The 112,074-nt window shown below is 43.6% G+C and carries 126 protein-coding genes, 3 tRNA genes and 1 CRISPR repeat array (2 of these 130 only partly in view); of the genes, 54 read left to right on the plus strand and 75 right to left on the minus strand.

Annotated elements, in window-relative coordinates; all coding sequences use genetic code 11:
• A protein-coding gene (locus tag ACIM339_RS06955) for a hypothetical protein (RefSeq protein ID WP_015283903.1) crosses the window boundary here: on the plus strand, positions 1–517 show its 3' portion. It extends 293 nt beyond the left edge of the window; 517 of the gene's 810 nt are visible here — the last part of the coding sequence; its start codon lies beyond the left edge, outside the window; its stop codon occupies positions 515–517.
• A 247-nt stretch (positions 518–764) separates the two neighbouring features.
• Here ACIM339_RS06955 and ACIM339_RS06960 read toward each other — a convergent pair whose 3' ends face one another.
• From ACIM339_RS06960 to hsdR, 4 genes are all read right to left on the minus strand, one after another.
• Entirely contained in the window at positions 765–2,180 is a 1,416-nt protein-coding gene (locus ACIM339_RS06960) for a hypothetical protein (RefSeq protein WP_015283904.1), read from the minus strand.
• 102 nt (positions 2,181–2,282) lie between these two features.
• Positions 2,283–3,527, minus strand: a complete 1,245-nt coding sequence (locus ACIM339_RS06965) for a restriction endonuclease subunit S (protein WP_015283905.1) — start codon at positions 3,525–3,527, stop codon at positions 2,283–2,285.
• Positions 3,524–4,960, minus strand: coding sequence for a class I SAM-dependent DNA methyltransferase (locus tag ACIM339_RS06970; RefSeq protein WP_015283906.1), 1,437 nt, complete (start codon positions 4,958–4,960; stop codon positions 3,524–3,526). Before ACIM339_RS06970 ends, ACIM339_RS06965 begins: the two co-directional genes overlap by 4 nt.
• Positions 4,960–7,482: an EcoAI/FtnUII family type I restriction enzme subunit R gene (gene hsdR, locus ACIM339_RS06975; RefSeq protein ID WP_015283907.1), complete on the minus strand. Its 2,523-nt coding sequence runs from the start codon at positions 7,480–7,482 to the stop codon at positions 4,960–4,962. The genes ACIM339_RS06970 and hsdR overlap by 1 nt, the downstream gene beginning before the upstream one ends.
• A 226-nt stretch (positions 7,483–7,708) precedes the next feature.
• Between hsdR and ACIM339_RS06980 the strand changes: the two genes are divergently transcribed.
• From ACIM339_RS06980 to ACIM339_RS07000, 5 genes are read left to right on the plus strand one after another with little or no spacing between them, the layout of a single operon-like run.
• Positions 7,709–8,068, plus strand: coding sequence for a metal-dependent transcriptional regulator (locus ACIM339_RS06980; protein WP_015283908.1), 360 nt, complete (start codon positions 7,709–7,711; stop codon positions 8,066–8,068).
• A 9-nt stretch (positions 8,069–8,077) separates the two neighbouring features.
• Positions 8,078–8,815 (plus strand): biotin/lipoate A/B protein ligase family protein, encoded by a 738-nt coding sequence (locus ACIM339_RS06985; RefSeq protein ID WP_015283909.1) that lies wholly within the window; start codon positions 8,078–8,080, stop codon positions 8,813–8,815.
• A complete protein-coding gene (locus tag ACIM339_RS06990) occupies positions 8,784–9,074 on the plus strand; it encodes a hypothetical protein (protein ID WP_015283910.1) in 291 nt (96 codons plus the stop codon). The genes ACIM339_RS06985 and ACIM339_RS06990 overlap by 32 nt, the downstream gene beginning before the upstream one ends.
• Positions 9,056–9,967: an RsmB/NOP family class I SAM-dependent RNA methyltransferase gene (locus ACIM339_RS06995; protein ID WP_015283911.1), complete on the plus strand. Its 912-nt coding sequence runs from the start codon at positions 9,056–9,058 to the stop codon at positions 9,965–9,967. The genes ACIM339_RS06990 and ACIM339_RS06995 overlap by 19 nt, the downstream gene beginning before the upstream one ends.
• Positions 9,945–10,373, plus strand: coding sequence for a hypothetical protein (locus ACIM339_RS07000; protein WP_015283912.1), 429 nt, complete (start codon positions 9,945–9,947; stop codon positions 10,371–10,373). The genes ACIM339_RS06995 and ACIM339_RS07000 overlap by 23 nt, the downstream gene beginning before the upstream one ends.
• Here the strand turns inward: ACIM339_RS07000 and thiI are convergent.
• Both thiI and ACIM339_RS07010 read right to left on the minus strand, forming a co-directional pair.
• Entirely contained in the window at positions 10,370–11,449 is a 1,080-nt protein-coding gene (thiI, locus tag ACIM339_RS07005) for a tRNA uracil 4-sulfurtransferase ThiI (protein WP_015283913.1), read from the minus strand. The two genes, ACIM339_RS07000 and thiI, sit on opposite strands and share 4 nt — an antisense overlap.
• Positions 11,450–11,481: 32 nt before the next feature.
• The gene (locus tag ACIM339_RS07010; protein WP_015283914.1) at positions 11,482–11,937 is read right to left on the minus strand and encodes a hypothetical protein; all 456 of its coding nucleotides are present in this window, start codon (positions 11,935–11,937) and stop codon (positions 11,482–11,484) included.
• A gap of 77 nt (positions 11,938–12,014) precedes the next feature.
• Here ACIM339_RS07010 and ACIM339_RS07015 point away from each other — a divergent pair, with 77 nt between their 5' ends.
• Complete coding sequence (locus ACIM339_RS07015; RefSeq protein WP_048103875.1) at positions 12,015–12,485, plus strand: hypothetical protein; 471 nt, start codon at positions 12,015–12,017, stop codon at positions 12,483–12,485.
• Here ACIM339_RS07015 and ACIM339_RS07020 read toward each other — a convergent pair.
• Both ACIM339_RS07020 and ACIM339_RS07025 read right to left on the minus strand, forming a co-directional pair.
• Positions 12,474–14,060: a sodium/proline symporter gene (locus ACIM339_RS07020; RefSeq protein ID WP_015283916.1), complete on the minus strand. Its 1,587-nt coding sequence runs from the start codon at positions 14,058–14,060 to the stop codon at positions 12,474–12,476. The two genes, ACIM339_RS07015 and ACIM339_RS07020, sit on opposite strands and share 12 nt — an antisense overlap.
• Positions 14,057–14,254, minus strand: a complete 198-nt coding sequence (locus ACIM339_RS07025) for a hypothetical protein (RefSeq protein WP_015283917.1) — start codon at positions 14,252–14,254, stop codon at positions 14,057–14,059. Before ACIM339_RS07025 ends, ACIM339_RS07020 begins: the two co-directional genes overlap by 4 nt.
• A gap of 103 nt (positions 14,255–14,357) precedes the next feature.
• Here ACIM339_RS07025 and ACIM339_RS07030 point away from each other — a divergent pair, with 103 nt between their 5' ends.
• From ACIM339_RS07030 to ACIM339_RS07050, 5 genes are read left to right on the plus strand one after another with little or no spacing between them, the layout of a single operon-like run.
• Positions 14,358–16,040 (plus strand): aldehyde ferredoxin oxidoreductase family protein, encoded by a 1,683-nt coding sequence (locus ACIM339_RS07030; RefSeq protein ID WP_015283918.1) that lies wholly within the window; start codon positions 14,358–14,360, stop codon positions 16,038–16,040.
• Positions 16,041–16,074: 34 nt separating this feature from the next.
• Positions 16,075–17,511, plus strand: a complete 1,437-nt coding sequence (locus ACIM339_RS07035; RefSeq protein ID WP_015283919.1) for a DHH family phosphoesterase — start codon at positions 16,075–16,077, stop codon at positions 17,509–17,511.
• Between the two features lie 44 nt (positions 17,512–17,555).
• On the plus strand, positions 17,556–18,173 hold the full coding sequence (locus ACIM339_RS07040; RefSeq protein WP_015283920.1) for a translation initiation factor IF-2 subunit beta: 618 nt from the start codon (positions 17,556–17,558) through the stop codon (positions 18,171–18,173).
• Positions 18,173–18,529 carry a PIN domain-containing protein gene (locus tag ACIM339_RS07045; RefSeq protein ID WP_015283921.1) on the plus strand — a complete coding sequence of 119 codons (357 nt, stop codon included), beginning with the start codon at positions 18,173–18,175 and terminating at the stop codon, positions 18,527–18,529. Before ACIM339_RS07040 ends, ACIM339_RS07045 begins: the two co-directional genes overlap by 1 nt.
• Positions 18,522–19,181 (plus strand): DUF120 domain-containing protein, encoded by a 660-nt coding sequence (locus ACIM339_RS07050; protein ID WP_015283922.1) that lies wholly within the window; start codon positions 18,522–18,524, stop codon positions 19,179–19,181. The genes ACIM339_RS07045 and ACIM339_RS07050 overlap by 8 nt, the downstream gene beginning before the upstream one ends.
• On the opposite strand, the gene pyrI is transcribed toward ACIM339_RS07050, so the two are convergent.
• From pyrI to ACIM339_RS07100, 10 genes are all read right to left on the minus strand, one after another.
• Positions 19,178–19,642: an aspartate carbamoyltransferase regulatory subunit gene (gene pyrI / locus ACIM339_RS07055; protein WP_015283923.1), complete on the minus strand. Its 465-nt coding sequence runs from the start codon at positions 19,640–19,642 to the stop codon at positions 19,178–19,180. The genes ACIM339_RS07050 and pyrI overlap by 4 nt on opposite strands.
• Positions 19,642–20,556, minus strand: coding sequence for an aspartate carbamoyltransferase (gene pyrB, locus ACIM339_RS07060; protein ID WP_015283924.1), 915 nt, complete (start codon positions 20,554–20,556; stop codon positions 19,642–19,644). The genes pyrI and pyrB overlap by 1 nt, the downstream gene beginning before the upstream one ends.
• Positions 20,557–20,586: 30 nt before the next feature.
• The gene (locus ACIM339_RS07065; RefSeq protein WP_015283925.1) at positions 20,587–21,432 is read right to left on the minus strand and encodes a bifunctional oligoribonuclease/PAP phosphatase NrnA; all 846 of its coding nucleotides are present in this window, start codon (positions 21,430–21,432) and stop codon (positions 20,587–20,589) included.
• A gap of 5 nt (positions 21,433–21,437) precedes the next feature.
• Positions 21,438–21,803 carry a prefoldin subunit beta gene (locus ACIM339_RS07070; protein ID WP_015283926.1) on the minus strand — a complete coding sequence of 122 codons (366 nt, stop codon included), beginning with the start codon at positions 21,801–21,803 and terminating at the stop codon, positions 21,438–21,440.
• On the minus strand, positions 21,796–22,029 hold the full coding sequence (locus ACIM339_RS07075; protein WP_015283927.1) for a KEOPS complex subunit Pcc1: 234 nt from the start codon (positions 22,027–22,029) through the stop codon (positions 21,796–21,798). The genes ACIM339_RS07070 and ACIM339_RS07075 overlap by 8 nt, the downstream gene beginning before the upstream one ends.
• Positions 22,030–22,062: 33 nt before the next feature.
• Positions 22,063–22,959, minus strand: a complete 897-nt coding sequence (locus ACIM339_RS07080; RefSeq protein ID WP_015283928.1) for a DMT family transporter — start codon at positions 22,957–22,959, stop codon at positions 22,063–22,065.
• A 33-nt stretch (positions 22,960–22,992) separates the two neighbouring features.
• Positions 22,993–24,048 carry a polyprenyl synthetase family protein gene (locus ACIM339_RS07085; protein WP_015283929.1) on the minus strand — a complete coding sequence of 352 codons (1,056 nt, stop codon included), beginning with the start codon at positions 24,046–24,048 and terminating at the stop codon, positions 22,993–22,995.
• 35 nt (positions 24,049–24,083) lie between these two features.
• The gene (locus ACIM339_RS07090) at positions 24,084–24,683 is read right to left on the minus strand and encodes a 50S ribosomal protein L15e (protein WP_015283930.1); all 600 of its coding nucleotides are present in this window, start codon (positions 24,681–24,683) and stop codon (positions 24,084–24,086) included.
• An 81-nt stretch (positions 24,684–24,764) separates the two neighbouring features.
• Complete coding sequence (locus ACIM339_RS07095) at positions 24,765–26,240, minus strand: permease (protein ID WP_015283932.1); 1,476 nt, start codon at positions 26,238–26,240, stop codon at positions 24,765–24,767.
• Positions 26,241–26,243: 3 nt separating this feature from the next.
• On the minus strand, positions 26,244–27,005 hold the full coding sequence (locus ACIM339_RS07100) for an ABC transporter ATP-binding protein (protein ID WP_015283933.1): 762 nt from the start codon (positions 27,003–27,005) through the stop codon (positions 26,244–26,246).
• Between the two features lie 122 nt (positions 27,006–27,127).
• Here ACIM339_RS07100 and ACIM339_RS07105 point away from each other — a divergent pair, with 122 nt between their 5' ends.
• Positions 27,128–28,435 carry an HD domain-containing protein gene (locus tag ACIM339_RS07105; protein ID WP_015283934.1) on the plus strand — a complete coding sequence of 436 codons (1,308 nt, stop codon included), beginning with the start codon at positions 27,128–27,130 and terminating at the stop codon, positions 28,433–28,435.
• Here ACIM339_RS07105 and thsB read toward each other — a convergent pair whose 3' ends face one another.
• The 3 genes from thsB to ACIM339_RS07120 form a co-directional block, all read right to left on the minus strand.
• Positions 28,436–30,058: a thermosome subunit beta gene (gene thsB, locus ACIM339_RS07110; RefSeq protein WP_015283935.1), complete on the minus strand. Its 1,623-nt coding sequence runs from the start codon at positions 30,056–30,058 to the stop codon at positions 28,436–28,438.
• Positions 30,059–30,141: 83 nt separating this feature from the next.
• The gene (locus ACIM339_RS07115; RefSeq protein WP_015283936.1) at positions 30,142–30,531 is read right to left on the minus strand and encodes a 23S rRNA (pseudouridine(1915)-N(3))-methyltransferase RlmH; all 390 of its coding nucleotides are present in this window, start codon (positions 30,529–30,531) and stop codon (positions 30,142–30,144) included.
• A gap of 33 nt (positions 30,532–30,564) precedes the next feature.
• The gene (locus ACIM339_RS07120) at positions 30,565–31,242 is read right to left on the minus strand and encodes a TraB/GumN family protein (protein ID WP_337954321.1); all 678 of its coding nucleotides are present in this window, start codon (positions 31,240–31,242) and stop codon (positions 30,565–30,567) included.
• Positions 31,243–31,310: 68 nt separating this feature from the next.
• On the opposite strand from ACIM339_RS07120, the gene ftcD reads away from it, so the two are divergent.
• Genes ftcD through ACIM339_RS08015 form a run of 4 tightly spaced genes read left to right on the plus strand, consistent with a single transcriptional unit; the run spans position 31,311 to position 34,542 of the window.
• Entirely contained in the window at positions 31,311–32,978 is a 1,668-nt protein-coding gene (gene ftcD, locus ACIM339_RS07125; protein WP_015283938.1) for a glutamate formimidoyltransferase, read from the plus strand.
• Positions 32,979–33,009: 31 nt separating this feature from the next.
• Entirely contained in the window at positions 33,010–33,711 is a 702-nt protein-coding gene (locus ACIM339_RS07130) for an alanyl-tRNA editing protein (protein WP_015283939.1), read from the plus strand.
• 38 nt (positions 33,712–33,749) lie between these two features.
• The gene (locus tag ACIM339_RS07135) at positions 33,750–34,400 is read left to right on the plus strand and encodes a V-type ATP synthase subunit D (RefSeq protein WP_015283940.1); all 651 of its coding nucleotides are present in this window, start codon (positions 33,750–33,752) and stop codon (positions 34,398–34,400) included.
• Positions 34,381–34,542 carry a hypothetical protein gene (locus ACIM339_RS08015; RefSeq protein WP_015283941.1) on the plus strand — a complete coding sequence of 54 codons (162 nt, stop codon included), beginning with the start codon at positions 34,381–34,383 and terminating at the stop codon, positions 34,540–34,542. The genes ACIM339_RS07135 and ACIM339_RS08015 overlap by 20 nt, the downstream gene beginning before the upstream one ends.
• Here ACIM339_RS08015 and pyrF read toward each other — a convergent pair.
• Positions 34,529–35,161 (minus strand): orotidine-5'-phosphate decarboxylase, encoded by a 633-nt coding sequence (gene pyrF / locus ACIM339_RS07140; protein ID WP_015283942.1) that lies wholly within the window; start codon positions 35,159–35,161, stop codon positions 34,529–34,531. The genes ACIM339_RS08015 and pyrF overlap by 14 nt on opposite strands.
• Before the next feature lie 47 nt (positions 35,162–35,208).
• Here pyrF and ACIM339_RS07145 point away from each other — a divergent pair, with 47 nt between their 5' ends.
• From ACIM339_RS07145 to ACIM339_RS07165, 5 genes are all read left to right on the plus strand, one after another.
• The gene (locus ACIM339_RS07145) at positions 35,209–35,898 is read left to right on the plus strand and encodes an MBL fold metallo-hydrolase (protein WP_015283943.1); all 690 of its coding nucleotides are present in this window, start codon (positions 35,209–35,211) and stop codon (positions 35,896–35,898) included.
• Positions 35,899–35,944: 46 nt separating this feature from the next.
• Complete coding sequence (locus tag ACIM339_RS07150) at positions 35,945–36,400, plus strand: PadR family transcriptional regulator (RefSeq protein WP_048104142.1); 456 nt, start codon at positions 35,945–35,947, stop codon at positions 36,398–36,400.
• A complete protein-coding gene (locus tag ACIM339_RS07155; RefSeq protein WP_015283945.1) occupies positions 36,393–37,763 on the plus strand; it encodes an MATE family efflux transporter in 1,371 nt (456 codons plus the stop codon). Before ACIM339_RS07150 ends, ACIM339_RS07155 begins: the two co-directional genes overlap by 8 nt.
• Before the next feature lie 63 nt (positions 37,764–37,826).
• Entirely contained in the window at positions 37,827–38,291 is a 465-nt protein-coding gene (locus ACIM339_RS07160; RefSeq protein WP_083872030.1) for a hypothetical protein, read from the plus strand.
• Between the two features lie 56 nt (positions 38,292–38,347).
• On the plus strand, positions 38,348–39,280 hold the full coding sequence (locus tag ACIM339_RS07165; protein WP_015283947.1) for a TIGR00269 family protein: 933 nt from the start codon (positions 38,348–38,350) through the stop codon (positions 39,278–39,280).
• Here the strand turns inward: ACIM339_RS07165 and ACIM339_RS07170 are convergent.
• Genes ACIM339_RS07170 through ACIM339_RS07220 form a run of 11 tightly spaced genes read right to left on the minus strand, consistent with a single transcriptional unit; the run spans position 39,252 to position 46,612 of the window.
• The gene (locus ACIM339_RS07170) at positions 39,252–40,157 is read right to left on the minus strand and encodes a DHH family phosphoesterase (protein ID WP_048103881.1); all 906 of its coding nucleotides are present in this window, start codon (positions 40,155–40,157) and stop codon (positions 39,252–39,254) included. The two genes, ACIM339_RS07165 and ACIM339_RS07170, sit on opposite strands and share 29 nt — an antisense overlap.
• 18 nt (positions 40,158–40,175) lie before the next feature.
• Positions 40,176–40,859, minus strand: a complete 684-nt coding sequence (locus ACIM339_RS07175) for a TIGR00153 family protein (RefSeq protein ID WP_015283949.1) — start codon at positions 40,857–40,859, stop codon at positions 40,176–40,178.
• Position 40,860: 1 nt separating this feature from the next.
• A complete protein-coding gene (locus ACIM339_RS07180; RefSeq protein ID WP_015283950.1) occupies positions 40,861–42,102 on the minus strand; it encodes an inorganic phosphate transporter in 1,242 nt (413 codons plus the stop codon).
• Between the two features lie 37 nt (positions 42,103–42,139).
• Entirely contained in the window at positions 42,140–42,472 is a 333-nt protein-coding gene (locus ACIM339_RS07185) for an NUDIX domain-containing protein (RefSeq protein WP_015283951.1), read from the minus strand.
• Positions 42,469–43,464, minus strand: coding sequence for a 60S ribosomal export protein NMD3 (locus tag ACIM339_RS07190; RefSeq protein WP_015283952.1), 996 nt, complete (start codon positions 43,462–43,464; stop codon positions 42,469–42,471). The genes ACIM339_RS07185 and ACIM339_RS07190 overlap by 4 nt, the downstream gene beginning before the upstream one ends.
• Before the next feature lie 35 nt (positions 43,465–43,499).
• Entirely contained in the window at positions 43,500–44,255 is a 756-nt protein-coding gene (locus ACIM339_RS07195) for a proteasome assembly chaperone family protein (protein ID WP_015283953.1), read from the minus strand.
• On the minus strand, positions 44,236–44,418 hold the full coding sequence (locus tag ACIM339_RS07200; protein WP_015283954.1) for an RNA-protein complex protein Nop10: 183 nt from the start codon (positions 44,416–44,418) through the stop codon (positions 44,236–44,238). The genes ACIM339_RS07195 and ACIM339_RS07200 overlap by 20 nt, the downstream gene beginning before the upstream one ends.
• A 2-nt stretch (positions 44,419–44,420) precedes the next feature.
• The gene (locus ACIM339_RS07205; protein ID WP_015283955.1) at positions 44,421–45,185 is read right to left on the minus strand and encodes a translation initiation factor IF-2 subunit alpha; all 765 of its coding nucleotides are present in this window, start codon (positions 45,183–45,185) and stop codon (positions 44,421–44,423) included.
• Complete coding sequence (locus ACIM339_RS07210; protein ID WP_015283956.1) at positions 45,182–45,361, minus strand: 30S ribosomal protein S27e; 180 nt, start codon at positions 45,359–45,361, stop codon at positions 45,182–45,184. Before ACIM339_RS07210 ends, ACIM339_RS07205 begins: the two co-directional genes overlap by 4 nt.
• Positions 45,361–45,645 carry a 50S ribosomal protein L44e gene (locus tag ACIM339_RS07215; protein WP_048103888.1) on the minus strand — a complete coding sequence of 95 codons (285 nt, stop codon included), beginning with the start codon at positions 45,643–45,645 and terminating at the stop codon, positions 45,361–45,363. The genes ACIM339_RS07210 and ACIM339_RS07215 overlap by 1 nt, the downstream gene beginning before the upstream one ends.
• A 49-nt stretch (positions 45,646–45,694) precedes the next feature.
• The gene (locus ACIM339_RS07220) at positions 45,695–46,612 is read right to left on the minus strand and encodes a radical SAM protein (protein WP_015283958.1); all 918 of its coding nucleotides are present in this window, start codon (positions 46,610–46,612) and stop codon (positions 45,695–45,697) included.
• Positions 46,613–46,691: 79 nt separating this feature from the next.
• Here ACIM339_RS07220 and purM point away from each other — a divergent pair, with 79 nt between their 5' ends.
• Entirely contained in the window at positions 46,692–47,666 is a 975-nt protein-coding gene (gene purM / locus ACIM339_RS07225) for a phosphoribosylformylglycinamidine cyclo-ligase (RefSeq protein WP_015283959.1), read from the plus strand.
• Here the strand turns inward: purM and ACIM339_RS07230 are convergent.
• Entirely contained in the window at positions 47,660–48,421 is a 762-nt protein-coding gene (locus ACIM339_RS07230) for a winged helix-turn-helix transcriptional regulator (protein WP_015283960.1), read from the minus strand. The genes purM and ACIM339_RS07230 overlap by 7 nt on opposite strands.
• A 50-nt stretch (positions 48,422–48,471) precedes the next feature.
• Between ACIM339_RS07230 and ACIM339_RS07235 the strand changes: the two genes are divergently transcribed.
• Complete coding sequence (locus ACIM339_RS07235; RefSeq protein ID WP_015283961.1) at positions 48,472–48,951, plus strand: hypothetical protein; 480 nt, start codon at positions 48,472–48,474, stop codon at positions 48,949–48,951.
• A gap of 1 nt (position 48,952) precedes the next feature.
• On the opposite strand, the gene ACIM339_RS07240 is transcribed toward ACIM339_RS07235, so the two are convergent.
• The 3 genes from ACIM339_RS07240 to purB form a co-directional block, all read right to left on the minus strand.
• Positions 48,953–51,277, minus strand: coding sequence for an adenosylcobalamin-dependent ribonucleoside-diphosphate reductase (locus ACIM339_RS07240; protein WP_015283962.1), 2,325 nt, complete (start codon positions 51,275–51,277; stop codon positions 48,953–48,955).
• A gap of 143 nt (positions 51,278–51,420) precedes the next feature.
• Positions 51,421–52,137: a nucleotidyltransferase family protein gene (locus ACIM339_RS07245; protein WP_015283963.1), complete on the minus strand. Its 717-nt coding sequence runs from the start codon at positions 52,135–52,137 to the stop codon at positions 51,421–51,423.
• Positions 52,138–52,155: 18 nt separating this feature from the next.
• Positions 52,156–53,475: an adenylosuccinate lyase gene (gene purB / locus ACIM339_RS07250; protein WP_015283964.1), complete on the minus strand. Its 1,320-nt coding sequence runs from the start codon at positions 53,473–53,475 to the stop codon at positions 52,156–52,158.
• Positions 53,476–53,555: 80 nt separating this feature from the next.
• Between purB and ACIM339_RS08080 the strand changes: the two genes are divergently transcribed.
• The 3 genes from ACIM339_RS08080 to ACIM339_RS07270 are packed head-to-tail and all read left to right on the plus strand — an operon-like array spanning position 53,556 to position 54,895.
• Entirely contained in the window at positions 53,556–54,146 is a 591-nt protein-coding gene (locus ACIM339_RS08080) for a hypothetical protein (RefSeq protein ID WP_015283965.1), read from the plus strand.
• Positions 54,143–54,454 carry a hypothetical protein gene (locus ACIM339_RS07265; protein WP_015283966.1) on the plus strand — a complete coding sequence of 104 codons (312 nt, stop codon included), beginning with the start codon at positions 54,143–54,145 and terminating at the stop codon, positions 54,452–54,454. Before ACIM339_RS08080 ends, ACIM339_RS07265 begins: the two co-directional genes overlap by 4 nt.
• Positions 54,455–54,895 (plus strand): hypothetical protein, encoded by a 441-nt coding sequence (locus tag ACIM339_RS07270; protein ID WP_015283967.1) that lies wholly within the window; start codon positions 54,455–54,457, stop codon positions 54,893–54,895. It begins immediately after the preceding gene.
• A gap of 112 nt (positions 54,896–55,007) precedes the next feature.
• Here the strand turns inward: ACIM339_RS07270 and ACIM339_RS07275 are convergent, their stop codons facing one another.
• Both ACIM339_RS07275 and ACIM339_RS07280 read right to left on the minus strand, forming a co-directional pair.
• A complete protein-coding gene (locus ACIM339_RS07275) occupies positions 55,008–55,745 on the minus strand; it encodes an S-adenosyl-l-methionine hydroxide adenosyltransferase family protein (RefSeq protein WP_015283968.1) in 738 nt (245 codons plus the stop codon).
• On the minus strand, positions 55,745–56,020 hold the full coding sequence (locus tag ACIM339_RS07280) for an acylphosphatase (protein WP_048103897.1): 276 nt from the start codon (positions 56,018–56,020) through the stop codon (positions 55,745–55,747). The genes ACIM339_RS07275 and ACIM339_RS07280 overlap by 1 nt, the downstream gene beginning before the upstream one ends.
• 115 nt (positions 56,021–56,135) lie before the next feature.
• On the opposite strand from ACIM339_RS07280, the gene ACIM339_RS07285 reads away from it, so the two are divergent.
• Complete coding sequence (locus ACIM339_RS07285) at positions 56,136–56,408, plus strand: hypothetical protein (RefSeq protein ID WP_015283970.1); 273 nt, start codon at positions 56,136–56,138, stop codon at positions 56,406–56,408.
• Positions 56,409–56,429: 21 nt separating this feature from the next.
• The gene (gene pyrE, locus ACIM339_RS07290) at positions 56,430–56,930 is read left to right on the plus strand and encodes an orotate phosphoribosyltransferase (protein ID WP_015283971.1); all 501 of its coding nucleotides are present in this window, start codon (positions 56,430–56,432) and stop codon (positions 56,928–56,930) included.
• Here pyrE and ACIM339_RS07295 read toward each other — a convergent pair whose 3' ends face one another.
• The 4 genes from ACIM339_RS07295 to ACIM339_RS07310 all read right to left on the minus strand — a co-directional run bounded on the left by ACIM339_RS07295 (position 56,931) and on the right by ACIM339_RS07310 (position 62,416).
• A complete protein-coding gene (locus ACIM339_RS07295) occupies positions 56,931–57,698 on the minus strand; it encodes an ATP/GTP-binding protein (protein ID WP_015283972.1) in 768 nt (255 codons plus the stop codon).
• Positions 57,695–60,967 carry a DNA polymerase II large subunit gene (locus ACIM339_RS07300; protein WP_015283973.1) on the minus strand — a complete coding sequence of 1,091 codons (3,273 nt, stop codon included), beginning with the start codon at positions 60,965–60,967 and terminating at the stop codon, positions 57,695–57,697. Before ACIM339_RS07300 ends, ACIM339_RS07295 begins: the two co-directional genes overlap by 4 nt.
• Before the next feature lie 69 nt (positions 60,968–61,036).
• Entirely contained in the window at positions 61,037–62,161 is a 1,125-nt protein-coding gene (locus ACIM339_RS07305; RefSeq protein ID WP_015283974.1) for a tungsten cofactor oxidoreductase radical SAM maturase, read from the minus strand.
• Complete coding sequence (locus tag ACIM339_RS07310; protein WP_015283975.1) at positions 62,162–62,416, minus strand: MoaD/ThiS family protein; 255 nt, start codon at positions 62,414–62,416, stop codon at positions 62,162–62,164.
• A gap of 110 nt (positions 62,417–62,526) precedes the next feature.
• On the opposite strand from ACIM339_RS07310, the gene ACIM339_RS07315 reads away from it, so the two are divergent.
• A complete protein-coding gene (locus ACIM339_RS07315; protein ID WP_015283976.1) occupies positions 62,527–63,726 on the plus strand; it encodes a histidine kinase N-terminal 7TM domain-containing protein in 1,200 nt (399 codons plus the stop codon).
• Positions 63,727–63,816: 90 nt separating this feature from the next.
• Complete coding sequence (locus ACIM339_RS07775; RefSeq protein WP_015283977.1) at positions 63,817–64,269, plus strand: DUF6438 domain-containing protein; 453 nt, start codon at positions 63,817–63,819, stop codon at positions 64,267–64,269.
• Positions 64,270–64,281: 12 nt separating this feature from the next.
• On the opposite strand, the gene ACIM339_RS07325 is transcribed toward ACIM339_RS07775, so the two are convergent.
• Positions 64,282–66,099 carry an aldehyde ferredoxin oxidoreductase family protein gene (locus ACIM339_RS07325; protein ID WP_015283978.1) on the minus strand — a complete coding sequence of 606 codons (1,818 nt, stop codon included), beginning with the start codon at positions 66,097–66,099 and terminating at the stop codon, positions 64,282–64,284.
• Positions 66,100–66,235: 136 nt separating this feature from the next.
• Between ACIM339_RS07325 and ACIM339_RS07330 the strand changes: the two genes are divergently transcribed.
• The gene (locus ACIM339_RS07330; protein ID WP_015283979.1) at positions 66,236–67,027 is read left to right on the plus strand and encodes an NAD+ synthase; all 792 of its coding nucleotides are present in this window, start codon (positions 66,236–66,238) and stop codon (positions 67,025–67,027) included.
• Here the strand turns inward: ACIM339_RS07330 and ACIM339_RS07335 are convergent, their stop codons facing one another.
• Genes ACIM339_RS07335 through ACIM339_RS07345 form a run of 3 tightly spaced genes read right to left on the minus strand, consistent with a single transcriptional unit; the run spans position 67,028 to position 70,831 of the window.
• Positions 67,028–67,336 carry a DUF424 family protein gene (locus tag ACIM339_RS07335; RefSeq protein WP_048103899.1) on the minus strand — a complete coding sequence of 103 codons (309 nt, stop codon included), beginning with the start codon at positions 67,334–67,336 and terminating at the stop codon, positions 67,028–67,030.
• Positions 67,323–69,380: a minichromosome maintenance protein MCM gene (locus ACIM339_RS07340; protein ID WP_015283981.1), complete on the minus strand. Its 2,058-nt coding sequence runs from the start codon at positions 69,378–69,380 to the stop codon at positions 67,323–67,325. The genes ACIM339_RS07335 and ACIM339_RS07340 overlap by 14 nt, the downstream gene beginning before the upstream one ends.
• Before the next feature lie 38 nt (positions 69,381–69,418).
• On the minus strand, positions 69,419–70,831 hold the full coding sequence (locus tag ACIM339_RS07345) for a hypothetical protein (RefSeq protein ID WP_015283982.1): 1,413 nt from the start codon (positions 70,829–70,831) through the stop codon (positions 69,419–69,421).
• Positions 70,832–70,940: 109 nt separating this feature from the next.
• On the opposite strand from ACIM339_RS07345, the gene ACIM339_RS07350 reads away from it, so the two are divergent.
• Entirely contained in the window at positions 70,941–73,511 is a 2,571-nt protein-coding gene (locus ACIM339_RS07350; RefSeq protein WP_015283983.1) for a valine--tRNA ligase, read from the plus strand.
• Positions 73,512–73,541: 30 nt separating this feature from the next.
• On the opposite strand, the gene ACIM339_RS07950 is transcribed toward ACIM339_RS07350, so the two are convergent.
• On the minus strand, positions 73,542–73,691 hold the full coding sequence (locus tag ACIM339_RS07950; protein ID WP_015283984.1) for a hypothetical protein: 150 nt from the start codon (positions 73,689–73,691) through the stop codon (positions 73,542–73,544).
• A 230-nt stretch (positions 73,692–73,921) separates the two neighbouring features.
• On the opposite strand from ACIM339_RS07950, the gene ACIM339_RS07355 reads away from it, so the two are divergent.
• The gene (locus ACIM339_RS07355; RefSeq protein WP_015283985.1) at positions 73,922–74,839 is read left to right on the plus strand and encodes a hypothetical protein; all 918 of its coding nucleotides are present in this window, start codon (positions 73,922–73,924) and stop codon (positions 74,837–74,839) included.
• Positions 74,840–74,865: 26 nt separating this feature from the next.
• Positions 74,866–75,519: a CRISPR direct-repeat array (repeat unit 30 nt; unit sequence CTTTCAATCCCAACATGGTCTGATTCTAAC).
• Between the two features lie 140 nt (positions 75,520–75,659).
• On the opposite strand, the gene cas2 is transcribed toward ACIM339_RS07355, so the two are convergent.
• The 11 genes from cas2 to ACIM339_RS07405 all read right to left on the minus strand — a co-directional run bounded on the left by cas2 (position 75,660) and on the right by ACIM339_RS07405 (position 85,390).
• Positions 75,660–75,923: a CRISPR-associated endonuclease Cas2 gene (gene cas2, locus ACIM339_RS07360; RefSeq protein WP_015283986.1), complete on the minus strand. Its 264-nt coding sequence runs from the start codon at positions 75,921–75,923 to the stop codon at positions 75,660–75,662.
• A gap of 1 nt (position 75,924) precedes the next feature.
• Positions 75,925–76,896, minus strand: coding sequence for a type I-B CRISPR-associated endonuclease Cas1b (cas1b, locus tag ACIM339_RS07365; protein WP_015283987.1), 972 nt, complete (start codon positions 76,894–76,896; stop codon positions 75,925–75,927).
• Positions 76,886–77,392, minus strand: a complete 507-nt coding sequence (gene cas4, locus ACIM339_RS07370) for a CRISPR-associated protein Cas4 (protein WP_015283988.1) — start codon at positions 77,390–77,392, stop codon at positions 76,886–76,888. Before cas4 ends, cas1b begins: the two co-directional genes overlap by 11 nt.
• Positions 77,393–77,714: 322 nt before the next feature.
• Positions 77,715–79,916, minus strand: coding sequence for a CRISPR-associated helicase Cas3' (gene cas3 / locus ACIM339_RS07375; RefSeq protein ID WP_015283989.1), 2,202 nt, complete (start codon positions 79,914–79,916; stop codon positions 77,715–77,717).
• Positions 79,913–80,581 carry a CRISPR-associated protein Cas5 gene (cas5, locus tag ACIM339_RS07380; protein ID WP_015283990.1) on the minus strand — a complete coding sequence of 223 codons (669 nt, stop codon included), beginning with the start codon at positions 80,579–80,581 and terminating at the stop codon, positions 79,913–79,915. Before cas5 ends, cas3 begins: the two co-directional genes overlap by 4 nt.
• Positions 80,563–81,450: a type I-B CRISPR-associated protein Cas7/Cst2/DevR gene (cas7i, locus tag ACIM339_RS07385; protein WP_015283991.1), complete on the minus strand. Its 888-nt coding sequence runs from the start codon at positions 81,448–81,450 to the stop codon at positions 80,563–80,565. Before cas7i ends, cas5 begins: the two co-directional genes overlap by 19 nt.
• Positions 81,447–82,811 (minus strand): hypothetical protein, encoded by a 1,365-nt coding sequence (locus ACIM339_RS07390; protein WP_015283992.1) that lies wholly within the window; start codon positions 82,809–82,811, stop codon positions 81,447–81,449. The genes cas7i and ACIM339_RS07390 overlap by 4 nt, the downstream gene beginning before the upstream one ends.
• Positions 82,808–82,930 (minus strand): hypothetical protein, encoded by a 123-nt coding sequence (locus ACIM339_RS08085; RefSeq protein WP_337954322.1) that lies wholly within the window; start codon positions 82,928–82,930, stop codon positions 82,808–82,810. The genes ACIM339_RS07390 and ACIM339_RS08085 overlap by 4 nt, the downstream gene beginning before the upstream one ends.
• A 26-nt stretch (positions 82,931–82,956) precedes the next feature.
• Positions 82,957–83,751, minus strand: coding sequence for a CRISPR-associated endoribonuclease Cas6 (gene cas6 / locus ACIM339_RS07395; RefSeq protein ID WP_337954323.1), 795 nt, complete (start codon positions 83,749–83,751; stop codon positions 82,957–82,959).
• A 327-nt stretch (positions 83,752–84,078) separates the two neighbouring features.
• Positions 84,079–84,783, minus strand: a complete 705-nt coding sequence (locus tag ACIM339_RS07400) for a metallophosphoesterase (protein WP_015283994.1) — start codon at positions 84,781–84,783, stop codon at positions 84,079–84,081.
• 1 nt (position 84,784) lies between these two features.
• Positions 84,785–85,390 (minus strand): hypothetical protein, encoded by a 606-nt coding sequence (locus ACIM339_RS07405; RefSeq protein WP_015283995.1) that lies wholly within the window; start codon positions 85,388–85,390, stop codon positions 84,785–84,787.
• Between the two features lie 86 nt (positions 85,391–85,476).
• Between ACIM339_RS07405 and ACIM339_RS07410 the strand changes: the two genes are divergently transcribed.
• Entirely contained in the window at positions 85,477–86,235 is a 759-nt protein-coding gene (locus tag ACIM339_RS07410; protein ID WP_015283996.1) for an HAD-IIA family hydrolase, read from the plus strand.
• On the opposite strand, the gene ACIM339_RS07415 is transcribed toward ACIM339_RS07410, so the two are convergent.
• A complete protein-coding gene (locus ACIM339_RS07415) occupies positions 86,216–86,884 on the minus strand; it encodes a fumarylacetoacetate hydrolase family protein (protein WP_015283997.1) in 669 nt (222 codons plus the stop codon). The two genes, ACIM339_RS07410 and ACIM339_RS07415, sit on opposite strands and share 20 nt — an antisense overlap.
• Positions 86,885–86,958: 74 nt before the next feature.
• On the opposite strand from ACIM339_RS07415, the gene ACIM339_RS07420 reads away from it, so the two are divergent.
• The 4 genes from ACIM339_RS07420 to ACIM339_RS07435 are packed head-to-tail and all read left to right on the plus strand — an operon-like array spanning position 86,959 to position 89,454.
• Positions 86,959–88,140: a DUF373 family protein gene (locus tag ACIM339_RS07420; protein ID WP_015283998.1), complete on the plus strand. Its 1,182-nt coding sequence runs from the start codon at positions 86,959–86,961 to the stop codon at positions 88,138–88,140.
• Positions 88,058–88,762, plus strand: a complete 705-nt coding sequence (locus ACIM339_RS07425) for a 6-hydroxymethylpterin diphosphokinase MptE-like protein (protein ID WP_337954324.1) — start codon at positions 88,058–88,060, stop codon at positions 88,760–88,762. Before ACIM339_RS07420 ends, ACIM339_RS07425 begins: the two co-directional genes overlap by 83 nt.
• 15 nt (positions 88,763–88,777) lie before the next feature.
• Entirely contained in the window at positions 88,778–89,200 is a 423-nt protein-coding gene (locus ACIM339_RS07430) for a hypothetical protein (protein ID WP_015284000.1), read from the plus strand.
• Complete coding sequence (locus ACIM339_RS07435) at positions 89,194–89,454, plus strand: DUF504 domain-containing protein (protein ID WP_015284001.1); 261 nt, start codon at positions 89,194–89,196, stop codon at positions 89,452–89,454. Before ACIM339_RS07430 ends, ACIM339_RS07435 begins: the two co-directional genes overlap by 7 nt.
• On the opposite strand, the gene ACIM339_RS07440 is transcribed toward ACIM339_RS07435, so the two are convergent.
• Both ACIM339_RS07440 and pyrH read right to left on the minus strand, forming a co-directional pair.
• On the minus strand, positions 89,402–89,950 hold the full coding sequence (locus ACIM339_RS07440; RefSeq protein ID WP_337954325.1) for a DUF2085 domain-containing protein: 549 nt from the start codon (positions 89,948–89,950) through the stop codon (positions 89,402–89,404). The two genes, ACIM339_RS07435 and ACIM339_RS07440, sit on opposite strands and share 53 nt — an antisense overlap.
• Positions 89,931–90,605: a UMP kinase gene (gene pyrH, locus ACIM339_RS07445; protein WP_015284003.1), complete on the minus strand. Its 675-nt coding sequence runs from the start codon at positions 90,603–90,605 to the stop codon at positions 89,931–89,933. Before pyrH ends, ACIM339_RS07440 begins: the two co-directional genes overlap by 20 nt.
• An 88-nt stretch (positions 90,606–90,693) precedes the next feature.
• On the opposite strand from pyrH, the gene ACIM339_RS07450 reads away from it, so the two are divergent.
• Complete coding sequence (locus tag ACIM339_RS07450) at positions 90,694–92,070, plus strand: gas vesicle protein GvpD P-loop domain-containing protein (RefSeq protein ID WP_015284004.1); 1,377 nt, start codon at positions 90,694–90,696, stop codon at positions 92,068–92,070.
• Positions 92,067–92,423, plus strand: a complete 357-nt coding sequence (locus tag ACIM339_RS07455) for a response regulator (RefSeq protein WP_015284005.1) — start codon at positions 92,067–92,069, stop codon at positions 92,421–92,423. Before ACIM339_RS07450 ends, ACIM339_RS07455 begins: the two co-directional genes overlap by 4 nt.
• Here ACIM339_RS07455 and ACIM339_RS07460 read toward each other — a convergent pair.
• The gene (locus ACIM339_RS07460) at positions 92,420–94,165 is read right to left on the minus strand and encodes a phosphoadenosine phosphosulfate reductase family protein (protein WP_015284006.1); all 1,746 of its coding nucleotides are present in this window, start codon (positions 94,163–94,165) and stop codon (positions 92,420–92,422) included. The two genes, ACIM339_RS07455 and ACIM339_RS07460, sit on opposite strands and share 4 nt — an antisense overlap.
• On the minus strand, positions 94,166–94,480 hold the full coding sequence (locus tag ACIM339_RS07465; protein WP_337954326.1) for a DeoR family transcriptional regulator: 315 nt from the start codon (positions 94,478–94,480) through the stop codon (positions 94,166–94,168).
• Positions 94,481–94,571: 91 nt separating this feature from the next.
• Here ACIM339_RS07465 and ACIM339_RS07470 point away from each other — a divergent pair.
• Both ACIM339_RS07470 and ACIM339_RS07475 read left to right on the plus strand, forming a co-directional pair.
• A tRNA-Glu gene (locus tag ACIM339_RS07470) sits at positions 94,572–94,701 on the plus strand.
• Between the two features lie 272 nt (positions 94,702–94,973).
• Positions 94,974–96,194 carry a glutamine synthetase family protein gene (locus ACIM339_RS07475; RefSeq protein ID WP_015284008.1) on the plus strand — a complete coding sequence of 407 codons (1,221 nt, stop codon included), beginning with the start codon at positions 94,974–94,976 and terminating at the stop codon, positions 96,192–96,194.
• A gap of 4 nt (positions 96,195–96,198) precedes the next feature.
• Here the strand turns inward: ACIM339_RS07475 and ACIM339_RS07480 are convergent, their stop codons facing one another.
• Genes ACIM339_RS07480 through ACIM339_RS07490 form a run of 3 tightly spaced genes read right to left on the minus strand, consistent with a single transcriptional unit; the run spans position 96,199 to position 99,474 of the window.
• The gene (locus ACIM339_RS07480) at positions 96,199–97,467 is read right to left on the minus strand and encodes a DUF1015 domain-containing protein (protein ID WP_015284009.1); all 1,269 of its coding nucleotides are present in this window, start codon (positions 97,465–97,467) and stop codon (positions 96,199–96,201) included.
• Between the two features lie 10 nt (positions 97,468–97,477).
• Entirely contained in the window at positions 97,478–98,392 is a 915-nt protein-coding gene (locus tag ACIM339_RS07485) for a D-2-hydroxyacid dehydrogenase (RefSeq protein WP_015284010.1), read from the minus strand.
• Complete coding sequence (locus tag ACIM339_RS07490) at positions 98,392–99,474, minus strand: alanine--glyoxylate aminotransferase family protein (protein WP_015284011.1); 1,083 nt, start codon at positions 99,472–99,474, stop codon at positions 98,392–98,394. The genes ACIM339_RS07485 and ACIM339_RS07490 overlap by 1 nt, the downstream gene beginning before the upstream one ends.
• Positions 99,475–99,596: 122 nt before the next feature.
• On the opposite strand from ACIM339_RS07490, the gene ACIM339_RS07495 reads away from it, so the two are divergent.
• Positions 99,597–100,082: a multiprotein bridging factor aMBF1 gene (locus tag ACIM339_RS07495; protein WP_015284012.1), complete on the plus strand. Its 486-nt coding sequence runs from the start codon at positions 99,597–99,599 to the stop codon at positions 100,080–100,082.
• Entirely contained in the window at positions 100,083–100,283 is a 201-nt protein-coding gene (locus ACIM339_RS07500; RefSeq protein ID WP_015284013.1) for a hypothetical protein, read from the plus strand. It begins immediately after the preceding gene.
• Here the strand turns inward: ACIM339_RS07500 and ACIM339_RS07505 are convergent.
• Positions 100,278–100,862: an orotate phosphoribosyltransferase-like protein gene (locus tag ACIM339_RS07505; RefSeq protein ID WP_015284014.1), complete on the minus strand. Its 585-nt coding sequence runs from the start codon at positions 100,860–100,862 to the stop codon at positions 100,278–100,280. The two genes, ACIM339_RS07500 and ACIM339_RS07505, sit on opposite strands and share 6 nt — an antisense overlap.
• A 135-nt stretch (positions 100,863–100,997) precedes the next feature.
• Here ACIM339_RS07505 and ACIM339_RS07510 point away from each other — a divergent pair, with 135 nt between their 5' ends.
• Positions 100,998–101,549, plus strand: a complete 552-nt coding sequence (locus ACIM339_RS07510; RefSeq protein ID WP_015284015.1) for a macro domain-containing protein — start codon at positions 100,998–101,000, stop codon at positions 101,547–101,549.
• A gap of 39 nt (positions 101,550–101,588) precedes the next feature.
• Entirely contained in the window at positions 101,589–101,894 is a 306-nt protein-coding gene (locus ACIM339_RS07515; protein WP_015284016.1) for a DUF211 domain-containing protein, read from the plus strand.
• Here the strand turns inward: ACIM339_RS07515 and ACIM339_RS07520 are convergent, their stop codons facing one another.
• Genes ACIM339_RS07520 through ACIM339_RS07530 form a run of 3 tightly spaced genes read right to left on the minus strand, consistent with a single transcriptional unit; the run spans position 101,895 to position 103,235 of the window.
• Positions 101,895–102,158, minus strand: coding sequence for a signal recognition particle subunit SRP19/SEC65 family protein (locus tag ACIM339_RS07520; protein ID WP_015284017.1), 264 nt, complete (start codon positions 102,156–102,158; stop codon positions 101,895–101,897).
• Positions 102,155–102,535, minus strand: coding sequence for a 30S ribosomal protein S8e (locus ACIM339_RS07525; protein WP_015284018.1), 381 nt, complete (start codon positions 102,533–102,535; stop codon positions 102,155–102,157). Before ACIM339_RS07525 ends, ACIM339_RS07520 begins: the two co-directional genes overlap by 4 nt.
• Before the next feature lie 31 nt (positions 102,536–102,566).
• Positions 102,567–103,235, minus strand: coding sequence for a diacylglycerol/polyprenol kinase family protein (locus tag ACIM339_RS07530; protein WP_048103907.1), 669 nt, complete (start codon positions 103,233–103,235; stop codon positions 102,567–102,569).
• A gap of 84 nt (positions 103,236–103,319) precedes the next feature.
• Here ACIM339_RS07530 and tgt point away from each other — a divergent pair, with 84 nt between their 5' ends.
• Positions 103,320–104,405, plus strand: a complete 1,086-nt coding sequence (tgt, locus tag ACIM339_RS07535) for a tRNA guanosine(34) transglycosylase Tgt (protein WP_015284020.1) — start codon at positions 103,320–103,322, stop codon at positions 104,403–104,405.
• A 2-nt stretch (positions 104,406–104,407) separates the two neighbouring features.
• Here the strand turns inward: tgt and cgi121 are convergent, their stop codons facing one another.
• Together cgi121 and lonB are read right to left on the minus strand one after the other, a co-directional pair.
• A complete protein-coding gene (cgi121, locus tag ACIM339_RS07540) occupies positions 104,408–104,833 on the minus strand; it encodes a KEOPS complex subunit Cgi121 (protein ID WP_015284021.1) in 426 nt (141 codons plus the stop codon).
• On the minus strand, positions 104,833–106,731 hold the full coding sequence (gene lonB, locus ACIM339_RS07545; RefSeq protein ID WP_015284022.1) for an ATP-dependent protease LonB: 1,899 nt from the start codon (positions 106,729–106,731) through the stop codon (positions 104,833–104,835). The genes cgi121 and lonB overlap by 1 nt, the downstream gene beginning before the upstream one ends.
• 80 nt (positions 106,732–106,811) lie before the next feature.
• On the opposite strand from lonB, the gene ACIM339_RS07550 reads away from it, so the two are divergent.
• Positions 106,812–107,591, plus strand: coding sequence for a hypothetical protein (locus tag ACIM339_RS07550; RefSeq protein WP_015284023.1), 780 nt, complete (start codon positions 106,812–106,814; stop codon positions 107,589–107,591).
• 1 nt (position 107,592) lies between these two features.
• On the opposite strand, the gene ACIM339_RS07555 is transcribed toward ACIM339_RS07550, so the two are convergent.
• Positions 107,593–107,665: transfer RNA gene (locus ACIM339_RS07555), tRNA-Phe, on the minus strand.
• An 87-nt stretch (positions 107,666–107,752) separates the two neighbouring features.
• Here ACIM339_RS07555 and ACIM339_RS07560 point away from each other — a divergent pair.
• A tRNA-Leu gene (locus ACIM339_RS07560) sits at positions 107,753–107,871 on the plus strand.
• Positions 107,872–108,043: 172 nt separating this feature from the next.
• Here the strand turns inward: ACIM339_RS07560 and ACIM339_RS07565 are convergent.
• Positions 108,044–108,478: an EamA family transporter gene (locus tag ACIM339_RS07565; RefSeq protein ID WP_015284024.1), complete on the minus strand. Its 435-nt coding sequence runs from the start codon at positions 108,476–108,478 to the stop codon at positions 108,044–108,046.
• Between the two features lie 78 nt (positions 108,479–108,556).
• On the opposite strand from ACIM339_RS07565, the gene wtpA reads away from it, so the two are divergent.
• The 4 genes from wtpA to ACIM339_RS07585 all read left to right on the plus strand — a co-directional run.
• Positions 108,557–109,546 (plus strand): tungstate ABC transporter substrate-binding protein WtpA, encoded by a 990-nt coding sequence (gene wtpA / locus ACIM339_RS07570; RefSeq protein ID WP_015284025.1) that lies wholly within the window; start codon positions 108,557–108,559, stop codon positions 109,544–109,546.
• Positions 109,543–110,520, plus strand: a complete 978-nt coding sequence (locus tag ACIM339_RS07575; RefSeq protein ID WP_015284026.1) for an ABC transporter permease — start codon at positions 109,543–109,545, stop codon at positions 110,518–110,520. The genes wtpA and ACIM339_RS07575 overlap by 4 nt, the downstream gene beginning before the upstream one ends.
• Positions 110,513–111,559 (plus strand): ATP-binding cassette domain-containing protein, encoded by a 1,047-nt coding sequence (locus ACIM339_RS07580; protein ID WP_015284027.1) that lies wholly within the window; start codon positions 110,513–110,515, stop codon positions 111,557–111,559. The genes ACIM339_RS07575 and ACIM339_RS07580 overlap by 8 nt, the downstream gene beginning before the upstream one ends.
• A gap of 102 nt (positions 111,560–111,661) precedes the next feature.
• Positions 111,662–112,074: the 5' portion of a hypothetical protein gene (locus ACIM339_RS07585; RefSeq protein WP_015284028.1), read on the plus strand. It continues 127 nt past the right edge of the window; 413 of the gene's 540 nt are visible here — the first part of the coding sequence; it begins with the start codon at positions 111,662–111,664; its stop codon lies off the right edge, out of view.

Below are 112,074 nucleotides of genomic sequence, written 5' to 3' on the forward strand. Positions count from 1 at the left end.
ATCCAAGGCCAAAATTACTGCGACAATGAGCAGCTACGACAAGAGCTTTGCAAGACATATAAACATACTGGCAGAAAAAGAAGAATGGCTGGTGACAATAATATCAGAACTGGGTATTAGAACACTATTTATCATCCTACAGATGGCAGATATTCCTCCCCATGAGTGGTACACCAAACTGGGCGAATATGCAAGTGACCCCCAAGCATTTGTTAATTTCGCTGAGAAGTACATAGTTGCGTTGTTTGAAGCGAAGCAGGATGCGAAGAAGATGCTTGAGATGAGGAGCGAGATGGCAATGCTAATAGCACAGAACGAGGCTCTTAAGTTTGCGTTAAAGAACAGAGAAGAGACGATAAGAGACCTAATAGAGCGTTTAAATGCACTGACGAGTATGCTTTCAAAGAACCAAATACAGAGGTACATAATCTGGGATGCTTTAAGACAGCAGGTGAAGCAGAAGAAGGGTACGAATATAAGTTTGCCGAGTAAGGAAGGAGGTAGTGTAAAAGGATAAAAGAGTAGAAGGCAATTTTAAGGCTGGGGTACGATGATGCCAAGACAGTTTAATGCACCAACTTCCAGACTCCTCAAACACACACTTCAGAGGTTTATCTTATGAACCCCATACGTAAGATGAGCAAGGCAGAACAGATGCCTTATGTTGAGATCGAATAATATCAAAGATCATTATAACTCTTTTTCTGAAGTTTTAGTATATGTGGACATCTATAAAGAGTTATTTTTTAGATTTTCAGTAATATTCATTCGATTAAATTAAGAAGATCCCTTGGTATCTTATCTATAGGAAAATTTGCTTTTGAAAGCATATTTTTTAATTCTTGGATCGTATACCTTGTTATGGTATCTTCTTCATCTTTAGAAGATTTGATATATTCTGATAATAGATCACTTATATCAATTACTAATTTCTCGGCCACAGTTTGATTGATTATTTTTGGGTGTTGGAAAATAGTCTGAAGATATTCTACTAGGTAGATAACTGTTGTATGATGAGTTTGAACAGAGATGTTATCTTTTATTACATTTAATAGGGCTTCAATCCAATCTATTGAGGATTCATCTGATTTCCCATCTAACATACACTTAATCATTGTGATAATGTAGGATGAAATATTGTCTAAAGCGTCAATAAAGAAGTAGGTATTATTGAATATTTGCTCATCTCTACCTATATCAGCTCCGAATATACCTTTGAACATATCCCCAATAAATTTATAAGTTGTGTAATCCCTCGCAGATGAAAATTTGTTTTTGTTTAATGAAAACAGGGAAAAATCTATTTTTAAAAGTACCTCAATCAAAGATAACAACACTTTATGGAGACGGTTTTTATTTGATAAATAAACATATATCTCAATCTGAGATAGGAATTCCCCATATATTCTCTCCTTTACCTCAGAATTTCCAGAGGGTTCCTCGGGAAAGCTTGTAACATATTGAGAAAATACATAATATAAAGTTTTTATACCCTCATCAGCAACAACCTCATCCCTATTATTAATGGCCTTGCTAATAGTTTCATAAAATGCACTGTATATCCATTTATAGTTTTCCTCTATGTATTTTGGATTCTTCATCCTTCTCTCGGATATCTCACTATTAAGAATCTTAAAGAAATATTCTGGATCTAAAGATTTTAATATATTATAAATCCTTGATCCAGTATAAAGCCCCAAAGTAATAACTAGTGAGATTTCAAGTGATATGGCAATTTTATAAGCAATCCAGTTTTTTATTCCATAAAGAAGGACTAATGAATTTAAAGATATTCCTAATGCGATGACATATGCCAGTATATATCCCTCCAGATCCCAGTTCCTTTTAGGTAAAAATTTCCAGCTTTTATAGCTGTATTTTTTATCTAAAAACTGCATACCTACAACTAAACCCGTAATGCCCAATCCGAACATAGCTGCTGTACCTTGAAAAATTGCACTAAGTAGATATTCTTGTAAAGTAATATTGATTGGAGTATAATACATATCTACTAATGTTATAACAAATAATATTATGAAGAAAATTGAAAGTGGTTTATAACTAATTAACTCCGTAGTCCAGTTATGTTTCCAATTCTTATTTTTCAGATTTTCAACCACTTGTGGATCCACGCATTTTGTAGGCCAAAACAAAATCACTTTTTCTTTATTTCTTTGCATCTACCATATACAATTGACTTAGTCTATAAAATGTTTTCCAAACTAAAGATTTACCCAAACATTTTTTCACAGCACCCAGAAAATACTCATTATTTCCTTTCCTCAATGTCCAAACACCTCCTCCAAGATGCTTTCCTTCATTTCCTTCAGTTGCGAAATCTGATTATGGATTTTCTCTTTCAGTGCTTTGATTTTCTCATAAACGCTATCAAGGTAGTTCGCTATTTCTTTCTGCTTTTCAAGGTCTGGCTGGTTGTTGTGGAAGGGTAGGGGGATTTTGAGGTTTTTAAGATGGTTTTTAGTGATTGCCTTAAATGTTGTCCCTCTTCTTCCCAAATCTTCTATCCTTTCTTTCATGTTAATAAGCAAATAGAACAAGTACTTGGACTCCCCGTTAAACCTTATGGCAGCTAATCCTCTTCCAATACAGTATTCACCATCTGCAATATTCACATCGCCTACAGGTGCTCTGACTGAAATTAGAACATCGTTTTTCTTACAAAGTTTTTTAGGATCTGTGGTGTATATGATAGGTTTAGGGTAAAGTTCTCTAAATTCTTTGTTTCCTTGGAGAAATAAGACTCCTTTTCCTTTTTTATTGTAAGAATTTGATGGGGGTGATTGCCCCATTATTATTTCAGCAATTGTTTTATCCCCCAACCTCACCTCCCTCCACTCCTCGCCCTCCTTCGGTTTAAACGCCTGCTCTAAGACGCTTTCCCAGAGTTCGTCAAGTTGCTCAAGTTCTTTCTTTTTCTTCTCCAGAATTTTGTCAATTCTTGAAAAGTTTGCCTCAATGTATTCAACGATTTTCTTTTGAGTTTCTAAATCTGGCTTGCCGTTGCGGAAGGGGAGATAAATACTTATTTTTCTTACCTTTTTAAGGTTAAGCATTTTAAATAGTTTTCTTCCGTAAGATTTTAAAAATGTGGAAGAAATAAGAGAATAAAAAAGATATTTGGGCAGCACCGAATCGCAATTATAAATTCCTGCAATGTTTTGATTTGTTGCTGCAGGAAAAGTTAGATATCCTACTTTCCCTAATGTAGCACCTACAAGCGCAATTAAAATCGTGTCTTTTGGAAAAATTTTTGCGTTAGAGTTTAGCAAGCCGGCCTCTGTAATTCTTTCTTTTACCATTGTAGGATATACATACTGATTTTGACAAACTTCTGACCGAACCCATTCTATGTCTCCATTCCAGTATTCTTTAACACTTCTTTTAGGGGTTCCCCCACTCTCAATGTTTTTACAAATGTCCCCCAACCTCACCTCTCTCCACTCAACCCCTTTAACTTCCCACGGTTTTGGAGATTTTATGTAGTCGTCAAGTTTTGCTGTTTTCATCTTAACATCCCTTTCAACTCTTCAAGCAAAGTAAAAATCTTTTTTTCCTCTATCAAAACATCTTCTAAAATATCTCTTGCTGGCCTATAATCCTTCTTCTTTAACTTGTTTGGGTTTCTTGGCGTTAATTCGTAAGTTTCCCTATCAATCTCATCAATCTTAACAATCCAAGAGTTTTCGCTTATTTCTCTGTTCTTCCACTTTTCATAGCAATCCTGCCAGTCCTCATCTATCATAGGTCTCGTTTTGGTAAAGTTCTTCATGCCTTCTGGTGGTTGAATCTCATAGTACCAAATCTCCTGAGTTGGTCCTGTTTTGTCAAAGAAAAGAAGATTTGTTTTAGAGGGAGTTTTACCCGTTGCTGTGAACACCCCCCTTGGTAAAGAGATAATCGTATGCACATTGTAATTTTCAAGAAGCTCTTTCCTAACCCTTACAAATGGACTGGGGATGTTTGATAAAACGCCCTCTGGAACCACTATGCCCACTCTACCACCATGCTTTATTTTCCTCATCACGTACTGGAGAGCCATTAACTCGGTATCAGAACTCTTGATGGGAAAATTGGCCTTGTATCTCTTATCAAACTTACCTCCAAATGGAGGATTTGTCATTATTATGTCAAAGCGGTCTTTCTCCTGAATCTTTCTTATATCCTCTGCAAAGGTATCCATCTTGTATATGTGGGTTGTTGGAACTCCGTGAAGCAGGAGATTCATTATGCCAATAAGATACGGGATGTCCTTTTTCTCCTGGCCATAAAACATATGTTCTAACTCCTCCTTATCCTTCGTTGTCATAACCTTCTTCTTCCTCAGGATATGATTATAACTCTCTATAAGAAAGCCAGCAGAACCCATAAATGGGTCCAGAACTCTCTCTCCTATTTCTGGATTAACTATATTCACCATCAGCCTAATTACAGATCTTGGGGTGTAGTATTCTCCAGCATACTTGCCCATTTCTCCAATCTCCGGCAAAAGTTCTTCGTATAGGGTTGAAATAACATAGATATCTTCCTTGGTCTTCAGTTCTAGCTCATCCAAATCCAGAGCAACTTCTTTGAGAACATACCCATCTTTGAGAAAATTCTGAATTTCTTTACCGCTGAATATTGTGGATATCAGTTCTTTCTCTCCACTTCCATTAAGGCTCGCCAAGAATGGGAAAAGTTTGTTGTTTATAAAATCAAGAACTTCTTCGTCTCTCATATCTTTGTGGAGCCAGTCTTTCCACCTGTAGGGTGGTGGGATATTCCTGAAATAGGTAGTACCGTTCAACTTGGCTTTTAATTCTCTCTCATCTTCCAACTCATCGTAGAGTTTTAGAAACAGCATCCAGGATAACTGTACTATATAATTCACCGACGCAATCTCGTTTCTAAGTTTATTGGCAGCAGCCTTGAATTTGGAGCTTAGCATAGACCTATCCATTAATTGATCCCTCCTATATCATAGAGACCTTCAGAAAGTTCTTGAAGTGTCTCTTGAAGTTTATCAATGCCTCCAAAGGCATTTATTATCTCCTGAAGTTTTCCAATTCTCTTAATATCTGGGGTATCCAGGGCCCTTGGACTGATCTCATCAATACCCCCAAGTTTGTATTTTTCAATTAGATTAAGAAGCACCTCTTTAGCCACTTCGTTAAATGAGTTGATAATTTCCTGTTTCTCCACAAGAAGGATCTGTGCCCTATCGTCCCTGCTCATGATTGGGGCATCAAAGGCAATATGGGCAAGTATGTCAAAGGCATCTGCATCAGGGCGATTCATAAGTTGAGCGATTAACTCGGGATTAATACTCTTGTCTTGCAACTCTTTAAGAAATCTCTCCCTTTTCTCTCTATTAACCCAAATTTTCCTTAAATCGTCCAGAGTTAGCACTTTCTTCTTCACATTCTCCTTAGCATATTCAATGTATTTAGCCTTGGATAGTTTCTGACTGGGAGAAATTTCAATATAAATTTCCTCCTCAATATGGACATTTATTCCCTCTACAACGATTTTACCCTCAGTAGGTTTTTTCTTTTTAAGCTCTATAACTATCCCAACTCTATCTGCAGAGGGCATGGTATCCACTGTTACTGTTCTTGGCTTGTAATTCTTTGCCTCAACCTTGACCCTCACTGGAACTCTGGGAAGTTTTGATATTCTAAACTCACCCATCTCATCTGTCCTTCCAGGAACAATTGAGTTCACTCCTATTTGTACGGTTATTCTTGCATAGGGTACTGGTGCTCCATCTTCCTCATCAACGACTTTTCCACGAATATAATAATCATACGGTCCTTCAGGTAGTTCAGGCGGAGGGACTTCAGGAGGCATATCCCATGGATCTAACAATCTCGTAGCATCAACGAAATCAATTATTCTGAAATAGAATTTATCGGCATCTTCACTTATTCTACTTCCACGGCCCATTATCTGCTTGAAGAGCACCTTTGATGCAATAGGTTTCATAAATACTATATTTTTCACGGGAGGTACATCAATACCCGTGCTAAGCAAATCAACTGTAACTGCAATTACTGGGGTTGGAGATTCTGAATCGGCCATTTTATCTACAAGCTCTTTAACATTTGGCTCTTCATCAACGATTCTTACAACATAATCGTCCACATTTATTCCTGTGGTTGCCACATCTGGAGCAAGCTCATTCTGTAGTATCTTTACCACATCCAATGCATGCTCTTTTGTTACACAGAATACAATGGTCTTGTCTATTGGCCCATATGTTCTTAGAATCTCAGCGAGTTTCTTTGTCATTGCCCCTGTCCTGTCAGGGAGTATGATCTTCTTCTCAAACTCACCTACCGTGTAGAACTCCTTCGGCTTGATATTTTCAGGAACATTTATTATGGCTCCCTCACTTGCGACTTCTCCGAGAATTATACCTCCCTTTTTGTCAATGTTCATGTAGATCTTGTGAATTTTGTATGGTGCCAAGAAACCATCCTCGATCCCCTGTCCTAAACTATATATGTACACAGGCTCTCCAAAGTAAGCATAGGTATCTATGTTATCATCTCTCTTAGGAGTGGCAGTCATACCAAAATGGACTGCACCACTAAAATAATCCAAAATCTCCCTCCAGCGACCATAGCCAGAGCGATGACATTCATCAATTATAACCATATCAAAGAAATCCGGTGGATAGTTTCTGTACAGTCTATTTCCATCCTTTTCCGAATAAAGTGTTTGGTATGTAGCAAAATAAATATCTCTTATATTGGGAGTCTTCCCTTCAATAATCAAATCTCTCTTTTTTCCAAAGGGTTCAAATCGATTATATGCTTGGTCTCTGAGCATTGTTCTATCAGCTATATAGAGAACCCTTCTTATTTTCTTAGTATGATAAAGTTTCCAAACAACCCAAAAGGCCACTTCCGTCTTTCCGGTGCCAGTGGCCATGGTCAGAAGAATTCTTTTCTTGCCATTAAGAAATGCCTCTATTACATTCTTAACTGCAGCAATTTGATAATATCTGGGTTTTTTACCAAAAGAAACTTTGAATGGATGGGTAAGAGGATTTTCCTCTTTTTTGAGAGGAATAACTTCGCCAAATTTCCATTTGGAGTATCTCTTCCATAGTTCTTCAGGAGATGGAAACTCTGGTAAGGTTGTCTGTTTCTTACTTATAAAGTCATACTCCTCTATTTTGTGACCATTAGTAGAATAGGCAAAAGGAACATGAAGCATTTTGGCATATCTCTTGGCTTGCTGTATACCTGCAGCATGGTGATGACTTTCATCTTTTGCCTCCACTACAGCTATAGGAAAGTTTGGCTCCAAGAATAATATGTAATCTGGTATAAGTGCATCTTTTCTATTACCATAATCATCAATTATTCGTCCCTCTGTAATTCGTAATTCCCTTCCTATCTTACTCTCATCCCATCCAGCCTTGTAGAGCTGTGGGTTTATTAATTTACTTCTTGTATCTGCTTCATTTAGCATAAAGTCACCTTTCGATATGATAAATTAATATAGGTATATTATTTAAAATGTTTTCTACCAACGATATTTAAAATGAGTTCATTACGAAGAGAAACTAATGTTTTAAACTATAATTAAGTTACCAACTATTCATCTAAAGGTGATAAAAAATATAGCAATACATCAGAGAGAACACTGCTCATGTCTCTCCAATAAACATTTAAATACCTTAAAAAATTGTAGACCTATGCAAGAGATCAGGGAGACCTACATTGAGAGAATTTACGAACTTAAAAATGAGAAGGGTTATGTTAAAACTGTTGATTTGGCAAAACTCCTGAATGTTAAACCATCAAGTGTGACCGAGATGCTCCAGAAACTCTCAGATGAAGGATACGTCATATATGAAAAATACAAGCGAATAGACCTAACGGAAAAGGGTGTGAAACTCGCAAAATCCCTTGAGATGAGACATGAGGCAATAAAAAAATTGCTCATGCATATAGGTGTGAGTGAGGAAATTGCGGATAAGGATGCCTGCGTTATAGAGCACGTTCTAAGCAAAGAGAGCGTAGAGAGAATAATAGAATACACCCAAAGCATTTGAGGTGTAAAAATGGATTTGCGTGTTATATTTGATAAAAAAGAGAGGGGCACATGGAACATGGCCCTGGACGAATCCCTCTTATTTCACCTCAGAGACATAGGACCCACCTTAAGGGTATACGGATGGAGTCCCCCTGCCGTGAGCATTGGATATTTTCAGAGTGTGGAAGAGGAGATAGACATAAAAAAGGCAGATGAGTTGGGCGTGGATATTGTGAGGAGAGTAACGGGAGGTGGAGCAGTTTACCACAAGTGGGAGGTTACCTACTCCATAACCCTACCCCCTCCTCCAGGATCCATACTGGAATCTTATAAAACCATAGAGAGGGGCATAATCGAGGCGCTTAGAAGTTTGGGTCTCAACGCCCGGTACTCTGGAACAAACGACATAAGCGTGAATGGAAAAAAAATATCAGGAAATGCACAGACAAGAAAATACGGTGGCCTTTTGCAGCATGGAACCATACTAATCAACGTGGATTTGGAAGAGATGTTCTCAATTCTGAAAGTTCCCACCGAAAAGATCAGGGATAAGTTGATAAAAAATGCCAGGGAGAGAGTTACATCCTTGGTGGATCAGGGAGTGAATATAGAGTTTGAGGAACTGCAAAAGACCCTGGTGAACGGATTTAAAAAAGCGCTGGGCATGAGAATCTACGAGGAAAATATTCCAGGGGAGATCATTGAAAAAGCTGAAGAACTGGAGGTTAAAAAATATGCAACAAGAGAGTGGACTTACAGAAGGTAAAAGCACAATCAAAGCGGGAAAATTGATAAGGATCTGGGCGAGATTCAGGGGCAAAAAAATAGAGGGCATAAGGATAACAGGTGATTTTTACATATATCCTGAGAGCGCAATTGAAGATTTGGAGAATGAACTTGTGGGCACAAGCGTAGAGGATTCGAAAATAAAAATAGAGAATGTGCTCAAATCCTGTGAGACCCTGGGCATAGATGCGGATAGCCTTTACAGGGCGGTGGTTGAGGCATGGAAGAGCAGAAAATAAAATACTTCCAGAGGTATTCATCCATAATTCCAAATTTTGAAAAATTTATAGAAATGATATCAATGCCGCAACCCTACTGGATCAGGGTAAACACATTGAAAATAGGGGAAGAGGAACTCATTGCAAGACTTGAGAAAAAGGGGTTCAAATTTGAAAGATTTGGAAATCTGAACGCATACAGAATACTGAGCATGCCAGTAAAGCATCCCGGAGCAACCATAGAACACTCTCTTGGCTACTATTATGTACAGGACCTATCATCCATGGCTCCCGTATTTGCACTTGATCCAAGAAAGGATGATGTAATACTCGATATGGCTGCAGCGCCCGGGAGCAAGACAACGATGATCGCAGAGATTATGGAAAATGAGGGAACCATTGTTGCAAATGATATAAGTCTATCTCGAATAAAATCCCTCGGTGGAAATTTGGAAAGGTTGGGAATAACAAACACCATAATGACCCGTCTGGATGCGAGAAGTGAGCATTTTGGGACTAAATTTTCAAAGATACTCCTGGACGCTCCCTGCTCCGGAGAGAGTTCCGTGAGGAAAAATCCCTGGGGATTTAGATATCCAAAAAAGAGAGAGCATCTGTACCTTGGAGAGCAGCAGAAAAGAATGCTGAAAAATGCTGCAAGAAATTTGGAGGAAAATGGAATCATAGTTTATTCCACCTGCACATTTGCCCCAGAGGAAAACGAGAGCGTGGTAGAGTACGGAATAAGAAAATTAAATCTAAAGCCAGTGCATTTCACCGTGCCCATACCCCACGTCTCAGGAGTTGAAGAATGGGACGGAGAGAAGTACCAGCATGCAGAATTCTACAAAAGAATATATCCTCATCTTGTTGATACAGGAGGGATGTTCATTGCAGTTCTCAGAAAGGAATGAGTACAGAAATTACTTTGTTGAAAGATTCGAAATAGAGGAGAAGATTATGGAGAAGTACACATTCTGGGTTCGAGGCAGGAGGGTTTGGGCATTCAGCGGGAGGAAAATAAATGCGAATAATGTTGAGATAATAGGCATAAAGGCCCTCACGCTGGGATCCGTGCCAAAACCCTCCACAGCTTTTCTGAGAATAGTGGGACAATTCGCAAAAAAGAATGCAGTGGAACTGGAGTATGAGAATGCATTGAAATTCCTTAGGGGAGAGGACATTGAAATGGAGTTTCCTGTGGAATACGGATACGTGATTGTGAAACATGGCAAAGATGTTCTGGGCTGCGGGCTTTACAAAGGAAAATTAATAAATCAAATACCAAAAAAATACAGATTTGTGGACACATGGATTTAAATCCCGAGTTTGTTTTTTATCTTCTCAAACTCCTCATACTTGCCCTGCACCGTCACAAATCTCGGTCTGAAGAGACATTTTTCCTCTCCCATGGAGAGAAATACGTCGTATGTGCCTATCTCCCTCGCAATCCTTTCAATCTCATTTTTGTCCATACCAATTAGAGGTCTGTATATGGGATAACTGGTGGCCTGACTTTCAATGTACATATTTTCCAGAGTTTGAGATGCCACCTGGCCCAGTGAGTCACCCGTGATTATTCCGAGCGCTCCGTACCTTTGGGCCACATCGTTTGCAATTTTTAGCATGGTGTATTTGCAAAACACGCATATCCACCTTTCCCTATTGATCTCTTTCAATTTGTGGGCTATTTTCTCCAAAATTACAGAATGATCCTCCACCACAAGTTCTATTTTGCGGGGAGAGTACTGGTCAAGCACCTCAACAATCTTCTCAACCTTCCTAACACCCTCATCACCGTGTTTCAGGTGCAATGCCACAATTTTTGAGCCTCTTTTCATCATCAAATATCCAGCAACGGGAGAATCAATGCCGGGAGAGATGAGCAAAACCAATTTCCCTGCAGAGCCAACGGGGAGACCTCCAATTCCAGGTATCCTATCAAGGTAAACGTAAAATCTGCCCTTTATGATCTCAACACCCACGGTTAATTCCGGATTTTCCAAGTCCACTCTCCAGCCAAATTCCTCCACAATAAACCTGCCTATCTCCTCGTTTATCTCCTGTGAAGTTTTAGGATAATTCTTATCAACCCTATGGGTGCTCACCCTAAAACTCTTCGGAGAGTAAGCTGAGAGAACATTTTTTATATGCTCAAAAAGGAGATGCTCTTCAACCTCCCTTGCAGGAGATACGGACACAACCCCCGGACATTTTGCAATCAAACCTGCAGCCTCATCAGAGGCAAATACAAAGATACGGCCCCTTAAAATTTTCGTGTGCGATGAGTATCCGTATCTCTTCAACTTCCTCTCAATGTTCTTGGCGAGCAATTCTTCAAATTTTTTTCGATTTCTTCCCTTTAGACCTATCTCCCCGTAGCGAACAATGATCATCCTTAGGCAAGAGTTGTAGCATCTATAAAAATTTATCCTATTCCAAAAATCTGATGAAGAGAGGCTCTATAAACGGCATACATATCTTTGAAACTAGCCTCGTTGTGGGAGTATTTGCTCACAATATCCTTAAGTTGCGTGAGGGTAGGGTAAACCTGAGAAATTGTGCGAGCATCAAGATACACGAAAGCCCTGTCCAGGGAGGTATCAACGCTCCCATACACCGCCCTGCGCCAGTTCATCTTATCTTTTTCATCAAGAAGATAGTACGCCTCCATTATGTTATCGTTTTTCAATTTGGAGCCCAAGAGCGTATGCAACTTATCCCATGTCATACCCTCCCAGAAATCTCCACCTTGAACTTCTTTTTTCTCCTCAACCTTAACAGATTCAATTAAATCCTTAAAATCCTCCCGTAAGAGGTAGTAGGCACCTATGCCGAGAGATGTCAAAACTGCAGATACAACTATCTTCTTTCTCTCATCCATAAACTTGATATGGGCCACTTAGTACTTATAATTTTTCAGGGCAAAATATTTAATAATCAAATTTACCTCTCCTCCATATGAAGGTCACCGTGATGAAGCCCGCCTACAAACCCAGGAATTATGAGAGTTTTGTTCTTTACCCATACCACATATTTCACATAAGACTGCACTACAAGAGGCTCGGAATGAAGGATAAAATAGTCAATTATTTTGGGTACGTGGACCTGTATCGGTTTGGGATCGAAAGGGGCGATACATTCATAGGCACAGAAGAATGGGATGTGGATGAGAAGAACGTGATGGAGCCCATTGTAAGGGACTATGAGAAGATCAAAGAGTTTGCGATGAAGAAGGCTGTGGAATGGGGAGGACTGAGGGTCGCATCCTGGTGGCATCCACTTGTGGAGGTTGTGCAGGATAAAAGAGCCTATAAAATCTTCTGGATTTACAGGAGAAATGGAGAGACCTACTTTATGGATGCATTTTTTGGACACGAATACAATATGAACCAGGTAAAAAAGATAATGGAGAAAAAATCAGGGAATTAGAGCGTTGAGAACCACATGCTCCACAACGTTCTCTATCTGGCTCTTTGCCCTGGTCTCAACAATAGTTTTGCCAGAAGATTCGGTGGATACTTTCCTGTACAGTTCCTCGTGCCTTGTTATGACTTCCTTCCGTGGCTTGGTCACAAGGCTCACTATTATTATGATGAACAGGGTTATGAAGAAGTTCACGAAGAACACAGGCACCCCTGCAAGTATTCCACTTGTGAACGACCAGCCTATTATAGATTCAAGAGTGACCTCCGAAATCAGACCGTAGATCATACCAACTATGACACCTTCCCTTGTTATTCTCTTCCACCACAGTGAGAGAATCAATGCAGGTCCAAATCCTACACCTAGACCTCCCCAGGCGGTGGCAACCATACCGTAGACAAGTGGATTGGGCTTGAGTGCAAACCACACTGCAAAGAGCCCGAGTACAAGCACCACTATTCTTCCTATGTTCACCATCTGTTTCTGCGTGGTCTCGTAGTTAAATATCTTGTGGATATAATCCCTGCCTACAGCGGAAGCAGCCACCAGCAGCTGAGAATCAGCAGTACTCATCACTGCAGATATTATACCTGAAATAAGGATACCTCCAAGCAACGGTGGTGCGTAATGCACAATCACCGCAGGCAAGATATCCTCTGGATCCTTCACAGTTATAGCACCGCTCTGTGCAAGTGCAAATCCCAGAAATCCTCCGAAAAACGCACCCCAAAGCACAATTATGGTCCATATTATGCTTATGAATATACCGGGCCTTCTCAGCTGCTTGGGATCCTTGGCACTCATGAACCTCGTCTGAATGTGCGGCTGACCGATGTATCCCACGACCCATGATGCGTATCCTATGGCAAACACTATGGCCGCTATTCCAACTGCACCTCCAAATGGATCAAGTTTCGTTGGATCTGCCTGCCCTATTATGTTTATGGCCTTTCCAAATCCACCAACCTCGCCCACTATCATAAATGGAAGCACAACGAGCACCGTGAGCATTAGAAGTGCCTGGAACACATCGGTCCACACCACTGCAAAGAACCCGCCAACTATGACATAGGCCACCAGAATTATGAACGTTATCCACACTCCCCAGGAGTAATCCACATCAAAGGCGGTTGCAAAGGTCTTACCTCCCGCGCCAAACTGAGCACCAACGTAGGCTGTCATGAATATCAGAATTATCAGTCCGGATACAAAGCGTATGATCTTGGAACGGTCGTTAAGCCTGGCTTCAAGGAAATCCGGTATTGTTATGGCCTTGAGTTTACCTGCGTATATCCTCAATCTAACGGCCATCATTGTCCAGTTGAGGAGGGTACCTCCAAGGCATCCGATTGCAGCCCATATGGCTCCAACACCAGTCTTGAATGCCGCTCCGGGATATCCAAGCATAAGCCAGCCACTGAAATCACTGGCCTTGTCGCTTAGAGATGCAGCAAGAATGTGCACATGCCTTCCACCTATGAAGTACTGTCCCTCAGTCTTGGTGTATCTGTTGGACCACCAGCCAATGAAGGCCAGCACTATCAGGTATATCAAAAACCCTATGAATAGCTCCCAGTTCATTTGCTCCCCTCCTTCTTCTGCAACTCTTTCATCATTTCTTCATCATACGCCAGGATGTCATCGTCTATGTAGTACTCCTTGTGCACTATTTTGTCCCAGAAACCGTACAAAAGCATAATCAAAAGACCTACGATCACTGGGACTATTATCTCCACCCATGCTGCCGTGCTAAGTTCATACATGTCATCACCCATGCTCTCATGGCACAAGGTATATAAAAAAATTTCGCAAGTAAAATATAAAAACATTTCTCCCAGAATGGGATAAGTTTTTAATGCCCATACAAATTACCCATCCATGCACGCATGGACGTCCAGGATGCTCGTGGTGGATCTGAGCAGCGGAAAAATTGAGAAAAGAAGCATAGCCCATGAGATTTTAAAGAACTATGTAGGGGGCAGGGGACTCGGTGTGAAAATCTACACTGAGATGGCAGGCCCGGAAATAGAGCCATTTGACGAAAGCAACCCCCTCGTTTTCACCGTGGGACCATTGACGGGTCTTGCCCCAATGTCTGGCAGACACAGCGTTGTATCCAAATCTCCACTAACAGGCACGATTTTAGATTCCAATTCTGGAGGGTTTTGGGGTAAGGAACTGCATTATGCCGGTTACGATGCCCTTGTTGTAAAGGGAAGGGCTGAAAGGCCAGTATACATCAGAATAAGGGATGATGAAATCAGCATTGAAGATGCCTCACATTTATGGGGAGAGAATGTGGAAGAATGTACAAAGAACCTAGAAAGTATGGGAAGTGTGGCATGCATAGGAAAGGCGGGAGAAAGGGGCGTGCTTTACGCGGGAATAATGAACGATTACACCCACACTGCGGGGCGTGGAGGACTGGGAGCCATCATGGGATCAAAAAATCTGAAGGCAATAACCGTTAAAGGCTCAAAAAAACCCTCTGTGGCAGATGTGGAGGCATTTAAAATCGCAATGAAGGAGATGGTAAGGCTCCTTGAAGCATCTCCCCCCGTAAACAAGGGTCTCAGAGTGTTTGGCACCGCAATGCTCTACGACATAGTGAATTACCTTGATGTTATGCCCACCGACAACTTCAACGAGGTGCATTTTGATGCCCCAGAGTTATCGGGAGATTCAATTATAAAGAATTACGATGTTGGAAGTCGTGGATGCTGGGGCTGTCCTATAAACTGCAAGAAATTTGACAGAAAGAGCGGTGTGGAACTGCCAGAATACGAGACAATCTGGGCATTTGGACCAAACCTGGAAAACGGGAATTATGAGAGAATCGTAACAGCAAACAAAAAATGCAACGATTACGGAATGGATACCATAACAGCCGGAGCAACCCTCGCACTCTACAGGGAAATAACGGGTAAAGATATGCTGGATCATATAGAAAAAATCGTGGATGACGAGGAACTTTCCAAGGGCTCAAGGATACTCGCACAAAAATATGGAGTGGAGGATAAGAGCACGGACATAAAGGGTCTTGAGCTTCCCGGCTACGATCCCCGCGGTCTCTATGGACAGGCTTTGAGCTATGCCACCAGCAACAGGGGTGGATGTCACCTTCGTGCCTATATGGTTGCTCCAGAAATAATCGGTAAGCCCAAATTGATTCATCGCCTGAACCCGGAGGGAAAAGCGGGGCTCGTTGTTATATTTCAGAACCTGAGTGCAGCCATAGACTCTCTTGTGCTCTGTAAATTCACATCCTTCGCTATGACTGAGGTTGAGTACGCAAAACTTCTGAGCGCGGCAACGGGGATAAGATACAGAAGCGAGGACATACTACGTGTGGGAGAGAGAATATACAACCTTGAACGTATATTCAACGTTCGTGCAGGCATTGACGGAAGTTACGATACGCTACCTCCCAAAATATTCAAGGGAAAACACGCGTTAAGCAGGGAGATATTTGAAAACATGCTGAGGGAGTACTACGAGTTCAGGGGCTGGGAAAACGGGGTGCCAACAAGGGAAAAACTTCGCTCCCTGGGCATAGAATAGAAAAAAATTTTTATGAGACACCCATACCACCCACGTGGATGGTTTTTTAAAAAGAGCAAAAGAGATTGCGGATAAAATAAGAGAGGCAGACTACATAGTTGTTGTAAGCCACATTGATGCCGACGGTATCACCTCGGGAAGCATAGCAGCCCGTGCCCTGGAGCGCCTGAATAAGGAGTTTCGTGTTGATTTTGTTAAGCAGTTAGATGAGAGAAAAATAGAAGAACTCAAGGATGAGAATCCCTCATTGGTATGGTTCACAGACCTGGGCAGTGGGATGGTTCACCTCATGTACGGGCTCAATGCCGTTATCACCGACCACCATGTTCCCAGCAGTTTAAATGTTATAATTCCAAAATCTGCAAGGAGAAATCTCTCATCCTTCTTTGAAGAATTATCCAAAAGTGATGTGCTGCAGCTCAATCCCCATGTGTTCAACCGTGAGGGGGCAGTGGATATTAGCGGCGCAGGAACGACCTATTTTGTGGCAAGAGAGCTTGACAGGAGAAATGTTGACTTGAGTGCCCTCGCAATAGTTGGGGCCATTGGTGATATGCAGGATAGTGAGAACCTTCGCCTCACAGGAACAAACAGGGTCATACTTAAGGAGGCAAAGGAGCATGGTTATGTGGATTATTTCTTGGACGCCAGGTTCTTTGGTAGAGAAACAAGGCCCATACACAAAATGCTTCAGTACTCCACAGACCCTTTGTTGCCAACGCTCACAGGTGATGAAAGGAGATGCATATCGTTCCTGAAGAGTCTGGGAATACCCCTAAAGAGGGAGAAATGGAGGAGATGGGTGGATCTAAGCATGGAGGAAAGGAGACTCATACTCTCAGAACTTGTGAAACTTATCCTGAGGATGGGATACGGGCATGAGATGGCAGAGCGGCTCATAGGCGAGGTGTACGTGCTTGTTAGGGAGGAGAGGGGTACCCCTCTGAGAGACGCCAAGGAATTTGCTACCCTTCTAAATGCCTGTGGAAGGTACAACAAGGCGTTTATTGGCTACAAGGTATGCCTTGGTGATAGGGACGAGTACTACAAGAAGGCCTTGAGCATGCTAAATCATCACAGGAAAAACCTTGTTGAAGGTGTGAACTTCGTGAAGGAAATAGGAATTGTAAAGCGTGAAAATCTGCAATATTTCCACGCAGGAGAGAATATCAATGAGAACATTGTGGGTATTGTAGCTTCTATGCTGCTCACAGAGGAGGATAATAGGGATCTGCCCATAATAGCCTTTGCCAACAGCGATGATGGAAATATAAAGGTTTCCGCGAGGGCCCCAAGGGTTCTCGTGGATAGGGGCCTGGATCTCTCCATCATAATGAGAGAGGCTTCCGCGCAAGTGGGAGGATTTGGAGGTGGGCACAATATTGCTGCAGGGGCCACCATACCAAGGGGCAAGGAAGAGGAGTTCATTGATATAGTTGAAAAAATGATAAAAAAGCAACTGCAGAAATGAAAAGTTTTTTAAATAAAAATTCATTGGGGCCGTGAGGTGAAAATATGACAGATATGTACGATTACGAATCCTTACTTCATCGCGTTCGTGAGGCTCTTCCCGAGGATGTCACATCCCGTGATAGGTTTGAGGTTCCTAAAGTTGATGTGATTTACGAGGGAAAGAACACGATAATAAGGAATTTTATGGATATTGTGAAAAAAATAGATCGTGATCCCATGCATGTGTACAAGTACCTTATGAGGGAACTGGGTACCGCCGGAAATATTCAGGGAGACAGGCTTGTTCTAAAGGGTAGAGTTTCACACTCGCTAATCCAGAACAGGATTGACAGTTACATAAAAACCTACGTGATATGCTACGAATGCGGCTCTCCAGATACCGAACTCAGGAAGGAGGGACGCGTAGAGATACTTGTTTGCAAGGCCTGCGGTGCCATAAGACCCGTGCATGGAAAGGTTGCAGTCAGGATGGCCACCGCAAAACTTGAAGAGGGAAAGATCTACGATCTGGAAATAACGGATCTGAGCAGGGATGGAGATGGGATAGCCAGATATGGAGAGTACACAATTTATGTCCCCGGGGCCAGAAAGGGAGAGAAGGTAAAGGTAAAAATTGAGAAAATAAAGAAGGATGTGGCATTCGGGAGGATAGCATCCTGATGAAAGTGGTGCTCGATACAAATGCTCTGATGGCTCCATTTGAGTACCGTATTAACATAGATATGGAGATACAAAGGAACTTAGGCCATCCAGACATATACGTTCCTTCCTGCGTTCTAGGAGAGTTGAGGAAACTGTCAAGCAGACGATGGGAGGCAAGAGCAGCACTTAAACTGGCCCAAAAATACAGAGCGGTGGATGTGCAATCTCCAGGTGATTCGGGCGTGATAGAAGCCGCAAAAAAATTGAATGCCCACGTTATCACCAACGATCAAGAATTAATTAAAAAACTGAAAAAGGAAAAAATACCCGTGCTGTATGTGAGTCAAAACCATCTGGTGATGCTGAATGATTAACCCAAATCTGCTACACGCACTCAAAAACCTTGCCCTTGAGGGCGCTATAGAGAATTTCATTGAGATATCCACAAAGAGATTCGGAGAGACTCTTGGAATAAGCCAGCAGAGTGCATCTCGTAGAATCAGAGAGCTCAGAGATGAGGATCTTGTTGAGGTTAGAAAATTCGGAAAGAGGATTTGGATCAAACTCACCAAGAAGGGAGTTGATATGCTGAAAAGAGAGGCCATGGATTACCGTCGGCTGTTCGAAATTGCCAAAAACATAGAGATCACAGGCGAGGTTGTGAGCGGATTGGGCGAAGGAAAGTACTACATAATGAAGGATGGATATTTCAACCAGATAAAGGAAAAATTGTTTTTTGAGCCCTATCCCGGAACCCTCAATGTTCGGGTTTATGCCAGAGATATGGAGAAGGTGGAGATGCTCCATACAATCCCTGGAATACTCATAAAGGGCTTTGTATCCGAGGGACGCACATTTGGAAATGTGAAGGCATTTCTCTGCACAATAAACGGCAAAGATGCAGCCGTAATAATCCCAGAAAGGAGCCATTACAGCGATATAATAGAGGTAATCTCAGATAAAAATTTAAGAGAGGAGTTAAAACTTGAGGACGGATCAATAGTGGACCTCATAATTTTCCCCTAAATTATGTTTTCAATGATGTCCTCTCCCGTCATTTCCCTCTCGCAGTACTTGCACTTTAGGATAACCGGATCCTTGGAAACAACCTTAAACTCTGGAACTATGGGCTCGTTTTGATTTGTTATGCACCTAGGATTCATGCACCTTACAATTCCCCTTATCTCATCGGGCAGTTCTACTTTGTGCTTTTTCACAACCTTGTAATTCTCAATCACATTCACCGTGGCAGTCGGGGTTATGAGTGCAATCTTATCGATTTCCTTCTCTTCCAGAAGCCTGTCCTCAATTTTCACAACGTCCTTACAACCCATCCTGCTCTTTACGTGCATTACCATACTCACAGTTGAGCCAATATCTCCCTTTATGTTAAGTATTTTCAGGACCTTCAAGGCCATACCACAGAGAATGTGGTCTATGACTATTCCATTCTTTATTTTCTGAACCTTCAAGGTTTGCTCTTCCATTATACCACCCCCAGAACGAGGGCCAGTAGGGCCATTCTAACGGGTACACCATTAAACGCCTGCTGAAAATATCTGGCATGGGGAGTGGAATCAACATCGGGAGCAATTTCATTGACACGTGGGAGTGGATGCATAACTATTGATTCTTTTTTCGCCCTCTTAAGCAATTCTGCCGTAATGGAATAGGAACCTGCAACCCTCTTGTATTCCGTGGGATCTGGAAAACGCTCTTTCTGAATTCGGGTGACGTAAAATACATCAATTTCCTCCATCACATCCTCTATTTTATCCGTCTCCACAGGTTTCTTTTGCAGTTCCCTTATTATGTGCCTGGGCATTTTCAGAAGTTCTGGTGATACGAGATAAATATCAGCACCCAATTTGCTCAACGCATAGGCTAGGGAATGGACAGTTCTCCCGTATTTCAAATCCCCTATGAGCGCTATCTTTAATCCCCGTATATCTCCAAATTCCTGATACATTGTAAAAAGGTCCAGTAGCGTCTGGGTCGGATGCTGCCCAGCTCCATCACCTGCATTTATAACTGGATTCTCTGCAAATTCCGCCGCAAGTCTGGCCGAGCCCTCATAAGGATGTCTGATCACAATAACATCACTGTAGGAATCCATTACCCGCACAGTATCCGCTAAGGTCTCTCCCTTGGATATGGATGTGGCAGAGGGATTGCTGAATCCTATAACGGACCCTCCAAGCCGATGCATGGCCGATTCAAAGGACAATCTTGTTCGGGTAGACGGCTCAAAGAACAACGTGGCAAGAATCTTCCCCTGAAGAAGATCACTATTTCTCTCCCCCCTTGCAATGGGCACCATCTCTCTGGCAACCTCAAAAATTCTCTCCATATCCTCCCTGGAGAGTTCCTTTATCGAGACGATATCTCTACCCTTGAACATCAATACTATATGGGTGGGATGTATTTAAAATTACCCTTTAAGACGCTCTGAGGCAAGTTTCAGAGATGCTTTTAAAATCGCTTCTGCATCACCCATGCAACTCATTCCCGCGGCTTTTCTATGCCCTCCATAGGAACAGGAGAAATCTTCAGAGATCTGAGCAAAAATTTCAAGAAGATTTAGTTCTCTGCTCCTTCCTATTATTCGAACCATGTTCTTCCTGGATGATGCCACAAGAACAACGTCTGCATAGGTGAGTAGGGCCATTGCCACAGTGCTCTCATTGGCACTCACCCTGGTGGCTATTGCAATTTTATCCCCAACACTCCTGTAAATAAGACGCTGAAAACCCTTCAAAACCGAGATTTTCTCACCAAAATTAATTGGAAGTTCAACAAGATTTATCAGATCCTTCATATTTATCCCGTACTCACCCATCAATTCACCTACAATTTGCATGGTTCTTGCATTGGCGTGTCGGAACCAGACGGTATCACTTATAATTCCTGCAATAAGAAGCATTGCAGCCTTTCTGCTTGGCATGATCCTGTGTATATCGTAAACCATCTCTGCACATGATGGATACCCGGCATTCACATATCTTTCTCGTGCCTCAATATTGTTGCTTTCGTGATGATCGTACACAGCATCAATTCTCATATCCCCAAATTTTCCCAGTTGCTCCCTGCTGGCAGTATCCACAGTTATGATCTTCTCATAATATCCATCCACATTATCCTTTACAGGTATATCCAGAACCTGGGCTGCATTCTTGGCAAACTTGTCAAGACCATCCGATACTATCACACTATCTCCAAGAACCTCACTCAAATAATAGGCAGAGGAAAGGGCGTCAAGATCTGCATTTTTGTGCATCAATATTAGCCTGATACCGCTCCGCCTCCGTAGGCCGCGGCAAACTCCCTCTGTATCTCTTCGTACTTCTTCTGCAGTAGTTCCTGCTGTCTCTGCACGGCCTTGATCCTGAGTTCGAGCATTTCCCTCTTTTCCTCAAGTTCTTTTTTCACTTCTTCCTTGCTCTTTGCGCGGACGAGGATGCTGCCCACATGCTTGTATATGGGCGTACCCTCCTCAACCTTTTCAAGTTCCTCAAGACTCTTTTCAACTTCCTTTAGAGATACCTCAAGTTGGTACCTCTGGGCCACTATCACTTCCAACTCACCCTGCAGTTTTTGAGCCTGCTCAAGTTTCTGCTGCAGATGGGGAGTTAAGTTAAGTTCAACCATTTTCAATCACCTCCATAACATCCTTTGCAAGCCCAATCCATCTCAAATAGGAGTTCAACGCTGCCCTGAGGGCATGGGCATCATCCGCAAATATCCGAAGTTCAACCTCGTTTTCCCTATGCTTTATTTCAACCCTAGTTCGCGGTATCTCCCTTACAGCCTCTACCCTCAGCGCCTCGTATATCTCGCCCGTATCTTCAAATAGGATTTGGGCCTCGTAGTGCACAAGTGAATATTCTTTTTGTATATATTAATTCTCTCAGAAAAGGAAGATGAGTGCAACTCCAACCACAGAGATCATAGCCCCAAGAATTCCTCTGAAATTAACCCTCTCCCCATGGGCAAAGTAAACAACTGGAATGACCATAATGGGTGTCATGGACATCAGGGTTGATGCAATTCCCACATCAGCATATCGGATTGATATCATTGATAGCCAGAGCCCTATGAAGGGTCCTATCAAAGAGCCAATGAATACCAATTTTAAAGAGTACCTATCCCGGAAGGCCCTTGCCATATATGCAGGCCTTTTCCATATTGCCACCGTGAGCCATATTACAGGCAGGGCCGCCAAAACCCTTATAACCGTGGTGGACAGGGGATCCAAGGAGGCTCCGGAAAATAGCATACCGTACTTTGATAAAACCACCCCTGTTCCCTGCCCCAGGGCTGCTATTGTACCCAACAAAACCCCCAATTTCACATTCTTGGGCATACTTTTCTCCCTTTTTTCAATTATAACAATCCATATTCCTGCGAGAACCAGAAAAATGCCCAGAAGTGCGAAGTAAGAGGGCATTTCTCCCAACATGAGAAAACCACCTATGAGGGAAAATATTGGTGCCATGGAGGATACGAGGATAGCCCTTCTTGGACCTATCTCAATAAGTGCTCCAAAATACGCAAGGTCCCCCACCGCCAGACCTATTATTCCGCTCAGGGAGAGCACTAGAATTTGCAGCGAGTTTACCTGAGGAAAAGGTGTTCCATAAAGCAAGAAGTGAAAAAATAAAAATAGAGATGCACTTATAGCTATTCTCAGGGCATTCAAATTCAGAGGTCCTATTCTCTTTCCAACAGTGGTGAATATTGTTGAAGATACGGACCAGGTAAATGCTGCCGAAAGTGCTGCCAACTCTCCGAGCAAGGCCAACATTTGCATGGAGATGAAAATGAAGTATAAAAGGGTTTAATATCTTCTCTTTATCATATAGTCCGCGAGCCAGAGAAGGAACTCACGCATGCTCTCATCCTTCACTTCCATGCTCATAAGAGCATTTTTTGCCTCTTTAACAAGGCTTTCTGCAAGATTTCTGGAATAATCGAGGGATCCCGTATTCCTAACAACATCCCTCACCTTCTCAAGCTGTTCATAGGTAACCGCAGGATTTCCCAATGCACCCATTATTATCTTTCTATCCTCGCTGCTTCCACTCTCCAAGGCCTTTATTATGAGCAATGTTTTCTTTCCTTCTGCGAGATCGCTGGTGACGGGCTTTCCAAGTTCTTCCTCGTTGCCAAATAGCCCCAGAATATCATCCTGTAATTGAAAGGCCACACCCACAGGTATGGCAAATTTCTCAATACCATCTGGCTCAGCACCTGCAAGAATCATACCCAAAGCAAGGGGCCCTTCAATGGTGTATCTCGCCGTCTTGTATTTATGGAGAAGGAGTAGATCTTCCTCCCTGAACTCGTCCATCACAGCGGAGTAAATATCGATTATCTGTCCGTAGCCTGTGTACTCTATGATCTCGTTGAGTTTATAAATCGCCTTTACCTTTAACTCGGCAGGGAATTTTGAATCTGATAAAATCTCCATTGCGTAGGCATCTGCCAGATCACCGAGGATTATGGCCATGCTCTCCCCAAACTTGACAGGTCTGCCTGCAAACCCGTTTTTGAGATGCTTCTTCTCGTATATTTTATGAACAGTATCCTTACCTCTGCGCAGATCACTTTCATCCATTATGTCGTCGTGAATTAGCAAATAACTCTGGATCAATTCAAGGGCGGTGGATGCCCTTATTATATCCTCCTCCATCTCGCCACCCATCATCTTATATCCAACGATCATAAGAATTGCACGTATCCTTTTTCCTCCACGAAGGGTGTACTCCCGGAGAATTTCGCAGGCTTCACGAGAACTCCAGTGCTCCAGGTCTCCCTCCTTTTCCCGGAAAAATTCGGTAAGGTGCTCTTCAACCTTCAGTTTATAATACCCCATAAGTTCCTTTGGATCCATAAGCAACACCAGAAAGAGAAATAAAAACAAGGTTTTTATAGATTTGCCCTTCTTGAAGGCCTTACCTTCTCCGCACCCATGCCCTTGTTTCTCAATCCTCTGCCCTTCTTACCCGCACTTGTGAGTCCTCTAAATGCACGACCCTTGTGCTTCTTGCTGCATATCCATCCGATCTTTGGATCATTGCATATGGCAGGATGATGGGTGTCAACAAGAATGACCTCGTAATAATGGTGCTTTCCATCCTCACCCACATAATAGGAATTCAGCACCTCCATGTTGGGGTATTTCCTAGCAACCCTTTCCTCTCCTATTCTCTGGGTACTTTTGCGCATGGGTATGCGGTTTATACCCCTTCTCTTTGGTCTTCTTCCTGCCTTTATTCTGCGTCTTTGAAGATTTCCACGACGCACACGAACTCGCACAACTATGAATCCCTGCTTGGCCCTGTAACCCAGTTCTCTGGCCCGATCTATGCGCGTTGGTCTATCAACACGAACAATTGCCCCCTCTCTTCTCCACTGAACCATCCTCTGCCACTGAATATCACGAATGTATGTTTTCTTATGCTCCTTCCAGGCGTTTTTCACATATCCATACATATTAACGGCTCTTCTTTTCGGAAGTTGATACATTCTTCATTCCTCCTTGGGATTCCTCCTGCGAGACATCTCCCTTTGAAAGCGGAATGGGAGTTTTGTATATATAATCTTCGTTCATTTACGCAGGAAATAGATGAAGAGAAGGGACTCCAAGAGCAAAATAACTTCGCTGAGGATGTACATGTGGAAGATCACAAGTATGGCAGCTGGGGCAACTGCAAGGGATATGAGGAGAAGAAGCAGAAGCATATCTCCCCATCTCAAATCTGGAATGCCTATATCCTCTCCCCTGTAGTGGAAATAGTAGAGCATGGATACTGAGGAAGAAATGAATGGAAGCATTATTGGATAGGGGAGGAGAATTAAAGCACCTACACCATTGTAGTAAATTGCCAGGAAGAGCATAACGAATCCAAGGGCCCATGGCACTATGCACATGGCAATGATCTTGGACATGAGGAAATCTCTCTTTCTGAGAGGTAGGGTTCTGAGGAAATCGAGGGAATTAACATCAATTTTCAAAACCGCATCAACGCCGGTAGCCGCCAGAACTCCAACGGTGAACAGGAGGGGCACAGCCACATCAACTGGAAATCTTCCCGTACTTAGAGCGATGAAGAGCTGTGGAAAAACTATGTAAACTATTATCAGGAATCCTGCCAAAAGGGCGGTTCTTCTTATCAGGAGCTTGAAATCCTTGAGGAGAAGTGCATGCACAGTGCCAATTCTCACAACCCTGTACTCCCTTTTTTCCACAGAGCCAGATATCACATTTGGTTCCATTATCCTTTTCCATACGCTCCCAAGAAGAGCATAATAGAGAATTAGGAGAATGGCCCCGTATATGGCAAGGAGAGCTGCAGAGTAAATAGGATTGAAAATTGTGCCCACTGAGAATGGGTAAATCAAAGAATATTTGCCTATCACCCCTGCCCACTCTCCAGCATGCTGCCTGACATAATTCTGCATATAAACGAAGGCGTAGAACATTCCAATAAAAAGAAAAAAGAATATTGCCCGAATTATATTTGCTATCATCTCCTTCCTTCCGGCGCTCTGCCTGACCTTCAGGCCGAAGAATGTGAGAATTATCAACCCGAAGACATGGCCCATAAATATGCCCACCATGAACCAAAACAGAGAGAGGATTCCTGCAAGGGGATATTTCCAAATTATGATGCCCGCGGTTGGTATAACTATGGCAAAGGAGGGCGATACCTCAAGTAGAAGGTAGGCGCTTAGAAGCCTTGAGCCCATCTTTACGGGCAGAATCTTCAACGGTTCAAATACTCCCATATACACAACATTTGAGCCCTGAATGGATGTGATGTACAGGGCAAAAACAAAGGGTATAACGGAAAGAAATACGGAGAATGTGGAAATAAGAGCCCTATCGGTGGTAAATGCAATTCCCATGGCCCCAAATAGTCCGAGGAAAAAGTAATTGGCAAATTGAATTCCAAGTCCACGCTTTACGCTAAGTGCATTTTTCAGAGCCTGCCTGTACCTTGCGGGATTGTTGGCAAGTATGGGATTCCTCTGAACAATGCGATAGTGAATTTCCCTGTAGAGCATAAATACAAGGTTCATAACTCACAGAACCTCCTGAAGGGCATTGATCACAGAGAGCATTTCCTCCTTGCTTTCGGTTAACTTCAAAAATATGTCCTCAAGGTTCTCCTCCTGAGCCTTCTCACGCAGCTCATCCATTGTACCCTCGGCGACTATGTTTCCCTGATAAATTAGGCCTATTCTATCGCACAGCACCTCTGCCAGGGGAAGTACATGGGTGGAAAATACAATGCTCCTCCCATCACTCTTAAATTTCAGAAGCAGTTCACGAAGAATTCTTGCACTCTTTGGGTCTAGACCATTCATGGATTCATCCATGATTATGACCTCAGGATCATGCAAAAGTGCGGAAATTATGGATATTTTCTGTTTTGTTCCAAAACTGAGTGTGCCTATGAACTGGTTCATGTACTTCCCAATATCAAAGGCCTCAACAAAACTCGCAACTCTCCTTTGCAGTATATCCTCATCTATTTTCCTTATGCTGCCTATGAGAGTGAATAGTTCTGCTGGTGTCAGGCTCTCATAAAGTGCCGGTGTCTCTGGAACAAATCCAGAAATTTCCTTTATTTTCAAATTATTCTTGCTCACATCTATGCCCTCAACGAGCACTTTGCCAGAGGTTGGAGGTAGCACCCCTGCAAGAATCTTCAAGGTGGTGCTCTTCCCGCTTCCGTTGGGTCCTAGTAATCCGTAAATCTCACCATCTTCCACCCTGAAACTCAATCCATCAATCACCATCTTGTTACCGTACCTCTTCACAAGATTCTCCACTATTATCAAGGCTTCACCCCCAGAGTGGTATGATATCCACCCACATATGAATCTTCCATAGTTGGAGATACAAGATGGAGTAATTAATTTTATGGGCAAGATTTATTAAAGCATAAACGATTTTCCCTTTTATGGAAGATTTCAAGATAATACACGATGCTATCCACGGAAGCATAAAATTTGAGAATGTCACATTGAGGCTTCTTGAAACGCCCGAAATGCAGAGATTGAGCGGAATAAAACAACTTGGCCTAGGCTATCTGGTGTTTCCTGGAGCAAATCACACAAGATTGGAGCATTCAATAGGCGTGGGCTATGTGGCAGGAAGGATGGGGGAGGTTCTCAATCTTTCAAGGGAGGAGATAGAAACCCTAAAGGCGGCGGGTATGCTCCATGATCTCGGCCACTCTCCATTCTCCCACACCCTTGAGTACCTCCTTTATGAAAAAACGAAGATGGATCATATGGAGATAACAACAAAGATTATAGAGGGAAAAATAGACCTTCTGGAGGGACTTGAAATTGAGGACAGGGAGCGCGTACACGAAATATTGAACGATTACGGACTCGATATAAAGCAAATTGAAAAGATGATACTGGGCCAGACAGAAGAGATTTCACTTGACAATTTTGACGGACACAGGGGGTTCTTTGGCAACGAGAAAAATTATATGGTGAATATGATAAGTGGAAGCTTGGATGCTGATCAAATTGATTACCTCTTGAGAGATGCCCATTACACAGGAGTGGCCCATGGAGCCATAGATTTCCCACGCATACTGCACACATTGAAGATAAAAAATGGAGAGCTGATGATCGATAAGAAGGGTGTGCCCGCCCTGGAGGGTATGCTTGTTGCCCGTGCCCTTATGTATTCGGCCGTATATTTCCATAAAACGAACCGCATAGGAGAGCTCATGCTCTCCCGTGCCGTTGAAGAGATTGAGATGGAAAACTGGATAGAAATATATCGCTACAACGATTCAGAACTAATTTCTCTACTCCTCAATCAGGGAGGTTATCCACAGGAAATTGCCCTGCGACTCAAATACAGACGTCTTTTCAAAAAGGTGATGGTTAGAAACTTTGAGGAACTGGAAAATGCCTACGGAGAGGATTACAAGGACGTTCTTCTCAAACTCTGCGATTTGAAGGAGCGTAGAAAGGTTGAGAGGGAAATAGCAGAAATGGCAGGGGTAGATGAGAGATACGTGCTCATTGACATACCCAGCAGGAACGTGATACTCTCGGAGCCCAGACTCACAAAAACAAATGTGAAAGTTGTTGAAAACGGGCATGTGTACCCCCTATCAAAGTTCTCACCACTGGCAAAGGCACTCCAGAGCAGAAAGGTTCAGGACTGGGCGATAATGGTCATAACACCCAAAGAGCACAGGGAAAAGGTTAAAAAAGTGGCAGAGAGGGTTATTTTTTCCTGATTAATCCTCCTCGCTTCCGGAGGGGCCCTCGTTTCCACCCTTCTTTGTCTCACCCTTGGCGGCTATGACATCATCTATGCGCAGAATCATTATTGCAGCATCGGTTGCGCTGTCTATGGCCTGCTTTCCGACGCGTATGGGTTCTATAACTCCAAGATCCATCATATCTGCCACTTTGCCCTCGTAGACATTTATGCCGTAGGTAACCTTACCATCCTTGTGGGCCTTGCGAAGTTCTATTAGCATATCGATTGGGTCATGTCCAGCATTCTCTGCAAGGGTGCGGGGAATAACCTCCAGAGCATCGGCAAATGCCTCTATTGCAAGCTGCTCACGGCCACCAACGCTGGCAGCATAGTCCCTGAGTTTCAGGGCTATCTCAACAGCACTTGAGCCGCCTCCCGTGACAATCTTTCCATCCTCAACGGCCTTGGCAACAACGTGCAGGGCGTCTTTAAGGCTGCGCTCAATCTCATCCACAACATGCTCGGTTCCTCCACGCACAAGAATGCTCACAGCCTTTGGATTCTCGCATCCGATAATGAAGGTCATATTATCCTCGCCAATCTTGCGCTGCTCAACCAGCTCTGCATGGCCTAGTTCCTCAGAGGTGAGATCATCAAGACTGGTCACTATCTTCGCGCCTGTTGCCTTGCTCAACTTCTCCATATCACTCTTCTTCACGCGGCGCACCGCGTATATTCCCTCCTTTGCAAGGAAGTGCTGGGCCATATCATCGATACCCTTCTGACATAGCACAACATTGGCTCCACTAGCCTTAATCTTTTCAACCATGCCCTTCAGTATCTTCTCCTCCTCATCAAGGAAGGCGCGAACCATTGCTGGATCCTTGATCTGTATATTTGCATCTATCTCAGGCTTTTTCACTTCAAGTGCCATATTTATGAGGGCTATCTTTGCATCCTTAACCCTGGAGGGCATCCCGGGATGGACCTTCTCCTTATCTATGATCATTCCCTCTATGAGTTCAGTATCATCTATGGCCCCTCCCTGCTTCTTAACGATCTGAATTGAATCCATATCAACGTAAATTCTCCCATCCACTTCCTCTGCAACCTTCTTAACTGCCTTCACAGCTATATCGCTCAACAGGTCCTTGGCCATGCTGGCACTCTTGCTGCTCAGAGCAGTGGCTGCAATTTTCTTCAAAGTCTCCTCATCATCCATACTTATGGGCTTTGCTATTTCCTCAAGGATCTCCTTTGCCTTCTCAGCGGCATGCCTGTATCCTGCCGCTATAACCGTGGGATGCACGTTCTGCTCCAAAAGTCCCTCGGCGTTCTTAAGCAACTCACCTGCAAGAACCACTGCAGTTGTGGTGCCATCTCCAACCTCACTATCCTGGGTCTTTGCAACTTCAACCATCATCTTAGCTGCCGGATGCTCCACATCAATTTCCTTGAGAATCGTAACACCATCATTGGTTATGACAACATCCCCAAGGCTATCAACGAGCATCTTATCCATTCCCCTGGGACCAAGCGTACTGCGAACAGCATCTGCTATGGCTCTTGCAGCCGCTATGTTGTTGCGCATTGCCTCCCTTCCTGTTTCCCTTCTTGTTCCTTCCTTAAGTATGAGAATTGGCTGACCTGCCATCATGGTTCCTCACCTCCGATGGCTGTAAAAAATTTCTTCTATATAAAGATTTCTAAAAGTGGAAATGAAGTACCTTCCTGCATTTTTCATTTCTCGTACCTCGTTCCCTTCATTCGCAGGAGGGCCCTGTAGATCTGCTCAAGAAGAATCAAATAGGCCAGTTCGTGCCTGAAGGTCAATTTTGAGAGTGAAAGCAGCATATGATTTCCCTTATCACTGAAACCCTCAGGAGGACCAACAGCGAATAATATTTTTTCTCCCTCTCTAGCCCTGCGAGATAAAAAATGGTAGAACTCTTCACTGTTCATCTCCTCACCCTCTGGATCGAGAAGTATTGCTTCAGATGGTAAATTTGAGGAGTGCCCAAATCTGATATGTGCCATACTGCTCAACCTTTTTTCGTACTCCTCAATAACCCCTCTATATTCCCTTCCAATTTTCCCAAGGTTCAGGACTTCAATTTTCACAGGGAGCATATTGATGCAACGTATCACAATACTTATAAGTTTTCAACCTGAGATCCTGTAGGAAAAGCTGACGGTGTGTCCAAGCATATCTGCAAGTTTTATCACCCTTGCATCCGGCAACCTCCTACTTAGACCCTTCAAATGCCCATCTCCCACAAAGGCAAGAATCTTCAAATCATCAGCATCCAATTTTTCCAAGTTTCTGGCCATGTAGGCCTCTCTCTCATCAAACAGGGCCCTTGAAAGTCCGGGATACTTTTTCCTTATTTCCTCAATGTACCTGTCCTCCTCTTCAATTATCTTTTCCACCTCAGCCCTGCCAACCTTCTTCCCAATAAAGGGAGCAAAAACGAGAGAGCCGTAGAGTCTGATTTTTTCCCATAAACCCATATTTTTCTTTATGGCCCGTACAATCATCTGGGAATCCATATCTATGAATTCCACCCTCTTTCCCAGCACATTGGCCGTATTGACGGCAGTGAGCATCTCAGTTCCGACCTCGTTGCCAAAGAGTTCGGCGAGATTCTTCTGCATCTCTGCCATCTTGCGGTAGAAGTAGGGCATCTCGCCCTGGGTTTTTGAGTTCAGGGCAATGTATCTGCCATAGTCAAGTTCAACCGCAACAATATCCGGGTTCTCTTCCATTATGATTCTCTCAATCTGCACACGCAGGTCCAGTACATGGGCCACTCCAACCAGGATTATCACGAAAACATCCATGACACTATGATATTTTACCTTTCCCAAAATCATATAATACCGCATTTCAATTACCCGATGGTGATCATATGGAGAAGATTGTAGAATGCGTTCCGAACTTTAGCGAAGGACGTAATATGAAGGTGATTGAAGAGATCGTTAACTCTATAAAAGAGGTGGAAAACGTTTACGTTCTTGATGTTGACCCGGGTGAGGCAACAAATCGAACGGTGGTAACCTTCGTGGGCACACCTGAAGGTGTGAAGGAGGCAGCATTCAGGGCCATAAAAAAGGCGGGAGAACTCATAGATATGAGGGTGCACCATGGAGCACATCCAAGAATGGGTGCTACCGACGTGTGTCCCTTCGTGCCGGTGAAGGGCGTTACCATGGAGGATTGCGTTCACCTTGCGGAGGAAGTTGGAAAGAGGGTTGGAGAGGAACTTGGTATACCCGTTTACCTTTATGAGTACGCAGCAAGGGAGGATTACCGCCGTAACCTTGCAGACATACGCGCTGGGGAATATGAGGCTTTACCTGAGAAGTTGAAGGATGAGCGATGGAAACCGGATTTCGGACCTGATGAGTGGAACGAGCATATTGCCAAAACGGGTGCAACGGTCATAGGGGCAAGGGATTTTCTCATAGCGTATAATGTGAACCTAAACACAAAGGACAAGAAACTGGCAAACAGGATTGCCAAAATAATAAGGGAGCGTGGTTACAGGAAAAAGATGGAGGATGGCACAAGGGTTCAAATACCCGGGAAGTTGAAGTACGTGAAGGCCATAGGATGGTTCATTGATGAGTACCAGAGGGCACAGATATCCATAAACCTCACAAATTTCCATGAAACGCCCCTGTGGAAGGTATTTGAAACCTGCGAGGAGGAGGCCAGAAATCTTGGATTGAGAGTCACTGGAAGTGAGATAGTGGGTCTTGTACCCCTTGAGGCTATGCTTGATGTGGGCAGACATTTCCTTGAAAAGCAGGGGAAGAGCACCGGCATACCTGAAAGGGATATCGTGCATTACGCAATTTTATCCCTGGGACTAAACGATGTTGCACCCTTTGACCCAACAGAGAAAATAATAGAGTACAAGATTGAAAAACTAGAGGCAAGGAGGAAACTGGTAGACATGAAAATCAGAGATTTTATGGATGAACTTTCACGGGATTCTCCCGCACCGGGAGGAGGTAGCGTAGCCGCCTTGAACGGGGCTCTGGGTGCATCTCTGGCCTCCATGGTGGCCAACCTGACATACGGGAAGAAAAAGTACAAGGATGTGTGGGACGATATGGGAAGGATAGCAAATACCGCCCAAAAACTCAAAGATGAATTCATAGTCCTTGTGGACAGAGACACCGAGGCCTTTGATGCCCTGATGGCCGCATTCAAAATGCCAAAGAAGACCGATGAGGAGAGAAAAATCAGGGATGAGCACATTCAGGAGGCAACAAAGAGGGCCATAGAGGTTCCGATGCGCACCCTTGAACTCAGTGGAGAGATTCTTAAATTGGCACACGAACTTGCCGAAAAGGGCAATGTAAATGCAATAAGCGATGCGGGAGTTGCGGCCTTGAGCGCCTACACAGCAGCCCACGCAGCCTATCTAAACGTGATCATAAACCTTGCTGGCATAACGGATGAGAACTACGTGAATGAGATTGGCGAGAGGGCTGAGAGATTACTGATTAACGTGCAGGAGGAAAAGGATGCAATCCTGGATAAGGTGGAAGAGAAACTCAGGGCATAAAATTTAAACCAAGAACCACCTTCTCTTTTTTATGAACACAGAACTTCTATATCTGGAGGACTCCTACCTCAAAGAATTTGATGCGAAGGTCATAGGTGCGAATGAGAATGGAGTGTACCTTGACAGAACCGCCTTTTATCTCGGAGGTGGTGGACAGCCCTTTGATACGGGAAAACTTATGGTTGATGGGATAGAGTACGAGGTTAAGGGCATGCGCAGGGAGGATGCGCTGCACATAATTGATGGAGAGAAGCCAAAAGTAGGGGAGAGGGTACATGGAATCATAGACTGGGAGCGAAGATACAGAATTATGCGCACCCATACCGCTGTTCACGTTGTGTCCGGAGTGGCATTCAGGCAATTTAAAGTGCATATAACGGGAAATCAGCTATACGAGGCAAGAGCCAGGCTGGATCTGTCCTTCGAGAACATGAGTAGAGAACTTGCAGAAGAGATCATAAAGGAGAGCAACAGGGTTGTGGAGAGAGGCCTGCCCGTAAGATGGTACTACATAAGCAAGGAAGAGTTCATGAACAGACCTGAGCTGATGAGGGTAAACCCAGAATTATACAAAAAATACGAGAAGATAAGGGTTGTGGAGATTGTGGGTTTTGACATACAGGCTGATGGGGGCACGCATGTAAAAAACCTTAAAGAAATAGGAAAAATAGAACTGCAGAAGTATGAGAGCAAGGGAAGGAAGAACAAGAGAATTTACATCACCCTAAAGTGAAGGGAAAAAATAATTATAATCAACATCATGCAGGTGCAATGGCTGATATAATTGAGGGTGTAAAGCCCACAAGAATGCAACTGCTGGAAATTCGAAAGAAAAAGCAACTTGCAAAAAACGGGCACAAATTGCTGAGCGAGAAGAGGGATGCCCTTATCTCCCAGTTTTTCCAGATAATAGATCTCAGAGAGGAACTGCGCCACAAGGTTGATAAAAAGGTGAAAGAGGCATTTGATACGCTCATTGAGGCGGAAATGGTGATGGGTGATTCCGCGGTTGCAGATGTTGCCCGGCAGGTTAAGAACTACGGTGAGATTGAGGCCACTACACTCAACATCATGGGAGTTCTGACCCCACAGATGGAAATAAGAGATGTGGAAAAAACACTAGATTACGGATTTTTGCACACTTCCGCCAAACTTGATGAGGCTGCCTTTAAGTTCCGAGACCTTCTGAAGGATCTGGTGAAACTTGCAGAGATTGAGGGTGCCCTGGAGAACCTGGCAATAGAAATAGAGAAAACAAAGAGACGAGTCAATGCCCTTGAGCACATATTCATACCGAGATTTGAGGCAACGGAAAAGTACATAGAACTGGTACTTGATGAGCGTGAGCGTGAGGATTTCTTCCGGAGAAAGAGAATAAAATCCATCTTAGCGGCGAAGGAAAATGCTCGGACCTCTTCCTAAACAGTGGGTTGAAGGCAAGGATGTTGAGGAGAGAATAAAGTTTTACAAGTTTGTTCTATACGCTCAGGTGGTCAGCACCGTGCTCATAGCCCTGGGTTTGATTTTATTTATTCTCATTGTAGCTGGGATTATAAAAGTTTGATTTCTTCGTATATTGCTCTGGCAGCCTCTTTTGGATTCTGGGCATTGTATATGCTTCTTCCAACGATTACATGGTTTGCACCTGCCTCAATGGTCTCTCTGGCCCTTCCGCCCTGGGCACCCACTCCAGGGGAAAGAATCTCCATATTCCCTGCGAGTACACGAATCTCCCTTATTCTTTCAGGTCTGGTTGCAGGGGCAATAAGCCCTGCAGCACCCACATCTCTAGCCATCTTCACAATCTCATCGGCATGCTTCTGCATAAAATCAAGAGCTCCCGGATGGGACATCTCCGCAACAACATAGACCTTCATTTTTCCAGCCTCATCCACGGCAGCCTTCAAAGAATCACGGCCCACAAAACCGTGCACTATTATGCCTGTGGCACCATGCTTCTTCGCTTGAGAAACTATGAGTTTTGTCGTGTTTGGGATATCTGCTACCTTAAAATCGCATATGACAGGTGCAATTTGAGACAGGAGATCCACAATTTCCATCCCGGCGGCCATTATGAGTGGCCAGCCAACCTTGATTGCGTGAAGATATTCCTTCGTCTCATAGGCAATTTTCATGGCAGCATCTCTGTCCGTCACATCAAGGGCTAGAATCAAACCGGCCATGGAGGTCCATGTAAAAGCATATTAAAATATTTTGCAATATCTCCCGCATGGTCAGATGGTTGAAAATCACAGTTATCAACGATAATAGGGCAGGACCTGGGCTGAAAAATGACTGGGGCTGGAGTGTGCTCTTGGAATCCGAATCATGGCAAATAATATTTGATGCAGACACAAGACCCGACGTGATAGAGCATAATTTCAAAACCCTGAGAAAAAATTTGAAAGACCTGAATTTCGCATTCTTGAGCCACTATCACTTAGACCACTACGGTGGATTCTCCTACATTGGAAAAGCAGTTCCGGGCCTGAAAATATATGTGCCAAATTCTGCACCTCCATTTCTTAGGGATTGGGGACTGGAGCCGAAACCTGTGAAAGAGCCTATGAAAATCTGCGATGACGTTTACTCATCTGGGCCAATGGGGAGCATGGGTGAGCAGGCTTTGGGCGTAAAACTGGATTCCAAAGGGGTTGTCGTTTTTGTGGGTTGCAGCCATCCTGGGGTGGACAAACTTGCAAAAAGGATTGAGGAATTTACAGGAGAGAACATATATCTCGTGATTGGAGGATTTCACAACCCTTCAAGGGCCACACTGGACAGGCTATCAAGATTTGTAAGGTACATTGCACCAGCACATTGCAGCGGGGATTGGGCCAGAAGATACGTGGAGGAAAAATATCCGGATAAATACATTGATGTCCACACAGGAAGCTATTTTTTCATGGGAAACGATTAAATACAATATGTATATTGACATATCATATAACATATCAGGTGATATAATGGAACCTCCTCAGAAGAAGGGCATAAAGCTGATCATACTGGACATATTGAAGAACGAGAAACTTCACGGATACGGAATAGCAGAAAAAATCGAAAAAATATACGGTATAGACAAGCCAGGCTCCGGAATAATTTACACAACCCTCTCAAATCTCAGGAAAAAAGGTATGATAAGGGTCTGTGGAGAGGGAAGAAGAGAGAAGAAAATTTATACAATAACTGAAAGAGGAATGGACTATCTCAAAGACCATGGCTCTGACCTTGAAAAGGCACAGAGGATGTTAAAAAATCTTGGAGAGTTCTACAGGATCGGGGGCAAGGAGGCACTTGAGGCCGTGGGAAAGATAATAAGGGTTATGCATGAACTCACTCCAGAAGAAATAAAAAGGGTTGAGGATATTCTCAAAGATTTCAGGCATAAACTTGAGGATTTAACCGGTGAGATCGATGAATAAAGCAAACCGAAATGTTGCCCTTCTACTCGGAGATCCCAAGAGGGCCATAATCAAACTCTCTATCCCAATAATGATTGGTGGCATGGTTCAGACCCTGTACAATTTTGTTGACGGAATATGGGTCTCAGGAGTGGGAGCAGATTCCCTTGCCGCAGTGGGACTTTTCATGCCCTTCATGATGATTCTCTCAGCCCTGGCCATGGGAATAGGAGTTGGTGGCTCATCCGCCATATCACGGGCCATAGGGGCAAAAAACAGAAGCAGAGCGGGAAATGTTGCTGAGCACACACTTCTCATGGGCACGGTAATCGGCGTTGCTGTTGGATATTCCATGATACCTTTTCTCTACCGAATTTTCTTAGCTATGGGTGCAAGTTCCAGAGTGGCATCCCTTGCCACATCATACGGTACTGTAATAATTCTGGCTGCACCATTAACCTTTCTCTCAAGTCTAGGAAACTCAATACTCAGGGGAGAGGGAGATACAAAAAGGGCAATGTATGTCATGCTCATCAGTTCATTACTCAACATGGTTCTTGATCCAATTTTCATATTTGGTCTGGGAATGGGAGTTGTTGGGGCTGCCGTGGCCACGGTCATATCTATTGCCGTATCTGCCACCGTAATAATGTACTGGCTCCTTGTGAAAAGGGATACCTACGTGCAGCTCAAACTCAGATACTTTCACAGGGACTGGGGAATTATGAAAGAAATTCTGGGAGTTGGATTACCATCCTCATTGGCTCAGATTTCCATGTCCCTAACAATGATTTTCCTAAACACCATCGTGATAATGGCAGGCGGAGATTATGGCATGGCCGTATTTTCCGGAGGTTGGAGGGTGGTGATGCTGGCCATAGTACCCATGATGGGCATAGCTGCCGCCGTAACCTCGGTGTCCGGAGCTGCATTTGGAGCTAAAAACCCGAGGAACCTCAAAATTGGATACTTTTATGCAATAAAAATAGGGACGTTGATAGGCATATTAACCGGGTCTATAATTTGGATATTTGCTCCTCAGCTCACGTATCTTTTCGCCTACTCTGAAAGTTCAGCATATCTCGCACCTGGGATAATAGAATTCCTTCGCTACATAGTGTTTTACTTTCCGTCTGTGGCTTCTGGCATGCTGACATCAAGCATGTTCCGGGGCATAGGTAAGGGAACCTATTCTCTTGCACTTACAGTACTTAGAGCCATAGTAATGCAGATATCTCTGGCATATCTATTTGGAATAGTGCTTGGATATGGCCTTCCCGGCATCTGGGCAGGTATAGTGGTTGCAAACATAACAGCCTCCACCATTGCGCTTCTCTGGGGGAACTCCGTGATAAACAAACTTAGACGCACAAGGATGAAATAAATTCGGAAGACCATGGCAAAACTATTTATATACACTCCCCCTTCATTTTGGGCAGGTGTTGAAATGAAGGACCGGAATGGTGTGGAGGATATGGGTGAAACCCCAATGGGACTGAATGTTCTATCCATTCTTTACATCGTTGAAGGCATATTCTGGCTTATTTATCCAGTATTCTACGCCTTTTTACTGGCAGGCTATCTGCAGGAGTACTATGGACACGTTCCTCTGGGCCATCTCTTCGCAAACACAATATGCTGCTGGATAGGATCAATAATAATTGCGAGCATATACTTCGGAATCGCCGCAGGACTCAAAAAGGGTATGCCCAGTGCATGGATCTGGGCCATAGTATTTGCCATAATTGGACTGTTCAACGTTCCCATTGGAACAATAATATCCATAGTGATTCTTGTGTATCTTTTCACGCCGAACGTTAAGGAGTGGTTCAAGAAAGGCGGAGAGAAGCAGCAGAAAATGATGGATGAAATGCAGAAGAAACGTGAGGAGGAAAGGAACAGAAAACAATAAAAATATCTTCCATTTTTCGTTAAACCTTTTAATAATTGCATCCCTTTGAGGATTCTATGAAATGCAGCAAATGCAATAAGGACGCCATAACTGAGATAAGATATGCCGGAACTCACCTGTGCAAAGATCATTTCTTACAGTTCATAGATAGAAAGGTCAAGAGGGAAATAAGGGAGCAGGCCCATTTTAAAAAGGATGATAGGATACTCATCGCGGTATCTGGCGGGAAGGATAGCATGCTCACTCTCTACCAGATGCACAAAATATTTGGAAATTGGAGGGATCTGGAGCTCCTTGCCGTGACTGTCGATGAGGGTATAGGAGATTTCAGAAGAGAATGCGCAAAGATAGCAAAAAAATACGCCAATGACCTTGAAATAGAGCACAGCACGATCTCATTCAAGGAGTACATAGGCATAACAACCGATGATGTTGTCCAGGTTGATAAGGAACTGAAACCATGCACATACTGTGGAGTCTTTCGAAGAAAGGTGCTCAACATGTACGCCAGGGAAATAGGAGCAAACTACCTTGTACTGGGATTGAACCTTGACGATGTGGCCCAATCCATAATCATGAACATAACCAGAGGCGATAACGCCAGATTGAGCAGGTTGGCACCCCATAAAAAAATAAGAGAGGGATTCATACCCCGTATCATTCCCCTGAGAAAGGTTAGAGAGGAGGAAGTGAGATTGTACGTGAAACTTGCAGACATACCCTATCATCCTGGAAGATGCCCATACGCCCCTCTTGCCATCAGAGACCTTTACAGGGAATTTTTAGATAAATTGGAGAGTAGAGATCCCGCAGTGAAATTCTCCATTTTGAACTTCTTTGACGAGATAAAGCCGTACATTGAAGAGAAGTACAGAGCCAAACTTCACCCATGCAAGATATGTGGAGAACCCACCACAGGAGAGATATGCAAGGCATGTGAATTGAAAATGAGATACGAAACTATGAGTAAAGAAGTTCAATGGCATTGAGCAACTCTGGTACGGTAACTATATCTTCCACAGTGGCACCGCTGGCCTTCCTATGTCCTCCGCCTCCGTAGAACTTTGCAATTTTAAGCACATCCACATCAGTATGAGTCCTGAACTCCATTTTTGTGGCCGGATGGTACCTTCCAACCCTGTGAATCAAAACAATAAGCATATCAAATGGCCCTTTATCGGAATCTGCAAGCATGTTACTTATCACATAAACCGGCACAGGTTCAAGCGTTTCAAAGACCGCCACCTTCAAATTTTTCACAATGAATATTTTTATATCCCTATCAACCCTATTTTTCAGGTCTTTCAGCCATTCTTCATAATTTTTTACAATCTCGTTGTACTGTTCAAGCACTGAGAAATCCTCCTTCATGAGTTCCTCAGCAAGTTTGTACAGTTTCTGATTCAATTCTCTCCCAGAATACTTCCATCTCAGGGCCCCAATGGTTGTCCTTACACGCTCTGCCATTTCATCCTCAACTGCATTTGTATCTATCTGATTGGCGATTTCCACGAGGGGAGAGGATATTCCAAAAAATTCAGAAACAACCTGGGCCGCACTCTTGGCTTTGCTATCTATGTGAATCTTAACATGATGCAATTCTATCTCGGGTTTCCATTCATGATGATCTATCCACACAACCCTATCGTATATTGCTGCAGCGTAGATTGCGCGATGCTCTCCTGCCATATCAAATACATAGAGCTCTCCCAACACCTTTTTTCCACTGACCGACCTGCATATGGTATCCCTTAACTGCACAGGAGATGTGAAATAGGCACGGACCCTGGCACCACCTATCTTCTTCAAAAATAGAGACAGGGAGATCACACCATCCGCGTCCATATGTGTCATCACTGTTATCATTCCAACACCATTTTGAAATTATCTAGCTATAAGAGCGCGAATCCTGTCCCCCGCATTCTCCGCATGGTTGGCTATGTCTCCCAGCAAAAACACGAGTTTTGTAAGATGAAAAAGAGCTGCCGCTGATATGCTGTCCTCCCTTGCAAATATCTCACGGGTCAATTTTCTCTCAATTATATCACTCTCATGCTCTATTCCGTGAAGTTCATGCACTATTTTCTTCGCATTTTCCCTTTCCTTCTCAAGGAAAGAAGATTCTATCACGAGATTCAGAGCATTTATTGCCTTCTTGCAAGTTTGAATGGACTCCAGGGATTTTTCAAATAGGGCTTCAAAATCACCCTTCAATCCCTCAGGTATGGGTTTCTTCCTCATAGATAGCCACTCTGTAACATCCTGAATTAGGTCAACAACCTTATCCATTTCGGTGAGAAGAGCGAGAAATACTCCCCTGTCAACCGGCATCCATACACCCTTTGGAAGGTGGTTACGTATGTTGCTCTTTATGTAATCTGCCTTTAACTCAAGTTCTTCAATTTTCTTCCTTTTCTCTTCAAAATCATCGTAATTTCCCTTCATATAATCATCAAATGCCACCCGAAGCAATTTTGCACTCTGCTCCACTATATCAGCATGGTCAATAAGCGCCTCAAACGGAGATTTTCGCAACGTCTCGATTATTGGAGTTCTTATGAACCTCATCTTACATCACCCCCAAGAATATATACCTTAACAATAAAAATATTCCTGCCGAAAATATCATGGCCACGGGAAGTGTAAACACCCAAGAGAGGAGTATGTTTTTTATAACCCTGTAATCTACGCTGGCTATTCCCCGGGCAAAACCCACGCCCATAACCGAGCCAACTATGACCTGAGAAGTGGATACTGGCATACCGAGCTTTGAGAACACCAGCACAGTAAACGCTGCAGCCAGCTCGGCCGCAAAACCCCTGGTTGGCGTGATTTCAGTTATTCTCTTTCCTATGGTTTCAATGACCTTGTATCCCCATGTGGAGATACCTATCACAATGCCAAATCCTCCAAGAACCAGCACCCAGAGAGGAATTGTGACATGGGAGCCTATGGCAACTCCGTTGTAGATATCCACTATGGTTACAAGCGGACCCACGGAATTGGCAACATCGTTGGCACCGTGGGCGAAGGCAACACTTGCAGCGGTCATAACCTGCAGATACACAAAGAATTTCTCAAGTTTCTTGTACTTATCACCATCTGCATAATCGTACTTGTATCTCCTTAGAAGAATGAATCCTATCACCATTGCCACCAATCCTGCAATGGCGGAGAGAAGGAGAGAAAACCAGAGACCATAATCCAGTCCAATGTTCTTGAGTCCCTTAAAGAGAATCGCCATGGCTATGAGCATCGCGGTGAGAAAGATGAAGAACGGCATGACTATCTTTGCTTCCTTTATGGGATCATCCTTCGCAAATATGGTTTTCTTCAAAATCATGAAAAATATATAGGCCATAAGTGCACCAAGAAGGGGAGAGACAACCCAACTAGCGGCTATATCTCCCACAACGCTCCAGTGGATCAGCTTTATGTTTATTATTATGGCAAAACCCATAACCGCTCCCACAATGGACTGGGTTGTGGATACTGGAAGGCGAAGATACGTAGCAATTGTTACCCAGAGCCCTGCTGCAATAAGTGCTCCAAACATCCCCACCATAAGCACATAGGGATCCAAAAGGGTAGGATCAACAATACCCTTTGCGATTGTATTGGTCACATGCTTACCCACAAGAACCGCACCGAGAAACTCAAAGGTAACTGCAACCATTATGGCACGTTTGAGCGTTAGGGCACCACTTCCAACAGAGGTACCCATAGAATTGGCAACGTCATTGGCACCAATGTTCCAAGACATATACAGAGAGGCCAAAATCCCCAGGATCAGTATCAGTTCTAATAGCATAATTGGGTATGCTGAACTCATTTAAAAAAATTTCTGCCTATGTATTAATATGCAATCGTCTCAAAAACCTCAAAGATTCTTCCCTGGGAAATGCCAGTTTCTCTGGCAATTTTGAGAATAAAGCATATTCCATCTCTCCCCCTTTAATGTCTTTCACATCCGCGGCAAAGACTATCATATCTGAACCCTCTTCAACGATCCTCATATTTTCAAGAACAAGTCCAGCCTCTTCCCAGGCTTCCCTCACCGCGGCTGCTTCGGGAGACTCATTTTCCTCCACCTTTCCACCCGGAAATTCCCAGCCACGCTTTGGATTGTACACCATGAGGAACTTTCCATCTCTCACAGGCACGACAACAACGATCATCATATCACGTAAACCATGTTCTCCGTTCTTATTATTTTCACCCTCTCACCAGATCTGTGCTTCCTGTAACTTATTGCCTCAAGGGTCCGGTAATCTCCATCCATAACCTGAACCTCATTGCCCTGTGAGAATATAACCATGGCCTCTTCAAGTTCATCCCTCTTCTTTATAACCCTTATCTCGTGCTTTCTCACATCCACAGATTTTTCTTTTCCATCATCCAGGGAGATCATCTTGACATAATGGCTAGATACATGCTCAACAAGATAGTATTTCGATTGCATCTCAACCACATCTCCCTCCCGATACTCTGGAAGACGTACTGAATAGGTCATGCGGTAAACGTCCTTTCCATCCTTCCTGCCAACAATGTGTGGCGAGGATTTCAAAGTTGCTCCGTATTTCCTGCACATCTCGTCGGCAACCTTCTTTGCCTCACGTTTGTCACTTATGTAAATATCCCATCCCCCATGTTTACCCTCCTCCTTGGTGATAAAGAGATTTTCATTTTTCTGAGCGTAAAATGCAAGACGCTCGTGGGCAAAATTTACAATATCATGAAGTTCTCCATCTCTAAGACCACGAATCTGCAATATGGCTTCAAAATAATTGCCAAAGTACCTGTTACATCTCGGGCAGGATTCGTATTTAACCAAGACTTCAGATACATGCTCTTCATCAACTTCCAGATCTTCGTACTTAATGTGAAAGAGCACATCAACAAGTTTTCCATCATTTTCTTCACGCACGTTGAAATCAAAATGTATTGAGTCGCAATCGTGGAGTACGTCCATATTTCTCTCTATCAGCTCCCTTATGATGTCGTCCTCTTCCATTCTCCTCCATTCGCCCTTGAATTTAACCGCTCCGCAATGGGGACACCGTACAATCTCCATATGCCCGGGTAAGTCGGTGAACTTGACCTTTTTCAAAAAACATTCTTCACACAGGCCCTCGTACTTGGCTTCCCTCTTTCCACACTCTATGCAGAGCATTAATTCTCCTATGGCTCATCCATTAAAAAATTTTCTTAACCAATGTAGCCCAGATCCTCATGGCGCTCCTCTTCCTTTTGCTCTTCCTTTATCTGGGAGGTGATCTCTGTGATCTCCTTTGACCTAAGCTCCATCTCCTCAAGATCAAGACTCAGATTAAAGTACCTGTCCACTATTTTTAACACGTTGAGGGCACTCTTTGGATCCGAGAAATATCCGGAGGTCTCACCCATAAGGCAAACACCGCGCATATCAAATGCCACTGAACCGAGGCCCAGAAGCAAACCTGCAGCACCCACAATGCCCCCTGAAGGGTCCGAGGGTGAGAAATAAACCCCGTATTCTTTCATCTCCTCCACCATCTCCATATCTGTGGCGGCTCCGAACACGCGTGGCTCTTCAACAAGATTCCCCGTTCCGTACCCACCCAGGGTGAATATCAATTTTGTTCCTAATTCCTTTGCAATCTCAAGCACTTTGTAGGAGAGTTCGTACTGTCCCTCCGCATTCATACCCTGATAATCTCCCACAAGGATGATCAGATCCCTTCCATTGGGATTCTTATGATAGTACATCTCATTTTTCACCAGATAAAGTGTGCCATCGCCCTTCATAAGTACCTGGGGAGGAAGATACTTGGAGTATATCTCAACAAACAATTTAGCCTGAAGTTTTTCTTTCAGATACTCGGCTGAGATCTTGCCAACGTTCCCAACCCCGGGAAGACCTTCAATCAGAACCGGTTCGTTCAACTGTGGCTTTTCAAGGTACTTAACTATGATTGGTTCCATATCTTTCCACCTCTTTCTTTAGCATTCTCCTGTACTTTCCGTACCTGTCTTCAGGAGAGAATCTTGGAGGAAGCGCTTCCAATGTCTTCTCACCGCATTTCGGACAGTACAATTTAAGAGTGTATGTGCCGCATTTTGGGCATTTTCTTATTAGGGTGTGCATTTTCACAACCTTCTGTGGTACTCTCCTTCACCACCCAATTTTGAAAACTCTTCAATGGCCCTTTTTGCCAGTGCCTGCAATTTCTCCTCGGCAGTTTTGTAATCCTCTGCCTTAACATTTATCCTGTACCTAGGGGCACCCATATAGGTAACGGTAACATCCTCCTCCTCAATCTCCTGCAACACCTTCTTTATGTGCTCAATACCATCTGGTGCCGTGGTTGTGAGTTCCAGATAGCCGGATATGCGCACATATGGAGGAGTTATGTTCTCCTTGGCCACCTCTATAAACGTATCAATCCAATCTCCATCAAATCCCTCTTCCTTCAAAACATCCTCATTTATTGCGGCCTCTTCAAAGGCGGCAAACAACGTGCCAAAATGATTAATAAGTTCATATCCAAACTCATTGTAACATTCATCCACACTCCTTCCAAGTCGCTGGGCCACAATTTCAAACAATTTCTGAGCCTTTTTCTCATTTTTCCATTCCTGAATCTTCTCGCGCTTCTGATGCTCATTCACGCGCTTTAAACTCAAATCAATGTGCCCACGGGATGGATCAACACGCAGAACCTTACAAACAACCTTCTGACCCTCACGAACGTGATCCCTTATGTACTTTATCCACCCGGTGGCAATCTCGCTTATATGGATAAAACCCTCCTTTCCCTCATATTCATCCAGGGTGACAAATGCCCCGTAGGGTTTTACAGTCTTCACGGTCGCGATTACAAATTCACCTGTCTCCGGGTATCCCTTTCTCACTTATACACCTCTATTACCTCAGCCTTTATGTCTGCCTTACCACCGGTGGGTACCGCAAGGGTGGCCCCGCAAATGTGGCATCTCACCACTATGCTTGCCTTTGAGTATATGATCTGCTCATGTCCGCAGTCGGGGCACTTGACCTTGACAAAACTCTTATCCTCAATCTTGACCATCATTTCACCTCCACCAGTTCAAATTTCTTGGCGCGGATCATAGGGGATGTGTGGGCGCGATTGCACTCGGTACACCTGAAACGAAGATTTAGACGCTTTGTGGGCTTCTCCCTGCCCTCGTAGGTGGGCCTAGGAAATCCACCGTATCCGGCAGTAACCCTGCGGAATCTGCGCTGCCCGGCCTTGAGTTCACTGGCCTTGCGCTTTTTGACCCTCTCAACCGTGTGAATCGTATGTCTCTTGCAATAAGGACAATACATCTTAACCTTCCTTGGCATCTTCATTCCCATCACCAGATTAGTGGGCAAATAGGCATATAATATTTAAGTATTTTTACCCATTAAACCTGCGAACATAATAAACATGCCCCTGAAACTCTATTCTTTTTATCTTTTCTTCCCGTAAAAGTTTTTCAAGAACCTCACCAGATGCCCCATCCTTGGCCATGAGGTGAATGACTGCATCCTCACGCATGGGATGCACTGAGGTGATGCTCAGAATATCTTCCTCAAAATCACCGGTTGCCGCAAATTCACTGCCCTCATATCCTATGAGGTATTCAACCCCATCCACATTGCTGGAAAATATATGATACGCCTCTGCAACCACTTCCTCACTGGCCGGTTTGACCCATGGCTCCGCAGGAGGTCTTGTGGGTATGGCAATGTAGGCAATATCCGGGTTCAGTGTCTTCAAAAAAGAACCTATCTTCTCAAGTTCCTCGGAATAATCCAATCCCGAAATAAGCATCGTCTCTGTTACAATTTTTCCATTGAATTTCTTTCTGAAATCAACAAGACCTTGAAGAATCTCTTCAATTCTCAGGGATTTGTGAGGCCTGTCCACCCTGCGCCAGAATTCCTCACTCACAGCATCAACCTTGAAAGATATATAATCAAAATTCAACAGATCCTCTTGCACATCCTCTCTCCATATAAGGGAGGAGTTGGTGAGTATTGCAAGGGGATAGGAAAAATCCTCGAGCATTTTGGCCAGTTTACCCAAATTCAAATCCAGGGTGGGCTCTCCATCTGGCACCATTGTTATGTAGTCCAATTCTTCACCCACTCTCCTTTCAACCTCCCGGTATATTTTTTCTGGATCATAGAACATTCGGCGCTCAACACTCATTCTCAAAGTTCGTCCAATCTGGCAGTAGGTGCAGGCGTAGGTGCATACCTTGTAGGGTATATTGTTTATCCCCAGACTCCTGCCAAGACGTCTCGAAGGCACGGGACCAAATACAAGCATATTTAGGCATGCCTAACGAAGTTAATAAACTTGCTGAAACCTTTAAATCCCTGGCACATATTCCAATTAGGGTGATTTAATGAGATACAAGGATGCCGGTGTGGATATAGACATGGAGGCAAAGTTTATAGGAACCCTGGTGGAGCAGTTGAAGTTTCGCAGGGGAATAATGAAAAATTTAAAAAAGCATTTCACAGGCCTCGTGAGTTTTGGAGATTACTATATAGCCATGAACACCGATGGGGTTGGCACCAAGGTGCTGATTGCAAATGAGTTGAAAAGATGGGATACGATTGGAATCGATTGCATTGCGATGAATGTAAATGATACCATCACCGTGGGGGCTGAACCCATAGCATTTGTGGATTACCTTGCCATAGGCAGGTACGATTTGGATATGGCTAGGCAGATCGGAATCGGGTTGAACAGGGGTGCGCAGTTGGCCAACGTTGAAATTGTGGGTGGGGAAACTGCCACAGTGCCAGAGATTGTAAACGGGCTTGACCTTTCAGGAACGAGCATAGGTGTAGTGAAAAAAGATGCGCTCATCACGGGAGAGGATATAAAAAATGGAGACTTGATATTCGGAATTCCAAGTAGCGGGATACATTCCAACGGACTAACCCTTGCAAGAAAGGTGCTGGACCTGCAGGAGAAATTCGGAACTGGAACTATTGGAGATGAACTGCTCACACCCACAAGAATATACGTTAGAGAGGTGGTGGAGCTCCTCAAAAGATGCCGGCCCCATGGACTGGTTCACATAACGGGAGGGGGATTGAAAAATTTCATGAGGCTCAAGAGAATGAAATACGTGATTGATGCCCCAATGAAACCCCAGAAGATATTCGGGCTAATAATGGAGATGGCAAGCGTTGATTACGAGGAGATGTACAGAACCTACAATATGGGAATGGGTTTCGCCATAATAGCACCTGAAGATTGTGAGGAGTACGTGAAAAAGCACATAAGGGATGCAAGGGTAGTGGGATATGTTGAGGAGGGGGCAGAGATTGTGATCCCCCAGTTGAAGATAAGGTACACAGATTATTGAACGTCTTCAATGTTTCTCAAAACGTATTTTACATCCCTATCAGACAGCAATTTTACAGTGTAGGGCAGAAGTTCGTAGGATACAAAGAGCAGGGTGCTCAATCCCCGGAAATAGGCATCTATGGCAGCATACACCGCCCCAAATTCAAAATCCACATTTCCAATTTTTTCAAAGATGACATGCGGCACAACGCCGAACACTCCGATTTTTTTGTCTTTGTTTCCTTCCACAAGGGCTTTTACTCTCTTAACATCTATTTTTCTGCTGCCTCCCTCTGAAATGGGTGGCATAACGAACACCTCTATCTCTCCGTACTCAATGTCCATAATACCCTGAAGGTCTTTAATTCCAACATCCTCTCCCGGTTCGGCATCCATTATAGCCACACCATTGGATGGGGAATCTCTCTTATACGCGTAGATGTACCCATTCTCCATGAAAAGTCCAACTCTATCTCCTCTCCTTATACTCTCCCCCGCTATGGCCTCCGTTACCCTTATCTTCCCAATCAATTTCCCCACATCGTGAACGAAATCACCAATTTCCTCAAGGATTGCATATAAAAACTCCATTCCAGAGGGGGTTATCTTCCCGTTTTTTATATAACCCTCCGATTCAAGGCTCTTCATATACTCTGAGACTCCCTGAACTGTTATACCCACATCATCCGCTATATCCTTTAATTTCCTGTTGCCCTTCAAAATAGATAGAAGTACGAGCATCTTCGTTATTTTCCCCTTATCTCGGAGAATCATAGGGTAGGATAAAAGTGAAAGTTTATATTTTTATCTCCTATTCCCTCTTGATGAAAAAATTGCTACTGTTTGTGGCTGCTGCAGTTCTGCTCACTGTCAAATACATAGAGATGATCGGTCTGATGGCCAAATACAACGTTGCAATAATTGTAATCTCTCTGACAATTATTGCATCCCTAATAATTTTAGCCATGGCATTAAAATTCCTTGACAAAAAATGGAAAATGTCCACAGCCATAATCGCAATTTTAGGGCTCGTATTTGCAGTGCTATGGTACCCCTACAACAACGCTTGGATACATTTCTCATGGAATTTCCTCGTATTCACTTCCCTCTTTCTCGCATTTTACAGAATGGCACATTACGAAATAAAGAAGTTCCCCGCGTTCAGCTATTCGTTCATGCTCATTTACCTCCTCACAGAAAGCATATCCATGTGGAGAGGAGACACGTACGCTCCGTTCTTTCTAGTTTACCTGACCATAATAGTTCCAATGTACCTTGCGGGAATAGAAAAAATAAGAGAATGAATCAGTTGTCGCACTTGCCCGTGGGGCAGGCAGGATCAAAGGTGCTATCTACCTTCAGGTACTTCTCATCAATCTTCACATTGAAGGTCAGATCCATCAGGGGGCTTTCCTCCTTCTTTTCATCCTTTACCTCCTGCTTTGTACCCTTCGTACCCCTGTAAATCACCTGTACACTCTTACTCCCATCTCTGTAAATTGTTATTCCCTTGCATCCCAGTTTCCAGGCGAGAATATAGGTTTCCTCAACATCCCCTGTGGTCGCCTCATGCCTCAAATTGACGGTCTTGCTGACGGCATTATCCACATACTTCTGGAAGGCAGCCTGCATCTTCACATGCCACTCTGGACTGACATCATGGGCTGTGCGGAACAGCCTCTTTATCTCCTCAGGAATGTGAAGATGCTGAACGCTTCCTGTTTCGGCTACCTTGCGCATCAATTCCTCGCTGTATATGCCTGCTTTCTTGGTGATTTCCTCAAATAGGGGATTTACCTCAAGAAGTTCTTGACCATCGAGAACACGGCGAATGAATGCTATGGCAAATAAAGGCTCTATGCTTGATGAAGTGCCTGCGATTATGCTTATGGTGCCCGTTGGTGCTATCGTGGTCGTGGTCGCGTTCCTTATTCTTATGCCCCTCTTCCACCACTCGCTCCCCTCCCACGCAGGAAACACTCCTCTCTTCTCCGCAAGTTTCATGCTCGCCCTGTGCGATTCGTCGTTTATGAATTTCATTACCTTCTCGGCCAGTTCTATGGCCTCCTCGCTATCGTACGGTATCCCTAACTTGATCAGCATCTCTGCCCAGCCCATTACGCCCAAGCCTATTTTCCTGGACTTTCTTGTCATCTCTGTTACCTGCGGCAACGGATAGTTGTTAGCATCTATCACATTGTCCATAAAGTGCACGGCGATGTGAACAACATCCCTAAGTTCATCCCACTTCACCTTCCCATTCTCAACGAAGAGCGATAGATTTATTGAGCCCAGATTGCAGGATTCGTAGGGCAATAGGGGTTGCTCTCCGCACGGATTCGTGCTCTCTATCTCGCCCAGATGCTTCACCGGATGCTTCCTGTTTATCTCGTCTATGAATATTATTCCCGGATCTCCTGTCTTCCAAGCCTGCGTCACTATTAAATCCCATACCTGCCTCGCCCTTATCCTCTTAACCTCCTCCCCCGTCCTTGGATTTCTCAATGCATAATCCTCATCGTTGAGCAACGCTTCCATGAATTCATCCGTTATCGCCACGCTTATGTTGAAGTTACTCAGCACCCTGTTCTCGCTGTCCTTCGATGTGATGAAATCCAAAATGTCCGGATGATGCACGCTCAGCACTCCCATGTTCGCGCCCCTTCTCTTTCCTCCCTGCTTTATTACATCAGTCGCCACATCAAATACACGCATGAAACTTAAGGGCCCTGAGGCCACACCCATTGTGCTCGCCACTATGTCCCCCTTGGGCCTCAATCGTGAGAATGAGAATCCAGTTCCTCCCCCGCTCTTGTGAATCATGGCCGCATATTTGACCGCGTCAAATATGCCCTCTATGCTGTCAGGCACAGGAAGAACAAAGCACGCGCTTAACTGCCCTAACTTCGTGTTCGCGTTCATTAACGTGGGAGAGTTTGGCATATACATCCGTCTCTCCATAATCTCCGCAAACTTCCGCTTTGTATTCTCAATCTTATCCCATCTTTCTTCAAGAGCTTCCATGACATATGAGAACGGAACCTTCATATGTCCCTCTCTGGACAAATTTTGATAGGCTCTCTTCATCATCTTGAACTCCCACACACTCAAAAATTCAGGCATTTCATTCATATCAACCTCTCTAACTTCCTGATTTCCATCCATATCGTAGATGTCTGGCTCGTAGAATATGTCCACAAGGGCGAGATATCTGGCCGCACGCTCAAACATCTGCCTTGGAGTCTCAATAACGTTGCCCTCCTCATCTTTGAGAAGGTACCTTGCCTCAAGAACCTTTACGGCATTTACCGTGAGTTTGAGATCATCTTCAACGCCCATAACCTTCTTGGCCTGTCTCAACTTTCTTCTTTCTTCCCTGTAAAGAATATAGGCCTTGGCCACGTGAATATAACCTTCAAGCATAAGGGTCTCTTCTACAATATCCTGTATCTCCTCAACACCCACACTCTCCTTGCCCAATGAGAGAATCTTATCAACTACCCTCATGGTAACCCTATGTGCATCCTCCTCGCTGTATCTCCCAACAGACTCCATTGCCTTCCAGATCGCTTTGAATATCTTGCCCTCGCTAAAGTCAACTATCCTTCCATCCCTTTTTACAACCTGCATCAACTCACCCTCTTCTGACATACTTCTTTTTATTTCGCGGGTAAGTTAACCATACACCTGTGCATTTAAATTCTTTTTTTAGACGAACTTTCATGCACAAGAGTTCATACTTATGGTAAAAATGTTGGTAAAAAAGATGTTAATTAAATTGATCTAAATGCTCTCCTGTACTCATCTATGTTGCCTATATCAAGCCAGATCCCATCAAATACATAGCCGTACACAGGCTCCCTTCCAACAAGCCAGGACACAAAATATCCAGGACTGTCGGGGTTGTTTTTATCGTTGAGATACTCTTTTAATTTATCAAAAATGTAACCAGGAAAGGCATAGCATGCCGTGGCAACAAGGGTGCTCCCGGGATTTGATGGCTTTTCAACGAATTTTGTTATTTTGTTACCCTCATCGATGCTCACCACGCCGTATCTGGTTGCCTTGCTGAGATCCTTTACATCGTAAAGTGCAATAACTGGAGCGTGTTTCTCTCTGTAAAATTCAAGAAATTTCGTTAGGGATAGATCAAAATAATTATCCCCTGCAACTATCAGATACTCATCAATCCCATATTTATCCATGGCATATTTTATACCCGCAATTGCACCGAACTTTTCCTCCTCACTCCTTGTTGGCTCTATGAGAAGATCAATATCCTCATCCCTGCATCCCATCCAGTATCTGAATTCCCTCTCATAATAAGCATTTGTTGATACTATTATTTCCTTGATTCCCGCATCCCTTATCTTGTCCACAATCCAGTCAATCATTAACCTGTCACCAACAGGGAGCAATGGCTTTGCGATGAAATCCGTGATGGGAGCAAGTCTTCTCGCAAATCCACCTGCAAGTATGAGTGCCTTCATAGGAAGGAAATGTGCTCATCAAATTTTAGATTTTTTATCAAGCACTCCGTCTATTATCTCATCGCTCACTCCTACATAATTTAAAGGATCCAGAATCCCATCAATCCTGTCCTTCAGGAGGGGGCCTACCTCCGGATCTCTCAGCAGATTCTCACGAAAAACACCGGGCATCATTGAGATTCGCCTGAGCCTTTCGTGGGCCTCCTGTCTATCCCAGCCTTTCTCAACAAGATAAATTATGACAGCTTCAGCCATTATCTCCTCATGGGCCCTGATGTTTTCCAGCATCCTATCCTCGTTCACCTTCAAATTACCGAAAAGTTTTGCAGATTTCACCAGTATGTCATGGGTGAGGACGCATACGTGGGGTATAATGAACCTCTCGGCAGAAGAATTTGTAAGGTCCCTTTCATGCCAGAGAATTGAACTTTCGTACTGGGGGATCATAAATCCCCGAATTACCCTTGCCAAACCGCATATATTTTCAGCGGTTATGGGGTTCCTCTTGTGGGCCATTGTACTTGAGCCAACCTGCTTGTCGTAGCGAAACTCCTCCTCAACCTCACCTATCTCTGGCCTCTGCAAGTTTCTTATCTCGGTTGCGAATTTTTCAAGAGATGTGGCCAAGCCGGCCAGGAAGGATACAAACTCAAAATACCTGTCTCTGCCTACGATCTGCGTGGGAGCCTCCTCGTATCCAAGTCCAAGGTAATCCATAACATACTTCTGTATCTCAAGCGCTTTTTTTCCAAATGCAGCACCCGTTCCAACAGCTCCCATCATCTTTCCAACAAGTATTCTCTTTTTTATCTCCTTAAGCCTCTCATGATGTCTCAAAATCTCAGCCAAGAACACGGCCATTTTCAATCCAAAGGTGACGGGTACGGCCGCCTGCCCATGGGTCCTGCCGAGCATAACCGTGTGCCTGTAACTATCGGCAAGCGTGGCCAATATATCCTCAAAATTCCTGAGAGCATCTTCAAGATACACGAGAAACTCCTTGATCTGAAGTGCGGTGGCAGTATCTATTATATCGTTGCTTGTTGCCCCCAGATGTATGTACTTACCACACTCACCGCATACCTCCGCATAGGCACGGACCATTGCCATAACATCGTGTCTGATTTCATCCTCTATCTCCTTAACCCTTTCAATCTTAACATCATCTATTTTGCCACTCACAATATCCGCACACTCCTCCGGCACGTTGCCAAAATGGGCATGGGCTCTCACCAGAGCTGCTTCCACCATAAGCATGTACCGGAGTTTTGATTCCTCGGAAAATATGCGCTTAACTTCAGGTGTTCCGTATCTGTATTCCAAGGGACAAATTGACATAAGTGAGCATGCCTTTGTCTCTATTAATTATTTCCCGAAAATTTTATTTAGAGCCAGGAGCATATCTAATCGGTGTATTTATGGGAAGGGTTAAGAAGAAAAAAGGGGCGCCAAAACCCTACGAACTACCTTCAATATTTGATGAAGAGCATGAGGAGGTGTCCTCATACAAGGATATAGAGGCGGAGGATCATATTGAGGCTCTTAAAGAGAAGGATAAAATGGAGAGGTTCAGGGAGGCTTCAAAACTAAGAAAAAGGGCAGCAGAATACGAAAGAAGGGCTTCCATTTACCATCAGAAGTACAAGGCCGAGATGGAAAAGGTGGCAAGGTACCAGGCCGAGAAGGCAAAGTACAAGGAGAGGGAGCAAGAGATACGGGAAAAAATAAAACTTCTAAAGAGAAAGATTGCCGATTATCAAGAAGCGCTGAACTCGGCCACATCCCTCAAAAAGAGGGAGAGTTTGAGAGCGAAAATAGCCAGAGTACAGACAAAAATCTCCACCCTGAACTCAAAAATAAGCTCTCTGAAGGAGAAGCAAGCAGAGTATGTGAAGAGAATGAGTGCCCATAAGGCCAAGGCCGCGGAATATTACCAGAGAAGCAAGAGCTATGAACACGAGGCCCTCATGTTCAAAAAAACGGCAGAATCTCTGGAGAGGGGAGAATGATAAACGGTGCACAGATAATTCTGGCTTCATCTTCCCTTCCATTCATAGCCTACGGTGCGTTTCTTATTCATGGAGGAGAGAAGGTGGAGGGGGCATACAGCATAATTGGAGGGATATACACCTTCATTGCAATAATAATGATTCCACAGGGTTTCCCAGGAGCATACGTGTTTCCCGTATCCATTGCTCTTTCCGGAATAGGAGGGTTCCATGGTTATGCAGTATCAAGAAAAAAGATGAAACTTGCAAAGGGAATACTCCTAATTTCCATTGCAGTAGGCATTCTCCTCATGCAGGAGGTGCTCTGAATGAATGTGAAGAAGATCATAGCAGGGGTTCTCACATACATTGTTATATTCGCAATATATCTGGCATTTTTTTCATATCCTGTGACCCCTGCACACGTATCCCACATGGGCTATATTGATGTTGAGACAAAGAATTTGAATAAACTTCCACAGGGCGTTTACAAGGTGTACGTTAGAGGCTCTATCACCCCCGCAATAGTTGTTATCGCCACCATCAGAACTCCCTACGTGCCGTCAAGCAGTTACAGTTACTCCCTAAAGTACACCAAGGGCATTGCGGAAAATGAGATAAAGAAAAGGTATCATGTGAACATACTCCTGGTTTACAAGGGAGAGAAGAAGGTTGAGATTCAAAACCACGAGGTTGTGATGGAGCTATATGACGTGCACCTGAACTACACTTCCTCAGTTCCTCACTGCCTTCACTCAAACCAAAGATAATACAGCTCACCATAGGTGCATACTTCTGCCAGGAGAAATTCGAATAAATAATCGTTGCGTACGCATATCCACCGGAATTTGCTTCCGATTTCAACGGAGTGCTATCTTCAATTCAATGTTGAACTCTAACCTCAACCCTATCTCCAACAGAGCAGGGGAGTTTGGTTGAAGCATCACCCTGATTGACCGCAAATTCAAGGAAATTCTCACTGTTAATCAGGGCAATTAGCTCTCCCCGCTTAGCAAATCCGTAGGATGGCAAAAATCTGAGTCTCATGCCGAAAACTTCCACGTATGCAGGCCTTCCAACCATGCTTCCCGGGATATTTGTTACCACATTTCCGAATCTGTCCACATGGATTATCTCCCCCTCCAGAGTATCTCCGTTTTTAACGGGAGGATGGTAGGAGAATAAATGCACATTTTTGATTTTTCTAAGAATTCCATCACTTCTTCCCATGTCTATGTAGGCACCTGCAGGGGCAAACACATCCCTTCCATGAAAGGTCGTACTCTTTGGCTCCAATTGGATCTCATAGACATCATCAATCCTATCCGCCACATAGGTGATTATGCCATTGTCAGGTCCAACATACCAGGAATCTCCAAATCTAACCGCTATACCCTTCCTGCTGGTACCAACACCAGGATCCACCACGAAAACATGCACTGCATTTTTAAAGTATGGAAGTATGGCGCTCAGGACGTATGCAGCGTGTCTTATATCGTGCCTGCGAATGCTGTGAGTTATATCGATTATTCTGGCCTGGGGATTTATATTCAGAATCACACCCTTCATGGCACCAACGTAATGGTCCATGTATCCAAAATCAGTTGTAAGGGTGATCATCAGTACCTCACCCGAAATCCAACGATATTCTCAGGCTCTTCGTAATGAATCTCCACATCATCAACACGGGCATGGGGATGCTCGTACCTGCACATGTACAGCAGTTTTTCAACCTTATCCCTCGGACCCTCAAACACCGCCTCCACCCGCCCATCGTGCAAATTCCGAACCCAGCCATTGACCCCCAGCCTATCCGCGTTCTCCTTTGTGAAAGCCCTGAAAAATACGCCCTGAACACGCCCCGAGAAGAAAACATGCATTCTGACCTTATCCATGGAGTCCCGATTGAAAAAATAGTATTTAAATTTTAAACATAAAAAGTTGGAAATCAAAACCAAAAATGAGGCAAAATTCAAAAAAATTTAAATAGAAGCAAAATAAATATGCCTTATGTACATACGAAATCCACAAGATTTCGAAAAAATTATTGCATCTAAGAAAAGCATTCTGTTCGAAGCATACAAAATCGATCCGAGAAAAAGGAAATTAATCATAGCCATATCGGCAAAAAAAGAAAATAAGGAGGAGGACGTGGTGGTGGAGGCAAGTGAAGATAATATAACAGAATTCCTGAAGGCCATAGAAGAGAATTGGGATAAGATACCATCTTACCAAAAACCCAGGGTGAGGGTTCTAATCAAAGAAGTGAAGGAAAAACTTTAATTTTCGAATCCATGCTCCCCTATGCTCAGGGATAAACTGATTGAATCTGGAGCCATAAGATTTGGAGATTTTACTCTGGCTTCTGGAAAGAAGAGCAAGTATTATGTGGATATAAAGAAGGCAAGCACAAAGCACGAGATTCTATCACTTATGGGTGATCTTCTGGCCGAGCATGTAAAGGGAGATATCCTCGCAGGGGTGGAGCTTGGAGCAGTGCCCCTTGTGGCAATCACGGCAGTTAAAGCAAAAAGGGATTACCTCATAATCCGCAAGGAGAAAAAGGGATACGGCACTTCAAAACTTATTGAGGGGGATTATAGGAAGGGACTCACCGTGGATATAATAGAAGATGTTGTGACAACCGGCAGTTCGGTACTTAGGGCAGTAAAAATTCTGAGAGATGAGGGTCTAAAGGTTGAAAGGGTGATATGCGTGGTGAATAGGGAGGAGGGAGGAGATGAAAACCTGAAAAAGGAAGGTGTGGAACTGATCTCTCTTCTCCGTGCTAAGGACCTCCTCTGATCATCTTTTTTCAAGATCCTCGCCACCTGCAAATGTGAGTTGAATTGTTGAATAAACATCCTCATAACCGTAGAGCATACGGGCCGATGTGGGGATAAGGGTTCGAAACGCATTTATATTTTCCAGAGCCTTGAAAAGCTCAATGCTGAGTTCCTTCTGCATGCTTGGGTTCTCTGAAAGTAGAGAATCGTAAAGATAGTTCCAGTTTTCACTCCATCTCGCTATGTTTTCCAGATCCCTGTCCTCCACTATATCCACCTTGGAGAGAATATTTATGAAAGGAATATAAAACCTAAAATACACGGATGACGAAAGTATGAAAAGGGATACGTACCCCGAGGGAGACTTTGCCAGGGCAGGATCGAAGAGAAATGCCAGTATGCTGTTCTTTCCCCCAAGGTAATCCACAATAAACTTGCTGGCCGCCCTGAATGCAAACAACTCAATCTGACCCGCAGTGTCATAAATCACATAATCTGCCTCATAACTATCGATCTCACCCTTCAACTCCTCCACAAAATTTGCAATCATATCTGCCGCAACTATCTGGGCCCCGTTTGGACCAAGCCCATATTCATTCATTATGGAAGAGAGATCAATAATATCCCTTATATCCACATCCGGATTGTAGGGCAGAGTTTCAGCGCCGGGATCAAGGTTCACTGTTATAACATCGTACTCATTTTTTATCATCCAATCCCTGAAAGCAGCCGTGAATGTGCTCTTTCCACTTCCCGCAGGACCAACCACGAACAGATTTGCAATCATACTCCAAGAAAAGATTCAAGGGTTATTTTATTTTTTTCCTCCTCTCTGGCAAAAAGAGAATCTATGGACTCCTTGAGGGCCAGAACCCTTTGCTTCACGTAGAGCGGAACCTCAAACTCTTCGGCAAGTTTCAGTGCCTTATCCAAATACTTTCTAACGGAGCCCTCGTGAACAGTGAGAATGACATTACCTCCACAGTAGGGACAAACGTTATTCAAAGGCACACGCCTGAATTTGGCATGGCATCTCGTGCATCTGAAACCCTGAGTTCCAAACTTTTTTAGATTGCCCATTATGTCTGGAATGAAATGATGTGCTATTATGCGAGCAGCCATATCGTGCTCGTCAACAGCCCTTATCTTCTTAGCCAGTTCGAGCTGACTATCAAGTTTTTCCTCCATGCTTCCCAGAACCTTGTAGGAAGATGTTAAAATCCCTATGTTTATATCGGCAGTATCGTGGGTGAACCTGAAACCCTCGTACTGTCTTGGGGTACCTATTCTCTTTTTCACAAAATCCATGATATCGGCAACCTCATCCGGCTTCGCGTATCTCAATGTGGCTTCGTAGAATTCCAGAGGGTACCTGTCCATAACATCCACATGCAGGGCTTCCTTGTCAATTTCTGTGGGGGATATCCTGGTTGTTAATACGAGGGGTGCGTCCATCAGTCCTCCCCTGGTGGAAGGCAGGAACTTACGTGAGAAGTCAAGCAGACCTTCAAGAAGCAGCATTATAGAATCCTCATCTCCATCACAGTTTCTGCGCTTGGCCGCATGGAAGAACGGATGGGCAAATCCCACATTCGCATCGGTGAACCCTATTATACGACCAAGGATACCCGCTGAGGTATGGGGTGCGAGACCGATTACAAGATGCCCGATCAGATCTTCCTTGGAGCGAACGTTGTAGAATCTTGGCATCTTGTAGAATTTCTCCAAAAGTTCGTCCACATAGTTTGAGATCTTAACCAGATAATCCGCAGCCTTCTTTGGAATTATTATGTCCTGAACCTTTAATTCAAGAATCTGATCCCCATTTTTAAGTTCCTCCCCGTTGTAGTCAACCTTGTATCCAAGTTCTCTCGCCTTTTCAACGCTCAATCCAATCTCCCTCGGCCTGAAATGGGTTATCGCTATATCGCTCATATCAAATCTTGCAGTACCATCCTTGAAAACAAAAACCCCATGCTTGGCTCTGAGTATCCCCTTTTCCATACGCTCTGGAATGTGCTCAGGAGACATCATTTTCTTTACTCCCTTAACATCCCAGTTAACCTTGATTCCGAGATAATCCTGGGCCTTGGTAAAGAAATCCTCAACATTCACCTTTCTGGTGGATATGACCCCCGTGAACTCTGTGGGGACTCCGCACTTGGGGCAAAATGGTAGCATGGTTTTCTCTCCGCATTTGGGACATTTTCTCAATCCCACCTCAATGGGTATCACCCTTCTCTTCACAGCCTCAGTTATCAACCTTCTGTCTCCACCGGCATCTCCTATGGGAAAGAGAGAGTGTATGGGCGGTTTCATTTTTCTGGGAGCAGCCTTTTCAGGTCTGCCCATCCTTGCACCTATCCTTACAGGTGCTCTGGGCCTAACTTGCACCCCTGCAAGATCAGAGACCACCTCCATTATTTCCCCACGCCTCGGCTCTCTCTTTTTTATTATGCGCTCACCATCCAGATCCAGGCCCAGGCAGCGCAGAAGCGGATATGCGTATCTATCGAGAATGTAGTGCTCTCTCTCCCTATGCAGAGCACCCAATTTTTTAAGTATCTCTTTTATCTCCTTATTTTTCTCAATGTACAACTCCCCGTTCCTCCAAAATGCGTTTTTGGCCACGTGATCTCTCAATTTTTCAAGTTCTTCATAACTCAAATCGTGCCAGAACAGGTTGTAATCTGGATGAAGCGGCACACCATATTCCTCGGATATCTTAAAGGCATGGAACGCATCCTTGACTTCGCCGTGAAATCCGGCTTTCTGGGCATCCTGCTCCCACCACTCAATCACATAGGATGCGGGAACGAGGGGATGATTATTCTCAAGGAACTCACCGTAGGGTATGAGAATCTCCCCAACATCCACAATCTCCTCGATTTTATCGTAATACTCCCTGGCGCTATCGTAATCGTTAATTTGAATCAGATCTCCATTTTTGAGCATAACTATTGGCCCCTCTATGCTATCGCAGGAGGTCATTCCTCCAGCTTTGCCAGGGCGCTCTGTTTTGAGTTGTGTGCCTATGGCTATGAATTTGTTAAGGACATACATGGTTGCAGGATTAATGCTTATGGTTGCAAGTCCCCCTGCACGGCAACGCCCGTATCTGAGCCTGAAGCCTCCGGGGGCCATGGGGTAAGAGAAAATGGGCCTGCCCGCTATCACATCCTTCATGTACTTTTCAGATGGCTTGAGTTCAAATCTATCCTCCTTGACCTCGGGTATGAGTTTGTTTATCCATTCCCACCCATCAATTTTTAGCATATCCACATAGGCCTTTATTTTCTTGGTCTTCTGGAGCAGTCCTTCAGCAAGTACAAGACACATACCACCCCTCACACGATTACCTTCAATCCTTGGCAGATCACGGTATCCGCTGACTTCAACCTTCTCCGTGCCCTCTCCATCTATGCACACCGGGCAATTTTTCACTACCAATTCAATTTCCTCATTTGATGGTCTGTACTGCAAATGGTGAATCCTGTCGTAAAGTTGAATCTCTTCCTTGTACCTCTCAATCTCCTCCTCCGTGGGCTTGTACCTATCAATTCCCAACTCTCTTCTAACCACATCTGCAATAAGAACACTCAGGGCCTGGGCGGTCCCTCCCGCACCCCTTATTGGCCCAGCATAGTACATGGAAACGTATTCAGTACCGTCAAAATTCTTCTTGATCTTCACATGGGCTATCCCTTCAAGGGGAGCAACCAGTATTCCCTCTGTGAGAACCGCAAGACCCACCCGAACAGCCTTGTCAAGAGCCTCATCCTTACGCTCAAATCTTCTGGCAATCTTCTTGGCCATGAGCAGAGAGACCATTCCCCTATCGTACTTTTTGCTGAGTTCCCTGATATCCTCCGCTATTCCCTTCACACCTATTAATTCTTCAACTCTGGCCGCCAGATCCTTTGCACGGGGAATCTCAACATCTCCAACGGGGTCAAGATGCATACTTCTTGCTTCCTTGGCAACTTTATAACACTCCTCAGCCCTTCGTTCAAGCTCCTCAAAATACCTCTGCATCTCCTTGCTCGCTTCTGCCATCCTCTAACCCCAAAAGATGGATGGGTTATAACACTTTCCATTATCCAAAATTTTATCAAAATTGGTAAATTACCAGAACTTACCAAGAGATTCCATTGGGATCGGGCAGAGTGTGATTCTGCGGGCCCACAGGCAATCGCCACAACTTGGCTGATTACCCCAGCAATCAACACGTGAGTCCTGCACATATGAGCATGCATCTACAAGAGGACAGTCGGTACAGGATGGATATATGGCATTTTTGACTATGAAACGAAACCAGGAGTAATCCTTACTGGTCCATATATCAGATAGAGATTTTTTTCCAACATTTCCAAACGAGTGCGCATAAACCATTTTCCTTCTTCCAAAAACGTATTCAGGGTACGTGTGAAGAAACCTGTAACAGGGAACAACCTCTCCGTCCCATCTCACCACAGCCACCTTTTTCTCCACAAAGTCGCAGTGACGCTCCGTGCGAAGTTGAAACTCTGGCAAATGCAGATAAAACCCGCTGTAAGAGTTCCTGAGAAGCTCTTTGAGGTAGGGTTCCAAATCCACACTTCCATCGTATAAAATCATGGAGGCATGCTCCTCATTTACGGGTATGAGATTTGAGAAGAGCAAGGCATCTATATTGTACTCGGCAAGGAGTTTGGCTATCTTTCCTATCTCTTTATAATTCTCCTTGGTCAACACAACCTCCACGCCTATATGGGGCAACTCAGATCTTCTCTCCTTTTTTAATTCTGCAAATTTCTTTATTCTCTCCAAAGTGACATTTGGAACTATATGGCCTATTTCGGAGGGTTGAACAGGAAGGGAATCCAAGGATAGGTAAATCAAATCCACCGGCAGATTTACCAGATCTCTCATTATCCTTTCATTTAGCAAAAAACCATTTGTGGATAAACCGAGGGCATATCCCCTGCCTTTCACCTCCCTGACCATGTCCATAAATCTCGGATGCACCGTTGGCTCGCCTATGCCCCCAAAATAAACAAGTTTTAGATCTTCAAACATGGCAGCGTCATCAAGGATCTTCAAAAAGAGTTCGTAGGGCATGTCCCCCTCCTCATCGCTCCAATACTGCTTGAAACACATCTCGCAATGAAGATTACAACGATTTGTTATTTCAAGATATAGATAGCGCATGTCAAGTTCCCGAGGAATGTGAATTTCAGCGCTGTCCAGGTGAAATATGTGCCCATCCATTCAGCCACCACCTACTGGAGGAAAGATTGAAATCTCATCCCCATCACTTATCTCAGTTTCATAACCGTTCATATCAAGAATGTTTTTTCCATTCACTAAAATCATATTGCGGGACTCTATTTCTCGCCTGAATGTATCACCATATTTTTTGTAAAGTAGTGTTAAAAGCGTCCGAATGGTTGGCACGTCTTCAAAAAATTCCTCCCTCCTCCCAGTTATGTCACGAAGAGTGGCAAAGTACCTCACACGAATCATGGTGTTGAATAAGCATACTCCAATTTAACTCTTATTGGACACAAATGGGAAAAACAAAAATAACAAAAAATATATATGTGTTTGACTTTTAATTTACAGAGGTGATGTAGTTGTGGATACCCTATGCATTCTGGCCCTCTTTAGCGGCTACGGTTATAGCGGCTATACTGGTGTACATGGTTATCGTCTCCAACATAAGGAAACCAGGTAATCTTGCAGCCTTCGTGATGTTCTTTTCAATGCTGATTTGGAGTATCGGAGAATTGATAGAGAGAATAGCCGGGCCTCCTCCCGCTAATCCAGCGTTTCACTATCTGGGAAGCATTTCATTGAGTCCCGGCCCGTACGATGGGAATCTCGCTTATATGGGCGCCGTGATACTGTGTTTTGGAATATTTCTAGTCTCAGCGGGAATTATCCACTTCGCGTTGGACTATCCGTTCAAGCTCAAAATGGAACGCAAAACCCGTAAGGCAGTGCTGTACACAGTCTACGGCTTTTCCTTTGCAGGAATGATCGCCAATATTTTAAATCAGTTCATAGGACATCCAACAGTGGCTTATATGTACCCATACAAGGCCATGGGTGAGTGGATATGGGGTCTCGAATCCGGACCACTGCACTCCCTGTACAGCATATGGCTCTTCGTATCCGCCATAATAATGATAATCATACTGCTAATAAAGCTCAGGAGCGTGAGAATGGACATAATCAAAAAGCAGATTCTCATAACCATAACTGGATTTGTGATCACATTTGTGCTTCTCACCGTGACTGCACTGATTCCAATGGTTATTGAGAAGAAGAACAACTCATATCCAATGACCACCCTGGGATTCACCATATTCGGCATATTCGTTATGTACACCATAGTCAGGTACAGGCTGTTCCTCGTGGCTCCAAGCACCGAGATCGTTGAACTGGAGGAGGAACTTCCAGATTCAGGAGTGTACGAGATGTCAAAAGAAGAGGCGTACCACAAGTTTGCAAGGCTGGCGAGGTCCGGAAACCCCGGAACCGGCTTCATAGGAGAGAATGCAGAAGAGTTCAAGAAAAAATACAAACTGGTGCAGACCACGGTGTTTGAGCTCTCCCAGAGCACGGGTAAGAACAAATTGAATCCTGAAAACCCGGAGCAGCAGGAAATGCTGTATTTCACCATAACATCACTCCTTGAGCACGTGTACAAGCCCATCATACTTCTGGATCTTAGTCTCCCATGGATGAAGGAAGATACGAAAAAGAGCGTGCTGGAAAAAATCAAGGAGATAAACAAAGAGTACGGAGGAGTATTCCTCATCGTTAAATAATTCTTCATTTTATTTTTGCATTTCAAAGAGACAAGATTCGGCATAAATCTTCGGAAGAATTATTTTATAGGATGCCTGAAAAGGGAATGTATGAACATCGAAGAATTGACAGAGGATGAAATTGAAGGGGCTACAATAACCCTGGAAAGAGGAATGTGTTTTGGGACATGCCCCGTGTATAGGTTAACCATACACGGCGATGGAGTTGTTGAGTACGAGGGAAAAATGTATGTGAAGATTAAGGGCAAGAGAGAGTATCACATACCACGGGACAGGGTCATTTCACTTCTGAAAATTCTTAGCCGTGTAGGTTTCTTCAGTATAGCTGAGGAATGGAGTGAAATAGAAAGGGTGTGTAGAGTAGAAGTAACCGATATGCCCTCATCCACCATAACTGCATCAGTATCCGGAGAGATGTGGATCGTCAGGTACAATTACGGGATGGGGTGCAGATCCCCAAGAAACAGGAAACTCATAACGCTTGAAATAGTTGCGGACATAATAGATGTACTTGCCAATTCAGACTCCCTAGTAAAAATTTGAAAAATAGAGGAATTAGAGGTACTCCTCCAGCCCAAGTTCCTTTATCTTATCCTCAGATATCGTGCCATCTTCGTTCCAACCCCTAAGGGCATAGTACCTTGGAAGCATCTCCTTCAAGCGGACAACATGGCCCTTGTTTGGACCCTCTGGCATAGGCTCCTCAGTGAGCCGCTTAGGCAAGGTATCATCCTCCAGTGGATTGAGCCCAGCCTTCAAGTTGAAAAGACGCTCTGCGTTCCATATTCTCTCTCCGATCTTAAGCCAATCTTCCGTGCTGAGGTTATAACCGAAGGCAGCGTTGAGCAGGTCTCTGTAATCATCACCACCCATTCCGAAGGTGGTGAACACACACATTCCTGCAGCGTCTATGACTGCGGTTAGATCCTGGAATAGAATGAGCATCTTCACCTTCTCATCGCTGATATCGTGCGGGTCCATCTTGAACGGATAACCGAGGATCTCAGGTGAGATGAGGTACGCCTTTATATGGTCTCCACCGCGATTGTCCGTCGCGTATCCAAGTCCATGACCCTCTGCCCCCCTGGGATCATACGCAGGAAGCTCCTGCTTCTTCACTCCCATGAAGCAATCAACACATCCGTACTTCTCAGCGAGTCTGTAACCACCTTCTGCGAGTATGGCACCAAACCCTTCACGTCTCGCAATTTTTGGTATGTAGTAATGCAGAACCTCGGTGTTTCCCCATCTGAATGGAGGGGCATCTCCAAGATCCTCCTGTTTCAAATATCCCTGGTCGTAGAGTTCCATGGCCGTTGCCAGCGTGCCTCCTGTGGATATTGTGTCAAGCCCATACTCATCGCACATGTGGTTTGCTTCAATTATGCTGGCCAGATCATTTATGCCGAGATTGGCACCGAGGGCCCATGTGCTCTCATACTCAGGTCCCTCAGTTTCACCTACTGTATCCATATCGTTAACACGGCCACACCCTATGGGGCAGGCGTAGCATGGCTTGTTTCTCTTCAGGTACTTCTTTGCCATGGCCTCTCCGCTCTGCTCCTCCGCATATTCAAACTGCCCGTAACGGAAATTGCGTGTTGGATACAGGCCATTCTGATTGATTATGTTCACCAGTACTGCGGTGCCGTAGGATGGCAAACCCTGTCCAGCGACCGGGTCCTTTTTGAGTATCTCCGTCTTCTCACGCACCACACTTATGAACTTGCTTCTGTCAATCACCTCAACACGCTTATGCCCCCGTACCACGATGGCCTTGAGTTTCTTTGAGCCCATAACTGCACCCACTCCTCCCCTTGCAGCTGCCCTGTGGCCATTGTTCATTATTGCAGAGAACTTAACAAGATTCTCCCCCGCAGGACCTATGGACGCAATCTGGACATGCTTGTCTCCAAACTCCTCCGTTAGAATCTTCTCCGTCTCACTCACCCTCTTTCCCCATACATGCGAGGCATCCCTTATCTCAACCTTCTCATCCTCAATGCGCAGATAAACGGGCTTGTCGCTCTTTCCTTCAATGATCAACATATCCCATCCAGACATCTTAAGTTCCGCGCCAAAAAATCCTCCAGAGTTGGCCATTGCAATGAAGCCGGTAAGAGGACTCTTCGTTATAACCATGTACCTTCCGCCGGTGGGTGCAGTTGTGCCCGTGAGCGCTCCTGTGGAGAAAATAAGCTTGTTTTCCTCGCCCAGAGGGTCCGCTTTGGGATCCATCTCCTTTAGAAGATAGTGTATGCCGAAACCCCTCGTGCCGAGCCATTTTTTAACAAATTCCTCATTAAAACTCTCCGTTTTTATCTCTCCCGTGCTAAGGTTCACTCTAAGTATCTTACCCCAATATCCATACATCAAATCACCTCTTTGACAAGCCATACCATGGCAGAAGACATTAATTTAATTTTCCACATGCTTGATAAAACATAACGAATTTCACAGGTGGAAGAATATTCAAAAGATTTATAGGAATGCAGGAAATACTGAGCATATGCTTGAAATAGAGCTTCCCTCTTACGCGCAGGAAACTATAATAAGGTTCATAAAAGAGTTTGTGCAGGACAGAAGGGTCGTTATTGGACTGAGTGGTGGACTCGACTCTTCTGTGGTGGCAAAACTCTGCGTCATGGCGCTTGGAAAGGATAGAGTTAAGGGCATACACATGCCCGAAGATGCCACGCCCTCAGAGGATTCAAGGGATGCGGAGACACTTGCAAAAACTCTTGAGATTGAATACGAGGTTATACCCATAGGAGAATTCGTGCATGCCATAGCGGGAAAATTGGGCCTAAAGGGAGATATGAGCATTGCAAACCTGAAGGCAAGAGTGAGAATGGCCATTCTCTACGCAATTGCCAACGAGGAGCGCAGGCTCGTTGCGGGCACAAGTAACAAGAGTGAGTTGCTTGTGGGATACTTCACAAAATATGGGGACGGTGCCAGCGATTTTGCACCTATTGGGGACCTTTACAAGACACAGGTTAGAATTCTGGCAAAGAGGATAGGCATTCCCGAAGGGATAATAAACAAGGTTCCACGCGCTGGGCTCCTTCCCGGGCAGAGCGATGAGGTGGAGATGGGTATTAAATACGAAATACTTGATAAGATTCTCTACGGAATAGAACTCGGATTGCCAAGGGAGAAAATCGTGGAAGAGTTGGGAATTTCGGATACCCTTGTGGATAAAGTGTATGAGATGCACAATAGAAGCAGGCACAAGAGGGTGATGCTTTACATACCAAAGATAGGAGCAAGGACCGTTAACACGGATTGGAGAGAGTGATCAAAACAGAAGAGCCATCTGTGCGTGGGGCACTCCCTTTATCCTTATCACATTTTCCTCGTCAATGTATCCCTCCCGTATGGCAAGGGAGATTACTCGCTCTCCAACAAGATTCGCTATTGTGGCTACCTTCATACTGTTAAGAAAGGTCTGCTCGGTAACGTAGGCCTCGTAATAAAAGCTTTTTTTAACGTCAAGCACAAGATCTCCCTCTTCAAATTTCATACCCAGAATATCGCGATCGCAGGCGGCTACAACGGTTTCTCCCCGAACCCTGTACACCCTCATTGCGATGTTATGGAGAGACATATCTGTAAACACCTTCCCTCTGCTGAACTATTATGCCCTGCTGATGCATCTTCCTGAGTATGTTCCTGGCCCTTGATTCCTCTATTCCATCGGCAACAGCCTGAGCTATTATGGCCTTCTCCTCCGCCATACCGTTATTATCCCGGGCCAGGGCCCTTATTATGTCTTCCATCCTCTCCATCACGCTTCTCTGACGTGAACTTATGCCGCTGTAGAGAAGATCAGCATCGATTATTCCCTCCTCAGAGGAGGCCTCCTTCAGGAAGTAATCAATAATCTTTATGGCCCTCTCCGCATCTTCCCTTGTGACTATGTCACTCAATCTAGCGCGGGCAGATGCCTCCGCAAGGCGAATCATCGCCTCCAGCTGCCTAGGGGTGATAGGTACCGCGCGGGTCTCTTCAAACTGCTTCCTCGTGTTAACGTACTTGTCAAGAATCAATTTCTTTGCCTCATCGCTCATCTTGGGCACAACATTTCTCTTCGCATAGGCAACGTATTTCCTTATGAAATCCGGACTCATACCCACATCAAATTGCTTCACCACAATGTTATCCTCCTCTTCAAGTTCAAGCATCTCCCCCGCCAGATGCGCCTCAAGTATGTGATTAGCCAAAGCACGGTCCCTCTCGGCATTGGGCTTATCTATTATCTTGAAAATAACATCAAATCTTGAGAGAAGGGGCGTGGGCAAATCAATCTGCTCCACAATGGGCTTGGAAATATCAAACCTTCCGTACTTGGGATTTGCAGCACCAAGAATAGAGCATCTCGCCATAAGCGTGGCATATATACCCGCCTTTGTCACTGCTATTATCTGCTGCTCCATGGCCTGATATATGCTGTCCCTATCTGTCGGGTTCATCTTATCAATCTCATCAATGGCCGCCAGACCAAGATCCGCAAGTACCAGGGCTCCAGCCTCCAGGGTCCACCTTCCGGTCTCGTCACGAACAGCAGTGGCGGTCAAACCTGCAGCCGAAGAGCCCTTGCCGGATGTGTATATACCCCTGGGTGCAAGTTGGGCCATGTACTGTAGCAACTGGGATTTTGCAGTACCCGGATCTCCAACCAGAAGTATGTGAATATCGCCCCTTATCCTCGTACCATCCTTCATCCTCTTTGTGACCCCTCCAAACATCTGCAGGAGCAACGCTTCCTTCTCAATGTCCATCCCGTAAATTGTCGGGGCAATGGCCCTCTTCATACGCTCAATTATATCTCCATTCCTAGCCTCCTCCCTTATGCGAATCTCATCTTCCTCCGTTATCTCAATGCTCTCAAGTTCCTTGCTCTCCTTATCAATGCTGACCACATCCAGGTATATATCAAAATCCGTGGTGCGCACATTGCCCAGTCTCCTTTCAACTGTTCTGAGGATTCCGTTTAGCACGACCCTGTCTCCCGGCACAATCTCTCCCGCAATATCATCCTCAAGATAAGCCATTAGACGCTGGGGCTGTTCCCTGCCCCTGAGATTCTCAGGATTATCCTGAATCTCAGCACGCTGAGTGTCCACAAAGGTGGATTTTTCAATAATAAGTTTGAACTTTACCTTGGGCTTGGTCTTGTTACACTGGGAGCAGGCAAAGGGTTCCTGAAGTTTTGCACCTTCCTGCTCAACTTCCGTTATTCCTCCGCAATCACTGCACCTGAACGCTCCAACCTTCAACTTGGGACGCACCTCACTTGCCCTTCTTATTATTCCCTCAATGCTCAGAAACTGCCCGATATGCACAGCCCTGAGCTCTCTTATCTCCCTTTTCCTATCGCGGGGGAGTTGATTTATGCGCAGATGTATCTTCAAATTCGGGTCGTGAAGATACTCTCTTATTGCCTTTTCACCCTCCCTCAAATAAACATCAGGGTTTTTGAGAAAATCTTCGGCCACGCTTGGATTGTAATTTTCAAGATCCTCAAACTGCACGTAGAGGCTTCGGGTATCTGGATACTCGTCTGCTATTTCAGATAAACGGGTGCCGTAATCAGTGTGTGAAAAGAAATCGTACCACATTGACCTGATCTCTTCCTCCAGATACTCCATGCACCTTGGGCATATAACTCAAAGATTTAAAATCTTTCTCATAGCCTCCTTGCGCGGGAATCTATTTCTTCAAGGGCGAATTGCATTGCCAGTTCCATACTGTTCCTATCAATCCATATCTCATTCTCTTGTTCTTTTAAATATCTCACCAGGGATGAGGAGGCTGCTATTTGCAGTGCCCTATCCACTATTCTCAAACTCATGCGCGGATGTTTCTTCTCCATTTCCTCCGCTATCCGATCACCCATTCTCATAAAATCATCCTCATCTACAATCACCCTCACATCCTCATTTGTGAGAAGATGATACGTATATGTAAGATGCCTCCTCAGCGTGGGAGCAAGATAATAGTCCACCTTTCCCGCTGCGATGCGTTTCATATTTTCCCATATCATCCTTCTTCGTTCGGACGTGTTTAAAAACAATCTGCAGAGCATTCTATCCTCTATGGCGTTGAAATTCGGATCTTCTATGGTACTTTTCCACATGCCTCCCCTCACCTGCGTGTTATAATTGACTATGAAAAAACTCGTGACCTTGTATGGCCCTATCACACCCGTTCTTGTCTCATCCTGAACCTCTCTACGTTCCATTATCAGTTTGAGTTTCTCCACCATGCCGCGATATGTGAAGAAATCTTTGAACTCGGGCACAACCCAGTCCACGGGGTAATCCTGATAGGCCTCCAGTATGGCAATGAACATCTTTGGAGTCATTCCCTGGGCGTATCTCAGCCTTCCAATCATCCCATGGGGTGGAACCCCCTTCTCCTCCTTGCCCCGGAGGAGATCATCAGTAGCGAATGTCTTACCCGTACCGGGCTCTCCAAAATAGGCAAGAGAGAAGCCCGTTTGATTTATTCTCCTATCCATATTTGCAGATGAGTATATGGGAATGTGGGCCATGGAGTACTGCTGAATTATGGGCAAAAAGGCGTCCATGTACAATTTCTCTCCCATTATGCTCCTTGTGTACCTCAATATATCCTCAACGGAGGAAATCTTCTTGCTCCACTCTTCTACGTCCTCCTCCTTCACACTTTTCACGAAGCTATCATACTCCTTTTTCAGGTTAAGCACTATTCCTTCATACTCACGCATGGCCTCATCCGTGCTAAAGTGCCCCGATTGGCCGTAATACCTCTGGATCCATCTCTCTATGCGCTCCAGGGCCACAAGCGAGTAGAGCTTGGAACCTCCCTCCTCCCCAACCTCAATCATTAGTCCTGTGTTTCGCAAACGTGCAAGAATGCTGTGCGTTCCAGTCTTTGCAATTAACCATTCCTTTGCATTCTTCAATGTCCACACACGCTGCATCCTCTGCATGTACATCAGGGCACGAATCTGCTCAATGTCGCCACTGCTCTGAATAACGTAGCGAATCCAGTTGTTAAACTGATACTCTGGAATCTCGGGCTCCCTGGATATCTTCACGTATCTGCGTTTCTTCATCCCCTCCCAATTGCCATACTGGAATATTAAATTTTACACGGAACTAATCCCTACGAAAAACAATTCAGAAGGCCCAAATTTTTATATTCCCTCATCTTTTCACCCAACTATGTACGATTTCAAAGCACGAGAGAGGCATTGGCAGGATTTCTGGGAGAGGGAGAAAATTTACAGATTTGATCCCCATAGCGATAAACCGATTTTCAGCATAGATGTTCCTCCACGCTATGCATCGGGAAAACTGCACATAGGGCACGCAACACATTATGCACACATTGATTTCATAGCAAGATACAAAAGAATGCGCGGCTACAATGTCTTCTATCCCCTCTGCTTTGATGTGAACGGCATGCCCATTGAGGTGAATGTGGAGAAGAAATACGGTATAAAAATGCGTGAAACCCCCAGGCATGAGTTTATAAAACTCTGCGAGGAGTTTGCCAATGCGAATATTGGCGAGATGATTAGACAGTTCAAGATTTTGGGCGAGGCAATGGATCCGAGCATATATTATCAAACAGATGCTCCATATTACAGGCGCATCACCCAACTATCCTTCATAAAGATGTTCGAGAAGGGTCTCGTTTATAAGGCTAAGCACCCGGTTAACTGGTGCCCCAGATGCGGAACCGCAATTGCGGATGCTGAAATTGAGTATCAGAAAAGGAAGACAAAACTCAACTACATCCGCTTCAAGGTGGAGGAGGGAGGAGAAACAATAATCGCAACAACAAGACCCGAACTGCTATGCACATGCCAGATGATAGCGGTGCATCCTGATGATGATAGGTACAAAAATTTGGTGGGCAACCACGCCATCGTGCCCATCTATGGACAGAGGGTAAAAATAGTGGCCGATGAAAAGGTTGATCCTGAGTTCGGCACAGGCGCGGTTATGATCTGCTCCGTTGGAGACAAGGATGATCTGGAGTGGATTTACAAGTACAACCTGAAGTTTTTGGAGGGAATAAACGACAGGGGCGAGATGACCGAACTGGCGGGAAAATATGCAGGTATGCCCGTGGAGGAGGCAAGGAAGGCGATAATAGAGGACCTACGCAAGGATGGATTGCTAATAAAGCAGGAGGAGATAGAGCAGAATGTTGGCGTGTGCTGGAGATGCCATACCCCAATAGAGCTCATAAACAAGGAGCAGTGGTTCATAAAAATAAAGGATTTGAAAGATGAGATAAAGAAAACCGCAGATGAAATAGATTGGCATCCAGATTGGATGAAGAAGCGCCTCTATCAGTGGATAGACTCACTTGAATGGGACTGGGTTGTCTCTCGCCAGAGATACTTTGCAACGCCCATACCCATATGGGAATGCGAGAACGGCCACGCCTTCGTCCCAAAGTTTGAAGATCTTTTAAAAATGGACAGGCATGTTGATCCCACAATTGACCCGCCTCCATACGAGAAGTGCCCAATATGCGGTGCACCCCTCAAAGGCACGGAGGATGTATTTGATACCTGGGTTGATTCATCCATATCTCCTCTTTACAACACATTCTGGGCGAGGGATGATGAGAAGTTCAAAAAATTATACCCAATGAGTTTGAGGCCGCAGAGCCATGACATAATACGAACATGGGCATTCTACACCATTTTGAGATGCAAAACTGTGACTGGAGAGAAGCCATGGGAGGACATAATGATAGATGGTTTCATCCTCGCTCCAGATGGGAGGCCCATGCACACATCCTGGGGCAACGTGGTCGATCCCCTGGAAATCATAGAGGAATATGGTGCAGATGCCCTTCGCTTCTTCGCGGCCAAGTGCACTCCTGGAGAGGATACCCCGTTCCGCTACAAGGACACCATTCGGGGCAGGAAGGTGGCCATAAAGCTCTACAACCTCGGCAAGTTCGTGAAGAATGCCATAAGGGAAGGGTTTGAAGAGCCTGAGAAATTGCACCTTGCGGATAGGTGGATAATAAGCAAGTACAGCGAAATCGTTAAAAATGTGACGGAGAGCATGGACAACTATCGCTACGACCGCGCCGTTAAGGACCTGGAAAATTTTATGTGGAACATCTTTGCAGATCACTATGTTGAAATGGTCAAGCACAGAATGGGCGAGGATGCAACAAAGTACACCCTGTACCATGTGCTTCTGGGCATTGTGAAGATGTTTGCCCCAATAATGCCGCATGTAACGGAGGAAGTGTACCAAGAGGTGTTCCGCGATAGAGAGGGAGAAAAGAGTGTGCATCTTACCTCCTGGCCCGAACCTATGTTCTTCGATAAGGTTGCCCTTGAGAAGGGAGAGAAATTGAAAGATATCATATCGGAGATTCGCAGGTGGAAGAACGAGAATAAATCAAAAATTGAGGAAATCATGGTGGAGGGCATAGATGAGGGCATGGAGGACATTGCTGGAACTTTCAAGTGCGGGGTATCCACTGAGATAAAGGGTAAGGTTGAAGAGAGGGTCGTCTCTCTCCAGCCAAACTTCGCAGTGATAGGTCCAAAGCTACGTGAGAGGGCAAAGGAGATAATAGAGTTCATAAAATCCTCAGATCCGGAGAAACTTTGGAGTGCAATAGAGAATGGCACCGCTGAGTACAAAGGGATAAAGATAACTGAGGATATGGTAAAGGTGCAGAGGGAGAAGGTGTATCAGGGAAGGAGAGTGCACTCGCTTTCAGTAGGAAACGTTCTTATCCTGTTATTTTAAATTATTTCTAACTTCCCATAAATCCAGCCGTCAATAGTACTCATCATCCCTTCCGTCTTCTATGAAATCAAATCCGCTGTGCCCACAATCTTTGCAACGATAGAACATATACTCGCTCCCTGCAATCCTAACAACCACCAGTTCCACATTATCGCTTCCGCACTTTGGGCATATTTTCATCTATATCACAACCTTTCTATTTTCCCATTAACTCACAGAAATGAAGAAGCACAAAAGTATATACCAATTTTCACGTACTTTTATAAGCAACATTACCAATATTATGTAAAAAAATTCTCAATTATAATCAAATCAGAAGTTTTCGAGAAATCGATTGTAAATCGGTTAAAAAATCACGCAACTTGATGGGGTAAAAAGGATTAAATAAAAATTCATCATCATATATGTTGATGAATAATGAATACAAGTTTGGATATCGTAAAGCTCTAGAGACATTTGCGATTTGTGTGGGGTTGAGCAAACCTGAGCTAACAACTCGAGAGTTTTGGGAGTGCTTAGTGAAGAATAACATACTTGCGGGGAAAAATATAGAGGAACTTCCATCAAAGAAGCTAGTATCAAACGAGCTTAGAAGATTGTATCAGATGGGTTTGATGAATAGGAAAAAGGTTCCAAGAGTTGTTAGAACAAAAAAGGGAAATATAGGCAAAAAAGGATTTGAGTATAAGTATACTCTTTCCAAGCAAGGATGGCGATATATAGTTTACATTATAAAGATTAGAAATGATTACAACATAACACATCTTACACCTGAAGAGGAGTTTTTGCTTGATAAATTTAGAGAATGGGAAATAATAGATAATGAGAAAGATGAGATGAGTATGAAACTCTTTATAAAACATTTGAAAAACACAGAATCGTTAGGTAAATGGGTGGGATTGTTCCACACAGATACTGAAAAAGAGGGGATAATTGATATTCTAAAAAAGTCAGGGCATATCAAATCAATTAAAGGTGAAGGGATAATGATTAAAATATTGAATATAGAGAACAAACATAAATTTCAACCAAGGTGGAAAATAACGGAAGAGAGATACAAAAGATCCTTAAGAGAGAAAGAGAGAGTTTTAAAGAAACTTCAATCTGAGATTAAAGAGAAGGATGAATTAATTAAAAATTTAAAGAAGCATTGCGAAGAACTGGAAAAGGAAAAAATGGATGCATATAGTGAAATTAAGGTCCTTAAGAACAAAATAGATTCTTTGAAAATAGAAATATTAAAATTAAAAGAAGAAGGAATAATAAAGGACTTCAAAATTAAAAAACTTCAAAGTGAGGTTAAGAAATGGCATAAAAAATACTTATAAAACCGCCCTAAAATTTAGAGGAAAAACTTTCAATCCCAACATGGTCTGATTCTAACTATCGTCCAGGGTGAGGCTCTTCTCCTTCCTGGATAGCTCTTTCAATCCCAACATGGTCTGATTCTAACGATCCAGGCTCCAGCAAACGTTCAGAGTTCTTACACAATCTTTCAATCCCAACATGGTCTGATTCTAACTACTGCGCAGACTGGCACGATAATTTCAGGTGTTACAACCTTTCAATCCCAACATGGTCTGATTCTAACCGAGGAATCATCGTATTGCCCGACAGAGGAATAAAAGGCACTTTCAATCCCAACATGGTCTGATTCTAACCTCATCCGCTATCTTTTTCAGTATCCACGCCGCCTCCCTCTTTCAATCCCAACATGGTCTGATTCTAACCTCACCTTCCTTAACCACCCTTTCCAGTTCCTCTGCAACACCTTTCAATCCCAACATGGTCTGATTCTAACCTCGTGCTCATCGGTATTTCCTGGGCTCTCACGAATTTCTTTCAATCCCAACATGGTCTGATTCTAACTTTCGTGAACCTTTAGTTTGAAATACTGTGAAATCCTACCCACTTTCAATCCCAACATGGTCTGATTCTAACTTGAGGGGAGAGATATACCCGCAGATGCGGAGAAATTCTTTCAATCCCAACATGGTCTGATTCTAACCAAGGAATATAATGTATGGGCTATATTTTAAATTTCCTCTGTAGAATTGGATTATATTGTCTCATATATTAAAACGCTCAGATTGGATTTTGTGACAGATTCCCGGTAAGGGGGTTCATTTATAAAGATTCGTTGCAAAATCATATTACATTATCCACATCAACCTTCGGCTCCCCCATCTCAAATCTCTTCAACTGCTTCTCATCTCTCAGAATGTAGAAAATTACATAATCCTGCGATATATCAATCATATCCCTAACATCCATCTTTACCCTCTCAAACTCTGCCCTTGTCAATTCTCCCTCAAACACCGAGTTCTGCTTCCAGAACAGGTATTTTTTGAGATATTTACGAACAGCATCAATTCTCTCCACCGCTATATCATAAACAACAATCACATACATATTACCACCACGCCACCAGGGGTCTGTATCTCTCCGCACCTATCAAATGCTTTATCAGTTTATAGCACTCAATTCTTATGAACCTTCTAATGGATATTTTCCTTCCCAGACCGAGATGCATTATTGTGGAATGCAATCTCTCATCGTATTCTTTCAGGAACTTTCTCCTTCCCTTATCGCTGAGAAGAACGGCGTTGAGGTCCTTTCTGAAATCATCGTCATCAAGCATCCCCTTGCGAACAAGTTTCATTATGAGCCTATCTACGATTATGGGTTTGAATATCTCGCTTATATCAAGTGAGAGCGAAAATCTCCTCTCTGAAGGCTCGTGTAAATAGGATATGGTTGGATTCAGCTGAGTGTTGTAAATCTCGCTCAGCACTGTTGAGTAAAGTAACGAGTTTCCGAAACTAATTAAAGCGTTCATTTTATTTGTTGGCGGCATTCTCTCCCTCCTTATCATCTTATAATCCTCAGGAACAAGAGAGTCCATAATGGAGTAATACCTCTCTCTAATCTTACCCTCAATCTCCATTATCCGAGGTATGCTATCCTGCTCTTCAATTCTCTCCCTTAATCTCTCTATCTCTCCCGCGTCTCTTTTCCACCTTTTCAAATTTCTTATGATGTTCCCAGCGGAGCCATCCACAAACCTCTTTGCAAGGTAGAGCCTCTTCTTCATATCAAGATAATGCTCTGCCTGCTTTACAAGCACAGTACCAGAAACCAGGGATTCTCTGGGATAGAGAGATGCCTGATAGAATCCGTACTTGTTGAAGAAGTGCACAACTATTCCCTTTTGGGAGAAATATGATATGACCTGCGATGTGAGTGTAACCTTGCCATACACATAGATATCTTCAATTTTCTCTACGGGTAATAGATGCTTCTCACCACCAGCCTCTATGAAGTACACGGTGTTCTCATCCCTGACGAGTTTTCCATGCTTCGTGATGTATATACTATTCCTCATTCTCACCACCAAAACAGAATTCATAATACGCGCATTTCCTGCATATGCCCCTCCTCTTGGGTTTGGGCATAGGACCACTCACTATTCTTTTAATATCCTCAAGAGCCCTTTCAATCTCCTCCTCATCCTCCGGGCCAAGTTCAACATGCTCCCTCCTTCTCGCCCTGGGATAATCAATCACACCGATGGCTTCGATTCCTCTCTTTTTGAGATAGTAAAGATAATAGAGAATCTGCATCCTGTGCGCCCTCTCCATCTTCTTTGTCTTCTTTATCTCGTGCACCTCTATTTTCTCGCCCCTTCTTATGAAATCTATGGCTATATCTCCAATCTGCACCTCCCTGTGCTCCCTGTATGATTTCTCGTGCAGCAACTTGCCCAAGGATACCAGTTCATTCTCCCTCTCCATACCTATGTCATGCGAGAATAACCAGAGCTTGGTATGGCAGATGTAATAATACGCAACCTTAACCCCTGTGATGTGCATCTCTTTCATAGCATTCCCAATGTATTTATGTCCAAAAGGTAGATTAAACTTTTCTACTAAGATTTTTGGAGTTATTTCCTTTTAAATAGGGAAATTTTTGATTGTTATTTCCTATCATATAAGACCATATGTTCATATGTCAGAAAGAGGAATTTCGTCGTTCCTAGAGATGATACCTTAAAATTGGAAACTAAACAAAAATAGAAAAATTCCTCCTCACTCAAACTCTTTGAAAAATAGATGCGATGCTCTGCTGGTCATAACCTATAAATGAGAATCATCTATCCTACTGACCGTGTGAAGGTTAGTGTTGTATAAATAGAAATAGTTGTTAATACAGAAAAACATAATCTTCACATGTCTCCACGTCTGAGGGCGATGATATTTTTTCAGAGTTATAATATCCTAATGTTGGAGAATACAAATATTTTTTACTTTCAAATACAGGTATGCGTGTTGTCTCTAAGTTATGAATTTTATCTCTTTCTTCCCCTATCCACCTAAGTGGAACGGGAACCAAAAGATTTTTTATTAAAGTGTTTTTAATCTTATTGTCTGAGGAGAGTATATCTAAAGCCACTTTTTCCAAGCATCTTGGAATAACTAATGTTGTATGTGTATCTCTAATTTTAAGAATTTTATTTATATCTTCATCCCAGAGATCTACCGTGTAGATGTATCTGGTATTTTCTTCCCATTTCTTGAAATATAAATTTATTTGTGATATTAGTCCCTCTTCTTCATTGATTTGTTCTCTTAAAATATGATCTAAAAGGTCATACTCATTTTTTATTCCTATCTTAGACAACTCCTTTAAAAGTTTAATTTTTTTCTCTATTTCTTTTTGATCCCACCCATAAGGAGAACAAGAATCTTCGGTATTTGTCGCAAGAAATACATTTAAATTATCAGTATAGACACCATATCTATTAACTCTTCCAAATCTCTGAATTAAAGATGTGAGAGGTGCAATTTCTGTAAACAGATAATCAAAGGACATATCTAAGCTAACTTCTGCTACTTGTGTAGAAATTAATATCATTGGCTTATCGCTTTTGCTCAGAGATTCCAGAGTATTTTCTTTTTTTCTACGATCCTCATAAGTAAAACGTGAATGAAGAAGAATAACGTTGGTTGGTAATGATCTTAAACGCAAATACATTTTTATTGCTTTATTAACGCAGTTTACAATAACTAAAATTTTTCGTCTTTCAAAGTGTTCCTCTATTAGTTTGACAATCTTCTCATCAAGAATATCTACATTAAGAAGTTTATAATTATACCTTTTCAATTTCTTGTATTCGCTAAGAAAACGATATTCTTTTATGTTGGAAATATGCTTTTTAATAATAGATGTATATAAAACATCTTCCGTAGCAGACATGAAAATAAATTTCATATTGTATCCAAATTTATTGTTAAAGTTAGTAAGAATTTTCAGTAAAAGAATCAATCCAGATAGGGGATATAAATGATACTCGTCAAATATTAGAAATGAGTTTCTAAAATGATATCTCTTTAAATGGTATTTGCCTACATTTAAAAAGCTCATCAGCATCTGATCTAGGGTAGTAATGGTGATAGGGGCCATAAAAGATTTGGCCACAAAAAGTTCAGTAAATAGTGTTTCATCTATATTATTTGATTCTTTACTTATCATTTCTGTATCTGCAAAGAAGTAGTTTTCCTCGATGTCAATATCCTCAAACAACTGTTTTAAAGATTCTCTCATTTTTCTTATTGCAGTAATTGTTGGCAGGATGTATATGATATGGGATGGTTTGTGTGCGAGCGCAATTCTTATGGACGCAAATGTTTTACCCCATCCAGTGGGCGCCAAAAGTAAAATGTTAGAATTTTCTGCCATATTATCCCAACATTTCCATTTTGATTCATTGAATTTTATCCCCTTAGACTTAACATATTCTTTGAATCTCGCTTTTACAATCGCCTCATCAAAATTTAAATTTTCTTTTAGGACCTTTAAATCAACTTGAAATTTGGCTGATAAAATGTCGGCTGTTTTAAAAATTCCAAATAAATCCGAATATAGAACATTTTTGTAATAATCTCTTGTACTCCTATGAAGATCGTCCTTTACTAATCTATATATCTTTACAACCATGCTCTTGTTAATATTTATATCCGGATGTTTTAGATATCTCAAAAAATTTGTTTTTATCCACCCAGGAGAATATTGAGGTGCTTTTAAAGATCCATGATGTCTCCATATCAAGTAAAAAATAAGAGGATCATAATCTCCACTCTCCAAATAAAAATATGCTGACAATATGGAATGTGGAGGATTTCTTTTATTATATATATTCCACTCTGGGTTTAATTTACCAACATCATGCATTGCAGCTAAAATATTTATTATTCTTTGACACTCTTCACAATCTCCCAAATGTTTTCCCAAAATCTCTGAGGATACCTCCATTATTTCTTGAATGTGTTTTGAAAGAACTTTTTGTTTACCATCATTGGATATATGACTTATCTTTCTCTCTGGCACATCCAATCTAATATTCATTTGATAACTACCTCCAATGGAGGTTTATACATTGGCACACCTTCTAAAGTAGGCACCTCTCTTGATAAATTTAATGGAATTTTATATGACATAACTACTTTTTTAATTTCCCCATAGGATAGATATGGGAGAGAATACAATATACCATGCGCATCTAACTCTGGAGAAGAAAGTATTTCAAGTGGTGCATATGAACTTTCCACCTCTCGCTCTAATAAATATTTATTGTGGATTTCAGGATCCTTAACGTCCCAAAATATAAAATCACTGATTCCTCCATAAGGTACAAAATGAAAATCATAGGAAAGCATTCGTTCATAGATCTTCTCTATAATTTTCCTTTCACCCCACAAAGCGAATTTATATTTTGGTTTTAATAAAATCATAATTTCCTCGGCAGTTTTTGATTCTTTATTTGGTTTCAATTTTAGAAGTTGTGCATTTTCTCTAGATATCCCCTTGAAATCCAAAATTTTTGCACCTGCAAGAAAGTTCTCTCTCTCCTCTATGAACTCTTCTCTTGATTTTCCCAATATAGAATAGAAAAAGCCAATAATAGTTGTGGGTAAGGGAAGTAAATAGGTAGTTCTCCCCTTCATTGTGATATGTACTCGGAAATGGGCTACATCAAACTCTACTATAGCAGTTAATCCCCTTTCTTCCATGTTCCACTCACCAACCAAGTTGCTAATGTCTCAATGTCTTCTTCAGATATCTCCTCCTCTGGATAATTATACACTTTCAACAGTTTTTTGGTATCATCGCTGAACTCTGGGACTTTGAAAGTGTAATTCTCTTTATCTATCAGTTTCCAAACGGGATATAACTTAGATCCTGCATATATTATCACGGAGTTGTGTTCTGCCATTGCTAAATTATTTGTCCTCCTCGGATATGCCCACCCCTCTTTTAGAAGAATTTTCAAAAATGCCTTTACTCTGTATATTCTTTCGTCATCAGGTAGTTTGAATGTATCTTCTTCTATCTGCTCTAATAAACCTTCCTTGTAATACTCTTTCCAACTTCTCTCTTTGTCTGTTTTTTCAGAGGAAATAAAAATTCCGCTTCTCTCAGTAATTACTACTTTCAATAACCCTACGAAATCTGCGACCTCAATCTCAAATGGTGTAGGATTACTTTCACCTGGCGTTTTTGGAAATCTCCCGCCAAAATCGGTTTTAATAGGTGTGTGTTCCACAGCTATCAATGGAGACATAGAAATAGGTGCTACTCGAGGGATCTGCTTATTTCCTTTTATATAAAGATATCCAAATAGATCGTTATCTACATATTTTATCGGATCCCCTGAATCTGCCAATTTGTTGCCTTCGCCACTTCTGAATGGATCCACCTCAAACCCATATTCTGATAATTTCTCCCTAATTCCCCTCTTTATCGCCCTTGCTGAGACAAATGGATAGACCTCACCACTTGTTGACACCATTTTTTTTATTCTTATTCTGTCACCGTCCACTTCATTTGCGTTCACATTTCCCGAGACTCTACTCAGGATGCCTATGGTTATTTTTCTCATTCTTTTCCACCTCCTATGTATTGGTTCCACAAATTGGAAATAAATTCGTTCTTTATTATTAAGAATTCCCTCATTGGAAGAGTACTTATTTGAGATGGTAGCGATACTCTTATGCCTTCCCTTTCAAGCCTAGGCAAATAGTTCAAGAGAGCAGAGACAAATCCTGGAGGCAAATCTTCGGATTTTATGTCCATAATTATTCTTTTCAGCAAGCTTTTTTGCGTATCTCCTTTTTTAGATAGTTGTCCTATTGTAAATGCTATAGCACGCATTTGTTTTCTTAAACTTTCAAATTCTTCCCTCATACTATCACCTCCCAACATTTTATGTTGCACGTAATCCACAAATAAAACAGGACCAAAACGATGAGCTTTATTTTCTCTTTTTGCTCTAAACTCTAAGGATATCTTTTCACTTAGTATTTCCGATAATTTTTCTACGTTCAGATAACCTTCTATTAGAAGAGAGTATGAGAAAGATGCGAGGTCTGAGTAATAGGACTCATTAACATTCTGATTAGCCAACCTAGGAGGATTAAGCGTGCTTAGAAAAACCCAAAACTTTGCATTTAAATCTTTGGCGTAATCCTCATCTTTTTCAAAAAATAGCTTATACAAACGGCCTATATTTACTGTAGGATGATAAATAACATTCCATTTGTTGCCACCGCTATTTTTAAGCAGAATGATTTCTACATCTAAATCCATAATATCTGGAGTTTTTCCTTCTAAACTCAATATCTCAAACAGAGCAGAGAACAAGATTAAAAGGGCAAAATATGATGATGATGGAGAGTATGGAATAAAATAAGATCTTTCACTTTCACCAATATTAGCAGCCAACTTGCCTTTGCTTAATTCAAAATGATATTTTCCTCCCTTTACAACAAAATTATCTCTAAGTGTCTCTATCATTATATCATCGTCAGACCTAATGGCAACAATGCTTCTTCTCTTATTATCCCTCAAATCCAAATAATAGAAAGATAAAATCCATTTGAGAATCTCTTTTCTTCTCGAATTGTCTATAAAGGAATAATCAGTAGTGTGGTAGTTAGGAGCTTCCTTTCTTTTTAATACGGTGGGCATGTGAGACGAACTTATATCCTTAGAGAGTAAGTAATCTATAATCACTTCAATACTCTTGTCTTTTGTGTTAGCACCTTTAAATTTTGTTGTCAAATTAGGAATTGCCCCCCCTAAAATAGCATTAAGAAAACCGTCAAAATCCACCGGAATCTTTCTCTTCTTGCCTCCTGATGACTCAAAACCCACATACCAAATCCTTTTTTCTAACAGATCCTTGACCTCTTGCAGATTTTCCTTTTGCGTTTCATCAACGTAGGTGGATCTCTCTGTCATCTTTTCACCACCCCCTCCAACCCAAAAATCCCAGCATCCACGAACCAGTTTCTCGTGAACTCCAATGATGGGGAAAAATTGAGATGCGCTGGAGATCCGAGCACCTTGCTCTCAATCACGATTGAATTGAACTTATTTAAAGTATTTAATCTTTTGCACGTAATATTCTTGAGGGTTTTTTAACGATCTCAACACATCCAAATCCCTGGCCTGTACGCTCGCCGAATCCGGATTGATACCCTATTTTTATCAATTTTGTGGGAGCAGAGATCTCAAATACGACCTTTGAACCTCGCACGTAGCCACCGGCAATCTTATACCTCTTTGGTTTCTTTGACTCCAGAACCCTTATTTTCATCGAACCATAATACTCCTCCCCATCAAACAGCATAAGTCTTCGTTTGATATTTTTTTCCAGATAGACATACCACTCAACCTCGTTGGGATACAGAAACCAGTGTCTATACCTGCCATTTTTATCCCTCACAGGCTTGGAAACCACAATGGGTGATATTGTTTTGAACACCATTTTCTTGGAAAATTCAGGCTCCTCAAGAACCTCTATGGATGTTATTGGAAAGGATACGTCCTTTATTTTTAACTCACCCTCCATAAGGGCTCCTTTAACCACTGCCTCAACAACATCGTTGAAGCATGAAGAGAATATGAGAGAGCCCAATGATTCTTTAATTTGAAGCAAATTATCAATCTGTCTAGCTCCAACCTTGATCTCAGAGAATGTAAAGGGTTTGAGATCCTTTGAATAATGGTACCTTGTTGCAAGTTCCTCGTTGCCCATTCGCATCCAAGAGTAGACGGCGGAGAATAGGTAGTAATGGTAGTCTATGGGAATGATCTTATCGGCCATCTCTCCAAACTCTATCCTGATACGCACAGGTATGAAGGGTTTTGAGAGTATATAATCGTTTTCACAGAGCATACCCCTTTGATCCTGCCCATCAGAAATTGGGGGAAAATGCATGTGTGAATTCACACAACTTAACAGGCACAGGTTCCACTAAGCTTTACCTCATATACGATCATAACCAAGCCCATCCTCACAAGCAAGGAGTTTTTAAAATGAGTTCTGAAATACCCGATTCTTCTGTACAATGAAAATATGCACGCACTCAGGAGACTGTACATAATGGGAGTTTATTGAGAAAAATATAGCAAGATGAAAGGCTCACTACTGCTCCGTAATACGTGTGAGGTTACCAAATACAGAGTTACTGTTATACCAGGGATATCGATGTGTACCGGATAACTATACCTTACCTTTGAGCAGAATGCTCTTAAGTCTCTCCAAGTAATCCCTTCTCTCCACCAGATTTTCAAGTTTTCTAACAACGCGATCCACAGGATACTTTATTCTTCTCAAATGAAACTCGCCATCGTATATGCCGTAGGAGGCCCGGGGATCACCATCCCTGGGCTGTCCCACCGATCCGGGATTGAAATACTCCACGTTCTCTTTTATTCCCCTAACAGGGAAGTGTGTGTGGCCAAAGAGAAGAATGTCCGTATGGATCATGCCCCCAATCTCGTTGCGCATGCATTCGGGCATGAAATCGAACATATACCCGTACAAAGGATCAGCCGGGCATCCGTGTACAAAATAAAAATCCCGTGCATCCATCCTGATCTCCCGGTACAGAGGAATGCTTTTCAGAAACTCCAGATCCTCCTTGGTGAGCAGTTTTTGGGTGATATTCTCCCTTGTGTAAACGCTCAGATCATGGGTTTTCTCGCCGCAGCCACAATCAACGCCGTGGGCATTGGCATAGTCGTGGTTGCCCATCACCCATACCTCGGGTCTGAGATCCCTGAGCGTGTCAAGCACCATATGCGGCTCTGGACCGTAGTCCGTGAGATCTCCCAGAAACCAGACTGCGTCGTATCTCTCACTATCCAGAATCGTTTTGAGGGCATCCAGATTTCCGTGTATGTCGCTGAGTATTAGGATTCGCATCTCACTCCTCCTCGAATTTTATGATCCTTCCCTTCAATCCCTGATTGAATATGCGGGTGTGCCTGAATGATATGGGGTATTCCTCCACAACTTCACTGTATATCTCATTCTCAAGGATGTACACATCGCGCAATTCAACAAGACCTTCGTCAAAATTCGCCGTATAAGCCATCAGTCTCTTATCCGCTAGGTAGTTGCGTATTTTCTCATCCTCGCGCAGAGCATCAAGCCCAACCTTCTTGAATGTGTAGAGGTGGAAGAGATAATCTGCATCAATCTCCCTATCTGCAAGGGCGGAGAACAGGGTATGCAGAGTGCTGCGAAGAGAGTCAAATTCCTTTGAACCTCCAACGAAAACCGCAACAAGATTTGGTCCGTACTCGGCAATTTCATTGGCCACCGTGTCAATATCCTCCATGGCAAAGTACCTGCACTCACCTCCCGTGGCGGATATGTAGGCCGATTCCATGGAGGAGGCTATGGCTGTGCAAAGAATGTTCTTCATTCCCACAAATGCGATCCTGCTGTATCCAAAAAGTGCTCTGTAGCCAACAACCTGACCTGTCAAGATTCTCAACTCCACTATTTCTTCAAATTTCAAGGGCATATTATCACCACAGAGGCATGGCAGTAATTGGATTTATTTCTTTTCATAAATGCCAAGTATTTAATCCCAATTTGCCATCACCAAATATGCAATTCATCATTGATATGGACGGTGTGCTTTACAGGGGTAACAAAAAAATTGAGGGTGCAGACAGGTTTATCCAGTTTCTGCAGGAGAACAACATTCCATTCATTCTTGCCACCAATAATTCCACGAAAACGAGAAAAATGTTCTCGGAAAAACTTGAAAAAATGGGAATGCATGTTGAACCGGAGAGGATAATAACATCCTCATACGTAACCGCCGAGATTCTGAGAGGAGAGAGGAAAAAATCCAGGGCATTCGTAATAGGTGGCGCCGGGATATACGACGAACTTGAGAGAATTGGCTGGAAAATCGTGGAGATGAAGGAATGGAGAGAGGCGGAGTACGTGATAGTGGGTATGGATCTTGAATTGACCTATGAGAAATTAAAATACGGATGTCTAGCAATAAACAACGGTGCAAGGTTTGTAGCAACCAATGATGATAAAAATTTTCCATCGGAGGAAGGCCTGATTCCGGGGGCGGGAAGCATGGTTGCTGCCCTTGAGACGGCCACAGGCAAAAAAGCCAAGGTGATGGGCAAGCCCAACGATCCCTACGTGAGGATAATAAAGAAGGTACTCCCAAGTGGAGATTACTATGTGGTTGGCGATAGGGTAGAGACGGACATGCTTCTCGCCGAAAAATTAGGTGCAAAGAAAATTCTCGTGCTCAGTGGAGTGAGCAGGGAAGGCAGGGCGGATATGGTGGTAGAGAGCGTTGCTGAGTTACCAGATATCCTCAGCGGGTATCTCTCCTGACCCTCTCCCTGAGCACGCCAATTCCCTCAATCCACGCCTCAATCACATCCCCATCCTTTATCTCACCCACACCCTCGGGAGTGCCTGTGGCAATTATATCCCCGGGCTCAAGGGTCATTATTTTGGAGATGTAAGAAATGACCTCTGGCACCTTGAATATCATATCCTCAGTGCTTCCCTTCTGCCGGATCTCTCCGTTCACCTTAAGGCCGATTTCAAGGTGATGTGGATCGATTGACTCCGCGGGAACTATCCTGGGTCCGATGGGGGCAAATGTATCAAATCCCTTGGCAACGCTCCAAGGTAGCCCTTTTTTCTTTGCCTCTGCCTGCAGATCTCTTGCAGTTATGTCAAGCAAGATTGTGTAACCGAGCACATGAGAGGTGGCGTCTTTTACCCCTATGTTTTTACCTCCTTTACCAATAACCACAGCAAGTTCGACCTCGTGGTGAACCGTTTTGCTCGGAGGGGGCAGAAGAATGATAGAATCTGGGCCGACAAGCGAGGATGGTGGTTTCAAAAATATAACGGGCTCCTTTGGCACCTCACTCTTCATCTCCCTCGCATGCTTAACATAATTCCTGCCAAGGCATAAAATCTTTGATGGCTTAACTCGGTACTCTCCATCCATAAAGGGTAATTTCAGCATGGGGTGAGAATGATTCAAAAGAATAAATCATTTTCCACAAAAAGTTTAATATAAATCCAAGTTCATTAAGATTTGTGACCACCCTCATTTTATGTGTGGACAGGGACGATGACCTTGGGCGCAAGGCAGGGGTGAAGGGGCCGGTTATTGGAAGAAATAAGAATTTGCATGCGGCCACTGCTCTGGCCCTTGCAGACCCGGAGGATTCTGATGCAAATTCAATTTTTGCCGCCGTTTCCCTTTACGATAGGCTCAAGAAGGAGGGAAAGGATGTTGAGGTTGCAACTCTCACGGGGCATGAGGATGTGGGCCTTAAAAGTGATGAAATCATAGCAAAACAACTTGATAAGGTACTCAAGAAGGTCAAGCCCGAAAACGCCATATTTGTGAGCGATGGAAGTGAGGACGAGTACATAATTCCCCTCATAACATCAAAGGTACCCATTACGCACATGAGGAAGGTCATAGTAAGGCAATCAAAGAACATAGAAAGCACCTACTATTTCATAGTTAAGGCCATGAAAGATAAGAAGATTGCCAAGAAGATTCTAGTTCCCGTGGCCCTTATTTTTCTGGCGTATGCCGTGGCAGCAATTCTTATAGCATTCATAAGAGCCATATTTCCAGGATGGAACCTCATGAGCCCGGGCACCCTGGCACTCACGGTGATAACTCTAACCCTCGGGCTTTACTTCCTAGACAGAGTTTACAGCATAAGGAAGAAAACCAAACAAATCATAGCACATATTCGTGCCTCAATGGCCCAGGCAAAGATAACAATTGTCGCAGATACTCTGGCAATTCTGGTGTTCCTTGTGGGTCTCGATTTCGGCTACAACGATGCCGTAAATGGAAAGGATTTCATAGTCCAGATAATACTTTTCCTGCACACATTCATAGTTTGGTTTGTGTTCTCGGTTTTAATAAGGGAGGGGGGCAAGACATTCGATATATGGGTACACAAAGGCACATACACAAAATCGTTCTGGATCGCCTTGCTCTCCACCATAGCAATGGGCGTGATCATATACTCAGCCCTTGATTATCTTCTAATCATTCTGAAGGCAAAGAGCGAATCATCCATTGTACCCATAACCGTTATGGCCGTGAGTGGAGTCATTCTAGCAATAACAGCAGCGTTCCTTCAAAGGCAGTTGAAGGAAGAGGGTTTAATTGAAGAAGAAGAAAAAAAGCAGGATAAGGAGAAAGAGGAAGATGTACTGGAGGAACTGGAGGAGGTTGTACAGGGAGATTGAAGTAGATTTTAATTTTTCTTACGAAAAAGAAATTCGAGCAAGGAACACGCTATCTAAAATTCTTGGAGATAGGCATCTTGAGGAGAACGAAATAAAAAATATTTTGGGCGATGAGGTTTACATCACGGGATTCTCCCCCTCTTTAGAAAGAGAGATTGAACTTATACCCGATGGAGCATGCATAATAGCTGCAGATGATTCTGCATCTGTGCTTCATGAATTTGGCATCGAACCAGGGATCGTGATCACGGATCTGGACGGAGATGTTTCAAAATTACTGGAACTAAGAAACTCGGTGTTTGGAATCCATGCCCATGGGGACAATATGCACCTTCTGAACTACGCTGACTTCTTTCAGAAAAGATTTGGTACCACCCAGATTGAGCCCATTGCAAATGTGTACAATTTTGGGGGATTCACAGATGGGGATAGGGCAGTATTTCTAGCCTGGCATTTTGGAGCAAAAATTCACCTTGTTGGGTTTGATTTTGAGCATCCGCGGATAAAGGAGGGAAAGAACATAGTTATGAAGAGAAAAAAACTCAGATGGGCGAGGTATCTAATTGATTACGCTTCAAATTCAGGGGCGACAATAATCTGGGAAAGTTTAAATTCAAAATGAATATTGTGAGTTGAGATGATAATACTCAATCCAAAGATTGCCACAATTCTCAGCGCCGTTTTGCTTATCTACATAGGTATAGTGGTGGAGAAGTACTATGTGAGTTGGAGCAGCGTTTACGCCAACACCCTGAGTTTTCTGATACTCCTCGGCTCAATTGACATAAATCAGTACGTTTTTCTATTCCTGCTTGCATACACTATCCTTGGGTATGTATCCGTCAAACTCAGATGGAAACGCATATTTCCACTGTTTGGGTGTAAAACTTATGGTTCTCTCGTGCTTGTGCTGACCCTGGGATCGGAAGGTTATTTATTCGGTATATACACAATCACATCGGTGCTCATATCATGGATCATAGTGGCAACTCTCGTGCATCTGATCGGGTATGTGTATGTAAAGCATTCCCGAAGGTCCAGGAGGCGCCAAAGATGGTGAGAAAAACGTTGAACGAATATAAGTGGCGTAGAGACCGGGATTTCAACCTCATAGAGGTGCATTACATTGACAGGCTGAGTTCCAGAGGATACTCCATCCTGCACGGTAGCGATATCGTGGATATGGGTGATAAATTTATATTTACCAAAAACGGAATGATACCCTACCACAGGGTAATAAGAATCCTCTACGATGGACAGATCATCTTTGAGAGATTTCACGGGAATCGTAATAAATATAGTAAAAAACCATAGATGTGAAGGTACCCACAAGCATGCCTGTTATGATTCTTATTAAATTTGTACTCTCATAGGGTGTGAGAAGCTGTAAAACACCATCAATACCCATGGGAAGTATGATCAATATGTACAGTCCAAGTCCAACTCTGACCCTAAAAATGCTCCCAATAAATGCCCCAAATGCCAGACCCAAAAATATTCCGGTGCATCTTGCACAGAAGGGCATCTGATTCCCGTTTATGAAGAATGAGCGATCGGCATGCTGATGGCACATGAAGTCGCCTGCAATGTAAACCGCCCGAAACAATGGATTATGGATATGAGAATTTATATAGGGCGCGTTATCCATTACGCTTACCTTTCCATTATTTCCAAGATAGATGGAATTTGGGGGCATAAGTGCGGGAGATAAAAATAGAAGAATTGCCCATATTAGCAACAAGATTGCCGGTATGAAAAGCAGCCAGTTTACCCTCTCATTTTTCCTGAGATCAATGGTGAAGGTTTCCAATAACCGTGCCCGGGCATCTTCCATCGGCCATCACCATTTTCAGGCTCTCTATATCCTTACCAATGATGCATATTTTTATCCTGCTTCTCTCGGCGATCTTCAGGGAGATGAGATCAAATGGTATATTGAGCCCGGCATTCATCTTCAACTCAAAAAACATCTTTTCTGCGTCTTCATAACTCAAATGCTCTATTTTATTTGCATCCTCATAAACCCTCGGGTCTCTGTCGTAAAGTGCACCCACAGAGGTCATGTTCACAACCAAATTTTCACCCAGTCTCTCAGCAAGAAGCAAAGAGACCCCGTCTGTTGTATGCCCAGGCTCTGTACCCCCCATAAGAACAACATTGTAGGAGGAGGACGCAATTACCGCCTCTTCTATATCCATTGCAACCCGGGGATAGGAATACTCTCCAAGAAACAGGGCTGCATTCATTCTGCTTGCATTTATGCCCAGCATATCCATTGTGTACTGGTCCATCCCAAGATTCTCAGCAGCATGTATGTATTCTCTCGCAACTCTTCCTCCGCCAACCACAAGGAATATTTTGTGCTTTTTTGAAAACTCAGTCAGAAATTTCCTGAATTTGGATATATATTCAATATTTAGTTTTTCACCGCACACAATTGAGCCACCCAGCGAGATCACAACCATAAATGATTATCGGCATGCACTATTAAAAAATTGTCATAGGAAATAGGCACAGCGAAAGATTAATATGCCTTACCAATATTTTAAACCTATGAAAAACTGGCCCCAGGAAATAAAGAACTTCATGAAGAAGAAGGGTGTGGTGCTTCTCATCAGAGGGTTGCCGGGCACTGGAAAGACCATATTTACACTCACACTTATGAAGGATCTCAAGAACTCCGTGTTCATCGCTCCCAAGAAGGTTTATGATGATATTATGAGAAATTACAGATGGCTTGATAAGAGTACCAAGAGCAGGATTCTCGTGATAGATGAAAAGTACGACCACAATCCATCGGATAGTTTTGGTAATGTTTTCTTCCTACTTCCAGAATCATTTCGCCGGGCATTGAACATGGTGGAGAGGGGCGAGATAGACACAATAATACTCGACAGTTGGCATACAATAGTTGAGGAGTTGAAGTACAAGACCCTGGAAGAAAGGGAGAGAAGGGATATTTACGATCCCCAGAGATTCTTTCTGAACATAATAAAACTCTCAGATTTCGGAGTTAACATAGTGATAAACAAAGAGGGTGATGAGGACGATGAACTATCCTACGTGGCTGATGGAGTCATAACACTAAGAAAGATGGTGGACTACGGTAGAGTGAACAGATGGCTGAGTTTTGAAAAACTCAGGGGCGTGGAGATAAGGAGGTCTGAGTACGCGTTCACTCTGAAAAATGGCAAGGTGAAAATCTTGCAAACTACGGTATTTAAACATCCAAAGAGTATAGTTGAATCTCCAAAAAAAGACATAAAAATGGGATCGCCCATACCATCCGTTATCCTGGACGATGTGGTGAATTTTTACCGTGGCAACACCGTTCTTTACGATTTTGAAGAGAACATTCCCAAGGAGTACCATCTAACCCTCTTCATGTCCACAGTTGCCAATTTCCTGAAAAACGGGCTAAAAACCATAATCATACCCCCAAATGATATGGACATAAACGAGATCAAGTACCAGATTTACCTCTTTCGGCTTGAAAAATACCTTGGAAAACTGAAAATCATATACCCTGAGGAGGAGATGGAAGAATTCGTAAAGCCCACTGATTTCTACAATTTGAAAGATATCATTGAAAGTTCTGAGAAAGTCATAGAGGAGGGAGATATGAATCCTCTGGTTATCATAGGCTACGACAGACTTTTCAGTTTCCTTGAAAAATCTGAAATAATGCAGTTCCTAGATTACATGCGCAATTTCATAAGAAAGAGGGGGGGAATCCTGATTATAACGGGAAAAATCTCGGATAAAACAATCAAGAATTTCAGTGGTGGCGTGGCGGACATATATATCAAGTTCAAAAACTACAACGGGGATGTGCTGATGTACGGCATAAAACCCTGGACTCACGCATATCTTTTAAGCCTATCCTCCAGAAAAGGTTATCCTGAAATAATAAAGGAGGAGATAATATGAAAAGGATTCTCCTTGTTGATGACTCAAAATTGTTCTACAGATTCGTTAAGGATGTATTCAAAAATGATGATGTGGAGATACTCTGGGCCAAGAACGGTGAGGAGGCAATAAAGAAATTCAACGAATTTAATCCGGACCTGACAATGGTGGATATTATACTTTCGGACTCAAACGGTGTGGAAATAATAAAGAGACTCCGGGAGATAAAACCCGAGGCAAACATAATGGTCATAAGCGGGCTTGATAAGGAATCCGTGATAAAGGATGCGTTGGAAGCGGGTGCCAAGGACTATCTGGTGAAGAATGTGAGCATTTCCTATTTCAGGCAGAAAATCATGGACAATATAGATTAAAACTCCTCCACCGGACATTTTCCAAGGCAGTCAAGACAGTGAATGCATCTATCTTCCATCAATTTTATTTTTCCGTTATGTAGATGAAGTGCCGACACGGGACAGCGGGCAAGGCATATCCCACATCCAATGCACTCCTGAGACCTCACAATTAGAGATCTAGCCTCCCTTTCGTATTTCTCAGAAACTTCTATTTCCCCATCCCTCTCTCTCCAAGAACCCTCGGGAAGTGCATAGAGCATATTGAGCATGGAATCAATGTCCACCTCTTTATTGAAACGGATACTTTTCCAAGACTCACCTTCAAATTCAACCTTCAACTTCTCCCTTTCAACCCTCACACCGCCTGCCCATCCTGGGGGATTTTTCCATCTCCAAGCGGAAATGCTCCACTGCTCAGGTATGCTCCGATCTCTGGCGTAAATCTTCAGGTAGGAGAACCAGTCATCGATGCCCTCAAAATACTCTCTAACTATGCTGAAATCAGCAAGATCAGAGGATGGACATAGATAACAGCCTATCCTGGTCAATCCCCTTTTATACCAGATGTTGATGGGTGCCTTTTTCCAGAGGATATACAACCATACCTCAAATGATGTCCAGTTCTGAATGGGACTCACCGATAGTTGATTTGGAATCCATTCGTTTCTCCAAACACTCCCCTTTCTCATTCTCTCAAAGCTCTCATACCTTCTCTGCCCTATCAGTGTGAGGAGTCCCTTCGGGTATCTTTCAAGTATGTACCGCGTGGTAGGTCCAAGTTTACATGCCTTGCAACACCATCTGTAATCCCTACCAGGTGGCCCAAAGTGCTCAAGAGAGTCGAAAAATGCATTTCCTGCATCAATTCTATCAATCTTTATACCGTAAGCCTTCTCCACCTCGTCCACGTACTCAACGGTTTCTGGCAGTTCAATCCCTGTATTAAGGAAAAACACGGAAAAATCAATACCCGATTCCATGGCAAGCAATAGCACCGCAAGAGAATCCTTTCCTCCGCTGAAAGATACAGCAAGTGGCAAATCGTACTTGGCACTTATATCCTTGATAAATTTAACTCCTCTCTGTTCAATTTTTTTGAGATGTTCCTCATTGGCACGTATAATATCTTCAATTCTTGGCTGCCTTCTACGCACCCATTTTCCGTATCCACTGTGTCTTATTTTTACAGCCACGCCTCTACTGGCATTTTCCATATCTTCACTTGACATCTTTGCAATTCCCACTGCAACGGCCCTGCCAGAAGAATCCCGAACTATTATCTCATCTCCAATTTTTATATCCTCGGCAAATGACGTAACTCCAGGAACCATGAGGTTCTTACCGCTCAAAATGGGCGCTATGGCACCATCATCAACCACCACCCAGCCCCTTTTAATATGTGAATTCAAAAAATAGGCCCCGTCCATCCTAAGGGCCATTTTAAATTCTCCCTCATTTATGTCATATCTCAGGTTACCAATAACCTTCCCATCCACGATGATCTCGTCCATCCTGTCGTAGTGGGGCACACGATTGAATAGTACAAGATGATCCCTTATAACAGTTCCAAACTGTTTTTCAAGGGCCCTGTTCAGTAATTTCAGGTCACCCTCAAAGCCAATCCTCACCTCTCCCGGGGGAGTTATTTCAACCCTCCTACCTTCATTCCCGCAAATCCCGCACCCCTTACTCACCAGTGGAACGTTGCATTCATCACACCAGTAAAGTTTGATTTTTCCCAGATAAACAGGCCTTCCCATCTAAACCACGAGTTTCAACGTCTGATTTTTAAGAATTTTCACAATATTTTCAATATCTCCAAGCTGTTCTGCAAGTTCTAACAATTCGCTTTTTAATTTAGAATTAACTACTGCCCCATTTGGAGTTGGTCTTATAAATCCGTTTTCTTCAAGGGTGGATAGTGAGTTGCGGACCTCATGCTCCCCTATTCCAAGTATCTGGGATATGCGAATTATCCCAACCGGTTGCTTTTTTATCACAACCTCAAGTACCCGAATATGCCTTGAGAGAAGTTCCAGTTCGTTATAAATTCTCTTCGTGAGCACATTTCTCACCTAAAGGAGTATTGGCCAGCACTATAAAAATTTTCTACACATAAAAAATTTTATATGCCCAGTGCCTATACGCCTTAACGGGCAACTGCATGCTCCGGTGGTGTAGCCCGGCCAAGCATTCGGGCCTTTCGAAAAGCCCCTTTGGAAAAGATGCTTTACCCCAAAGGGGTATCGGGCTTTGAAGAAAGCCCGTGACCCGGGTTCAAATCCCGGCCGGAGCACTGAGCCCATTTCTTAAAAAGAAAGGTGCTTTACCCCCAAAGAAGAATTACTTTCAAAACCCCCTATTTTTCTCCCTCTACCCTCTTCCCTTAATATGTTTTTGGAAGAACGTAGACTCTCCATACAGTTTTAAAACCTTTCCATTTTTTATTTGTGTTCCATTCTCTCTACCCGGGTTCACGGGTATCTGCGATGCGAGCCATCAATAAAAGAATATAAAATGCCCTTGAAACTACAAAATTTAATATCTTTATCAAGCATTACCCCACCCATGGTTGAATGGGTTTATGCCAACCTGACCGATATAGAAGGTAGGATACACACCATTGCACTGAGGAGAGATTACGATTCATTCTTCAAAAATGGGATAGGCATTGATGGCTCCTCCATTCCCGGCTTCGCTGCGGTGAACAGATCTGATCTTGTGGCCAAGCCAGATATGGATACATTCATAAAAATTCCCTGGAGGGAGAAGGAATATCTCGTGCTTTTAAAAACCTACTATGAGGATATGCCCTTTGAGAAAGATCCCAAAAATCTTGCCGAAAAGGTTGATAGAATTCTGGGGGATATGGGCTATATTGCAGTTATGCGTCCAGAACTCGAGTTCTTCGTTCTGGACGAGAAGAGTAATGGAAATACACACTATTTTGAGCCCCCCTATTCAGATGACACCTTTGAATACAGAAAGAGGGTGAGTGAGGCTGTGCAAGAGATGGGCATACCAATAAGGTACCACCATCACGAAAACGCTGCAGGTCAAATTGAAGTGGAGCTTCTATGGATAGATGGGGTGGAACGCACCTGCGATTACACGACATACACGAAGATAGCCTCAAAGTGGATAGCGAAGGATATGGGTTTGAAGGTTTCATACATGCCAAAAATAGCTCAGGATATGGCAGGCAACGGTATGCACATCCATGTGTTTTTGAAGAGGGATGGAGAGAACATCTTCAGAGGAGAGGGCGAAATATCTCAGGAGGCAAGGTATTTCATCGGAGGAATTCTGGAGCATATAAGGTATATGGCAGCAGTGACCAATCCAACGATAAATTCATACAAGCGCTTATCTGGCGGGCTGGAAGCACCCAGATATCTGGCATGGGGATACAGGAACAGAAGCACCCTCATTCGCGTGCCAGCAAGGATGAAGGATATTGAGATAAGAAACTCTGACTCCTCGGCCAATCCTTACCTAGCATTCTCCCTGATTATCCTCGCAGGAATTGAGGGAATGAAGAAAAAGATAGAGCCTCCGGACCCGGTGGATTACGATCTCTACTCTCTATCTCCTGAGAAATTGAAAGAATATCCATCGTTGCCCGCGTCCCTGGATGAGGCCATTGAACTCATGGAGAGCGATACCTTTGTGCGTTCAAGTTTGGGCTCTGAATTATTTGACACATTCGTGGAAATGAAGAGAAAAGAAATTGAAGAGTTCAACAGAGCTGTTACAGATTGGGAAATAAAAAGGTACAGAGATATTTAAAAAATCAGAGAAACTCGCTCTCATTCACGGGCATCATGGTGAATCCTGAAATCACCTTGGGATAGAAATCCGTGGTTTTCTGTGGCATACGCTCCAGATGTCTTGCAACCTCCAGAACCTTCTCTGGCGGTGTGGGATTGAGCATAAATGCAACCTTGGCTATGCCCTTGTCCACCTTTGAAACGGCATCCTCGATCCAGCGCTCGTAAATTATGTCCTCGTCTATTTTTGGATCCTTAACACCGAGGATCTTGAATATAACCTCTCGAAGGACAACTGCATCCAAGGATCTGTATGCATCGCTCCATTCTGGATTCATAAATTCAGAAACATCGCTTTTTAATTCAAGACCGTAGGCTTTTCCATCCTGATACACAACGAAAACATTTTTATCTTTTCTTTCAGATAGATACTTCTCCGCGTCTTTTATGTCTATTTCCTCCACGGTGAAATATTTTCTGATATTTTCCCATTCGCTGCTCTCTATTTTGCGTTTCAGCAGAAGTCTGTGCGTGGGAAGCACTATGAGCCCGGGATCGTCCAGACTCACCATATAGGTCATGCGGTAATTGAAGGCATGGTTTTCCTTCCAATCTTTTACCATATTTCTCATCTCATCTCTAAAATGCACAGCCGTCTCATATCTGTGATGCCCGTCTGCAATCACCACCTGCTCGTTGCGAAGCACATCCTGCACGATCTTTATCTTCTCCTCGTCGTCTATCCTGTAAAGCCTGGTTACCGTGCCAAAATCATCCACACCGTAAAAATCTTCCTTACCCCTTATCGCCTCATCTATGATGTCGCGAACTCTCCCATCATCCTTGTAGAGAACGAAGCCAGCCTCAAGGTTCGTTTTTGTGGCGTGGAGCATCCTGAGACGATCCTCCTTTGGACCCCTATGAGTTTTCTCGTGGGGAAGAACTATGCGTTCTTCAAATGGATGGAGGCGCATGGCTGCTATGAATCCTCGCCTTGTGTATTTTTTGCCCCTGATCTCAAATTCCTGGGTATAGATGTATATGGCTGGCTTCTCATCCCTCGTTATGATGCCCTTTTCCTGCCACTCTTTGAGCCTCTTGGCAGCCATCTCGTACCTGTTATCTTCCCGTGGGAGAATGAGCCTCACAAAGTTGTACTGGTGTCTATCGTAATACCTTTTCTGCATATCCTCCTCTATTTTATCGTAGGGCTGAGTTATCACCTTGCTCAAATCCCTTCCAATGGTTTCATCGCTGTAATGCATTGCTCTGAAGGGCCTTATTTCAACCATAATCCCACCCCTAAGATCTCAGAACTTCTGCTATCTTCTTTGCCACTTCCAGACCCGCCCGCGTCTGACCTTCCTTGGCCTGTGCCCCTATGTGGGGTGTGAGAACCACATTGTCCAGTTCAAACAGCTTGCTCTCCTTGAGGGGCTCGTTCTCGTAAACATCAAGGGCCGCACCATAAAGCTTTCCGGATTTAAGGGCATCGTACAGGGCATCTTCATCCACAATGCCACCGCGGGCTGCGTTTATGATTATGGCTCCATCCTTCATCTTTGAAATCCTCTCCGCATTTATCAAATGTTTTGTCTCTGGTACAAGGGGAACATGCAGGGTTATCACGTCCGCCTCGGAGATCAGCGTGTCCAAATCCCTGTATTCCAGACCCAGCTCCTTCTCCGTGTTCTCATCCGGACGGTAAACATCGTAGTAAACTATACGCATTCCAAATGCCTTCGCTCGCTTTGCCACCTCTCTGCCTATTCTACCTATTCCAATTATTCCCAGTGTTTTGCCGTACATCTCTATGCCCTTGCACTTCTTCTTGGGCCATGAACCCCTGCGCATTTCCCTGTCTGCATAGGCTATTTTGCGCATAACCGCGAGAATGAGCCCGATTGTCAGTTCGGCCACACTTATGCTCGTGGCGCCAGGGGTGTTTATAACCTTTATACCCTTGCTTTTTGCATATTCAACATCCACATTGTCAAGGCCCACACCTGCGCGACCAATGGCCTTCAAATTCTTAGCAGCGTCTATCATATCCTTGCGCACCTTTGTTGCACTTCTTATTATGATCGCATCTAAATCTCCCACATGCTTGGACAGTTCATCCTTGGGCACAGAGGTTAGATCAACAACCTCAAAGCCTTCATTTTTCAGGTACTCCACACCTTCCTGGGCTATGGGATCGCATATGCCCACCTTCATCAGTACACCCCCTCGGCCTCAAGAATCTCATCAATGGTATCAAGAAGACCCATTATATCCGAAGGCGTGAGTTGGCCCATGTGCGCAATCCTGAATGTCTTTTCCTTCAACTCACCATAACCGTTGGATATGCGCATTCCCCTCTTGACAAGTTCGTTGTTGAGTTCCTTTATTGATATGCCATGGGTGTTTTTTATGGTTGTAACTGTCACGCTCTCATATCCCTTTTCTGCAAATAACTCAAATCCTCTCTTTTTCACCCAATTGTGCACGATTTCCCTCATTTTGAGGTGTCTCTCATAGCGGGCCTGCATACCCTCCTTGAGCATGATATCTAACTGAACATCCATGGCGTACAGAAGCGGTACTGAAGGCGTGGTTGGATGCTGCTTGCTCTTCTCAAACCTCTTGAGCATGCGAACGAAATCAAAATAATAACCCTTGTTTTTCGTGTTTCTGCTCTTCTCCATTGCCTCCTCGCTCACTATAGCCACAGCGAGTCCCGGTGGCAAGGCAAGTGCCTTCTGCGATGAGGCTATAACAACATCGTACTTGTTCACATCTATCATATCTCCACCCAAAGAAGACACAGTGTCTATGGCTATTAGCGTGTCATTCTCATGGGCTATTTTTGCAATCTCATCGGTGGGATTCCTCACGCCTGTGCTTGTCTCGTTATGGATCTGAGCGAGAAGTTCGTATTTCTTCTTGCCCATCGCCTCGGCAATCATATCAGGCTTGACAGCCAAGCCCCAATCGGCCCAGACAAGATCCGCCTCCTTCTCATTGGCAAGGCTCATCTCGTACCATCTCTTACTGAATGCACCGCAGGCTCCGTGCAACACATATCGATCCGCTAGATTTCTTATGGTCCCTTCCATAACAGCCGAGCCGCTGGATGTGAAAACAAACACATGATGCTCCGTGTTGAACAGTTTCTGCATCTTCTCCACTATTCCTCCATAAAGGTCTGTCATCTCCTGCGTACGATGTCCAATAACCCTCTGGGCCATGGCAAGGCGCACCCTATCATCCACCTCAGTTGGTCCCGGAATGAATAACTTCGGAGTATTTTCCATCATTTTATCACCAAGGGGATATCACAATGAGGAATATTAAGTTTTCATAAAAGGGTTCAGAATCCGAACCTTCAAGCCCCGGGACAAAAATATATATTGGAAAGGCATGGAGAAGTGGTGATTCTATGATTTGCGAACTATGCGGCAAGGATGTACCCCGATTACACAAGGTGGTTATTGAAGGAGTTATTATGAACGTTTGTGACGATTGTGCAAGGTTCGGGAAAGAGATCAAGGGCAATGAGATTCCCAAAGAAGTTAAGTATCTGCCCCCGGAGGTTGTTCGCGAGAGGCTGGAAAGAAAAAAACGTAGGAGAAAAGATTATCTGGACGAGGAGGAGGTTCTAATTGAGGATTACCCAGAGGTCATAAGAAAGGCAAGGGAGAAAATGGGGCTGACGCAGGATGAACTCGCCAAACGCATACTTGAGAAAAAAACGGTCATATCAAAGATTGAGCGTGGGGAGATGCACCCGGATGAGAAATTGATAAAAAAACTGGAGAAGGCACTGAACATAAAATTGAAGGAGAAGGTGAGTGTGACCTACAGAAAAGAATCAAAAAACACAGGGTCGTTGACGTTGGGAGATCTGATCAAGGGTGCGTTGTAAATGGATCTCGCCACTGCAATAGTTTGGGTGATAATAATCGTCCTTGGAAGCATAGTCGTGCAGTACCTCTTCAACCCATATTTTCACAGATTTGGACTGCCCAAAAATGAGAGCTCTGAAGAAAATGAAAAAACGGAGGAAGAGAGAAAAAAGGAGGAGGAATTTTACAGACAGATCTGGAAAGGAAGAAAAAAATCATAGGGTTCTTGCGCGTATGAGTCCCCTCAGGGGCACCCCTTCTATCTCATCCCATGGAGTTTTGTTTACAAGGACCATGCATAGAACCGGTTCTCCTCCTGATCTGCGAATATCTTGGATAGCCTTGCGGAGTGTTTCGCCCGTGCTTATAACATCGTCCACAATTACAACCTTTTTACCCTCTATATGGGCATAATTGCTAGAGAATGCTCCCTCTTCCATCTTTGGATGCGGCCGGTATATTATCATCTCAACGTTGAGTTCCTCGGCTATGAAGGTGGCAAAGGGCACCCCGTTTATGAGCACTCCCACTATGGAATCAACATCAAACTGCCTTTTTTCCATCTCTTCAAGAATTATATCGCTCATTATCTCAGCAATTTTTGATATTCTGTAAGGATAGATTCCTATGCTTCTCCAGCCAATTTTAACGTCCTTGGGAGCCTCCCCTCCAATACCTCTGGTGAGAAGCCATTCAACGGTATTTGTTGAAAGATGCAACTCGGTTGCGATCTCCTTGGTATCCAATCCCTTTTCTTTAAGCTCTCTTGCCCTTCTGGCAAGTTCCTCAATACTCTTCATAACATCACCTCTAAATCAGCACTCATAGGGCTCATCATCCTATCAGCTGACCCTCTTTTCATCACAATTTAGGAATTCATTGGCAATATTTAATCTTTTAGCCAAATTTTTTATCCTGAAATACAATTTAAGCACATGATCCTACGAAAATGGAGAGTTGTAGGAACCGAGGTGCAGGTGGCCCTCTGCGATGTGACAAAAGAAGATGCTGATGCCATAGTTAACGCTGCAAATTCAAGTTTGAAACATGGAGGAGGAGTGGCCTGGGCAATAGTGAATGAGGGAGGTATGGAAATACAGAAAGAGAGCGATGAATACGTGCAAAAACACGGGCCCGTGCCAACCGGAAACGTAGCGGTAACGGGAGCGGGAAGTTTGAAGGCAAAGTACGTAATACATGCCGTTGGACCAATATGGAGAGGGGGAAACAATAACGAGGATGCTCTGCTCTACAATGCCGTTTTTAACACCATGAAAAAGGCTGATGAGTTGAATGTGGAGAGGATAGCCATGCCCGCCATAAGCACAGGAATATACGGATTCCCAAAGGACAGGGCAGCGAGAATATTCGCCCGGGCAATCAGAGATTTTCTACAGAGCCGAGAAAAAACAAGAATAAGGGTGATAAGGATATGCCACATTGATGAGAGAAGTGCAAGGATCTTTGCGGAGAACATGAGATTCTGAGGAAAAATTATTTATTTCTTTTTCCAATGGGGTATTGATATGAACGAAAAAACAACATACGGAATTCGCCGATTGGTGCTTGACGTGATGAAACCACACAGACCAAGCATAGTGGATGTGGCCCTAAAACTCAGCAAGGTTGAGGGCGTAAACGGGGTTAACTGCATTCTCAATGAAGTAGATCAGGAAACGGAAAGCATAAAAGTGGTGATTGAAGGCCCCAACATAGACTTTGAGGAAGTTCAGGAAACCCTTGAATCTCTGGGTGCAGTTATACACTCCATAGATGTGGCCGTTGCCGGAAAGAAGATAGTTGAAGATGTGGAAACCCCTCAGGACAGGTAATCAAAGGTTTCTGATTTTTCTGGCTATTTTCCTTATGACCTCGTTTTTTGGTTCATCGGACTCCACAATTATTCGACCCTTATCCGACCACCAGAACCGTGGATACCTTTTATCTTGTTCTATTTCCACGGAGTATCCGAGATCCCTCGCAGCCCTGGCAATGGTCTCAAGTTTGGGCTCAAAAGCAAGGTTCTTGGGGACCCTTCTCCCCTCCCTTCGGGAATAATGCAAATTAAAATATGCAGGATAGATGATTATTTTCATTCTATGAGCACTCCGTTGAGCACTCCATGCTGTCCCGGCCTGGATGTTACCTTCACCTTACCCAGGGATGTTTCCACGATGGCGCCCTTGGTTATTATGTTTCTCTGAGCAAAATGAGGATTTGACGGATTTTCAAGCACAGTGGTGATTTTGACCTTCTGAGTCTTACCACTCTTTGGATCGTAAACATTTATTTCCTCAGCCCTCAGCAATTTCACCTTGTAATTTCCGCCCCTAACCCGAATTATCTTCTTCCTCTCAACATCAACATGGGTTAGAACAGGCTCTCTGCCCAACTCGTACTTCCTCTTTTTCCTTGGCAAACGAATTCTGCCACCGCTTGGTTTTCTCAGAGATCTTCCCTGCCATATGGCCATCCTATCACCTGAGCACGCATATATGTAATTCTTATTTAAACATTCTCATCATAAATGTTAGAACGTACAGGGCAAGAGATATGAATATCTGGTTTGAAAAATTATCGTTGGGAGGCACGTTATAAAGCTCCACAAGAGCGCCAACAATGGAGCCAATAATCGCGGCCAAAATCACATACTCAATAGGATAGTGAGAAAATAAAACTAGAAGCAAAACGATGAAAGAAGTTATGAAAAATGCAGTGCTACCCTCCCAACTCTTACCATTTCTGAATCTGTGCTTTCCGTATTTCTTGCCTATTACTGCAGCCAGTGCATCTCCAAGCGTTGCAACAGCTATGGCACCTATAACAATCCACTTGGGAAAAAGAATTATGACAATCAGTGATGCTACAGCAAAATATATGTGGGCTCCTATGCACAGACGTTCCTCCTCACGCTCTATCTCCTTTATGCTCTTGGTCAATTTATCAATCCTTTCATTTAGAAATCTGTACATTTCTTCAGTCACGTATGGACGCATTCTCTCAACTATTTTCTTGCTCTCAAGAGAGTAGACCCTGAGCGGTTCGATCATGAAAAATACTATGAGGGCAATGCTTATGACCACTATTGACCACTCCTTTCCCACAATAACGTAAAGCAGGGGAACAAGCAATCCTGAAAGATGCAGCAGTTTTCTCTTCATCTCTATTTCCATGCTCAGAGTATCACCAGAGTATAATCTCCTTGCTCTAATTAAAGATTTTGAAAAATTTTAATACCTTGCCACTATGCCAAATGCATGTTCAAAATACTCAGCGAAGACCGGGGCGCAAGGATTGGAATACTAAAGACAAAACACGGTGAGATACGTACACCATTCTTCATGCCAGTGGCCACCAAGGCCACCGTAAAGACACTCACACCCGAAGACCTGAGAAAATGCGATGTTAAGGCCATAATCTCAAACTCACTTCACCTATTCCTCCGTCCGGGTCTGGATGTACTTGAGATGCATGGAGGCCTCCACAACTTTATGAGATACGATGGAATAATATTCACAGATAGCGGTGGATTCCAGATGATTCGCAAGGGATTCTTCCTAAAGGTTGAAGAGGACGGGATACTATTCAAATCCCCCTACGATGGCAGAAAGTACAAGTTCACTCCTGAGTTTAGCAAGGAAGTACAGAGGCGTATTGGCAGCGATGTGGCCATGATGCTTGACTACTGTGCCGAGTATCCTGTGGACTACGAAACTGCAAAGATGAGCGTTATGCTCACAACCAAATGGGCAAGGATGTTCCCCCTGGGAGACCGGAAACAGCTGAGTTTTGGAATTGTTCAGGGAAGCGTGTACGAGGACCTGCGAAGAAAAAGCGCTGAAGAACTAGCGAAGATTGAGTTTGATGGCTACGGAATTGGAGGACTCAGCATTGGGGAGCCAAGAGAGGTAATGCACAAAATGATTGAAATCACCAATTCAATCCTCCCAGGAGATAGGCCAAGATACCTTATGGGCGTAGGCTCACCGCTGGACATTGTGGAAGCAGTGATGGAAGGTGTGGACATATTTGATTCTGTTTTCCCAACGCGCAACGGGAGGCATGGAACGGCACTTACAAGCAAGGGTATGCTCAATCTTCGTAAATCAGATTTCAGAACAGATACCAGGCCCCTTGATGAAGGGTGTGAATGCTACACCTGCCAGAATTTCACAAGGGCATATCTCCATCACCTCCTGAGAGAAAAGGAAATCCTAGGTATGCACCTTTTATCACTGCACAATGTATGCTTTCTGCAGAGTTTCATGCACCGCATTCAGGAGGAAATTGAACAGGGAAATTTGGAAAATTTCAAAAGAGAGATACAAAGAAAGTTTCTGTGAGTTTACCTGTGCAGATGCAGCATGGCCGAGTTTTCAAAAAATGCATCACATTCTTTGCCGGGTACAAGGGCATCAATCCCCAGATACTCTATTTTTTTATCCTTGCATTCAAGAACCGAATCGTCCCTTTCAAGATTCAAATCAAAGTCCTTTTCTGAGATGGCTGCAATTTCCTCTGCTCCATCTATCCCTGCAAGCCTCAGAGCATCTTTGATTTGCCTTCTTCCAGTGAGAATCAGCATTATCTCAATGTGCATCTTGCTTGCAATATTCTCTCCCCTTTCAAAATACCCTTTTGCCTTTCTGTACGCGTAAATCAAATGCTCACTACAACCCACAGCAAGGGCATTGAAAACGTAAATTCCCCTATCCGCAAGGGTTATTGCTTCATCCACGCTTATTTTTCCCCTATAGCCCTTCACAATCATTATTCATACACCGGAGCGGATTCCCTCATCTTTTGAAGCAACTCTCTCTTCTTCCCGCAATCAACAAGCGCATGCTCAATCACATCCTCAATGGTCTTTGCAGGTACTATCTCTATTTTCCCCTCATGCTCCTCGTCAAGGATCACATCCTGAAGATTCGCATAGGGAATTATGACCTTTTCAAACCCAGCATCTATGGCTGCCTCCACCTTCGCAGTAACTCCACCCACGGGAAGCACATGACCTCTGATGCTTAGGGATCCTGTCATAGCAACGCTCTGATCCACCGGTATGCGCTCCAGGGCAGAGAGAACTGCGGTGGCAACGCTTATGCTTGCACTATCTCCCTCAACCCCCTCGTAGGTACCAATAAACTGTATGTGCACATCGTAATTCGTTATGTGCTTTCCAAAGTACTTTTTGATTATAGCAGATACATTCTCCACAGCCTCCTTGGCTATCTCTCCCAGTTTGCCGGTGGCGATCATCCTTCCCTGATCCCTGGATTGGGCCGGTGTAACCTCAGCCATTATGGGCAAAACAATACCCGAGTATTCAGCCATACCGCTTCCGGCAGAGTACACAGCAAGACCATTCACTATGCCAACCGCCTCACCCCTATTTAGGAATGTCTTGTAATCCTTTTTAACCTCGATCAATCTATCTGCCACCTGCTGCTCCAGAGGCTTGGCAAGTTTCTTTGCACGAAGAACATGCTCCACATCCACATACTTTGCCCTGTTCTCTCTTGCAATATCACCTGCCACACGCACGAGACCTCCAAGTTCTCTCAAGCGCAATGTGAGTTTTCCCTTTCTTCCGGCTCTTTTCTGCGCCTCTTTTATCACCTCGGCCACAGCACCCTTGGTAAAGTGAGGAATCTTACCGTCCTTGGCAACCTCCTGGGCCACAAACCTGATCAATTTCTTCCTGTTTTCCTCGGTATCATCCATAACAGATTTCATGTATACCTCGTAGCCATAGCCCCGGATTCTTGATCGTAGGGCCGGATGCATGCCCTGAAGAGCGTCCAGATTACCTGCAGCCACAAGTATGAAATCACAGGGCACAGGCTCTGTGTGCACCATTGCTCCGGCAGAATGCTCACTCTGACCAGATATGGGAAACTTCTTTTCCTGCATAGCGGTCAGAAGGCTCTGCTGTGACTCTATGCGCAACATATTTATCTCATCTATGAAGAGCACACCCTTATGGGCCTTGTGGATGGCCCCTGCTTCAACGCGAAGGTGAGGAGGTGTCTCAAGACCACCGCTCTGAAATGGATCGTGCCTAACATCCCCAAGAAGAGCACCTGCATGGCTTCCTGTGGCATCCACAAATGGAGGCTTATCTTTTGGGGAATGTGATACTAGCAATTTGGGCACAAGTGCCTTCTCCTCCTTCTGAATGCCCGTGCCCATAAACATGTAGAGAAATATGGCTATGAATATGGACCAGAACAGGAAAGAATAATTTCCCGTGACTATAACTGCAATACCACCAATCATGAGAAGAAGGAAAAGAACAGACATCATGGTGTTCTTCTTCTCATTTTTTCTTTTTTTTGCCTCCTGCTGATACTGCTTCACTATGTACTTTCCCTGCCCTGCCGGAACGGTTTTTATTATGGGCCTATTTGGATCTTCCTCGTTGGGAAAAACGAGGATGTCCTCAAGTTCCTCTCTCGGAAGAAAATCAACCATACTCTGAGCAAGCATGCTCTTTCCCGTTCCAGGATCCCCTATGAGAATAACATGCCTCTTCTGTTTGGCAGCCTTTTTTATAACTTCAACTGCTTCATCCTGCCCAATGACCTGGTCCACAAGTTTGGGAGGAATCTTAATATCTGCAGTGGTCTCGAAATTCTGCTTTTTGATCCATTCATCAACGCTTTCCACAGAGATGAGAATATAATTTCATAGATAAAACTTTTGAAAATTTTGAAAAACTTCTTATGCTATTTTTCCTAATATCCCCTATGCTTTCCCTGGCAGCCGTTGTGCCACATGGCGATGAGATCCTCGTTCCAGATGAAGGTGCGGAAAAATTGCACAAAGCGATGCTCTTACTCCGAGATGAGATAGTAAAGAGAGAAATCGAAGAGTACGTGTTTATAAGCCCGCACAATTTGAGGATAGATACACACATTTCAATCCTTCTAACCGAATACCTTGAGGGTTCATGGAGATACAGAAATATAAGGTTCAGAAGAAAAATAAAGAGCGACAGGAGCCTTGCCTTTGAGATATACAACAGAGCAAGAGAGCTACGCCTGCCCATTGTGGGTGTGAACTACGGAGCTTTGGAGGGCCCTTTATCAAAATTTGTGCTGGATTGGGGCACTCTAATACCCCTTTATTTTCTTCCAAAACGAAGAATGACACTCATAACCCCCGCAAGGGGCATAAAAAAAGAAGAACTTGTGAAATTTGGAGAGTTTCTTGCAAAAGTTCTAGAGAGGAGAAATGAAAGATTTGCCCTGATTGTGAGTGCTGATCACGCCCACGCTCACAGTGAATGTGGGCCATATGGATATCATAAGGACGCGGAGAAATATGACAGAATCATAATGCAATCTCTGGAGACTCCAGAAAGTATACTTTCCATAGATGAGGATTTGATTGAGAATGCAAAGCCGGACAGTTACTGGCAACTTCTAATGCTCCTTGGTGCTCTAAGAATGAAAAAATTAAGGCTCCGATACAAAGTTTACCAGAGACCCACATACTTTGGAATGGGAGTTGCATGGTACGGATAAGTGCCGCGGGCCGGAATCGAACCGGCGACCTTCAGATCTTCAGTCTGACGCTCTCCCTGCTGAGCTACCGCGGCCCAAAGCCATGAAGGAAAAGGTGGATTTAAAATTTACGATGGCCGAAAGATTTATTTTACCCTTCAGTATAAGGGTAAGATAGGCATAGCGGGGTGGGGTAGCCAGGAAATCCCGCCGGGCTCATAAAGCCCCTTTGGAAAAGGTGATTTACCCCAAAGGGGCCTGTGAGACCCGGAGATCGGTGGTTCAAATCCACCCCCCGCTACTTTTATCACCGTTCATATGTTGCATTTTTCCCTGTTAGAGAAACATTTGCACACCACCATTTTATTACGAGATGATAAAACCCTGGGTTTAGGTCACCCAGAAAGTTCAAGATTATACACTCCCCCCCTCTCATGTGCAGAGAGGGTTCATTGATACTTTGGTATACTTCCTCACAACAGGGTCATAACAGCTATACCTGCAAATATCAGAAGCATGCCAAGGATCTTGGTAGTGGATAATTTCTCACCTATCAAAAAGTATGCAAAAAGAGCAACTATGAAGGCGTTGGATGCAGATATCGCAACCGTTGGCCCTGCAGGACCCTTGCTAAGGGCAATCTTTATTGAGTACATACCAATGGCAAGCGCAAATCCGGCAAATATGGGTAGGAGAAGATAAAGTGGAGGTGTGGCTCTCAAATTGCTCTGAAAAGTTCCCTGATACCAGAAATACCCAAGAAATGCAAGCCCCATCAGCCCAACGGCTAGCCATAGAATTACTGATGTGAATATACTGTCCATATTATAATATCCGGCCATCTTTACCAGAAAATTCGTCAAACCGAACATCAACATGGTTATGAGCGCATATACCCACCACTGCATAGAACCCGTATCGGGAAGTAGGATAAAAATTTAAGTAGAGTTTCGTTATATCCAATTGAACATAACGGAGGTATGAACATGAGAAGAATGGTGGGTGTGATTGCAATAGTGATACTCCTGCTGGGGGTGGCCATAGGGTATTACTACATTTCTGTACAGAATTCATCGGAGAAAAGCATAAGAATTCTCGCAGCAGGAAGTCTGGCCGTACCCCTAAAGGATATGGCCTCAAAATTTGAGAAGGAATACGGAATCAAGGTATACATAGAAACTGCTGGAAGCATACAGACAGTTAAGAAGGTTAGTGAACTTGGAGTTAGAGCGGATATCGTGGCTGTAGCGGACTACATGGCCATAAAATCCTATCTCATTCCCAAATACACGAACTGGTACATAAAATTCGCAAAAAACGAACTTGTTATAGTCTATACAAACCACAGCAGGTACTCATCCATAATAAATTCCACAAACTGGATGAGCATACTCCAGAAAAGGGATGTTCGCATAGGATTCTCATCACCCAACGACGATCCATGCGGATACCGGGCTGTGATGCTTTTCTATCTGGCCCAGTTAAAGTACGACACGGGAGTTTTCAATAACATCATACTCAACAACACAGGCATGAGAGTAGAAAACGGGACAATAATAGTGCCCCCGGATTCTTCCCTTCTGAAATCCACAGGGAAAATATTCATAAAACAGAAATCTGTGGATCTGCTTGCTGATGTTGAAAGCGGAAACATAGATTACGCCATTGAGTACCTCTCTGTGGCAAAACAGCACCACCTAAACTACGTACGCCTATCAGATTACGTGAATCTGGCAAATTCATCCCTGACTTCATGGTACCAACATGCCAAGGTTAAACTGGCAGATGGCAGGATCATGCAGGGAAGACCTATAAATTACGCACTTACCGTGCCATTCAACGCTCCGCACAAGGATTACGCCTACAAGTTCGTGAATTTCCTTCTTGGAAATGAGGGAAAGAATATATTGGAAAAGTGCGGACAGGAGCCCATATACGAAGAATACGGAAACGTTCCACAGGAGGTCAAGCGTTGAAAAACTATGCATTTCCCCTTCTCATTATTCTTTTAACCGCCATGTTCTTTGGCTCTATCCCATTTCTCGCAGTGCTATTTTTATCCACATTTCTTTTGATCTTGAAATCCAGAGACTGGAGATACATCATAGCCATAGCCCTTGGATTTCTGTGCATTATAAACCCCATACTTGGGCTGGTCTCAATACTGGCACTTATCCTTTTCTTGGAGCAGGATAATTTCTACCGTGCCGCATATCTCGCTGGCTCATTTTTCATCGTATTTATTTTGTTCCCAATACTCAATTTGCTCCTTTATTTCTCTCCATCTTCCATATACGATTCCTCACTCATAAACTCCATAATGGTGAGTTTTGTTGCATCCACCGCCTCAACTCTCATAGCGCTCGTCTTTGCCCTTCCTCTGGGCTACGTACTTGCAAGAAAAAAATTCCCGGGAAAGAGTGTTGTTGAAAGCATAATAGACCTACCAATTGTGATCCCTCACACCGTTGCGGGTATAATTCTGCTGCTTGTGTTTGGCCTCTCGGGGATATGGGGCGCACCCCTTGAGGAACTTGGGGTAAGATTTTACTACGCCATGCCGGGTATAATTGTGGCGATGTTGTTCGTAAGCGCCCCCTTTCTCATAAATCAGGTGAAAGAAGGTGTCAAAAAAATAGATGAGAGGTACGAGTTCATAGCCATGAATCTGGGTGCCTCCCGGGCAAGGGCCTTCATGGATGTGATCATACCTCAAATAAAGGGCAACATAATGACGGGCGCGGTAAACACCTGGGCTAGGGCCATAAGCGAGTTTGGTGCCGTTATGATGATCGCCTTCTATCCCATGGTGGCTCCCACTTACATCTATTTCCTGTACACAAATTACGGGCTTAGCAGGGCACTCCCAGCCACGGCATTTCTGCTGCTTCTAACCCTTGGGGTATTTCTGGGTATGCGCTTTGCATCGGAGAGGATGAAAAATGCTTGAGATAAAAGACCTGAAGGTGAAGGTGGGCGAGTTCAATATTGATGTGAAAAAACTGAAACTTGAAGATAGGGATTATCTCATCATTGTTGGTCCTACTGGAGCGGGAAAGACAGTGCTTCTGGAAACCATTGCAGGATTTTACACTCCAATTAAGGGCAAGATCATATTGAACGGAAAGGATATAACAGCTTCACCACCCAACAGGAGGGAGATATCCATAGTTTATCAGGATTACATGCTCTTTCCCCATATGACCGTGAGGGAGAACATAGAGTACCCTCTGAAATTGAGAAAGATAAATGGGAATGTGGAAGAACTTGCCAGAAAACTTGGAATAGAGAAACTTTTGGATAGATACCCTCCCACCTTGAGTGGCGGGGAGTTACAGCGTGCAGCAATTGCCAGAGCGGTTATCCTAAAGCCCAAACTTCTGCTTCTTGACGAGCCATTCAGCGCTTTGGATCCAAAGATGCGTGATTCTGCCCGAGCACTTGTAAGGGATTTCATAGCAGAACTTGGAATTGATACCATTCATGTGACCCATGATTTCTCGGATGCATGGGTCATAGGAAATAAACTGGCAGTTATGAGAGATGGGCAAATAGTAAGATACGGCCCTGTTGATGAAGTATTTGCAGATCCACGGAACGATTTTGTTGCATCTTTCCTTGGCTCTACAAACATTCTCAACGGAAGAGTGGTGGAAAATGATGACCTGACAAAAATAAAAATAAACGGAATAGCAGTATTCACGGTGGATTCTGCACAGATTGGAAGGAGGGTGCTCTTATCCGTAAGACCTGAAAACATCGTACTATCAAAGGAAGAACCCCGCGGATCACAGAGAAATGTGCTCTTGCTTGAAATCAAAGGTATGAGAAAGGAGGGTCACATAGTTTGGATAGATCTGGGAAATGAGAATCTGAACCTTAAGGCCATTCTAACTCCGAATGCCGTGGAAAGCATGGGTCTCACCGTGGGAATGCGAGTATACACATCGTTCAAGGCATCTGCCACAAGGATAGTGAGGGTACTATAGCCCGTCTCCGGGTAATCCTATCATTTTTCAAGGATTACCAGCCAGGCGGGCAAAAAGTCCATGGGTGGAGAAAACTTAAATTTTTTGCAGCCATGGGGAAGTATGAAGTATCTTGCTCTGGACATAATAACACTAATCCTGGCAATTTTGGGATTTGCCTACTTTTATGGAGATCTCATCTCTGGAAACTTCAACACTCTCGCCCTCATATATTTCGTTATCCTAGCAATTGGATACTTTGGCGCCATCCACATGCTCCACATAGGCACAAAAAGATTGATTGAAAAACTTGCAGAAGATATGAACTGCCAGTTCATAGATTCTGGGAAATATGCATTGAGCCACCGCATAAAATGCAAGGATATGATCATAGAATTCAATCTGAGGGGAAGTTACACCCCGGCCTCTATTCACATCTCCATGTTCGGAAAGTTTCATGAGGCAGATATAAGGGGTGGTGATAAAAAATCCAGAAAATTTGCAGAAAAACTTCAGAGATTGCAGAAAAAGTGGAG

The sequence above is a fragment of the Aciduliprofundum sp. MAR08-339 genome (genome assembly GCF_000327505.1).
Lineage (GTDB): Archaea > Thermoplasmatota > Thermoplasmata > Thermoplasmatales > Aciduliprofundaceae > Aciduliprofundum.

Coding starts and splice junctions, on each gene's coding strand:
- ACIM339_RS06960 (WP_015283904.1), bottom strand. CDS start 2,180: ATGCAAAGAAATAAAGAAAAAGTGATTTTGTTTTGGCCTACAAAATGC.
- ACIM339_RS06965 (WP_015283905.1), bottom strand. CDS start 3,527: ATGAAAACAGCAAAACTTGACGACTACATAAAATCTCCAAAACCGTGG.
- ACIM339_RS06970 (WP_015283906.1), bottom strand. CDS start 4,960: ATGGATAGGTCTATGCTAAGCTCCAAATTCAAGGCTGCTGCCAATAAA.
- hsdR (WP_015283907.1), bottom strand. CDS start 7,482: ATGCTAAATGAAGCAGATACAAGAAGTAAATTAATAAACCCACAGCTC.
- ACIM339_RS06980 (WP_015283908.1), top strand. CDS start 7,709: ATGCAAGAGATCAGGGAGACCTACATTGAGAGAATTTACGAACTTAAA.
- ACIM339_RS06985 (WP_015283909.1), top strand. CDS start 8,078: ATGGATTTGCGTGTTATATTTGATAAAAAAGAGAGGGGCACATGGAAC.
- ACIM339_RS06990 (WP_015283910.1), top strand. CDS start 8,784: ATGCAACAAGAGAGTGGACTTACAGAAGGTAAAAGCACAATCAAAGCG.
- ACIM339_RS06995 (WP_015283911.1), top strand. CDS start 9,056: ATGGAAGAGCAGAAAATAAAATACTTCCAGAGGTATTCATCCATAATT.
- thiI (WP_015283913.1), bottom strand. CDS start 11,449: ATGATCATTGTTCGCTACGGGGAGATAGGTCTAAAGGGAAGAAATCGA.
- ACIM339_RS07010 (WP_015283914.1), bottom strand. CDS start 11,937: ATGGATGAGAGAAAGAAGATAGTTGTATCTGCAGTTTTGACATCTCTC.
- ACIM339_RS07015 (WP_048103875.1), top strand. CDS start 12,015: ATGAAGGTCACCGTGATGAAGCCCGCCTACAAACCCAGGAATTATGAG.
- ACIM339_RS07020 (WP_015283916.1), bottom strand. CDS start 14,060: ATGAACTGGGAGCTATTCATAGGGTTTTTGATATACCTGATAGTGCTG.
- ACIM339_RS07025 (WP_015283917.1), bottom strand. CDS start 14,254: ATGGGTGATGACATGTATGAACTTAGCACGGCAGCATGGGTGGAGATA.
- ACIM339_RS07030 (WP_015283918.1), top strand. CDS start 14,358: ATGCACGCATGGACGTCCAGGATGCTCGTGGTGGATCTGAGCAGCGGA.
- ACIM339_RS07040 (WP_015283920.1), top strand. CDS start 17,556: ATGACAGATATGTACGATTACGAATCCTTACTTCATCGCGTTCGTGAG.
- ACIM339_RS07045 (WP_015283921.1), top strand. CDS start 18,173: ATGAAAGTGGTGCTCGATACAAATGCTCTGATGGCTCCATTTGAGTAC.
- ACIM339_RS07050 (WP_015283922.1), top strand. CDS start 18,522: ATGATTAACCCAAATCTGCTACACGCACTCAAAAACCTTGCCCTTGAG.
- pyrI (WP_015283923.1), bottom strand. CDS start 19,642: ATGGAAGAGCAAACCTTGAAGGTTCAGAAAATAAAGAATGGAATAGTC.
- pyrB (WP_015283924.1), bottom strand. CDS start 20,556: ATGTTCAAGGGTAGAGATATCGTCTCGATAAAGGAACTCTCCAGGGAG.
- ACIM339_RS07065 (WP_015283925.1), bottom strand. CDS start 21,432: ATGCACAAAAATGCAGATCTTGACGCCCTTTCCTCTGCCTATTATTTG.
- ACIM339_RS07070 (WP_015283926.1), bottom strand. CDS start 21,803: ATGGTTGAACTTAACTTAACTCCCCATCTGCAGCAGAAACTTGAGCAG.
- ACIM339_RS07080 (WP_015283928.1), bottom strand. CDS start 22,959: ATGTTGGCCTTGCTCGGAGAGTTGGCAGCACTTTCGGCAGCATTTACC.
- ACIM339_RS07085 (WP_015283929.1), bottom strand. CDS start 24,048: ATGGATCCAAAGGAACTTATGGGGTATTATAAACTGAAGGTTGAAGAG.
- ACIM339_RS07090 (WP_015283930.1), bottom strand. CDS start 24,683: ATGTATCAACTTCCGAAAAGAAGAGCCGTTAATATGTATGGATATGTG.
- ACIM339_RS07095 (WP_015283932.1), bottom strand. CDS start 26,240: ATGAACCTTGTATTTATGCTCTACAGGGAAATTCACTATCGCATTGTT.
- ACIM339_RS07105 (WP_015283934.1), top strand. CDS start 27,128: ATGGAAGATTTCAAGATAATACACGATGCTATCCACGGAAGCATAAAA.
- thsB (WP_015283935.1), bottom strand. CDS start 30,058: ATGATGGCAGGTCAGCCAATTCTCATACTTAAGGAAGGAACAAGAAGG.
- ACIM339_RS07115 (WP_015283936.1), bottom strand. CDS start 30,531: ATGCTCCCTGTGAAAATTGAAGTCCTGAACCTTGGGAAAATTGGAAGG.
- ACIM339_RS07120 (WP_337954321.1), bottom strand. CDS start 31,242: ATGGATGTTTTCGTGATAATCCTGGTTGGAGTGGCCCATGTACTGGAC.
- ftcD (WP_015283938.1), top strand. CDS start 31,311: ATGGAGAAGATTGTAGAATGCGTTCCGAACTTTAGCGAAGGACGTAAT.
- ACIM339_RS07130 (WP_015283939.1), top strand. CDS start 33,010: ATGAACACAGAACTTCTATATCTGGAGGACTCCTACCTCAAAGAATTT.
- ACIM339_RS07135 (WP_015283940.1), top strand. CDS start 33,750: ATGGCTGATATAATTGAGGGTGTAAAGCCCACAAGAATGCAACTGCTG.
- ACIM339_RS08015 (WP_015283941.1), top strand. CDS start 34,381: ATGCTCGGACCTCTTCCTAAACAGTGGGTTGAAGGCAAGGATGTTGAG.
- pyrF (WP_015283942.1), bottom strand. CDS start 35,161: ATGGCCGGTTTGATTCTAGCCCTTGATGTGACGGACAGAGATGCTGCC.
- ACIM339_RS07145 (WP_015283943.1), top strand. CDS start 35,209: ATGGTCAGATGGTTGAAAATCACAGTTATCAACGATAATAGGGCAGGA.
- ACIM339_RS07150 (WP_048104142.1), top strand. CDS start 35,945: ATGGAACCTCCTCAGAAGAAGGGCATAAAGCTGATCATACTGGACATA.
- ACIM339_RS07155 (WP_015283945.1), top strand. CDS start 36,393: ATGAATAAAGCAAACCGAAATGTTGCCCTTCTACTCGGAGATCCCAAG.
- ACIM339_RS07160 (WP_083872030.1), top strand. CDS start 37,827: ATGAAGGACCGGAATGGTGTGGAGGATATGGGTGAAACCCCAATGGGA.
- ACIM339_RS07165 (WP_015283947.1), top strand. CDS start 38,348: ATGAAATGCAGCAAATGCAATAAGGACGCCATAACTGAGATAAGATAT.
- ACIM339_RS07170 (WP_048103881.1), bottom strand. CDS start 40,157: ATGATAACAGTGATGACACATATGGACGCGGATGGTGTGATCTCCCTG.
- ACIM339_RS07175 (WP_015283949.1), bottom strand. CDS start 40,859: ATGAGGTTCATAAGAACTCCAATAATCGAGACGTTGCGAAAATCTCCG.
- ACIM339_RS07180 (WP_015283950.1), bottom strand. CDS start 42,102: ATGCTATTAGAACTGATACTGATCCTGGGGATTTTGGCCTCTCTGTAT.
- ACIM339_RS07185 (WP_015283951.1), bottom strand. CDS start 42,472: ATGATGATCGTTGTTGTCGTGCCTGTGAGAGATGGAAAGTTCCTCATG.
- ACIM339_RS07190 (WP_015283952.1), bottom strand. CDS start 43,464: ATGCTCTGCATAGAGTGTGGAAAGAGGGAAGCCAAGTACGAGGGCCTG.
- ACIM339_RS07195 (WP_015283953.1), bottom strand. CDS start 44,255: ATGGAACCAATCATAGTTAAGTACCTTGAAAAGCCACAGTTGAACGAA.
- ACIM339_RS07200 (WP_015283954.1), bottom strand. CDS start 44,418: ATGCACACCCTAATAAGAAAATGCCCAAAATGCGGCACATACACTCTT.
- ACIM339_RS07210 (WP_015283956.1), bottom strand. CDS start 45,361: ATGGTCAAGATTGAGGATAAGAGTTTTGTCAAGGTCAAGTGCCCCGAC.
- ACIM339_RS07215 (WP_048103888.1), bottom strand. CDS start 45,645: ATGAAGATGCCAAGGAAGGTTAAGATGTATTGTCCTTATTGCAAGAGA.
- ACIM339_RS07220 (WP_015283958.1), bottom strand. CDS start 46,612: ATGCTTGTATTTGGTCCCGTGCCTTCGAGACGTCTTGGCAGGAGTCTG.
- purM (WP_015283959.1), top strand. CDS start 46,692: ATGAGATACAAGGATGCCGGTGTGGATATAGACATGGAGGCAAAGTTT.
- ACIM339_RS07230 (WP_015283960.1), bottom strand. CDS start 48,421: ATGATTCTCCGAGATAAGGGGAAAATAACGAAGATGCTCGTACTTCTA.
- ACIM339_RS07235 (WP_015283961.1), top strand. CDS start 48,472: ATGAAAAAATTGCTACTGTTTGTGGCTGCTGCAGTTCTGCTCACTGTC.
- ACIM339_RS07240 (WP_015283962.1), bottom strand. CDS start 51,277: ATGCAGGTTGTAAAAAGGGATGGAAGGATAGTTGACTTTAGCGAGGGC.
- ACIM339_RS07245 (WP_015283963.1), bottom strand. CDS start 52,137: ATGAAGGCACTCATACTTGCAGGTGGATTTGCGAGAAGACTTGCTCCC.
- purB (WP_015283964.1), bottom strand. CDS start 53,475: ATGTCAATTTGTCCCTTGGAATACAGATACGGAACACCTGAAGTTAAG.
- ACIM339_RS08080 (WP_015283965.1), top strand. CDS start 53,556: ATGGGAAGGGTTAAGAAGAAAAAAGGGGCGCCAAAACCCTACGAACTA.
- ACIM339_RS07265 (WP_015283966.1), top strand. CDS start 54,143: ATGATAAACGGTGCACAGATAATTCTGGCTTCATCTTCCCTTCCATTC.
- ACIM339_RS07270 (WP_015283967.1), top strand. CDS start 54,455: ATGAATGTGAAGAAGATCATAGCAGGGGTTCTCACATACATTGTTATA.
- ACIM339_RS07275 (WP_015283968.1), bottom strand. CDS start 55,745: ATGATCACCCTTACAACTGATTTTGGATACATGGACCATTACGTTGGT.
- ACIM339_RS07280 (WP_048103897.1), bottom strand. CDS start 56,020: ATGGATAAGGTCAGAATGCATGTTTTCTTCTCGGGGCGTGTTCAGGGC.
- ACIM339_RS07285 (WP_015283970.1), top strand. CDS start 56,136: ATGTACATACGAAATCCACAAGATTTCGAAAAAATTATTGCATCTAAG.
- pyrE (WP_015283971.1), top strand. CDS start 56,430: ATGCTCAGGGATAAACTGATTGAATCTGGAGCCATAAGATTTGGAGAT.
- ACIM339_RS07295 (WP_015283972.1), bottom strand. CDS start 57,698: ATGATTGCAAATCTGTTCGTGGTTGGTCCTGCGGGAAGTGGAAAGAGC.
- ACIM339_RS07300 (WP_015283973.1), bottom strand. CDS start 60,967: ATGGCAGAAGCGAGCAAGGAGATGCAGAGGTATTTTGAGGAGCTTGAA.
- ACIM339_RS07305 (WP_015283974.1), bottom strand. CDS start 62,161: ATGGATGGGCACATATTTCACCTGGACAGCGCTGAAATTCACATTCCT.
- ACIM339_RS07310 (WP_015283975.1), bottom strand. CDS start 62,416: ATGATTCGTGTGAGGTACTTTGCCACTCTTCGTGACATAACTGGGAGG.
- ACIM339_RS07775 (WP_015283977.1), top strand. CDS start 63,817: ATGAACATCGAAGAATTGACAGAGGATGAAATTGAAGGGGCTACAATA.
- ACIM339_RS07325 (WP_015283978.1), bottom strand. CDS start 66,099: ATGTATGGATATTGGGGTAAGATACTTAGAGTGAACCTTAGCACGGGA.
- ACIM339_RS07330 (WP_015283979.1), top strand. CDS start 66,236: ATGCTTGAAATAGAGCTTCCCTCTTACGCGCAGGAAACTATAATAAGG.
- ACIM339_RS07335 (WP_048103899.1), bottom strand. CDS start 67,336: ATGTCTCTCCATAACATCGCAATGAGGGTGTACAGGGTTCGGGGAGAA.
- ACIM339_RS07340 (WP_015283981.1), bottom strand. CDS start 69,380: ATGGAGTATCTGGAGGAAGAGATCAGGTCAATGTGGTACGATTTCTTT.
- ACIM339_RS07345 (WP_015283982.1), bottom strand. CDS start 70,831: ATGAAGAAACGCAGATACGTGAAGATATCCAGGGAGCCCGAGATTCCA.
- ACIM339_RS07350 (WP_015283983.1), top strand. CDS start 70,941: ATGTACGATTTCAAAGCACGAGAGAGGCATTGGCAGGATTTCTGGGAG.
- ACIM339_RS07950 (WP_015283984.1), bottom strand. CDS start 73,691: ATGAAAATATGCCCAAAGTGCGGAAGCGATAATGTGGAACTGGTGGTT.
- ACIM339_RS07355 (WP_015283985.1), top strand. CDS start 73,922: ATGAATAATGAATACAAGTTTGGATATCGTAAAGCTCTAGAGACATTT.
- cas2 (WP_015283986.1), bottom strand. CDS start 75,923: ATGTATGTGATTGTTGTTTATGATATAGCGGTGGAGAGAATTGATGCT.
- cas1b (WP_015283987.1), bottom strand. CDS start 76,896: ATGAGGAATAGTATATACATCACGAAGCATGGAAAACTCGTCAGGGAT.
- cas4 (WP_015283988.1), bottom strand. CDS start 77,392: ATGAAAGAGATGCACATCACAGGGGTTAAGGTTGCGTATTATTACATC.
- cas3 (WP_015283989.1), bottom strand. CDS start 79,916: ATGAATATTAGATTGGATGTGCCAGAGAGAAAGATAAGTCATATATCC.
- cas5 (WP_015283990.1), bottom strand. CDS start 80,581: ATGGAAGAAAGGGGATTAACTGCTATAGTAGAGTTTGATGTAGCCCAT.
- cas7i (WP_015283991.1), bottom strand. CDS start 81,450: ATGAGAAAAATAACCATAGGCATCCTGAGTAGAGTCTCGGGAAATGTG.
- ACIM339_RS07390 (WP_015283992.1), bottom strand. CDS start 82,811: ATGACAGAGAGATCCACCTACGTTGATGAAACGCAAAAGGAAAATCTG.
- cas6 (WP_337954323.1), bottom strand. CDS start 83,751: ATGCTCTGTGAAAACGATTATATACTCTCAAAACCCTTCATACCTGTG.
- ACIM339_RS07400 (WP_015283994.1), bottom strand. CDS start 84,783: ATGCGAATCCTAATACTCAGCGACATACACGGAAATCTGGATGCCCTC.
- ACIM339_RS07405 (WP_015283995.1), bottom strand. CDS start 85,390: ATGCCCTTGAAATTTGAAGAAATAGTGGAGTTGAGAATCTTGACAGGT.
- ACIM339_RS07410 (WP_015283996.1), top strand. CDS start 85,477: ATGCAATTCATCATTGATATGGACGGTGTGCTTTACAGGGGTAACAAA.
- ACIM339_RS07415 (WP_015283997.1), bottom strand. CDS start 86,884: ATGCTGAAATTACCCTTTATGGATGGAGAGTACCGAGTTAAGCCATCA.
- ACIM339_RS07430 (WP_015284000.1), top strand. CDS start 88,778: ATGATAATACTCAATCCAAAGATTGCCACAATTCTCAGCGCCGTTTTG.
- ACIM339_RS07435 (WP_015284001.1), top strand. CDS start 89,194: ATGGTGAGAAAAACGTTGAACGAATATAAGTGGCGTAGAGACCGGGAT.
- pyrH (WP_015284003.1), bottom strand. CDS start 90,605: ATGGTTGTGATCTCGCTGGGTGGCTCAATTGTGTGCGGTGAAAAACTA.
- ACIM339_RS07450 (WP_015284004.1), top strand. CDS start 90,694: ATGAAAAACTGGCCCCAGGAAATAAAGAACTTCATGAAGAAGAAGGGT.
- ACIM339_RS07455 (WP_015284005.1), top strand. CDS start 92,067: ATGAAAAGGATTCTCCTTGTTGATGACTCAAAATTGTTCTACAGATTC.
- ACIM339_RS07460 (WP_015284006.1), bottom strand. CDS start 94,165: ATGGGAAGGCCTGTTTATCTGGGAAAAATCAAACTTTACTGGTGTGAT.
- ACIM339_RS07475 (WP_015284008.1), top strand. CDS start 94,974: ATGGTTGAATGGGTTTATGCCAACCTGACCGATATAGAAGGTAGGATA.
- ACIM339_RS07480 (WP_015284009.1), bottom strand. CDS start 97,467: ATGGTTGAAATAAGGCCCTTCAGAGCAATGCATTACAGCGATGAAACC.
- ACIM339_RS07485 (WP_015284010.1), bottom strand. CDS start 98,392: ATGAAGGTGGGCATATGCGATCCCATAGCCCAGGAAGGTGTGGAGTAC.
- ACIM339_RS07490 (WP_015284011.1), bottom strand. CDS start 99,474: ATGATGGAAAATACTCCGAAGTTATTCATTCCGGGACCAACTGAGGTG.
- ACIM339_RS07495 (WP_015284012.1), top strand. CDS start 99,597: ATGATTTGCGAACTATGCGGCAAGGATGTACCCCGATTACACAAGGTG.
- ACIM339_RS07500 (WP_015284013.1), top strand. CDS start 100,083: ATGGATCTCGCCACTGCAATAGTTTGGGTGATAATAATCGTCCTTGGA.
- ACIM339_RS07505 (WP_015284014.1), bottom strand. CDS start 100,862: ATGAAGAGTATTGAGGAACTTGCCAGAAGGGCAAGAGAGCTTAAAGAA.
- ACIM339_RS07510 (WP_015284015.1), top strand. CDS start 100,998: ATGATCCTACGAAAATGGAGAGTTGTAGGAACCGAGGTGCAGGTGGCC.
- ACIM339_RS07515 (WP_015284016.1), top strand. CDS start 101,589: ATGAACGAAAAAACAACATACGGAATTCGCCGATTGGTGCTTGACGTG.
- ACIM339_RS07520 (WP_015284017.1), bottom strand. CDS start 102,158: ATGAAAATAATCATCTATCCTGCATATTTTAATTTGCATTATTCCCGA.
- ACIM339_RS07525 (WP_015284018.1), bottom strand. CDS start 102,535: ATGGCCATATGGCAGGGAAGATCTCTGAGAAAACCAAGCGGTGGCAGA.
- ACIM339_RS07530 (WP_048103907.1), bottom strand. CDS start 103,235: ATGGAAATAGAGATGAAGAGAAAACTGCTGCATCTTTCAGGATTGCTT.
- tgt (WP_015284020.1), top strand. CDS start 103,320: ATGTTCAAAATACTCAGCGAAGACCGGGGCGCAAGGATTGGAATACTA.
- cgi121 (WP_015284021.1), bottom strand. CDS start 104,833: ATGATTGTGAAGGGCTATAGGGGAAAAATAAGCGTGGATGAAGCAATA.
- ACIM339_RS07550 (WP_015284023.1), top strand. CDS start 106,812: ATGCTTTCCCTGGCAGCCGTTGTGCCACATGGCGATGAGATCCTCGTT.
- ACIM339_RS07565 (WP_015284024.1), bottom strand. CDS start 108,478: ATGCAGTGGTGGGTATATGCGCTCATAACCATGTTGATGTTCGGTTTG.
- wtpA (WP_015284025.1), top strand. CDS start 108,557: ATGAGAAGAATGGTGGGTGTGATTGCAATAGTGATACTCCTGCTGGGG.
- ACIM339_RS07580 (WP_015284027.1), top strand. CDS start 110,513: ATGCTTGAGATAAAAGACCTGAAGGTGAAGGTGGGCGAGTTCAATATT.